Origin of the sequence: Stenotrophomonas sp. OVS01A (assembly GCF_019969775.1) — a bacterium.
GTDB lineage: Bacteria > Pseudomonadota > Gammaproteobacteria > Xanthomonadales > Xanthomonadaceae > Stenotrophomonas > Stenotrophomonas indicatrix.
Genome location: NZ_JAHXYV010000001.1, coordinates 1 through 111,666 on the forward strand (window position 1 = coordinate 1; position 111,666 = coordinate 111,666).

Here is a 111,666-nt window from a genome sequence, read left to right on the forward strand (position 1 = left end):
GCGGAAGATGCTGGTGATTCTCAACGCCCGTATGCGTGACGCTCAAGGCGGATCGATCCCCGCCTGAGCGCACCAGAGGGCGTTGCTCCTGAGGCTGCCGGCCAGCGGCCGGCACTACCGTGCCCGTCTGCAGGAGGGGCCCAAGCTCCTCCTGCAACACAGTTGCTCCAGGGACGGATTCACGGCGTCCCCCGCGAACCCAACCCGCCCGACCCAGCGCGGCTGTTGCTTCATGCAGTTCGCGACCAAGCCCCCGCCACGAGGGGCTCAGCCGTTGGCTGGAATCACAGTTCCGAGCGAATGCGCTCGCGCAGCGCCTGCAGATCCTTGGCAAACGCATCGATACCGGTCGCCAGCTTCTCGGTCGCCATCGGATCGGCGGCCAGGTCGGCTGCGAACTTCGCCGCGTCGATCGGCGTCACCTGCACCGTTTCAGCGGCACCGGCCACCAGCTTGCGCGGCAGCGCGCCGTGGTCGGCGTCGAGCTTCTCAAGCAGGTCCGGCGAAATGGTCAGGCGGTCGCAGCCGGCCAGCGCTTCGATCTGCGCGGTCGAACGGAACGAGGCGCCCATCACCACGGTCGGCGAACCGCGGCGCTTGAATTCGGCATACACCCCACGCACGAACACCACGCCCGGGTCCTCGTCGATGTTCGCCGGGGTCTGGCCGTTGGCCACGTACCAGTCCAGGATGCGGCCGACGAACGGCGAGATCAGGAACGCACCGGCTTCGCTGCAGGCCAGCGCCTGGGTGGGGTTGAAGATCAGGGTCAGGTTGCAGTCGATGCCTTCGGCCTGCAGCACGCGCGCGGCTTCCACGCCTTCCCAGGTCGCAGCGATCTTGATCAGGATCTTCTCGCGCGGCACGCCGGCATCGGCATACATCTGGATGAATTGACGGGCCTTGGCCACGGTCGCGGCGGTGTCGTGGGCCTGGTCGGCATCCACTTCGGTGGAGACGCGGCCCGGCACCAGCGTGCTCAGCAGCGCACCGACGCCGATGGTCAGGCGGTCGGCCACGGCGTGCACCACGGCCTCGCGGTCGCCGCCTTGCTGGCGGCCCCAAGCCAGTTCGCGTTCGATCAGTTCCGCATAGACCGGCAGGTCCAGCGCCTTCTTCACCAGGGTCGGATTGGTGGTGCAGTCCACCGGCTGCAGGCGCTTGATCGCCTCGTAGTCACCGGTATCGGCAACGACCACGGACAGTTCGCGCAGCTGGGACAGTTTGGACGGGGTACTCATTACGGCTCCTGGTGCGGGGATTGCAGGGAAACTGATCGCGCGCGGTTCGCAGCGCAGGTCAGGGACGGTCGTTGTGGACCGCGCTCACGCGCAGCCGCAGCTTGCGGCCGCCCGGGGCGGTCCAGTCGATGCTCTGGCCAACGGCCAGGCCAAGCAGGGCGCTGCCGACGGGCGCCAGCACGGACACCTTGCCTTCATCGACATTGGCTTCGCGGGGGAAGACCAGGGTCAGGACATGCTTCTCGCCCGACACTTCATCTTCGCACTCCACGCGCGAATGCATCATGACGATGCCTTCGGGAATCTGGTCTGGCGGCAACACGGTTGCGCGGTTGAGCTCGTCGGCAAGCGTGCGCGCGGCCGGCGTCTGGCTGTGTGCCGGGGATTCGAGCATGGCGTCCAGGCGGTCCATGTCGAGGGTGGAAACAGTGATCGACGGCGGAAGGCCGCTGGCGGTGTTCATGGTGACGCTCCTTGGTTGAAAGCCATGCAAAAGGCGGCACCTGCTGGCGCCGCCTGACTGTATTGTGGGGACAAATGCGGCCGGAATCGACTCCCGCCGGTTTCGATGCCCGGCGGCGGTGTCTCAGCCGTTCAGCACCGGCGTGGGCGGGGTGGCAGCATCGCCGCTTGGCTGGGCCAGCGCCTCCAGCGTGAACAGCGCATCGGGCAGGCGCTTGAACTGCTCGGCCAGCTCCATCAGGAACTCGTTCATTGCCGAGCTGCGCCGCCAGATCATGGCAATGCGACGGCTGGGACGGCCCTCGCCGACGAAGTCGAGCAGGCGGATGTTGTTCGAGCGTGGCACCGGCGGCTGTACCGACAGGCTGGGCAGCAGGGTGATGCCAACGTCGGCGGCGACCATCTGTCGCAGCGTTTCCAGGCTGGTGGCGCGGAATTCCGACTTTTCATTGGCGCCGAACAGGCGGCAGACTTCCAGCGCCTGGTCACGCAGGCAGTGGCCGTCTTCCAGCAGCAGCAGCTTCTGCGTGGCCAGTTCCTGTACGTCCAGATGCTCGCGCGTGGCCAGCGGGTGGCGGCCGGATACGGCCAGCAGGAACGGTTCCTCGAACAGGAATTCGGCGTGCAGCTGGTCGTCGATCACCGGCAGTGCCAACAGCGCGGCGTCGAGCCTGCCTTCGCGCAGGCGCTCCAGCAGCACGTCGCTCTTTTCCTCCACCAGCAGCAGTTCCAGCTCGGGGAAGCGCGTGCGGATGCGCGGAATCACGTGCGGCAACAGGTATGGGCCCAGGGTGGGGAAGATCCCCAGGCGCACCGTGCCCGCTTCGGGATCGCGGCTGCGTCGCGCCGCTTCCTTCAGCTGCTCCACTTCGGCCACGATCACCCGTGCCCGCGCGGCCGCTTCGTGGCCGGCGGGGGTCAACATGACCTTGCGCGGTGCGCGTTCCACCAGCGGCAGGCCCAGTTCCTCTTCCAGCTTGCGGATCTGGGTCGACAGCGTGGGCTGGCTGACGAAGCAGGAGGCGGCGGCCCGGCCGAAGTGCTTGTGATCGGCCAGGGCCACCAGGTATTTCAGGTCACGCAGGTTCATCCTCAGACCTCTCGGGGTACTGCACCGGCAGGGCGTGCCCAGCCGGTTGATGGTGCTCCCGATGGCCTGGGAACGTTGGATCAGGCCGCTTCGGCCACCGCACCGCTGCTCTTGGGAACCGAGGAGCGGATCAGGTGATCGAAAGCGCTCAGTGCGGCGGTCGAACCGGCGCCCATCGCGATGATGATCTGCTTGTAGGGTACCGTCGTGCAATCGCCCGCGGCGAACACACCCGGCAGATTGGTCTGCCCGCGGTCATCGATGACGATCTCGCCACGCGGCGAAAGGGCCACGGTGTCCTTCAGCCATTCGGTGTTCGGCAGCAGGCCGATCTGCACGAAGATGCCTTCCAGTTCGACGCGATGGGAGTCGCCGCCGACACGGTCCTTGTAGACCAGGCCGGTGACGCGGCTGCCGTCGCCCAGCACTTCGGTGGTCTGCGCGCTGGTCAGCACGGTGACATTGGCCAGGCTGCGCAGCTTCTTCTGCAGCACTTCGTCGGCACGCAGGCTGGAATCGAACTCCAGCAGGGTCACATGCGACACGATGCCGGCCAGATCGATGGCCGCTTCAACGCCGGAATTGCCGCCACCGATCACCGCCACGCGCTTGCCCTTGAACAGCGGGCCATCGCAGTGCGGGCAGTACGCCACGCCCTTGTTGCGGTACTGGTCTTCGCCGGGCACGTTCATCTGCCGCCAGCGCGCGCCGGTGGACAGGATCACCGAGCGCGACTTCAACACCGCGCCGTTTTCCAGCTGCACCTGCACCAGGCCGTCTTCGCCGGCGGGCACCAGCGCACTGGCGCGCTGCAGGTCCATGATGTCGACTTCGTACTCGCGCACGTGCTGTTCCAGCGCCGTGGCCAGCTTCGGGCCTTCGGTCTCCTTCACCGAAATGAAGTTCTCGATCGCCATGGTGTCCAGCACCTGGCCACCGAAACGCTCGGCGGCGATGCCGGTACGGATGCCCTTGCGCGCGGCATAGATCGCCGCAGCGGCGCCGGCCGGGCCACCACCGACCACCAGCACGTCGAAGGCGTCCTTGGCGGCGATCTTCTCGGCATCGCGCTTGCTGGCGTTGGTGTCCAGCTTGGCCACGATCTGCTCCAGGGTCATGCGGCCCTGGTCGAACACCGCGCCGTTGAGGTAGACGGTCGGCACCGACATGATCTCGCGCTGCTCGACTTCCTCCTGGAACAGCGCGCCGTCGATGGCCACGTGCTGGATGCGCGGGTTGAGCACCGCGGCCAGGTTCAGTGCCTGCACCACGTCCGGGCAGTTCTGGCAGGACAGCGAGAAATAGGTTTCAAAGCGGTAGTCGCCTTCCAGGTTCTGCACCTGCTCGATCAGCTCGGCAGTGGCCTTGGACGGATGCCCGCCGACCTGCAGCAGGGCCAGCACCAGCGAAGTGAACTCGTGGCCCATCGGCAGGCCGGCGAAGGTCAGGTGGATGTCCTGGCCCGGCGTGCCCAGGTCGAAGGACGGCACGCGGCCCTGGCCGTCGCGCAGCACCTGCAGCGAGATCTTGTCCGACAGGCTTTCCAGGGTCTGCAGCAGTTCCAGCATCTCCTGCGACTTGGCACCGTCGTCGGCATGCGCGGTGATCTGGATCGGGCGGGTCACGCGCTCCAGATAGGTCTTCAGCTGCGACTGCAGGTTGGCGTCCAACATGGTCTTCTCCTGGCTTCAGGCAAAACGGGGGCGTGGCACCGCTGTAGAAGGTAGCGGACCAGCGAGGGGGTAGGGGTGAACCCAAGAGGGCAGCGCGGACCTGTGGAAGGGGCGATGCGGGCGCGGCCGTCTTGGGTTCACCCCCACGCCGGCGATGTGGCCGGCACGGGGATGGGCGCGCCGCAGCGTGGGGCTGCGGCAGGCCGGTGCTGCTTTAGATCTTGCCGACCAGGTCCAGCGACGGGGTCAGGGTCTTCTCGCCTTCCTTCCACTTGGCCGGGCAGACCTGGTTCGGGTTGGCGGCGGTGAACTGGGCAGCCTTCAGCTTGCGCAGGGTCTCGGAGACGTCACGGGCGATCTCGTTCGAGTGGATCTCCAGGGTCTTGATCACGCCTTCCGGGTTGATGATGAAGGTGCCGCGCAGGGCCAGGCCTTCTTCTTCGATGTGCACGCCGAAGGCGCGGGTCAGCTGGTGGGTCGGGTCGCCAACCAGCGGGAACTGGGCCTTGCCCACGGCCGGCGAGGTTTCGTGCCAGACCTTGTGCGAGAAGTGGGTGTCGGTGGTGACGATGTAGACCTCGGCGCCGGCCTTCTTGAACTCGGCGTAATGGTCAGCGGCGTCTTCGATCTCGGTCGGGCAGTTGAAGGTGAAGGCTGCCGGCATGAAGATCAGGACCGACCACTGGCCCTTCAGGGTGCTGTCGGAGACCTTGATGAACTCGCCATTCAGGTAAGCGTTGGCTTCGAACGGCTGGATCTGGGTGTTGATCAGGGACATCGTTTTTCCTCTGGGTGAAGGGGAGTGGGTGAATCGACAGGACCTAGGTTACTGGTTCCATTTCGATAAGGACAATGCATTGATTACATCTATTTGATAGATACAGTCTATTGATGTGCGCTGAGCCGGCAATGAATCAAGGCACCTGCATCCTGCAACCCGCTGTATGACAAGGGAAATCATCAGCGGCTGCGGAAACCGGTCGATAGGTCTCTCATATCCCACCGCAGCGAATCGCGCTCCAGCGAACCTGAACGGTATCCAGACTCTACAATTGCGGGCCCACCGCCCGCGCCAGTGCCTGCCATGCCCGCCGATTCCGAACCGTCCCTGCGCCAGGTCGTGGCCGACGCCAGCGGCCGCCTGGGGGGCGTAGAGGCCCGTCATGAAGCGGAGCTGCTGCTGCTGCATGTGCTGCAGCGACCGCGCAGCTGGTTGTTCGCGCACGCCACCGATCCACTGCCCGCCGCCGAGCAGGCCGCGTTCGAGGCCTTGCTGGGCCGGCGCCTGGCTGGCGAACCGGTGGCCTACCTGACCGGCCGCCGTGGTTTCTGGACCCTCGATCTGGAGGTCGACCCCGCCACCCTGATTCCGCGCCCGGAAACCGAACTGCTGGTGGAACTGGCGCTGGATCGCCTGCCGCCGGACCGTGCACTGCGGTTGGCCGATCTTGGCACCGGCAGCGGCGCGATTGCCTTGGCCCTGGCCAGCGAACGACCGCAGGCGCAGGTGCTGGCCACCGACGCCAGTTCCGCTGCGCTGGCGGTGGCGGCCCGCAACGCCGCGCGCCATGAGCTGGGCAACGTGCGTTTTGCTGAAGGTGGTCACGACTGGTACGCGCCGCTGCACGGTGAACGCTTCGACCTGATCGCCAGCAATCCTCCCTATATCGCCAGCGACGACCCGCACCTGCAGCAGGGCGACCTGCGCTTCGAGCCGGCCACGGCGCTGGCCTCGGGCGTTGATGGGCTGGACGACATCCGTCGCATCATCGTCGGCGGCGGCGACCAACTGCAGCCCGGCGGCTGGCTGCTGATCGAGCACGGCTGGGACCAGGGCGATGCCATCGGCGCGCTGTTCGAGCAGGCCGGCTACATCGACGTGCAGACCGTGCAGGACCTGGAGCAGCGCGACCGGGTCACCCTGGGCCGGCGACCGGCCTAGAATGGGGGTTCTCCTGCCAAGGGCAGGGCACCACCACGGAGCTGCGAGCATGCGTACGCTGTACCCCGCCATCACCCCTTACGACGTCGGCACCCTGAAGGTCGACGACCGCCACACGCTGTACTTCGAACAGTGCGGCAACCCGGACGGCAAGCCGGTGGTGATGCTGCATGGTGGGCCCGGCGGCGGCTGCAGCGACAAGATGCGCCAGTTCCACGACCCGGCCAAGTACCGCATCATCCTGTTCGACCAGCGCGGTGCCGGTCGTTCCACCCCGCACGCCGATCTGGTGGACAACACCACCTGGGACCTGGTGGCCGACATCGAGAAGCTGCGCGAGCACCTCAAGGTCGATCGCTGGCAGGTGTTCGGTGGCAGCTGGGGCTCGACCCTGGCGTTGGCCTATGCGCAGACCCATCCGCAGCGCGTGACCGAACTGGTGCTGCGCGGCATCTTCATGCTGCGCCGCTGGGAGCTGGAATGGTTCTACCAGGAAGGCGCCAACCGCCTGTTCCCGGATGCGTGGGAGCACTACCTCAAGCCGATTCCGGCGGTGGAACGCCACGACCTGATTTCGGCCTTCCATCGCCGCCTGACCAGCGAAGACGAAGCAACGCGCCTGGACGCGGCCAAGGCCTGGGCGGTGTGGGAAGGCGCGACCAGCTTCCTGCACGTGGACGACGACTTCATCAACAGCCATGAAGACCCGCACTTCGCGCTGGCGTTCGCCCGCATCGAGAACCACTACTTCGTCAACGGCGGTTTCTTCGAGGTGGAAGACCAGCTGCTGCGCGACGCGCACCGCATCGCCGATATCCCCGGCGTGATCGTGCACGGCCGCTACGACGTGGTCTGCCCGCTGGCCAATGCCTGGGACCTGACCAAGGTGTGGCCGAAGGCGAAGCTGGAGATCACCCCGGCCTCGGGGCATTCGGCGTTCGAAGCAGAGAACGTCGACGCGCTGGTGCGTGCCACCGATAGTTTCGCCTGATCGGGTGGTGGTGGTGCCGGCCGCTGGCCGGCAACGCCTTACCGGTAGCGCCGGGCCATGCCCGGCGGCACTCCGTTCCGCTGCCACGATGATTGGTTCATCCGTTTTCTCCATTGTTCAAAGCTGACGCTATTGGCCTTGAATCGGGATGAGGCGGGCTGGCACCTTTGGTGTCCGTGCGACTCTCGGCCACACCACTATGTACACCCGTCTGCTGTTGACCGCGGAAAAGCCATCTCCCACAGATGCGTACGTTGGCGGCGGCGCTTTTCTTCCAGAGCACATTCCTTGGCCAGCCTGTGCTGGAGGCCGTGCGTTCTTTCACTTGATGGCAGTTCCTGCGCATTGGTTCTATCCGCGCGAGGTCGCCGAAGACTTCTGGTTCTCCATCTTCATTCCGGTCGATGTCCAGCGTCACACGCACCTTCGGCAGCTACGCGCTGTGGAGGGAGCCAGCGAGGCTGTCGTACTCGCATACCGCCGTGGCGCCGCATCCAGAAGCCGATGCATGAGCGACTCGCTTGAGCGCGGCCGTATCGAGCGTGTGGAGTGTTTGGAACCTGACGATGATGAGAACCTGGATTCCAAGCTGGATGGAGTCGATGCATGGCTGCAATCAACTTTGACGTGGAATGGCGGTCGCCGTCGCTTGATGCTCTACGGAGCGGACATCGACGACATTCTGCCTTCGCATAAGGGCATCCTGTCGGATGGCATGGCGTATCTTTTCATTCCCGATCAGCCCGATTTTGCTCTCGGAGGGCGCGCCGGGGCGTTCTTCCTCCAATTGGGCTGAATCGGATTTCGCCACGTTGCGCGCTAGCTCTGCACCAAAGACCTCATCCACGCATGGCGTGGATCTACCAATCCCCGGCCAACAACGCTTCGGCCAGCACCTGCAGTTTCGGTGAGTGCTGGCGCGAGGGCGGGTAGATCAACGACAGCGCGCGGCTGCGGCCTTCAAACGGCTGCAGCACGCGCTGCAGGCGGCCATCGGCCAACGCGTCGGCCACCGCGAAATCCATCACCTGCACGATGCCGATGCCCGTAATCGCTGCCTCCACCAACGGGTCGCCGCAGTCGAACACCATCCGCGTCGGCGGCGTGACCTCGCGCAGCTGCCCGTCCTGCAGGAACTGCCAGTCCACCAGCCGGCCGCTGCGCAGGTTGCGCACCGCCAGGCAGGCATGGTTCTGCAATGCCGCCACATCGGCCGGCTCACCCTGCGCGGCCAGGTAGGCCGGGCTGGCCACGGTCACCCAGCGCAGTGGCTTCAACGGACGCGCCACCATGCGCTGGTCGGCGATGGTGCCGGTGCGCAGGGCGGCGTCGAAGCCTTCCTCCACCAGATCCACCAGACGGTCGCTGAGCACCGCCTCGACCTGAAGCTGCGGATGCTGCTGCAGCAACGGTCCCAGCAACGGCACCAACACCTTGCGCCCGAACATCGACGGAGCGCTGATCTTCAACGTGCCCGAGGGCGTGCAGGGGCGGTCGGCCAGCAGCCGCTCTGCGTCTTCCATCCCGCACAGCAACGGTCCCACCTGCTCGACGAACTGCTGGCCATCCGGGGTCAGCGCGACATTGCGCGTATTCCGCTGCAGCAGCTTTACCCCCAGCGAGGCTTCCAGCCGGCCGATCGCGCGTGACAGCCCGGACTGGCTCAAGCCGAGCTGGCCGGCGGCGACGGTGAAGCTGCGCGCCTCAGCCACCTGCACCAGCATGCGCACCGCGTTGAGGTCCATCGAGGATCCATTCATGCGGAAAATCATGACAGAAATCGCGCTGAGGGGGTTTATTGATTCAGCTGCATCAATGAGACTGCCGTCCCCCCTCCGAACCGGGCGCCGCATGCCTCCCCTGAAATACCCGCGCTGGGCGCTGACCCTGCTGGCCACCGCGCAGCTGATCATCGCTCTGGACGCCACCATCATCTTCGTCGCCCTGCACGACATGGGCCGCGCGCTGCAGATCAATGCGCAGCAGCTGCAGTGGGTGGTCAGCGCCTATACGGTGGCCTTTGGCGGCAGCCTGCTGCTGGGCGGGCGTGCGGCCGATCTGCTGGGCCGCCGCCGCTTCTACCGGCTGGGCATGCTGCTGTTCGCGCTGGCCTCGCTGCTGGGTGCGCTGGCGCCCAATGCCACGCTGCTGATCGTGGCACGTGCGGCGCAGGGCATCGGTGCGGCGCTGCTGTTTCCGGCCACCCTGGCCCTGATCAATACGCTGTATGCAGAAGGCCCGGTGCGCAACCGCGCGCTGGCAATCTGGAGCATGGCCAGTGCGGCGGGCCTCGCGCTGGGGACGCTGCTGGGCGGCGTGCTGACCCAGGCGTTCGGCTGGCCGGCGGTGCTGGCGGTGATCGTGCCGTTGGCCACGGCCTGTGCGGTCGCCGCGGGCGCGTGGCTGCCGGCCGATGGCCCGCGCGTGCGCGGCCGTTCCTTCGATCTGGCTGGTTGCCTCACCGTCACCGCCGGCGGCAGCCTGCTGGTCACCACCCTGGTGCAGGGGCCGGAATGGGGCTGGACCGCGCCGGCCACGCTCATCTGCCTGTTGCTGTCAGCCGTGCTGCTGACGGTGTTCGTACAGATCGAAAAGCGCAGCCGCGACCCGCTGATGCAGTTCGCGCTGCTGCGCCTGCCCGGCCTGCGTGCAGCACTCGGCCTGACCTTCGCGTTCATGAGCAGCTATGGCGTGCAGTACTACTTCCTGGCGCTGTACTTCCAGGATGGCTATGGCTGGAGTCCGCTGCAGGCCGGCATGGCCTTCCTGCTGCCGACGCTGGTGTGCACCTTCGGCATCCGCATTGCCGAGCGCATGCTGCAGCGCCGTTCGCCACGGCAGGTGCTGGCCTGGGGCTTTGCTGCCGGTGCCATCGGCATCACCGCGGTGGCGCTGGCGATGCCGCACGGCGCCAGCTACTGGCCGCTGCTGCCGGGCATCGTGGTGCTCAGCGTGGGCCAGGGCATGAGCTGGACGGCGATGTGGATCGTGGCCGGGCAGGGCGTTCCGGGGCCGCAGCAGGGTGTGGCGTCCGGCATGGCGGCTACCGCACAGCAGATCGGTGGCGCGTTGGGACTGGCAGTACTGGTAATGGTGGCCAACGCCGCACGCGGCACGCAGGCGGCAACCGGTCCTGATGCGCTGCAGGGCATGATCAATGCACAGTACGGCGCAGCGCTGTTCGCCGCGCTCGGCGTGCTCATCGCGCTGGGCCTGCGTCCGGCACGGGTAGACTGCAGCTCTCCCGACGCCCTGCCAAACGACGCATGATTGCACTGCTGGATCTTCGCCAGACGCTGGACGCGTTTGCCGCCTGCAATGACGACCACGACGTATGGGCGTCGTTCGGCTGGGTGCATGCCAGCGAGGGCGATCTGCTGGCGGCGCGTTTCTGGTTGCCGGCAGATGAAGACGCCGCGTTCGATGATGACGGTGAAGTGCCCGAGGCCGTGCAGGCGCTGGGCCTGTCGGCCTGCCTGGAACCGGCCACGTTCGCTGACGTACTGGATGTGCAGAAGCGCCAGCGTCCGCTCTCATCCCTGCAGGATTACGCCGAAGCGCTGGCGTACTACGCCGAGTACGACGCCTTCCTGCAGGTGGACGGTGTCGATGAAGCGCTGGGCGAGGCGGGTGCCGCCGAGCAGGACGCTGCGCGCGCAGCCGGTGTCGGGCCGGGCATCTTCGCCGCGTTCGAGTTGACGCTGGCGTGTGCGGGCGAACAGGTCAAGGCTGCGGCACAGCGCGTCGCGCAGCTGCTCGACATTCCGGTGGGCGAAGCGCTGGCACGCTGTCGCGCGCTGCCGGTGTTGCTGGGTGAAGCACTGGATCGGCGTCGTGCGCAGGCGATCAAGGACGATTTTGAAGCGATCGGCGTCCGCGTGCAGGTGCGCGGATTCAAACCGTTCCCGTGGATGGATGTTCCCGTGCTGCGTTGACGAAAATCATCCACGCATGGCGTGGATCTACTGGGAACCGGCCTCGTTCTTTCTTTTCGCCGAATGCGGATGTCCGCCACCGCTGCAGTAGATCCACGCCATGCGTGGATGCGGTCATCCCAACGCCAACAACTGCGGCTGCAAGGCGCTGAAAATACGCGCCAGCCGCTCCGCCCATGCCTGCTGCCCGGCGGCATCGGCGATCAGGTCCTGGCGGATTTCCAGTTCCACATGCACCAGGCCGCGACCTTCGCCATGCACCGGCACCGCGTAGTCGCTGCTGCTGTTGACCGAATACGGTTCGTTGTCGCCCACCACCAGGTCGCCTTCATCGCGCAGTGCCTGCAGCAACGCGTGGGCAAAGCGTGTGTCCTGGTGGTACAGCACGCCGGCGTGCCAGGGGCGCTGCATGCCGTTCATCACCGGGGTGAAGCTGTGCATCATCACCAGCAGCGTCGGCCGTCCCGCAACGCGGCGCGCCTCCAGTTCGGCATCGATGCGTGCATGGTAGGGCGCGTGGATCGCATCGATGCGCTGCTGCCGCTGTGCGGGCGACAGCCCGGCATTGCCCGGCACCAGGGTGTGGTCGCTGACCTCGGGAATCAGCGTGGGCGAAACCAACGGCCGGTTGCAGTCGATCAGCAGCCGCGAATAGGTCTGCTCGATCGCCCACGCATCCAGCCGCTCGGCCAATGCACGGGTGGTGCCGCCGATGCCGATGTCCCAGCCGATATGCCGGTCCAGTTCGGCCTGCGGCAATCCAAGGTCGGCCAGTGCACGCGGCACCTGTTGGCCGGCATGGTCGGCCAGCAGCAGGAACGGTGAGGCGCCCTGCGCACGGTGCACGCTGAAGATCGCCGGATCGTCGGCGCCCAGCAGTGCCGGCAGCGCGCGCAGGTCGGCGTCAGCCACGGGGCCGGCCGTCCAGGTGGTGCTCGATCATCCACAGGCCGGCCCACAGCTTGGCATCGGCTTCATAGCCTTCGGCCATTTTCTGCACCAGCCAGGCGGCCGCCTGCGTGCGCGGCACTTCATGCACGGTGATGTCCTCGCTCTCGTCGCCGCCGCCTTCGCCGATGCGACGCAGGCCGGTGGCACGCACGAAGGCGATCTTCTCGCTGCTGGCACCGGAGGAGGTGGGGCCGATCATCAGCACTTCGGCGTGCTCGGCGGTCCAGCCGGTTTCCTCTTCCAGCTCGCGTACAGCGGAAACTTCGATGGACTCGCCCGCATCGATGTCGCCGACCAGCCCGGCCGGCATCTCGATGGTCGACGCCTGCAGCGGCACGCGGAACTGTTCGACGAACAGCACCTTGTCCTCGGGGGTGACGGCAATGATGATCGCGGCCAGGCCGCCGGCGTGGGTGCGTTCGCTGTATTCCCAGCTGCCACGCACGACCATGCGCTGGTACTTGCCTTCGTAGACGACACGCGGTGCTTCGGTGTTGCGCTGGCTCATGCGGGCTCGCTGGAAGTAGGGACGGGGTCGGAAATGCCGGCGGCACTGAACAGCCGGCGGCGGGTCATGGGGCCGAAGCGCAGGGTCTGGCACAGGCCGCCGAGCAGCTCTGGATCGGCCGCCTGGCGCGGCATGCCGGGCTGGCAACCTTCCAACGGTGCGTCCAGTGCGATGGTGGTCAGCTGGCGCCAGAGCTGGGCGTGCTCGCGCTGCTCGCGCAGGCGCACGGCCATCTGGGCCGCGCCGCGCAGGCGCAGGAACGGCACTTCGTCCAGGCGTTCGAACAGCACGTCCATGCTGCCGAAATGGGCCAGCAGCACGGCCGCCGACTTGGCACCGACACCGCTGATGCCCGGAATGTTGTCGACCGCATCGCCACACAGCGCCAGGTAATCGGCGATCTGGTGCGCGTGTACGCCGTGCCGGGCCTTGACCCCGGCCACGTCCCAGCGCTGGTTGCGTGCGTAATCCCATTGCTCGTCATGGTCGAGCAGCAGCTGAGACAGGTCCTTGTCGGCGGAAATGATCACGCCGCGATGGCTGCTGCGGTGGCCATGCAGGGCGCTGCCGATCAGGTCGTCGGCTTCGTAATCATGGTGGGCAAGCACCGCCAGGCCGAGCGCTGCGCACAACGCCTTGCAGTGCACGAACTGGCGCTTGAGCGCTTCCGGCGCCGGGTCCCGATTGGCCTTGTAGGCCGGGTACAGGCGGTGGCGGAAGCCGCTGTCCAGTGCTTCGTCGAAGGCGATGGCGATGTGCCGGGGGCGTTCGCGCTCCAGCAGGTCCAGCAGGAAACGGGCGAAGCCGTGCACGGCGTTGGTCGGCCAGCCCTGACTGTCCTGGAATTCGTCCGGCAGCGAATGCCAAGCGCGGAACACGTAGATGCTGGCGTCGACCAGGTACAGCGGCGGCGGTATCGCCACGGGAATCACGGCGTTCACTGGCCGGTCCAGTCCTGCAGCAGGGCCGCGGCATCGGGGCGCTCGCGCTCGGGGACTTCGGCCTTGGGCGTGCCGATGTGGATGAAGCCGGCAATGCCTTCGCCCTCGGCCAGCCCCAGGTGGGCGTGCACGGCAGGATCGAAGGCCATCCATGCGGTCAGCCACTGCGCGCCGAAGCCCAGCGCCTGTGCCGCCTGCAACAGAGCAAAGCACACACAGCCGGCGGTCATCAGCTGTTCCTGTGCCGGTACCTTCGGGTCCGGGCGGGGGCTGGCCACCACCACGATCACCAGCGGTGCATGGCTGAAGCGCTGGCGGTCCTTCTCGAACACGGCGTCGCCGGCATGCGGGTCGCGCTCACGGCTGCGCGCGGCCAGGAAGTCGCCCAGAGTGTGACGCGCATCGCCGGCGATCTTCAGGAAGCGGAACGGTACGCGCTTGCCGTGGTCGGGCACGCGGACCGCCGAGGTCAGCATCCGCTGCAGGGTGGCCGGGTCCGGTCCGGGCTCGCCCAGTTGCCGCGAGGGCACCGAGCGGCGGGCATCCAGGGCGAGCAGGGCAGCAGGGTCGGGCATGGAGTCTGAACCGGTCATCACGGGTCGCTGATTATAGTCGGGGAGGTAGATGACGCCGTTTGTGTCGCGTCAGACCCCTGAATAGCAAACTGTGATGAACATCATGCCACTGGCGGATCACGGAGCCCCGCTTCCCCTCGCCTCGCAGGCCCCGCACGGCTTACGATACGTAATATTGCCGGGCCGCCGTTCATGAGGTTTGAAGTGAGGACTGTTTCACTGTCCGCGATGGGCTGGGCGGCCTACCATCGAGGGACCGGTGCATGGGGTGTACCGGCCGTCGCGATGTCCATGATGTCTGTCGCACCAGAGAAGGTGGGGAGCCTTCCCGAATGATGAGCGCGCCCACTCCGATGGGATCGCCGGGCCGTGACCCGGCCCAGCTCCAGCTTGCCCGGGACATCGTCCTGCCGGCGTTGTGCCAGGCCTTTGGCGCGGCACTGGCCCGCTTCGACGATGCCCTGTTCGACCGTGCCGGCAATGCCGGCTCGTCGCAGTTGCTGTTCCTGGACGCGATGCGCGAGCTGCGCCGCCGCCGTGAGGAGATTGCCGGTGGCTTTGCCGGCCATCTTGGCCATGCCTGGGACGGTCTGGCTGCAGGCGAGCCGCTCTCTGCCGAGCTGACCCTGGCCGGGCAGGCCCAGGATGGCCTGAGCCTGGTGCCGGAACATGTACTGGAATCGCGGTTGGCGGTGCGCAACTTCGCCACCGTGCTGCTGCGCGACTTCAAGCCGGTGCTGGCGCGGCTCGACCGCCGCCTGGGCTGGCTGGGCGGCGGTATCGAACTCGACGCCGACCGCAACCCGATCAGCCCCGAGCATCTGGGCGTGGCCATCCACGAAGCCTTCGCCGGCTGCGAGCTGGCCCCGGAAGTACACCTGGTGCTGATCAAGCTGTGCGAGCGCGACCTGCGCGCGCCGGTGGGCCGTATCTACGAGAAGCTGGACGAGCACCTGGCCGCGGCCGGGGTGATGTCGCAGATGGGTGCGCCGCGCCGACCACTGGCGCCGGCCCCGGCGCAGCACGTTCCGCATGGCCTGGATGATCTGGTCGAGCAGCGCACGGCGCCGGGCGTTGACAACGAATTCAATGACGACGAACAGGCCGCACCGGCCTGGGCGCAGCGATTTGCCGCGCGCTGGTCGGAGCGTCGTGGCCACATGCAGCAACATGCTGGTGGCGAGGAGAACCCGTCCGGTGAAGCCTATTCCGGCCAGCAGGGCATGCTGCTGGAAGCCCTGCACGAACTGCTGCAGCAGACCCGCCACGTGCGCGACGACGCAACCTCTGCGGCGCAGGTCGCGGTCGGCCAGCATCGCCCGTTGAGCCAGCGCGAAATGATGTCGGTGCTGTCGCTGCTGCAGGCGACGCCCAGTGCGACCCTGCGTGCGGCGATCGGCGAGGACGGCGAATCGTTGGCGCAGCGGCTGAAGAGCGAAGTGCTGTCCAGCGCTACCCGGCTGGGCGTCGACCCGGGCCAGACCCGGCTGGACGCGCAGGACGAGGATGCGATCGACCTGGTCGGCATGCTGTTCGACGTGATGCTCGATGAGCGCGAACTGGAAGGCCGCTCGCGTGAGCTGATCGGCCGCCTGGTGGTTCCGTTCGTGAAGGTGGCGATGCTGGACCGTCGCATGTTCGTGCAGAAGACCCATCCGGCGCGCAAGCTGCTCAACTCGCTGGCCGAAGCCTGCGAGGGCAACACCGGCGAAAGCCAGGCCGAACGCATGCTGATGGCCAAGGTGGAGGAGATCATCGAGCGGCTGGTCGCCGAGTTCAACGAGAACCTGGCGATCTTCCTGACCCTGGAAGAAGAATTCCGCGATTTCCTGGTACAGCACCGCCGTCGCGTGGAAATCGCCGAGCGGCGGGCCGCCGAGACCCAGCGCGGCCAGGAAAAACTGGAAATGGCCCGCACCCGTGCCGGCGCCGAACTGGATCGCCGCATCGGCGATGCTACCCTGCCGCCGGCCATCGCCGAGTTCCTGCGCCAGCCCTGGCAGCACCACCTGACCCTGGCGCTGCTGCGCGAGGGCGAGGAGGGTGCCTCGGTGGCCGAGGCGCTGACCCTGGCTGATGGCCTGCTTGAGGAAGTGGCCGAGGCCCGCCGGCAGATCGTCGGCAAGCCGTGGCTGCAGGCCTGGCAGCCGATGCTGGCCAAGGTGTTTGCCAGCGTCGGCGTGCATGGCGACGCAGCCACCGCAGCCATCGATGCGCTGCACGACACATTGCAGGGCATCGCCGAATCGCGACCGGAGCTGCAGCGCGCGTTGCCGGAGCTGCCGCAGGTGGTGCTGCCCGCGCCGCCGGCCCCGGAAACACCGGCAGTGGAACTGGGCGGTACCTTCAATACCGACGATTTCGACAATGCCGATGCCGACCGCTTCCGCCGGATGGAGATCGGCAACTGGCTGGACTTCGTCGACAAGGATGGCAAGGTGCAGGCGGGCAAACTGTCCTGGATCAGCCCGATTTCCTCGCGCCTGCTGTTCGTCAACCGGCGTGGCGTGCGCTTCTGCGTGGCCTCACCCGAAGAACTGGCGGTGATGGTGCGGCTGGGTCGCCTGCGTCCCCACATCGACGATGGCGCCTTCGACAGCGCCATGCAGGGCGTGCTCGACCGCCTCGACCCGGGTGGTGCGACGCTGCACTGAGCCACGTACGCCTGCTAGGATCGGACCCACTCACCGATCAGCGGGAATCTGCATGGCCGTGGCGTTGCTGGGGATCAAGGAGACCGCGCCGGGCGAACGACGCGTTGCGCTCACGCCGGAAACGGCGCGCAAGCTCGGTGCGCTGGGCATCACCGTGTGGTACCAGCCCGGTGCGGGCCAGGCCGCCGGCTTTACCGATGCCGCCTACGACGACGCAGGTGCCCGCGCCTTCGACGCCGCCCGTTGGGCCGAGATCGACATCCTGCTGTGCGTGCAGGCGCCACCGGCCGAGGTACTGGCCCAGCTCAAGCCGGGCGCCAGTGTGGTCGGCCTGCTGACCCCGGCGGCCGACCCTGCGTTGGCCGCATTGGCCTCGGATGACCGCCTGCACCTGTTCCCGCTGCAGCAGTTGCCGCGCACCACGCGCGCACAGGCGATGGACGTACTCAGTTCGCAGGCCGGCATGGCCGGCTACAAGGCGGCATTGATTGCTGCCGAACGCGCGCCGCGCTTCTTCCCGATGCTGACCACGGCGGCCGGTACCGTGCGTCCAGCCAAGGTGCTGGTGATCGGCGCCGGTGTCGCCGGCCTGCAGGCCATTGCCACCTCACGCCGCCTGGGTGCGCAGGTGGAGGGCTTCGACGTGCGCCCGGAAACCCGCGAACAGATCCAGTCGCTCGGTGCGCGCTTCCTCGACCTGGGGGTGAGCGCGGTCGGCGAGGGCGGGTATGCGCGGGCGCTGACCGAGGAAGAGCGTGGTGAACAGCAGCGCCGTCTTGGCGACCACCTGCGCAGCGTGGACGTGGTGATCTGCACTGCCGCGGTGCCGGGACGTCAGGCGCCGACGATCGTCACCGCCGCGATGGTAGAAGGCATGGCCGCCGGCAGCGTGATCGTCGATCTGGCCGCCGAGAGCGGTGGCAACTGCGCGTTGACCGAGCCCGGCCAATGCATCGAGCACCAGGGCGTGACCATCGATGGCCCGCTGGGCCTGGCCAGCCGGGGTGCCACCCAGGCCAGCGAGATGTATGCGCGCAACCTGATGAACTTCGTCGCCCTGTTCGTGCGCGATGGCCAGCTGGGCTTCGACTGGGAAGATGAGCTGCTGGCGAAAACGCGCTGGCAGGCCTGAGTCGGTAGCGCCGGGCCATGCCCGGCGGGCGCAGCGGCATCCGGTGAATCCGCCGGGCGTGGCCCGGCGCTACCCCTTCGATAGGGGTTACCGCGGCTTCGCCGGCGGCGGGTTGTCCCGCACCCATTCCCTGCGTTCGTCTGCGGTCATCTGCGACCAGCGCTCGCGCATGGCATCGCGCTGGGCCGGGCTGAGGTCACGCATCTGGCCGAACAACGCCCGGGCCTGCTCGCGCTGTTCCGGGCTCATGTGCTCGAAGCGGCGCAGGCCGCGGCGGGCCTTGTCGCGTTCTTCCGGGCTCATCGACTGCCAGCGCTGGCCGTGCGACAGCATGCGCTGGCGCTGCGCGGAATCGGCGCCGTTCCAGCGGTCACGCAGCGGGGCCAACAACGCTTCGCGCTGGGCCGGGCTCAGCTGTTCCCAGTTCGGCAGCGGCGCGGCAGCAGGTGCCGGCCGCGCGGCAGGCACCGGCGCGGTGGCCTGCGCCAGTGCCGATGCAGCGGGCAGCAGGGTCAGGGCGATCAGCAGGAGCAGGGAGGGGTATCGCAGCATGGTTCACTCCATCGCCAGGTCGTTGTCGCCCAGCCACAGGTACAGATCGGGATTCTCGTCGTACAGCACGCCATTGTCTTCTTCCGCAGCGACGATCGGCGTGCTGATCGGGCCCTGGTGATCGCCCGGGCCGACGAACTGGACGCCGATGCCCAGCGCGATCACCAGCGAACAGGCGCTGGCCAGCCACCAGCGCCAGCGACCGGCGTGCGCCGCACCGGCGTTGTGACGGGCACTGCGCAGGCGTGCCAGGGTGGCCGGCGACAGCGCCTGCAGCGACTGCGCGTGCAGACTGCGCAGGGCGTCATCGGAAGGCAGGGGGCGGTTCACGGGTGCATCTCCAGTTGATTCTGCAGCGCCTGTCGGGCGCGCGCCAGATGGGTCTTTACCGCGCCTTCGCTGCAGCCCATGGCGCGGGCGGTGGTGGCCCCGTCCAGGTCCTGCAGCACGCGCAGGGTGAATGCCTCGCGCTGGCGGGCGGGCAGGTCGCGCAGTGCCTGCACCAGCTGCTGGTACTGCTGGCGCTGCTCGTGCGCCTGCGAAGGGTCCGGTGCGGGGTCGGCCCAGTCGATCTCGCCGCCATCGGCATCCTGGTTGTCGCGCCAGAACGGCAGGCGGAAGCGGCGGCGGCGCTGCAGGTCGATCACCCGCCGGCGCAGGATGCTCCAGAACAACGGCGCCCACTCGGCGGCCGGCTTGTCGGCATAGTCCAGCATGCGCAGCAGCGCGTCCTGCACCGCATCCAGCGCGTCATCACGCTGGCGCAGGCCGGCCTCGGCGAAGCGGAAGGCGCGCGGCCCGACGCTGGCCAGGAATGCTTCCAGCGAGGCCGGAACGGCGTCGGCATCGGTGGTTGAGGGGACAGGGCTGCTCACCAGCACAGGGTACGGTTCCTCGGCAGGGGTCACCATCGACAACGCGTGAGCGCGGCCGTGGTTGACCGGGACGCGCGCAGGGTTCAGCCCATGGTTATGATGGGGCGACGAAGACAGAGCAGGAGCGTTGCCGGTGAGTGACGGGTTCGTGGCGCTGTACATCTTCATGCTGGCCGCCATTGCCGGCCACGTGATCATTTCCCGGGTCCCGGTGATCCTGCATACACCGTTGATGTCGGGCTCCAACTTCATCCATGGCATCGTGCTGATCGGCGCGATGGTGGTGCTGGGGCACGCACAGACGCCGTTGGAGAAGGTGCTGGGGTTCCTTGCCGTGGTGCTCGGCGCCGGCAACGCCGCCGGTGGCTATGTGGTCACCGCGCGCATGCTGGAAATGTTCAAGCCGAGCGTGCGCAAGGCCGGCAACGATGAACCGAAGGAGCCGCAGGCTTGAACATCAGCACCGTCGAACTGCTCGATTGGCTGGTCAAGGCCAGCTACCTGGTCGCCGCCACCCTGTTCCTGCTCGGCCTGCAGCGCATGGCCTCGCCGATGACCGCAAGCAGCGGTATCCGCTGGGCGGGGCTGGGCATGTTGCTGGCCACGGTGGCGACCTTCTTCCTGCCCGAACTGCACAACGTGCCGTTGATCCTGGTGGCACTGCTGCTGGGGGCCGGCCTGGCCTGGTGGTCGGCGGGCAAGGTCGCCGTCACCGACATGCCGCAGATGGTCGCGCTGTACAACGGCATGGGCGGCGGCTCGGCGGCTGCCATCGGTGCGGTGGAACTGCTGCGCTATGCCTTCCTGGCCAACCGCGATACCACCCACTGGAGTGCGCAGGCGCTGGCCGATCTGGCCGCGCGGCAGCCGTCCGGCACGGTGCTGGTGCTGGCGGTGGTGGGCGCGGCGATCGGTGCGGTGTCGCTGTCCGGCTCGGTGATCGCCTGGGCCAAACTCGATGGTCGCCTCGACAAGCGCGTGACCTGGCCGGGCCAGCAGGTGATGAACCTGCTGGTGGCGCTGGCCGTGGTGGTGCTGGGCGTCATCGCCGCCAGTACGCTCAGCACGTGGGCGATCGTCGCCTTCTTCGTGCTGGCCCTGGCGCTGGGCGTGTTGATGACGTTGCCGATTGGTGGCGCCGACATGCCGGTGGTGATCTCGCTGTACAACGCGTTCACCGGCCTGGCGGTGTCGTTCGAAGGCTACGTGCTGGGCAACGAGGCGCTGATCATCGCCGGCATGATGGTCGGTGCGGCCGGCATCCTGCTGACCCGGTTGATGGCCAAGGCCATGAACCGGCCGATCCGCAACGTGCTGTTCTCCAACTTCGGTGGTGGCGCCGGTGGTGAGGCGCAGGCGATTTCCGGTTCGCAGAAGCCCATCGAGGCGGCCGACGTGGCGGCGATGATGGGCTTTGCCGAACGCGTGGTGATCGTGCCCGGCTATGGCATGGCCGTGGCCCAGGCCCAGCACAAGATCTGGGAGCTGGCGCAGCGGCTGATCACGCGCGGGGTGAAGGTCAAGTTCGCCATCCACCCGGTGGCCGGGCGCATGCCCGGGCACATGAACGTGCTGCTGGCCGAAGCGGGGGTGCCGTACGACCTGATCGCGGACATGGACGACATCAATCCCGAGTTCGCCACTACCGACGTGGTGCTGGTGATCGGCGCCAACGACGTGGTCAACCCGGTGGCGCGCACCGATCCGGCCAGTCCGATCTACGGCATGCCGGTACTGGACGTGGTCAATGCCCGCAACGTGGTGGTGATCAAGCGGGGCAAGGGCACCGGCTTTGCCGGTATCGAGAATGCGCTGTTCTATGCCGACAACACCCGCATGCTGTACGGCGATGGTGCCGAGGCAGCGGCGTCGCTGGTCAGCGAGCTGAAGGCGCTCGACGGCGGGCATTGAGGGTTGGGGTCGGATCCCTTTCCGCAGGAAAGGGCTCTGACCCCGGATCCAACCACCCCATCCACGCATGGCGTGGATCTACCAGGGCATCACCGGCGCGATCAACGCGCCAGCCAGGCGCCTACGGCGACGCCCACCGCCAGCCACAGCCACTCGACCACGCCATTGGCCAGGGTGATCAGCGTCCAGGCCAGGTGCGGGCCCATCCGCAGCGAGGCGTCCCAGGGGTTCAGGCCCATCGAACCGCCCATCCAGGCACTGGCGATCGCCCAGTTCGAGATCGCGGCCACCAGCAGCGTGCCCAGCACGACCAGGGCGATGCGCAGCTTGCCGGGACCGAGCGTGCCCAGACGCAGCATGAACACCAGTTCCAGGGCGGTCAGTACCGCCATCCAGCCGACCGGACGGCCGGTGAACAGGGCGATCAGCATCCAGGCGAGGGGGGCGGTGGCCAGCGCCAGCAACAACATGAAGGGCCAGAGCCAGGTAACGGTCCTGGCGCGTGCGGCATTGGAGGACATCGAAGCTCCTGAAGGTCGCCCACAGGATACTGTGGTTTGCCGCAGTGCACCGGCGAGGGCGGGGCGCCTACGCTAGAATGACCGCTTGCGTGGCTTATGCCGCAGCCCCATATCGGTCCCCATGTATTCCCGTAGCAGCGAACCTGTCCACTTCGAACGCGATTGCGAGGCCGTGATGGTCCCGCAGGGCGACACCGTGACCCTGCCCGCCGGCAGCTATGGGTACATCACCCAGGCGCTGGGCGGCAGCTATTCGGTGTTCGTCGAGGGCAATCTGTTCCGCATCGCCGGCAAGGATGGCGATGCCATCGGCAAGGAAGCGCCGGCACCGCTGGAACTGCCCGACGATGCCAGCGACGAGCAGGTCGAACAACTGGTCTGGCAGCAGCTGCGCACCTGTTTCGACCCGGAAATTCCGGTCAACATCGTCGAACTGGGTCTGGTCTACGAGGTGGAGATCAAGCACCTCGACGAAGGGCAGCGCGAGATCGACGTGAAGATGACCCTGACCGCGCCTGCGTGCGGCATGGGCGACATCCTGGTCGACGACGTGCGCAGCAAGCTTGAAATGATCCCGACGGTGGCCGAGGCCGACGTCGAGCTGGTCTTCGATCCGCCGTGGAACCAGCACATGATGTCCGAGGCCGCGCGCCTCGAAACCGGCATGCTTTGACCCACGGCCCGCAGTGACGCGGGCCCGGCATTACCCGCAACCAGAACAGGAAATCTCCGGTGTCCCAGTCCATTCCCAGCTTCGCCGTCACCCGTTCGGACCACCCGCGCAGCGCTGAAGAGCGCGCCCAGATCCTGGAGAAGCCGGGCTTCGGCCTGCACTTCACCGACCACATGGTGGAAGTGCGCTGGGACAAGGATGCCGGCTGGCACAACGCCAACGTGCGCGCTTATGGTCCGCTGCAGCTGGACCCGGCCGCGGCCGTGCTGCACTACGGCCAGGAGATCTTCGAAGGCATCAAGGCCTATCGCCATGCCGATGGTTCGATCTGGACCTTCCGCCCCGATGCCAACGGCCGTCGCCTGCAGCGTTCGGCGCAGCGCCTGGCGCTGCCGGAGCTGCCGGTGGAGATCTTCGTGGAATCGCTGAAGCAGATGATCGCCGTCGACAGCGCCTGGGTGCCGTCGGCCGATGAGTCGAGCCTGTATTTCCGTCCGTTCATGATCGGCGATGAAGCGTTCCTTGGCGTGCGCGGCGCCCACAAGGCCGGTTACTACGTCATCGCCAGCCCGGCTGGCCCGTACTTCGCCAAGGGCGTCGCCCCGGTGTCGATCTGGCTGTCCACCGAGTACGCGCGTGCGGCCAAGGGCGGTACCGGTGCGGCCAAGTGCGGTGGCAACTACGCCGCGTCGCTGTTGCCGCAGCAGAAGGCGCAGGCACAGGGCTGCTCGCAGGTGCTGTTCCTGGACCCGGTCGAAGGCAAGTACCTGGAAGAACTGGGCGGCATGAACGTGTTCCTGGTCTACAAGGACGGCACGCTGGTCACGCCGGAACTGTCCGGCAGCATCCTCGAGGGCATCACCCGCGAGAGCATCCTGCAGCTGGCCCGCGACCGCGGCATGAAGGTCGAAGAGCGCAAGGTCACCATCGATGAGTGGAAGCAGGGCGTGACCTCCGGCGAGATCGCCGAAGTGTTCGCCTGCGGTACCGCTGCGGTGGTCACCCCGATCGGCCAGCTGAAGGGCGAAGGCTTCTCGGTGGGCGACATCAATGCGCCGGCCGGCGAAGTGACCATGTCACTGCGCAAGGAACTGACCGACATCCAGTACGGTCGCCTGCCGGACCGCCACGGCTGGCTGGTCAAGCTGGGCTGATCGCCTGCGCTGAACGCTGGCGCCGGGTTACGCCCGGCCGCATCCCCGGAAAGCCCGTCCCCGCGACGGGCTTTCTGCGTTTCAGGCGTACGTCCGCCGGGCATGGCCCGGCGCTACCAGGATCAACGGCTCCCGCCAGCGCGCGGCGATGCCCGGCGAATGTACGCGTACCACGGTAGCGCCGGGCCATGCCCGGCGGCTGTTCGCCGATGTCGGCAAAGACATGGCGGGACAGGACATTCCGCAGTCAGGTACGTGCAGCTGACGCGAAAGTTCCTTCACCTTCACAAACCCTCGACCCGGAAAGTCTCAGATCCAACATTTCATCTTGCTGAAAAGACGCTGAAAATCTTGTGGTGTCCGGTTTGAGCCACTAGCGTCATCAACACAGCGGATGGTCAGGGGAATCCGCTGGCTCGCCGGACCCGAACCTCGCCATCGCAAGCCAGCCCACGGTTCAGGCCGGTGCTTCTGCCGATTCCGGCATTCCTACCATTAGAAGGGAAATCCGATGTCCCAGGTAACGCAACCGCGTGTGCGTCGTGTGTGGGTGGTCCTTGGTGCGTCCGTCCTGTCATCGCTGCTGCTGGCCACGCCTGCGCTGGCCGGTGATGTCCAGCTCAGCGGCCTGCAGTCCGCGCCGACCCACCAGCGCTTCATCGTGAAGTACCGCGACGGCAGTGCGCCGGTGGCCAACACCACCGCGCTGGCCTCTTCGCTGAAGACGGCCGCTGCCGGCATCGCCAGCAGCCAGGGCCGCGCGCTGGGCCTGCAGCAGGTCCGCAGGCTTGCGGTCGGCTCCACCGTGGTCAGGACCGACCGTGCGCTGGACCAGGCCGAATCCGAGCTGCTGATGCGCAAGCTGGCCGCCGACCCGAACGTCGAATACGTCGAAGTCGACCAGATCATGCGCGCGACGCTGACCCCCAACGACACCCGTTTCAGCGAGCAATGGGGCTTCGGTACGTCCAACGCCTCGATCAACGTGCGTCCGGCATGGGACAAGGCCACCGGCACCGGCGTGGTCGTGGCCGTGATCGATACCGGCATCACCAACCATGCCGACCTCAACGCCAACATCCTGCCCGGCTATGACTTCATCAGCGACGCGGCGATGGCGCGCGATGGCGGTGGCCGTGACAGCAATCCCAACGATGAGGGTGACTGGTACGGCGACAACGAGTGCCAGGCCGGTTATCCGGGCTCGAACTCCAGCTGGCATGGCACCCACGTGGCCGGCACGGTCGCTGCGGTGACCAACAACAGCACCGGCGTGGCCGGTACCGCCTTCAACGCCAAGGTCGTGCCGGTGCGCGTGCTCGGCAAGTGCGGCGGCTACACCTCCGACATCGCCGACGCGATCGTCTGGGCCTCCGGTGGCACGGTCAGCGGTGTGCCGGCCAACGCCAACCCGGCCGAAGTCATCAACATGTCGCTGGGCGGCGGCGGCAGCTGCTCGACCACTTACCAGAACGCGATCAACGGCGCGGTCGGCCGCGGCACCACCGTGGTGGTCGCTGCCGGCAACAGCAACACCAACGTCTCCAGCGCGGTACCGGCGAACTGCCCGAACGTGATCGCCGTGGCGGCCACCACCTCGGCGGGTGCGCGTGCCAGCTTCTCCAACTACGGCACCGGCATCGACATCTCCGCACCGGGCCAGAGCATCCTGTCCACCCTCAACAGCGGCACCACCACCCCGGGCAGCGCCAGCTATGCGTCCTACAACGGCACCTCGATGGCGGCACCGCATGTGGCGGGCGTGGTTGCACTGATGCAGTCGGTGGCACCGAGCCCGCTCAGCCCGGCGCAGGTGGAAAGCATCATCAAGAGCACCGCGCGTCCGCTGCCGGGTGCGTGCTCGGGTGGTTGCGGCGCCGGCATCATCGACGCCGATGCCGCGGTGACTGCCGCGATCAACGGCACCACGCCCAACCCGGGTGGCACCGTGCTGCAGAACAACGTGCCGGTTACCGGCCTCGGCGCAGCCAGCGGTGCATCGCTCAGCTATACCGTCAACGTCCCGGCTGGCAGCACGCAGCTGCGCGTGGCGATCAGCGGCGGCAGCGGTGATGCCGACCTGTACCTGCGCCAGGGCAGTGCCCCGACCGACACCGTCTACACCTGCCGCCCGTACCTGAGCGGCAACAACGAGACCTGCACCGTCAACAGCCCCGCCGCCGGTACCTGGTACGTGCGGGTGAAGGCCTACAGCACCTTCTCGGGCGTGACCGTCAACGCCCAGTACTGAGCCCAAGCCCCTCTCCATGGGCACGCCCCGGCCTCGGCCGGGGTGTTTTTTTTGGGGGACGGCGAAGCGGAGAAAGCAATGTGCAGCAGTGCATTTGCTCTTGCTCTGCCCTCAACCCAGCAGCAACCAAAACGCTGAACCCATCCGCGCGACAGCGCGCCTTAATCCCTCAAACCGACTCGAACCGGTTCGCCGCCACGTTCTTGCGCACATGCTGCGGGTCGAAGATCCGGCCGTTCATCGCGATGAACACCCCCGCCGGCAGCGACTGCACCGCACCGATCGCACAGCCGATGTTGAACTCCGCATCCGAACCACGGAAACGCGCCGGGCTCAGCGCACCGGTCATCACGATGGTCTTGTCCGGGATCGTCGCCAGCACCTTGCCGGTCTGCACCATCGAATCGGTGCCGTGGGTCACCAGCACGTGGCGGGTGGGCTGCGCGGCGATCGTCGCGCGGATCAGCTCACGATCGTCGTCGTTGATGTGCAGCGAGTCCTTGCGCAGGATCGGAATCACGTTGAAACGGAACGTGACCCCCAGTTCGCGCAGGATCATGCCGATCTGCGGGTCGCCGATCTGGTAGTCCGACTTGTCGTCGAAATAGATCTTGTCGATCGTGCCACCGGTGGTGACGACCAGGAGCTCTTCCATCATGTGCATGCGCGAAACCAAGGCAGGTACAGCGGCGCGGGGCCGGGAACGCAGATGATACGGCCCACCGGGCGCAGCGTCAGCGCCGCCGCCCGAAACGGGCGCGCAGGCCGGGCAGGCTGGCCGAAAAGATCACCAGCAGCGCAAGCACGATTTCGATCAGTGCCAGCCAGCGGGTCTCGGGATGGCTCCAGGCGCTCATCACGCCGTGGCTGAACCAGCCCAGGGCCAGCACCGCCGCCCAGAACCCGGCCTTGCGCCAGCCCAGCCGCAGGGCGATGGCCAGCGCCAGCGGCGGCGCTGTGAACACCAGTTGGGTGGCCAGCCAGTGCCTGTCGTTGATGAACCAGCCGGCAAACAGCGCCGCCAGCCCCATCAGGGCCAGCAGCAGCACGGTGCGCGGCGCGGTGCTCATCGCGCCAGCCGCTGCGCGATGTCGGCCACGCGCCGGCCCAGCGCCCGCGCCAGTACCGCCTCGTCGTCGGTGGGTTGCGGGTCGTCGGCGGCGCCGGCCACGTGGCTGGCGCCATACGGCGTGCCGCCACTGGTGGTGTGGCTCAGCGCCGGCTCGGTGAACGGAATGCCGACGATCAGGCAGCCGTGGTGCAGCAGCGGTACCTGCATCGACAGCAGGGTCGACTCCTGGCCGCCATGCATCGACGCGGTGGACGTGAACACCCCGGCCGGCTTGCCGGCCAGCGTGCCGTTCACCCATTCGGCGCCGAGGCCGTCAAGGAAATGCTTGACCGGCGCGGCCATGTTGCCGAAACGGGTAGGGCTGCCCAGCAGCAGTCCCTGGCACTCCGCCAGGTCCTGCACGCTTACATAGGGCGCGCCATCGTCGGGTACCGGCGGCTGCGCGGTCTGGGTAACGGCAGCCACCGGCGGCACCGTGCGCAGCCGCGCTGCCATGCCCGGAACCTCGCCGATGCCCCGCGCGATCTGGCGCGCCAGCCGTGCCACCGAACCGCCGCGGCTGTAGTACAGCACCAGGATTTCGCCCATCGCGCCCAGCTCTCCTCATCGTGTGGACGCCAGTATGGCTATCCTGCACCGATTCCGCATCGGGTACCCTTGCGCCGATGGAACCTTTGGATACGCTCAATTTGTGGATGGAACGCGCGCGGGATCGCGCACGCGCCGCCAGCTTCGGCCGCTTCCTGTGGCGCCGCTTCCTCGACGACCGCCTGTTCCAGGCCGCCGCCGCGCTGGCCTACACCACGGTGTTCGCGCTGGTGCCGTTGGCGATCGTGGTATTTGGCGTGCTCTCGGCCTTCCCGGTGTTCGATCGCTGGAGCGACCAGCTCAGCGACTACGTCTTCTCCAACTTCGTGCCCAATGCCGCGCGCGCTGCCGAAGGCTACCTGCGGCAGTTCTCGGCCAGCGCCGGCCAGCTCACTGCCGCCGGTTTCATCGCCCTGGTCATCTCGCTGCTGATCACCCTCAACAGTGTTGAAGAGACCTTCAACCAGATCTGGCGCGTCGGCAGCAGTCGGCCGCGGCTGACCCGCTTCCTGGTCTACTGGACGGTGCTGACCCTGGGCGCGATGCTCGCCGCTGCGTCGCTGGCGGTGTCGGCGCGGGTGTTCGCGATGCCGTTGTTCGGCACGCAGGAGGGGCGCTGGCTGGCCGATCTCGCCTTGCGGCTGGCGCCGATCCTGATCGAATTCGTCTGCATCACCCTGATGTTCCGGGTGGTGCCACACCACACCGTGAAGTGGCGCCATGCGGTTCCGGGCGCGATTCTCGCCGCAGTGATCCTGGAGCTGGTGAAGTGGGGCATCGGCGCCTACCTGGGCAGCTTCCAGTCCTACCAGAAGCTGTATGGCACGGTGGCCTTCGTGCCGATCCTGCTGCTGTGGATCTACCTCTGCTGGGTGGCCGTGCTGCTGGGCGCGTCGTTGGCGTCGTCGATGGCGGCTTTCCGCTACCAGCCGGTGGAACTGCGCCTGCCGCAGGGCTACGAGTTCTATGGCCTGCTGCGCCTGCTCGGGCGCTTCCAGCACGCACGCGCCAAGGGCAGGGGCCTGGCCGACGACGAGATCCTGCGGCTGGAACCGATGCTGACCGACTCGCTGCTACAGGACCTGGCCTGCCACCTGGAGGGCATCGGCCTGCTGCGCCGCGATGAGCGCGGCGAGTGGCTGCTGGCCCGCGACCTGGACCAGGTCAGCCTGGGCGATCTGTACGAATGCACGCAGCTGCGCATTCCGGTGGCCGAACAACACCTGCCTTACCGCGATGACAGCCTCGGCCGGGCCGCCTTGGCCGCACTGGATGAACTGCGCCTGCCGCTGCGTGAACGCCTCAAGCGTCGCGTCAGCGACATCTACCCTGATTCTGGAGACACCCCATGACCTGCAAGACCCCGTTGCTGCTGGCTGCGCTGCTGGCCCTGGCCGCCTGCAAACCCGCGCAGGAGCCGACCCCGGCCAGCAGCCAGCCGCCGGCACAGGCACCGACCCCGGCCGCGCCGGCGCCGGTGGAGGACACGCCCGCCGAGCGCGTTACTGCCGAGTTCCCGACGCTGAAGATGAAGGCGGTCGATGGCAGCGATTACGACCTGGCCGCGCATCGTGGCAAGTGGGTGGTGGTGAATTTCTGGGCGACCTGGTGCGCGCCCTGCCGCAAGGAAATGCCCGAGCTGTCGGCGTTGCATGCCATGCGCAGCAACATCGAAGTGGTTGGCCTGGCCTACGAGGACATCGAGACGCCGGAGATGCAGGCGTTCCTGACCAAGCATCCGGTGACCTACCCGATCGTGGTCGTCGATCCGTTCGACCCGCCGGTCGACTTCGCCACCCCGCGTGGCCTGCCGCTGACCCATCTGATCGACCCGCAGGGCAAGCTGGCCCACAGCTTCCTGGGCCCGGTCACCGCGGCGGACATCGAAAAGCAGATTGCTGCTGCCAAATAAGGGGAGGGGCAGGGCCGCGCCCTGCACCCACCGAAGCGGTAGTGCCGGCCGCTGGCCGGCAACCTCGACAGCAACAGCAACAGCAACAGCCAAAGCCAAAGCGGGTTTCCTGTGGGGAGGCGGGGTGGGTCCGGTTGCGGGGGACGCCGTAAATACGTCCCTGTAGGCTCGGTCGCCGCATCCATGCGGCTCACTGATCTGGCTCCCCGCAACCGGACCCACCCCGCCTTCGACAGTTTCTGGCGACCTGCCGGAATGACTCTTGGGGTCAGATCCGTTTTCCGGAGGAAAACGGATCTGACCCCAGGTTAATTTCGATATCTGACAGAGAGTCATCCACGCATGGCGTGGATCCATCAGATCGCAGAAATCTGTCAGAGGTGGGGCGGTGTCGGAGTGCGGGGTGTCAGCCGCATGGATGCGGCTGCCAAGCCTACAAGGACGTACTTGCGGCGTCCCCGCACTCCGACACCGCCCCGCCATCCCACGCAATGCCGCTTTTGCTGTTGCTTTGGCTGTTGCCTGAAAGCAGCAGGTGCAGGGCGCAGCCCTGCCGACCCACCCTATTCTTCGACCGGAAAATCCTCGATCGGCTTCAGCACGTCGTAGTGCTCGCGATGCAGCTTGCCCTTCAGTTTCGGCAGCTCCGGCAAGGGCGCATCCACCCGTGTGTCCGGCAGCCGGTCCAGCAGATTGCGGACCAGAGTCAGGCGACCCAGCCGCTGGTCGTTGAAATCCACCAGCGTCCACGGCGCACCGTCGCGATGGGTCGCGCGCAGCATCGCCTCGCGCGCTTCGGTGTACGCGCTGTACTTGCTGCGCGACTTCAGATCCACCGGCGACAGCTTCCACCCCTTCAACGGATCAAGATGGCGTTCGGCGAAACGCTTCTCCTGCTGCTCCTGGTCCACGCACAGCCAGTACTTGAACAGCAGGATGCCGTCATCCACCAGCAGCTGTTCGAACACCGGTGCCTGATGCAGGAACTGCTGGTACTCGGTCTCGCTGCAATAGCCCATCACCCGTTCCACGCCCGCGCGGTTGTACCAGCTGCGGTCCATCAGCACGATCTCGCCGGCGGCCGGCAGATGCGTGGCGTAGCGCTGGAAATACCATTGCGTGGCTTCGCGGTCGGTGGGCTTGGGCAACGCCACCACCCTGCATTGGCGTGGGTTGAGGTGCTGGCTGATGGCCTGGATCGCACCGCCCTTGCCGGCGGTATCGCGTCCTTCGAACAGCACCAGCAGGCGTTGCCCGCTGTGCTGCACCCAGCGTGCCATCGCCGTCAGTTCCAGCTGCAGCGGCTGCAGCAGTTCGTCGTATTCCTTGCGCTTGAGCTTGGCCATCGTCATGCCACGCGGGAGGGAAGCTCGAGCGTAGCGCAGGGCGATGTCAGGGCGTGTCGAGGCCCTGCCAGCCCTGTTCGCGGGCCAGCTGCTGAAGCAGTGAGGACAGATCGCGCGCGAAGGCCGTCATGTCGAACAGGCCGCTGCGCTCGCGTGCCTGCGCCAGTTCGGCACGCAGGGCAGCCAGGGCGGCCGGGTCGTTGCCGAGTGCACTGGCGGTGGCGACGAAGACCGCATCGTCGGCGACGTTCATGTGCTCCAGCCCCAGATGATGGTTGAGGCTGCCGGCCACGCGCGCGGCGAAGGTAGCGCCGGGGCAGGTCAGCACCGGGCAGCCGGCCCACAGCGCATCCGATGCGGTGGTGTGCGCGTTGTACGGGTTGGTGTCCAGGAACAGGTCGGCCAGCTGATAGCGGGCCAGATACTGCGGATGCGGCAGCTTGGCCATGAACACCAGGCGTGCCGGATCCAGTCCTGCAGCCTTCGCGGCGGAACGCAGCCTTGCATCGGCCTGGCCGGGGCCGGACAGCAGCCACAGCACGCTGCCAGGTACTGCCTGCAGCACCGCGAACGCACGGCCCATGCTGCGCGGGTTGAGTTTGTAACTGTTGTTGAAGCAGCAGAACACCGTGCCCTGCGCGGGCAGCCCACACGCCGCACGGTCCGGCGCCGGTTCCAGCACGCGGGTGTTGTCGGAGGGCTGGAACGCGCGCGGCAGGCGCAGCACGCGTTCGCTGTAGTGCGGTTCCAGCGAGGACGGCAGCGCGAAGTCGTCAGCGATCACTGCATCCAGCCACGATGCACCGGAGGTGCCGGGGTAGGCCAGCCAGTTCAACTGCAGCGGGGCAGGGCGCATCGCCAGCACTTCCGGCGTGCCGCCACCGCCCCAGCCGCGCAGGTCCAGCAGCAGGTCGATGCCCTGTGCACGGATGCGCGCGGCCGTATCGGCGTGGCGCAATCCCACCACGTCATGCAGCCGGGTGGCGGCCTGCAGGCGTTGGCGGATGCGGCTGCCATCGTCCGCGTTGAGCGCGAACAGATGCAGTTGCAGGGCCGGGTCGCGGCTCATCTGCTCCAGCAGCGCCACCGTCAGCAATCCGGTGGGATGGGCGCCGAAGCCGTTGGAAAGCAAGCCCACGCGAAGTGGGCCTCGTTCGCGCAGCTTCGCCGGCGGCAGCGGCCGCACCGATGCCGCCACCGCAGCGGCGCGTGCACGCGCGCAGGCCAGCTGTTCGGCCGCGCTGGCGTCTTCGCTGAGAAACGCGAAGGGTTCCACTACGCCCTGGCCGGACACCAGTGCACCGCGCACCTGATCGGCCAGCGCATCCACGTCCTGCCAATCGCACAGGCGACGCTGCCAGGCGAGGCGCTGCGCGGCGATATACGGCTCATCGGGCATCAGTGCATGTGCGCGGCGATAGGCCGCTGATGCACCTTCGGCATCGTTGGCATCTTCCAGCGCGTGCCCCAGCCACAACGCGATGCCCGGGTGCTCCGGTGCCAGCGCCGAGGCCTGGCCCAGCAGCGTAGCGGCATCGGCATGCGCTCCTGCCATCCACGCCACCCGGCCGAGCCGGGCAAGCGCTTCAGGATGATTGGGCCGCAGCTGCAGTGCGCGCCGCGCGGCCTGCTCGCCGGCCGCGATGTCGCCGGCTTCCAGTTCCAGGTCGGCCAGCATCACCCAGGCGACGAAGTCGCCGGGCTGGCGCGTGATCGCCTGCTGCAGTTGCTGCCGCTGCTGCCAGGCCGACATGCTGGTCAGCCCGCCGAAAGCTGGGCCAGGGCGTCGACCTGGTGCTCGTGGCTCAATCGCTGCAGCAGCGGATCGAGATCGCCGGCCAGTACGTTAGGCAGGTCGTACAGGGTCAGCCCTTCCACGCGGTGGTCGGTGATCCGGCCCTGCGGGAAGTTGTAGGTACGGATGCGCTGGCTGCGGTCGCCGCTGCCAACCTGCAGGCGCCGTGATTCGGCCTGCGCCGCGTCGTGGCGCTGGCGCTCGGCATCGAGCAGCTGCGCCTTCAGGCGTTTCATCGCCTTGTCCCGGTTGGCATGCTGGCTGCGTTCGGTCTGGCACTCCACCACCACGCCGCTGGGCACGTGGGTGATGCGGATCGCCGATTCGGTCTTGTTGACGTGCTGGCCACCGGCGCCGGAGGAGCGGTAGGTATCAATCCTCAGGTCAGCCGGGTTGATGACGATCTCATCGACTTCGTCGGCTTCCGGGATGATCGCCACGGTGGCCGCCGAGGTGTGGATGCGGCCCTGCGATTCGGTGGCCGGCACGCGCTGCACGCGGTGCGTGCCCGATTCGAATTTCAGGCGCGAGAACGCGCCACGGCCGACCACGCGCGCCACCACTTCCTTGTAGCCGCCATGTTCGCCGGGGTTGTCCGATTCGATCTCGACCTTCCAGCCCTGTCGCTCGGCGTAGCGGGCATACATGCGGAACAGGTCGCCAGCGAAGATCGCCGCCTCGTCGCCGCCGGTGCCGGCGCGCACTTCCAGGAACAGGTTGCCTTCATCGCGCGGGTCGCGCGGCACCAGCAGCAGCGCCAGTTCCTGCTCCAGTTCCTGCAGGCGGGCCTGGGCGGCGGCGATCTCCTCGTCGGCCAGTTCGCGCAGGTCCGGATCGGTGCGCATGCTTTCGGCCGCAGCCAGGTCGGCCTTGGCACGCACTTCATCGGCCAGCGCGGTGGCGATCGGTTCGAGCTGGGAAAACTCACGCGAAAGATCGCGGAAGCGCGCGTTGTTGGCGACCACCTCCGGTTCGGCGAGCAGACGTTCCAGTTCTTCGCGGCGCTCGGCCAGCGCTTCCAACTTACGGCGCAGGGTCGGCGTCATCGGTTCTCACAGGTGGGTGGTGGTAACCCGGCGCAGCCGGGAACAGGCGCTCGGCGGCGCGGGTCAGGTCGGCGTCGCCGCTGAGCGCGGCCGCGCGCAGGGCGGCGGTCGGCGGGTGCAGCAGGCGGTTGGTCAATCCATGGGCAAGCAGTTCCAGCACTTCGTCGGCCGGCTTGCCGTTGGCCAGCTGCTGGCGCGCGCGCTCCAGCAGTTCGGCACGGGTGGCCTCGCCGAAAGCGCGCAGTTGCCGCAGCGGTGCCTGGTGGGCGCTGGCCTGCAGGGTCTCGACGAAGCGCGAGACCTGCAGGTCGATGATCGTCTCCGCTTCGGCGGCCGCCTCGCGGCGGCTGCGGCGGTTGTCTTCCACCGCGCGCTCGAGGTCGTCCACGGTATACAGGAACGCATCGTTGAGACTGGCAACGTCGGCTTCGATGTCGCGCGGCACGGCCAGGTCGAACAGCAGCATCGGCTTGTGCCGGCGTGCGCGCAGGGCGTTGGCCACTGCAGCACGGTGGATCACCGGTTCGCGGGCGGCGGTGGCCGAGAACACCACATCGGCCTCGGCCAGGTGACGCTCAAGTTCGGTCAGCGGCAGCGCCACACCGCCATGGCGGCTGGCCAGTTCCTGCGCATGGGCGAGGGTGCGGTTGGCGATCAGCAGCCGCCGCACCTTGCCTTCGCTGAGGTGGCGTGCGGCCAGCTCGATGGTCTCGCCGGCGCCGACCAGCAGCACGGTGGAATCGTCAAGGCGTGCAAATGCGTTCTGCGCCAGGCGCACCGCTGCCGAGGCCACCGATACCGGGTTGGCACCGACCTGGGTATCGGTACGCGCGCGCTTGGCCACCGAGAACGTCTGCTGGAACAGGCGGTCAAGGCGTTGGCCGAGCAGGCCGTGGTCGCGCGCGGTCGACCAGGCGTCCTTCACCTGGCCCAGGATCTGCGGCTCACCCAGCACCATTGAATCCAGCCCCGTCGCCACCCGGAACAGGTGGCGAACGGCATCGGCATCGGCGTGCTGGTACAGGTAGCCCTGCAGGTCGCCAGCCTGGCTCTGCAGCCACTGGTCCAGCGCCTGCGCGGACTCGGCCACGGCATACAGCTCGGTGCGGTTGCAGGTGGACAGCAGCACCGCCTCGGCGATCTGCGGGGTATCGCGCAGCGAACCGAGCGCGCGCGGCAACGCGTCACCGGCGAAGGCTGCGCGTTCGCGCAGTTCCACCGGTGCGGTCTGGTGATTCAGTCCGAGCACCCACAGGGTCATTGTTCAGTTGCTTGCGATAAGCTGCTGGCCATTGGACGACATTTTAAGGCCCCGATGCCGACGATGCCCGCATTGATTCGCATCCCCAGTGTTCTGCTGCTGTCTCTGGCCTGTGCGCAGGCCCTGGCGGCGGAGCCCGCCAAGGCGCCTGCACGGCCTGCGGTGACTGAGGAACTGGCGCTGGAGCCGGTGCTGGCCGGCGAGTTCGCCCTGCAGGCCGGCAAGCTGGCCGAGGCCGCGCGCTGGTACCTGCAGGCGGCCCAGCAGACCGACGGCGACGCCGGCCTGGCCGAGCGGGCGACCCGTATCGCCATGCTGGCCAACGAAGATGGCGCCGCGGCCAAGGGCCTGGCCCTGTGGCAGCAGCGTGCGCCGCGCTCATTGGCGATGCGCAGCGCCGCCGGTGCGCTGGCGATGCGCCAGGGCGATGTGAAGGCTGCGCGCAGCGAGCTTCAGGCCTTGTTGCAGGACCCGGGGGATGAGGGCTGGAAGTTCGCCCTGGGCGCCTTGATCGGCGGTGGCCGCGATCCGGCCGTGCCGGCCCAGGTGCTGGGCGAGCTGGTCGATGCCAACGCCATTCCCCAGAAGATCGAGGCCTGGCAGGAGTTTGGACGCCTTGCACTGCGCATGGAGAAGCCCGAGCTGGCACGGCGCATGATCGATGAGGTGGTCAAGCGCTTCCCCGAGGAGCCACGCGTGGCGTTGCTGCGCGCCAGCCAGCTGCAGCAGGCCGGCCAGACCGACCAGGCGCTGTCGCTGCTGCATGGGGTGGAGCCGAAGACCCGTCAGGACCCGGAGCTGCGCAACGCGGTGGCCATCGCCTATGACAGCCTCGGCCAGCCGGCAGCGGCCGAGCGCGTGCTGGCGGTCGGTCCCCAGGATGTGCAGACGTGGGGCATGCGCGCTTCGCTGCTGGCCAAGCAGGGCGACAAGGCCGCGCTGTCCAATCTGTACAACGAACTGTCTCGGCAGGCGGCCAAGCCGGACCCGGCGCAGCGCCTGTTGCTGGGCAAGATCGCCGAGTACCTCAAGCGCTACCCGGAGGCGGTCAACTGGTATCACAGCGTTCCTGGCGGCGATGAGCTGAATGAAGCGCGCCTGCGCGCGGCCAATGCGCAGGGTCTGGCGGGCCGGCAGTCGCTGGCGCTGGATGAAGTGCATGCCATCCAGTCCGATGCCAGCGTGGATGACGATGTGCGGCGCGATGCGTATCTGCTGGAAGCCGAGCTGCGCCAGCGCGCCGACGACCTTCCCGGCGAGATCGACGCACTGGCCCGTGGCTTGGCCGCGTATCCGGACGAAAACGGCCTGTTGTATGCCCGTGCGCTGGCCTGGGAGCGCCGCGATGACATCGCCCGTGCCGAGGCCGACCTGCGCAAGATCCTGGTGACCGAGCCGGAGAACGTGCCGGCATTGAACGCACTGGGCTATACCCTTGCCGACCGTACTGGCCGTTACCAGGAAGCGCTCGAACTGATCGACCGCGCGCGCGTGGCCGAACCGGACAACGCCGCCATCGTCGACAGTTATGGCTGGGTGCTGTATCGGCTGGGGCGCAACGCCGACGCGCTGGTACAGCTGCGCCGCGCCTGGACGCTGGCCAAGGACCCGGAAATCGCCGCCCACGTAGGCGAGGTGCTGTGGGTGCTGGGCAAGCACGATGAAGCCCGTCACTTCTTCGAGGAAGCGGCCAGGCTCGACCCTGAAAACCGCGCGCTGCTGCGCGCCCGCGAGAAATTCAATCCATGAGCGTTTCCACGATCCGGCCGTTGCTGCTGGTGGCCGTGACCCTGGCCCTGAGTGCCTGTACCACCGTTGGCCGGCAGAAAACGCCGGCGCCGGCCGTGGTCACCACCGTTTCCGCCGAAGCGACCGCCGCCGAGGCCGCACGCGTGGACGCGCTGCGATCGGCGTCGGAGTGGAATTTCCAGGGCCGGGTGGCGGTCAGCAAGGGCAAGGAGGGTGGCAGCGGCCGCATCGACTGGAAACAGGAAGGCCAACGCTATGTCGTCGAACTGAGCGCGCCGGTCACCCGCCAGAGCTGGAAGTTGAGCGGTGATAGCCATCATGAAGCCGGCCGTCTGGAAGGACTGGCCGGTGGTCCGCGAGACGGTGAAGACGCGCAGGCCCTGTTGCTGGAAGCCACCGGCTGGGACATCCCGGTCAACCAGCTGCCGGACTGGGTACGCGGTCTGGTCGCCGGCGACAGCGCTGGGCCGGAAAAGATCGAGCGTGATGCTGATGGCCGTCCGCGGCGCATGCAGCAGATGGGGTGGGTGATCCAGTATCTGGACTGGTATCCGGCCGAAGCCGGGCGTCCGGCCCTGCCGCGCAGGGTCGAGGCGGTCAATGGTGACGCCAAGGTGCGCCTGCTGGTCGACCAGTGGGGGCAAGGCGCGCCATGAACGCGCGGGTGGATGACGCGGGCTGGTCCTGGTGGCCGGCCCCGGCCAAGCTGAACCTGTTCCTGCATATCACCGGCCGCCGTGCCGATGGCTACCACGAGCTGCAGACCGTGTTCCGCCTGCTCGACTGGGGCGACCGGATCGGCCTGCGCCTGCGTGAAGACGGCCAGGTGCGGCGGCAGGGCGATGGCCTGGCCGGTGTCGCGGAGGCGGATGATCTGGCGGTTCGCGCAGCGCGATTGCTTAAAGAGGTGGCGAATGTCGAGAAAGGTGTCGATATCGTCGTCGAAAAGCACGTTCCTGCGGGCGGCGGTTTCGGCGGCGGTTCGTCCGATGCGGCCACCGTGCTGGTGGCGCTGAACCGGCTCTGGGGCGCGGGGCTGGACGAAAATACGCTGGCGGCGCTGGGCTTGCGCCTCGGCGCCGATGTGCCGGTATTCGTGCGTGGCCACAACGCCTGGGCCGAGGGGGTAGGCGAGCGGCTGCAGCCGATCACCCTGCCGCAGGCCTGGTATGTGGTCGTTGATCCGGGCGTTCATGTGCCGACCCCGCTGCTGTTCGCAGATCCGGATTTGACGCGCGACAGTCCACAGGCGAAAATAGAGGACTTCGCTTCCGGCTTGCTGGTCGGGAACGTGTTCGAACCGGTGCTGCGCCGCCGTGAGCCTGCCGTCGAGGCGGTGCTTGCTGCGTTGAGCGACATCGGCACGGCACGACTGACCGGTTCGGGAAGTGGTTGTTTCGTCGAGTTCGATTCGCAGGCTGCCGCCGAGCAGGGACGAGCGAAGTTGTCGAAGGAGTTGCGGGCAAGGGTGGCTGCGGGCGTTGCACGTTCGCCACTGCTGGATGCACTCGAGCAACACTGATTCATCAATGCAGGGGCGTCGCCAAGAGGCCCAAGGCACCAGGTTTTGATCCTGGCATTCGGAGGTTCGAATCCTCCCGCCCCTGCCAATGCGGCTGCGTCCGCGCCTTCCAGCGCATCACCTGCGCGGGACGTGGGAACAGCCGCGGTGTTGTCAGCAGCAGGGGCCGACGTGGTCCTTGCCGCTACCGGATCCCCGCCACTCGTCCCCGCCCGAGACAATCATGATGCAAGAGTCCCCGAACCTGCTGGTCTTTTCCGGCAACGCCAACAAACGTCTGGCGCAGAACATCTGCAAGGAACTGGGAGTCCGCCCGGGCAAGGCGCTGGTCTCGCACTTCTCCGATGGTGAAGTGCAGGTGGAAATCGAAGAGAACGTCCGCAAGCAGGACGTGTTCGTGATCCAGCCGACCTCGGCGCCGAGCGCGGAAAACCTGATGGAACTGCTGGTGCTGATCGACGCGCTCAAGCGCGCATCGGTGGCCAGCGTGACCGCCGTGGTGCCGTACTTCGGCTACTCGCGCCAGGATCGCCGCATGCGTTCCTCGCGCGTGCCGATCACCGCCAAGCTGGCGGCGAAGATGTTCAGCACCGCCGGCGCTGATCGCGTGCTGACCGTCGACCTGCACGCCGACCAGATCCAGGGCTTCTTCGATATTCCGGTCGACAACGTGTATGCCTCTCCGCTGCTGCTGGCCGACATCTGGCGCGCCTACGGCACCGAGAACCTGATCGTGGTGTCGCCGGACGTGGGCGGCGTGGTCCGCGCCCGTGCAGTGGCCAAGCGCCTGGATGACGCCGACCTGGCGATCATCGACAAGCGCCGTCCGCGCGCCAACGTCTCCACCGTGATGAACATCATCGGTGACGTCGAAGGCAAGACCTGCGTGATGGTCGATGACATCGTCGACACCGCCGGCACCCTGTGCGCCGCTGCTGCTGCCCTGAAGGCGCGCGGTGCGCTGAAGGTCGCCGCCTACTGCACCCACGCGGTGCTGTCGGGCCCGGCGGTGGACAACATCACCAATTCCCAGCTTGATGAGCTGGTGGTGACCGACACCATCCCGCTGAAGGACGCCGCGCGGGTGTGCAGCAAGATCCGCCAGCTGAGCGTGGCGGAAATGCTGGCCGAAACGATGCGCCGCATCGCCTTCGGCGAGTCGGTCAGCTCGCTGTACGTGGATTGATTTTTTTCGTCCCCGCCGGCAACGGCAGGGACACACCGGGCGCTTCTGGTCGCGGAAGTGCCTTCAACCGCCAAGCCGCAAGGCAAGGCAACAACCGAGTAGTCGAAAATGTCGAAGACCCATGAAATCAAGGTCACCAAGCGTGAACTGCAGCGTAAGGGTGCGAGCCGCCGCCTGCGTACCGCTGGTGTGATCCCGGCGATCGTGTACGGCGGCAACGCCGAACCGGTCGCCATCAGCCTGGACCACAACGAAATCTGGCTGGCCCAGCAGAACGAGTGGTTCTATGCATCGATCCTGGACCTGAACCTGGACGGCCAGGTGCAGAAGGTGCTGCTGCGTGACATGCAGCGCCATCCGTACAAGCAGCTGATCATGCACCTGGACTTCCTGCGCGTGAACGAGAACGAGAAGCTGACCGCTTCGGTTCCGCTGCACTTCATCAACGAAGACACCTCGCCGGCTGGCAAGGCTGCCGACGTCGTGGTCGCCCACGAACTGAAGGAAGTGGCCATCAGCTGCCTGCCGAAGGACCTGCCGGAGTCGATCGAAGTCGACCTGGGCGAGCTGAAGGCTGGCGACGTTGTGTACCTGTCGGACATCAAGCTGCCGAAGGGCGTGGAAATCCCGGCGCTGGCGCTGGGCAAGGACCACGACGACGCCATCGTCACTGCCAAGCACGGCAAGCAGGATGCTGCCGACGCTGAAGAAGCAGCGGCCGAGTAATACCCCGCGGCGCCTGTCCTTCGGGGCAGGCGCCGTATCTGGATGGAACGATGGCAGGATTGCGACTGATCGTTGGTCTGGGCAACCCCGGATCGGAGCACGCCCGGACCCGGCACAATGCCGGGTTTCATTTCGTTGAGGCCCTGGCTGAAAAAGCCGGTGCACGATGGAACGTGGACAGCAAGTTGTTTGGCGAGACCGCCAAGGTCGACATTGCCGGACAGACCGTGTGGCTGCTCAAGCCGGCCACCTTCATGAACCTCAGCGGCAAGTCGGTCACCGCCGCACAGCGGTTCTGGAAGATCGAGCCGGAGGACACCCTGCTGGCCCACGACGAACTGGACCTGGCGCCCGGCGTGGCGCGCTTGAAGTTCGACGGTGGACACGGTGGCCAGAACGGCCTGCGTGACACCATCCGGTTGCTCGGCCATGGCAGGTTCCATCGCCTGCGCGTGGGCATCGGCCATCCCGGCCACAAGGACCGCGTGGTGGGCTGGGTGCTGGGACGCCCCTCCAAGGACGATGAAGTACTGATCTCCCGCGCCATCGACGATGCGATCGACGTGCTGCCGTTGGCGGTGCAGGGCGATTTCAGCGAAGCGATGAAGCGGCTGCACACCCCGAAATAACCGGTAGTGCCGGCCGCTGGCCGGCAACGGGTACCAACCGGCCCCGGTAGGTGCCAACCGGCCCTGGTAGGTGCCAACCTTGGTTGGCACAGATGTTGATCGACGACACCGAGATGGATTGGCCAAGCGGCGCGTGCGCTGTTTCACCAATCACTTTCACCCCAGAGAGCTGTCACCCATGGGTATCAAATGCGGCATCGTCGGCCTGCCCAACGTCGGCAAGTCGACCCTGTTCAACGCGCTGACCAAGGCGGGCATCGCCGCGGCGAACTTCCCGTTCTGCACCATCGAGCCCAACGTCGGCATCGTGCCGGTGCCGGATCCGCGCCTGAACGAGCTGGCGGCGATCATCAACCCGCAGAAGGTCATCCCGACCGCGGTGGAGTTCGTCGACATCGCCGGCCTGGTGGCCGGTGCGGCCAGTGGCGAAGGCCTGGGCAACAAGTTCCTGGCCCACATCCGCGAAGTGGATGCGATCACCCATGTGGTGCGCTGCTTCGAGAACGCTGACGTCATCCACGTCAACAACAAGGTCGACCCGATCTCGGACATCGACACCATCGATACCGAACTGGCCCTGGCCGACCTGGACAGCGTCGAGAAGGCACTGAACCGCGCCGAGCGTGCGGCCAAGGGCGGTGACAAGGACGCAGCGGCACGCAAGCCGGTGCTGGCCAAGCTGCAGGCCGCGCTGGCCGATGGCAAGGCCGGCCGTTCGGCGGGCCTGGACGAGGAAGAGAAGGCGCTGGTGCGCGATCTGTTCCTGCTGACCCTGAAGCCGGTGATGTACATCGCCAACGTGCTGGAAGACGGTTTCGAGAACAACCCGCACCTGGACGCCGTGCGCGCCCGTGCCGCCGAAGAAGGCGCGCAGGTGGTGCCGGTGTCGGCGGCGATCGAAGAAGAGCTGTCGCAGCTGGATGACGAAGACCGCGATACCTTCCTGGCCGACCTTGGCCTGACCGAGCCTGGCCTGAACCGTGTGATCAACGCGGCCTACAGCCTGCTCGGCCTGCAGACCTACTTCACTGCCGGTGTAAAGGAAGTCCGCGCGTGGACCGTGCGCAAGGGCGCCACCGCGCCGCAGGCTGCCGCGGTCATCCATACCGACTTCGAGAAGGGCTTCATCCGCGCCGAAACCATCGCGTATGACGACTTCATCAAGTACAAGGGCGAAGCCGGCGCCAAGGAAGCCGGTCGCCTGCGCCTGGAAGGCAAGGAATACCGCGTGCAGGAAGGTGACATCCTGCATTTCCGCTTCAACGTCTGATCGACGACGCAGCGCAGTGATTGTCCACAGGACCCCGCAATGCGGGGTCTTGTTGTATCGGGCGCCTGTCAGAAGGGGTGCACGAGCAGTGCCGCTGCGCGCTTCTGCTGCGGAAGCGCCAGCGCAGTGCTGCCGGTGGCCTTGGACAGAAATTCACCACGCCTTGAAACGCTTGCCGTGCAGGGCTCGCAGCTACTTGTCCACACCAAACCCCCACGGCTTTCCACGCGATGTGTGGAAAACCATCGAAGCGCCTGGACAAAAAACAGCCACACCCTGAAACGCTTGCGGCATAACGTTCAAGCCGGGTTGTCCACATCAAGTCCGCAGCGCTTTCCACCTGCTGTGTGGAAAACATGCACCTGCGGGCGCGGTGGATTGATTGGATAAAAAATGACCAGAGCTGAAAACGCTTGTCGTGCGTGGCTCATGGCCACTTGTCCACATCCAACCCCCATCGATTTCCACGCGTGGTGTGGAAAACAACAAGGGGTCCGACGACGCATCGCCGGACCCCTCGCTGGGATCACCCGTCGCAGCGCTTACCAGCGGTAAGAGACGCCCAGCTGGCCGCTGGTATCGCGGAAGCCCATGCCGCCGGTCTGGTGACTGATCTCACCCCAGCCGCGCCAGCCGCCCGACAGATTCACCTGCACGCCGGCCTTGGCTTCGTAGATGTCACGCGGCAACTGCCGGCGCAGGCGTTCTCCGTCCACGGCGATGGTCGCGTCGTTGCCACCGGACCACCAGCTCACCGCGACGAACGGCTGTACCTGCCCCTGGCGCTGCGTCAGCGAACGCGTGTACAGGCGTAGCCCCACACGCGTGGTGGTGCTGTCCTTGTCGCGTCCTTCAACCACCGTGCCGTTGGCCTCGACCACGCGGTCGGCGTCGTAGCGGCTGTGGATCACCTGCAGCTGTGGCTCCAGGTAGACACCGCGCTGGGCCGTGCGCTGCACGGGCAGCACATAGCCTGCCTCGGCCGATCCGGTCCAGCTGTGCGAACGATAGTGCTCCTTCTGCAGCCCTTCGCCCTGCACGCTGTTGCGGAAACGCCCGTACTGCAGCCAGCCGTCCACATACGCACCGTGCTCCATCCGCGCGTCCTGCAACCAGGTCGCATACAGGCCCAGGCTGGTGCCGTTGACCACACCGTGCGCGGTGTAACCGGTCACCTGCGAGCGACTGTCATTGCGTGCCCGGCCATGGCCGGCCATCACACCTGCCTGCAGCTGGCCGCCGGCATTGGCTTCGAAGCGACGACCGACGCCCAGCAGCACGCTGTTGAGCTCGCTGTCCACATCCACCTGGTGGCCGCGGCTGCCGGGCGCGCTGCTGCGCACCTGTGCCCAAGCAATGGCGTCGCTGCCACCACCGGTCGCCTCGGCAGGATCACCGCTGCGGTCGTACAGGCTGTGCCGGAACATGCCCAGCGCACTGCTCTGGTTGGCCATGTATACCGCCGGCTCCGGTCGCTCCACGCGCGGCGGTGCCGGCGGCAGTGGCGGATCGACCGGCGGAACTACCGGCGGATCGATCGGCGGAGCAGGCGGATCGATCGGCGGAGTCGGCGGAGTCGGCGGATCAATCGGCGGATCGGGCGGTTCCGGCGGGTCGACCGGCGGGACGTATTCCGAGCGCAGGTACCAGTTGCCGTCATCCGGCGTGGAGACGCCGCCCTTGTACAGGAAGTAGTCGTAAGCGCCGGCCACCGCGCGTCCCTGCAGCGAGAACTGCGCATCGGACTGGCCGCCCACGCTGATCAGGCGGATGCCTTCGCTGGTCAGGGCACCGGCGCCCCCTGCGTTGCGCACGCTGACGGAGGCGGTGCCACTGCTGTTGCCCTGGATCACCAGCTGGTCACCCAGCGAGGCATCGTCGCCCAGCGCGCGGTTGAACAGCCAGTGGCCATCGTTGCCGACATAGTCGCCGGTGACGGTCAGGGTCTTGAAGTCGTCGGTGGTGGGGGCGACGAAGGCGATGGTGCCGGCATGGTTCAGCGAGCCGACGCTGGAACTGGAACGCACGTTCCATTGGCTGCTGCCGTCCATCGCCAGCTGCGCGACCTGGTAGCCGGAGTCGCTGCGCAGCGCGCCGTTGAACACGGTGCCGTTGCGCAGCGTCATCTGCACGTTGGCGGTGGCGCTGTCGACCACCACATCGCCGGTCAGGCGGCTGTTGTCGGCAGTGAACAGAATGTCTGCGGTGGCGACTGAACTTCCATCGGTGAACACCGTATCGCTCACCCGCAGCAGGCGGCCACCGTCGAGGTTGCCTTGCTGGCGCGCGACGACATCGGTGTTGTTGAGCGTGAGCTCGTGGTTGCTGCCCTGCAGCCACAACGCGGGGCCGTCCTGGGTCTGCAGGGTGCTGTTGTTGAACACCAAGCGGTCCCAATACGGCCCGAACACGGTGATGTAGGAGCGATAGACACCCGAATTCGTGCCCTGCGCATGGATGCTCAGGTTGTCGGCGGTGAGCTTGGCCGTGTTCATCTGCACGATGCCGAACGAGGATGCACCCAGTGTGGTGATCGAGCCTCCGTCCAGCTGCGCATCGGCCGTGCTGCCGCCAAGGAAGACGCCGCCACCGCCGGTGCCGTAGGTGGTGATGTCCAGGTTCTTGGCGCGGATGCGCGAGTAGGGCGTCGGCGGATTGCTGCCCGAGGCACGCAGGCCGTAGACACCATCGCCGTGGGTATCGATGCTGCCGCCGGTGATCGTGGCAGTACCACCCCAGACGTCCACGCCATGGCCGTAGCCGTTGTCGCCATAGGTGCTGAGCGTGGTATCGGTGAGGTCGGCCAGCGAGTCCGCGCCGGACAGCCAGATGCCGGAATAGCCGTCGCGCACGGTGAAGTGGGCACCGTTGGTGGTCAGCTTGGCCCAGCTGTTAACGTTGACGCCGTAGCCGCCGACGGTCTCGAAACGGCCGCCGGTGATATCGGCGGTGGAGTACACGCGGTTGCCACTGTTGCCGAGCAGGCGGATGCTGCTGCCGCTGCTGCTGGCACTGCCGCCCACGATCTGCAGCGTGCCACCGTTGTCGATGTCGAAGTAGCCGTTGACCACGTCCACGTCGCGCAGCGACAGCACGCTGCCGCTGCCGCCGGAGGACAGACGGCCGCTGTAGCCGCTGCTGGCTTCGTCGAAGGTCATCTTCAGCGATTCCAGCGACAGCAGCGCGCCACCCTCGGCGTACACTGCGCTGTTGGCACCGTTGTTGATCTCCGTACCGGTCACGTGCAGTTCGCTGCCACGCCCAGTGGAGTACAGCGCGTGCCCGCCGCTGCTGACACGGCCACCGTTCAACCACACCTTGCCGCCACCGGTGGCATTGACCGTGCCGTAGCCGGAGCCATTGCGGAAGGCATTGATGACCAGGTTGTTGGCGCGGATCACGCTACCCGCACCGCTGGCGTTCAGCGCATAGCCGACGGTGGTGCTGCCGCTGCCGACCTGCAGGATGCCGCCCTCGAGCAGGACGCTGCCACCGGCGCTGGCAAGGATGCCGCTGCCGCCGCCGGTGCTCGAGATCCAGCTGCCATCGACCGTAATGGTGCTGCCCACACCGTTGGCCTCCAGCGCGTAGCCGCCTGCACTGTGCTGCAGGGTGTCGTCGGCGCCCAGCTGCAGGCTGCCACCATCGGTAACCTTCAACGGCCCCTGCAGTTCGGCCGCATGCACGGGCAGGGCGGCCCACAAGGCGCTGGCCAGCAGGCTGGGAATCAGGGGAAGGCGCGCTACGCGCGCGCAGGCGCGCGCACGGCGGCGCCGTGGGGGAGAGGCGTTCATGCTGTTGGATTCCTGTGGCAGGGCGCAGCGCGGCTGCGCGATCTGGCGCGGCAGGGCCGCGTCGCTGTGGAAACCGCGTGCGATGGCCGCTGCAGGCGCCATCCGGTTTCCCTCCCGCCGGTAACGCGATGACGATGGGACGTCGTCACCGTGGCGGGATGCATCCAGACTAGAAATCAGCCCTGTCCTATGGAATCAGGCGTTTCCTAAAGCACTTCGTGCCCGGCGCATGGGCCGGGCACGGTTCAGCGTTGTGGACGCCTCAGGCGAACAACGAGGCCTGCAGGCAGTACTCGATCAGCGCCTGGTCGCTGTCCACGCCCAGTTTGCGCATCGCGCTGATCTTCTGGGTGCTGACCGTCTTCGCGCTGCGCTGCAGTTGGCGGGCGATGTCGCCCACGCTCATGCCGCCGGTGAACAGGCGGATCACTTCCAGTTCCCGTGGGGAAAGGCGTGCCAGCACCACCGCGGCATCGGCCGGTTCCGCCGCGGCAACCGGCATCAGTCCGGGCGGGCGATAGATGCGGTCGGCCAGCACCGTGCGCAGCGCCTGCACCAGGCTGCCCAGGCCGTGGCTCTTGAGCACCACGCCGCCCGCGCCAGCGGCATACATGGCTGCCACCAGCGAAGGATTGGAGACCATCGTCAATACCAGTACATGCGTGTCCGGGAAGCTGCGGCGCAGGAACGAGATCAGCTTGATGCCATCGCCGAAGCTGTCACCACCGGGCATGCTGTAATCGGTGATCACCGCATGGGGCTGGGTGCTCGTCATCAGCTCGATCAGGGTCGCCGGATCGGCGGCCTCGCCGACCACGTCCAGGTCCAGTTCGCCAGCCAGGACATCGCGGATGCCGGCAAGCACGATCGGGTGGTCGTCAGCGATGAGGATGCGGGTGGTCATGGCAGTGTCGGGTTGCGGGAAGGTGAGGGGGCGGCGACGTGCGTCAATGGTCCCAGCAGCCGTTGCAGGCGCCGTTGGAAATGGTCGAGCGCCCCGGCCAGCGCAGGCAGCGTGTCGCCGTCGCCGATCTGTTGTTCGATCTGCTGGCCGTGTGTCACCAGTGCCGGTGCGCCGACGATCACCAGTGCGCCGCGGATGCGATGCAGCACCTGTGCCACGCGTTCGGGCGAGGCATCGCCGATCGCCCGCTGCAGGCTGTCCAGGTCGGCCTGCATGGTCTGCACGAACAACGCCTGCATCTTTTCCGGAACCTGCAGCGGAGCATCGGCATCGTCGTCGCTGGGTTCGCTGTGCGGCCCGGCCGTGACCTGGGTCAGCAGGCGCTGCAGTGCTGCCAGGGTGATCGGCTTGACCAGCACCCCCTGCATCCCTGCCTCGTGGCAGCGTTGCCGTTCGGCCGGGTCGGCGTTGGCGGTTGCGCCATGGATCGGTACGCCAACCCCACGCGCGCGCAATGCACGGGCCAGACCGTAACCGTCCAGTCCCGGCATGTTGAGGTCGGTCAACACCAGGGCAAAAGGACGCTGCGGCCAATAGCGCAGGGCCTCATTGCCGTCGCTGGCGACCACAGCGTGGCAGCCGAGCTGCTCCAGCTGGTCACGCAGGATCGCCTGGTTGATCGGGTTGTCTTCGGCGACCAGTACCTGCAGCCCACCGAACCTGCGTGTCGCGGGCAGACGCCCGTTGACCTCGGCGGGCAGTGCTCGCCCGGCTGCAGCCGCCAGCGCCATCACGATCGCATCCAGGCGATGCACGCCGACCTGCCAATGTCCCTGCACCTGTTGCGGCTGCATTCCGCCTTCGCGGCAGGCCACCACCTGCGGTCCACTCCACGCAGGCGCACCCTCGTCCAGCACAAGGTCGAGCATCACCGTGCCAGGGTCGACAAGCGCCGGTGCATCGTCGCGGTGCACGCTGGCCTGTGCGCCACGCTGCTGCAGCCGATCGCATATCGATTGTGCAAACTCGCGAACGCTGCCGCGAACCTGCACCGGCAGCCCTGCCGGCAACTGCGGTGAAGCCGCCTGCAGCGGATCGGGTATTGCCTCAGGCAGCGGCAGTTCGACCGAGAAACTGCTGCCCAGGCCGCTTTCGCTGACCACCCGCAGGTGGCCGTCCATCATCGCGGTCAGGTGTGCACAGATCGCCAGGCCCAGTCCGGTGCCACGCATGGCATCGGTGCCCGGGTTGGCCTGGAAGAAGGGTTCGAACAGATGTGCCTGGTGCTCGCTGGCGATGCCGATGCCGGTATCGGCCACCTGCCAGCGCAGCCAGCAGCGATCATCGATGTGCTGTGCACCCAGGCGCACCACGACCCGACCGCTGTCGGTGAACTTCAGCGCATTGCTGATCAGGTTGTTGAGGATCTGGCGGATGCGCGCGGCATCACCATTGACCGCAGCCGGTACGTCCGGGTCGATGCAGGCGTAGAACTGCAGGCCCTTGTGTGCGGCGGCAGCGGCGTAGGAGTCCAGTGCGTCCTCGGTCAACCGCACCGGATCGAACGCGCCGGGTTCCAGACTCAGCTGGTCGGCCTCGGCCTTGCTGACATCCAGAATGTCGCTGATCAGCTGCATCAATGTCGATGACGAGCGCTGGATCGTGTCCAGGTAGTCCTGCTGGCGCGCATCCAGCGGGGTCAGGCCAAGCAGTTCCAGCGTGCCGAGCACGCCGTACAGCGGGGTGCGTATTTCATGGCTCATGGTGGCCAGGAACTGGCTTTTGGCGCGGTTGGCCTGGTCGGCCGCGCGCCGTGCCTGCTGCAGCACCTGCTCGGCCTCGTGCTGGCTGCTGAGATCGATGAACAGGCACAGCACAGCCGGTTCGCCGCGATAGCGCGCGGGCGTGGCGGTGATCAGCAGGTGGCGGTTGTCCGGCGTGGTGTAGGCCAGGCCGTCGCCCGTGGCAGTGCCGCCGGCGGCGAGCACACTGCGTCGCCAGGGCCCGTGCCAGCCACCCTCGTCGTGGTCTTCCCCCAACCACTGACGCGCCAGCGCGTTGTCCAGCAGCACGCGGCCATCGGTGCGACGCAGCAGGCACAATCCGATCGGTGCGTTGTCGAGGATGGTGCGGCTGAAGGCTTCGCTTTCCAGCAACCGCGCATGGTTGCGGCGCAGTGGTTCGATCACCGAACGCCGGTAGGCACGCAGGATCAGCACGCCACCGGTGGCCAGCAGCAGTGCCACCACCATGCTGCCCAGCAGGGGCCCGCGCGGGTGCTGGAATACCTGTTGCCATCCCACGTGATACACCGCCAGCCAGCCGTGTTCGCTGCGCATGCGGAACAGCAGGCCGTCCAATCCCGCGCGCCAGGACGTAGCGGCGCGGCTGGCATCGCTGGCATCACCGAGCAGCAGGCGGCCGTTGCCATCGAACAGTGACATCCGTTCGAACACCGGCGTACCCATCACCTGGCGGTAGTCATCGACGCGGCCGGGATCCAGCAGGCAGGCCACGGCGGCCAGTGACTCGTCCTCGTTCTCGCCCCACAGGCGGGCATCCTGCGGCGCGTGCGCGATGGCAAGCAGCCGGGTCTGGCCTTCGCGCCAGGCCACCGGTGTCCAGACCACGCTGCCGCGGCGCAGCGCTGGACGTTCGCGCAGGACCTGGTGGATGGCGGCCAGTGCCGGATGCAGGTGATGCGGGCTGCTCTGGCCCGGATCACCACGCGTTGTCTGGATCGGCGCAAGCAGGCCACGGCGGCCCTGGCCATCGACCAGCAGGCATTGCGGAGGCGGAAACCGGGAGGCCGCCCAGAAAGCGCCGTAGAAGCGCAGGAAGCGGTCGCCCAGTTCGTCCGCTGCCTGTGCCGAAGCGCCACTGTCGGCACCGATCCGGGCGAAACTGGCGAACAAGGGGCTGGGCGGCGCACGCGAGGCAGATTCGTCCACTGGCTGCCCGCGACTGCCTACGTCATGCAGGCGCCATTGCCGCAGGAAGCGGTCCTGTTCCTGCAGCGTGCCGTCCAGGCGACGGAAGTGATAGCGGATCTTGCTCTGTTCTTCGTTGAACAGCTGGCTGCCGGTGGACAGCAGCAGGCCGGCCTGCAGGGTTGCCAGCACCACCACGCCAATCAGCAGGGCATGTACGCGCAGGGAGCGGCGGGCGAGTCGGCGTACGGGAGCGGCCTCGGCCGGCATGGGCAGGTCTCGGAGCAGTAGGCGGTCGATGGCGGCCCGAAGGGCCCGGGGCACGGCCGGTACCGCCGCGCAGAGAGGATCGTCAATGACTCTTGATGGGATTGTGAAGCCTTTCAGCCTCGACTGTCAGTGCGATGCTGCACGGCTGCCGCGCGCGCCCTCATCCGGAGCATCTTCGTCCAGCAGTCGGGTGAAGTCGTCCGATGGCAGCGCCTGCGAAATCAGGAAACCCTGTACCTGGTTGCAGCCGAGCTGGCGCAGCGCGGCCAGATCGGCATCGCTCTCCACGCCTTCGGCAACGATGGTCAGACCGAGCTGGTTGGCCAGCGCGATCACGGTGGTCAAGGTCAGGTGCAGGGCGGGATCGCGCGCGCAGCCGCTGACCAGCGCCCGATCGATCTTGACCTCGGTGAAGGGGGTGTTGACCAGGTTGTGCACCGAGCTCAGGCCTTGGCCGAAGTCGTCCTGGGCCAGGCCGAACCCCTTCATCCGCAACCGGCACGCGCCTGCATAGAAGTCGCTCACGTGGCGGGTGGTGCTGTTCTCCATCAGTTCGAAGCACAGGTCAGCCGGGTTGCCGCCGGCGGCCAGGGTCAATGCCAGCAGCTCATCGGGAAGATCGGACTGCTCCAGCAGATGCGGCGGCAGGTTGATCGATACCGGCACGCGGAATCCCTGGGAGCGCCAGCGCGCCTGCGCCTGGATGCTGGCGGTGAGCATCGCGCGCAGCAGTTCGCCCTCCAGGCCATGACGGCACAGTGCCGGCAGGAAGCTTCCAGGCGCCAGTGTTCCGAGCTGCGGATGGCGCCAGCGCACCAGTGCTTCGGCGGCAACCACGCGCCCGGACTGCAACGACTTCTTCGGCTGGAACCAGGCGGTCAGGCTGCCGTCGGCCAGCGCCTGCCGCAGCTGCACCGCGTCCGGCTCGGGTGTCAGCGCAGCCGGGCTGGTGCGTACGGCTGGCCGGGTCTGCGCCAGTGCATCGAGCAGCGCATCGACATCGCTGGCGGCGACCGGCTTGGCCAACAGGCCGACCACGTCCAGGCCCAGTGATTCAGCCATCAACCGTGCCGAACTCATCATCCGCCGCGAGGCTGCGCTGACCACGGCAAGCCGCGGCGGACGCGGCTGCGCGGCCAGTGCCTGGATGAACTGGATGCCATCCTGGCCGGGCATCAACAGATCGCTCACCACCAGGTCATAGGCCTGGCAGGCACACAGGGCGATAGCCGCATCGACGTCTTCGCAGGCGTCGACCTGCACGCCGGCGCGCGCGCTGAACAGATTGACGAGATAGCCGCGTTGGAACGGCTGGTCTTCCAGGATCAGGACACGGCGGGTCATGCGGGATCTCCTTGGCGAACGGCGGAAAGCGCCTGACGCAGGCGTGCGATGTCGATGGGTTTGCTCAGATAGCCCTGCATGCCACTGGCCAGGCAGCGCTCGCGCTCCTCGGCGGTAGCGTTGGCGGTGGCGCCGATCACCGGCAGCAGAACGCCCTCCGCCCGCAGCCGGCGCGCCAGGGTGTGGCCGTCCATGCGCGGCATGTTGATGTCGGTGACCACAAGGTCGAAGTCATGGGCCTGGCACAGCTGCAACGCCTCGACACCATCCTGCGCAAGCTCCACCTCGCAGCCCAGGGCCTGCAGCTGTTCGGCCAGGATCACCCGGTTGATGGGATTGTCTTCCACGGCCAGCACCCGCAGTCCCAGCGGGCCTGGCTGCACATCGCGCGCTGCGGTCGGCAGCGTTGCGCATTGGCGCTGCTGGCGTGCCACCGCCAAGGCGATCGAGGACATGCCATGCAGGGTGACCAGCAGCGCGCCATCGGCGGCAGGTGCCGGTTGGTCGCCACCATCGATCGAGGCCAACACCCGCGGTCCCTGCCAGGCCAACGGCTGTTCCGCCTCGCCATCCATCAGGATCGCGCCGGCGTGGTCGAGCAGGGCAGGATCGCCCTGCAGCGGCTGCGCATTGGCACCCCAGCGGCGCAGCCAGCCACAGGCACTATCGACCAGCTCGCGATCGCGGCCGCGCACGTACACCGGCGGTTCGGCCAGCAACGCGGGGCCATCCTCGGTCGCCGCCAGCACCGGCAAGGGCAGGCGCACGGTGAAACTGCTGCCCAGTCCCGGCTCGCTGACCACGCGCAGTTCGCCACTCATCAAGCGCACCAGGCGGTCGCTGATCGACAGGCCCAGCCCGGTGCCCTGCGCACTGGCAGCGCCACGGACCTGACGGAAGGGCTCGAACAGGCGTGCCTGTTCCTCGGTGGCGATGCCCACGCCGGTATCGGTGACCTGCCAGGCCAGCACGCTCGACTCGCCTTCGCGCTGCACCAGTCGTACGCGCAGCACCACCCGGCCATGCTCGGTGAACTTGATGGCATTGCTGAGCAGGTTGCCGAGCACCTGGCGGATCCGGTCGGCATCACCGAGCACCCGTGTCGGCAACCGGGGATCGGTGCAGACCAGTACCTGCAGGCCTTTGCGCGTCGCCGCAGCGGCGAAGCTGCGCAGCACGCTCTCGGTCAGCTCGCGCGGCGAGAACGATGCCGGCTCCAGGCTCAGCTGGCCCGACTCGATCTTGGACACATCCAGCACGTCGCTGATCAGTTGCAACAGCACCGACGAGGAACTCTCGATGGTGCGCAGGTACTGCGACTGGCGCGCATCCAGGGGCGTGCGACCGAGCAGCTCCAGCGTGCCAAGCACTCCGTACAGCGGCGTGCGGATCTCATGGCTCATGGTCGCCAGGAACGCGCTCTTGGCCTGGTTGGCGGCGTCGGCCGCCTGCCGCGCCGAGGACAGCGCCGCCTGCGCCTGGCGATGGCGTGAGATGTCATGGAACACGCACAGCAGCACGTCGTCATCCTGGTAACGGCAGGCCGCATGCAGCACCTGCAGCTGGCGACCGTCGCGTGCGGTGAACTCCAGCCCGCGACCGCGTTCGCCGGCATGCCCGCGCCACGGTGCCTGCCAATCGCTGTCCGTGCCTTCCTCGCCCAGCCAGTCGCGCAGCAGCTGGTTGGACAGCAGCAGCTGGCGGTCGCTGCGGCGCAGGACACAGATGCCGACCGGCGCCAGGTCGATCACCGTGGAACTGAAATCCAGGCTTTCCAGCAGGCGCCGGTGCTGCAGCAGGGCCGGCTGGATCAACTGGCGGTCGACGCGATGCCGCAGCAGGCGCAGCGCGATGCCCGCCAGCAGCAGCAACGCACTGCTGATCAGCAGCGAGGTCGCCATGTCGCCGAGCAGCAGGCGTGGAGGCAGGTGATAGACCAGCCGCCAGCCGTCATTGCCTACGCCCTTCACCAAGGCCACGCCGCGTGGCAGGCCTGTGCTCCAGAGCACGCCGAAACTGTCGTCCTGGCGCTGCTGCAGTGCTTTCCAGCCTGCGCTGTCCAGGCGCGGAGCCAGGCTCGACAGGGCGGGCTGCCCGTCGCGGTCCAGCAGGGCGTAGCCGCCGATGCCCTGGCCATCGATCATTTCCGAGGCGGCCGCACTGTCCAGCAGCAGCATCAACCACTGGCCCGGTTGCGGTCCGGCCTGTACCGGTTGTGCCAGAGCGACCCCGGCGTCGCCCGCGCGCAGCCAGTACACCGGGTCGGTACCGGCAAGCGTGCCGCTGCGCTGCTGCAGTACATGCAGCGTGGGCAGGCCGGCGATGTCCACGTCGGCCTGGCCGCCGGCCAGCCAATGCGTTCCCTGCGCGTCGACCAGCAGCAGATGGGTCTGCAGGGTCTGCAGCGTGTGTTCTGCGCGCGGCGACAGCAGCAGGCGCTGGCCCGGCTTTCCACCCGGCCCGTCCAACGGCAGCTGGCGTACGCCCTCGCTGGACGGCGCCGACGGATCACCCACCACCACCGAATCGCCCAGATAGCGCAGCAGGGCCTCACGCTGGTCGAAGTAGATCTGCGCCCTGTACGCGGCGGCATTCATGTCGCGGCGGTGGCTGGAGATATCTTCGGTCAACGCGGTCAGCAGGTAGAAGCCGGTGGCGGCAGCCAGGCACAGGAACACGCACACCGTCAGCCAGCGCAGCAGCACCGAAGCGGTGGTCGGCGGTGCGACCAGGGGCAGGGAAGGGCGAGGGAATCGGAACATGCACCGATCCTAGGGAGGACGGTCACCCGCCCGGAATCAGCCATGTCCTAAAAAGCGGCGCGCCCGCCGTGGAGGAGGCCGCCGGCGGGGAACCGTTCAGGCTGGGGCAGGGGCTGGCGGTCAAAAAAAGACCCCCGCCGAAGCGGGGGTCTGTGGCGAGCCACCAGCAGGGCGTCCTTACAGCGCGCTGCCACCGAACTTGTGGGTGTACTGCAGGTTGATGGTACGGCCGACGCTGTCGAACCAGGACACGTCGTAGTACGGGTACGCCGTATAGGTCTTGTCCTTCGGCGGCATCTTGTTGAACACATTGACCACCGACAGCGACAACCGCGAGTGATCGTCGAAGCGGTACTGCAGCGAAGCGTTGTAGCGGTAGGTCGCCTTGATCCACGGGCTGTCGCCGCTTTCCTCGTCGAACACCTGGTCGTAGCTGTCCGAGGTCGGCAGCTTGCCCAGGCGCGAGCCGTACACGGTGGCCGACCAGGCGTCCTTTTCCCAGGTCACGCTGACGCTGGTCTTGGTGCGGGGAATATCGAAGCCGCTGTTGATCGCGAACTGGTCTTCGGTCACATCACCGGCATAGCGCTGGAAATCATGCTTCTTCACCCAGGTGTGGGTGCCATTGAAGATGAAGTCGCCGATGCCGGTCTGCAGGCGGTAGCGCAGGCCGACGTCGATGCCGGAGGTGGACTCGCGCGCCACGTTGATCGGATTGACGTGCACACCGTACAGGCGGCCGTCTGCGGTGCGGGTGATGCGGGCCAGGGCATCCACGCAGGTCGGCGAGCCGATGTCGGCGCTGCCCAGCCGGCAGTTCGCTTCGCTGGCCAGGATCGTACGCACGTCCATGTCCTGCACCTGGTCGCGCATGTCGATGTTGAACCAGTCGGCCGACAGGTCCAGGCCGGTGGCCGGCGACCACACGAAGCCCGCGCTCCAGGAGGTGCTGGTTTCCGGTTCCAGCTCGCGGTTGCCACTGCGGCTGCGGATCACGTTGCGCTCGTAATCGGCGCAATCATCGGCGGCGTCGGCGCGGCAGTTGTACAGATCTTCCGCGCTGGTCTCGTCGTTGCCCGGGCCGGCGAACACATAGTGCAGGTCCGGCGCACGGAACGCGGTGCCGTACGAGCCGCGCACCAGCAGCGTGTCGATCGGGCGCCATTCCAGGCCGCCGCTCCAGGTCGCCTTGCCGATGGTGTGGCCCGAATAGCGATACTGGTCGTAACGGCCGGCCACGCTCAGGTTGACCGTCTCATGCAGCGGCATGCGCAGCTCGGCGGCAGTCGCCCAGCGGTTGCGCGAGCCCTTGCCGTCCGAATCCTTCCAGCTGTAGTAGTAATAGCCGGTCGCCAGCGGGTCCGGGTTGAGCGCGTAGGCCTGCTGGCCCACTTCCACCGTCGCGGCAAAGCCGGCATCGCCACCGGGCAGGGTGAACAGCGACCCATTGGTCAGGGTCAACGCAGCCGTCTCGGTGCGCGACTTCGGCGTATAGGTGGTGCGTGCGGCGATCGAATCGTACTCGGCACGGGTCAGCGGCCGGTACAGGCGCGACGGATCGGCGTTGTAGATCGGGAAGCCGTCCTCGTCCTCGCCCAGCTGCGGGCCCAGGAACAGGTCGTTGGCCTTGGATGCGATGATCTGCGCCCAGCTGATCCGCGACTGGTACTGCGAATGGCTCAGTGCTGCTTCGTAGTCCCAGTTGCCGGTCAGGTTGCCCTTGAAGCCGGTGGTCACGCTGAAGGTCTTCTGCGTGCTGCGCACCATCGCATTGTCCAGCCCGCCCATTTCCTCGGGCGAGAACTGGCGCTGCCAGAACTCGATCTCGCCGGTGGCTTCATTGTTGAAGTAACCCGACTCATCGCCGTCGGCGGCCATGCGGCCCCACTTGGTGACATCGCGCATCAGTGACATCGTGTGGTAGCCCAGCTGCACGTCGGCGAACCACTGCTGGCCGTTGTCGAAGTCGTAGCTGAGCGAGGCATAGCCGTTGGCGCCGCGGCGCTTGCTGAGGATCGTGCCGTAGCCGATCGCGCTGTCGCTGCCGCAGTAGTAGCCGTAGCGCGGACGGAACGCGCGGTAGGTGCTGCCCTGATTCTGCCCGGCCAACGCCTCGCAGGTCGCCGCGCCCGGGTCCAGGTAGTCATCGTTGTAATCGGTGCGCAGGTAGGAACGACGGGCGATGCGCGCGCCTTCGGTCGGGCCGTCCTGCGTCGAGTCCTGGATGTCGCGGTCGTAGGCCCACAGCGGCGTCTGCGACTGCAGTTCGACGCTGTACACCGCGTTGAAGTTGCCGCTGCTGAAGCCGCTGGCCAAGCTCATGTCGAACGACTCACCACCGCCTTCGGTGGTGGTGCCCATGCGCATGTCGATGGTGGTGCCATCGGCCTTCTTCTTCAGGATGAAATTGACCACGCCGGCGATTGCATCCGAGCCGTAGATCGCCGACGCGCTGCCGGTCAGCACTTCAATGCGGTCGATCATGCCCAGCGGAATGTTGGACACATCGGTGAAGTTGCTGCGGCCCTTGAACGGCATCGGGAAGTCGGCGATGCGACGGCCGTTGACCAGCACCAGGGTGTGGTTCGGCCCCAACCCGCGCAGGTCGACCTGCTGCGCACCCGGCGAGAAATCGGCCCCTCCGGAGGACTGCTGGCTCTGCGTCTCACCGCCGTTCTGGGTCATCGCGCGCAGCACGTCCGGCACGGTGGTGAAGCCGCTGGAGCGGATCTGCTCTGCGTTGATGACAGTGATCGGCGCCGGTCCTTCCACCTGGGCGCGCGGGATGCGTGAGCCGGTCACCTGCACCGCATCCAGCTGTTGTACCGAAGAGGAAGCGGGAGTCTGTGCCGCCGCCGAAGCAGCAACGCCCATCAACGCCAGCTGGATCGACCACGCCATCGCCTGTCTACGCATGAGAAATTCTCGGAAGTAATGCCGGCCCACAGAGGAGGGGCCCTGTCCCCCATTCACATTTCAGGAATGGGCGCGCGCATTTAACGCCTTTTTCATGTCCTTGACTACTGGGAATATGTCTGGCAAAGAGTGAAAACGGTTGCAGGTCGTTTTTGTTCAGGGAGATCAAAATGCGACGCCTTCGCTACGGGCTGCGTGGCCCGCTCATCGCCTTGCTGCTGTCCGCGCTCTTCTGGTCATCACCAGCGGCGGCACAGGAACTGATGGACCCGGGCTTCGCCTACTACGAAGTGGGCGATCTGGATGCACCGCGGCCTGGCCCGCGAGCCCCCGCGATGATGCTGATGGGCGGTGGCGAATGGGTGCCTGAAGCCTTCCAGTGGTGGCTGCGCCAGGCCGGCAATGGCCGTGTGTTGATCCTGCGCGCCTCCGGCACCGATGAGCTGCAGGACCGTCTGTACCGGGAGATTGGCGGCACCACCGCCGTGCAGACCCTGGTGTTCGACAACCGCCGCGGCGCCGATGACCCGGCCGTGCTGCGGGTCGTGGCCGCAGCCGATGCGATCTTCATCGCCGGCGGCGATCAGTCCCGCTACATCCGCTTCTGGAAGGGCACCGCGCTCAATCGCGCGCTGAATGCCCACGTGCGCGCCGGCAAGCCGATTGCCGGCACCAGCGCCGGGCTGGCCATCCTCGGCGGCTACGCCTATGGCGCGCTGGACGGCGGCAGCATCGATTCGGCCAGCGCCATGGCCGACCCGATGGGCGAGGCGGTGACCCTGGACCGCGGCTTCCTGCAGTTGCCCTACCTGCAGCGGGTGGTCACCGACACCCACTTCGACAAGCGCGACCGTCTCGGCCGCCTGATCGTGTTCGTGGCCCGCGCCGCGCATGACAGCGGTGACCCGGACATGGTCGGCATCGGCGTCGACGAAGACACGGCCCTGTGCGTGGAGCCTGACGGCCAGGCCCAGGTCTACAGTGCCGACGGCGAAGGCAAGGTCTGGGTGGTCAGCCCCGGACGCGACGCCGACCGGCTGGTGGTAGGCGAGCCCCTGCGCTTCCATGCGGTACCGGTCACCGTGGTCGCCAGCGGCAGTCGCATGCGCCTGGACGACCTGCAGGCCGACGCGGCCTACCAGGCTTTGGCTGAAATCAGCGATGGCGAGATTGAAGTCGTCCGCCAATGATCCGGTAGCGCCGGGCCATGCCCGGCGGATGCCGTCGCGCTGTGCCTTCCACCGGGCATGGCCCGACGCTACCGTGCAATCCAATCCTTGTCCTGCTGGAGATCTGCTTCCATGAAACTGCGCCTGGCGATGTCCGCGCTGTTGTCCCTGCCACTGCTGGCCCAGGCCGCACCCACCGCATCACCGCTGCTGGTCATCCACGGCGGTGCCGGGGTGGAGCGCAAGGATCTCTCCGCGGCAGAAGAACAGGCCGCGCGCGCTGCGCTGAAGGCGGCATTGCTGAAGGGCCATGCCGAACTTGCAGCCGGGCGTCCGGCACTGGCGGCGGTGACCGCGGCCATCACCGTGCTCGAGGATGATCCGACCTTCAACGCGGGCAAGGGCGCGGTGTTCACCCACGAAGGCCGCAATGAACTGGACGCGGCGGTGATGGACGGTGCCACCCAGGCGGCCGGAGCAGTGGCCGGCGTGCAGCGCGTGCGCAACCCGATCCTCCTCGCGCAGGCGGTGATGCAGAAGTCCAGGCACGTGATGATGGTGGGGCAGGGCGCCGAAGCCTTCGCCACCGAGCAGGGCGTGACCCTGGTCGACCCCTCCTACTTCCGCACCGACAAGCGCTGGCAGCAGCTGCAGCGTGCATTGAAGGAAGAAGCGAGCGGGCAGGCGCATGCCGACCTGGAAACCGCAAAGCACTTCGGCACGGTCGGTGCGGTCGCCCTGGATGCACAGGGGCATCTTGCTGCAGGCACCTCCACTGGCGGCATGACCAACAAGCGCTATGGACGTGTCGGCGATTCGCCGATCATCGGTGCCGGCACCTGGGCCGATGCGCGCTGTGCGGTGTCGGGTACCGGTTGGGGCGAGTACTACATCCGTACCGCGGCAGCCCATGAGATCTGCGCGCGCATGCGCTACCTCGGTCAGTCGCCGGAACAGGCGGGCAAGGGCGTGATCAACGACGCGATTCCGCAGATGGGCGGCGACGGCGGGGCGATCGTGCTCTCTGCAGATGGAAAAGCGGCAGCGCCGTTCAACACCCAGGGCATGTATCGGGGCTGGATCGGGGCCGATGGCGTTGCCCATGTGGCCATCTTTGCCGACGAGCCAATCGCGCTGCCTTGAGCAGACCCTTGCGTATCAAGGGGTTTGCGACGCGCGTGAAAAAAAGTGAAAAAAAGCGTTGACAGACCCCTGCTTCATCTCCAGAATTGCGGGCTCACCACCACACACCGCAACGCTTCGGCGGCACGGAATGGGGTGGTAAGGAGGGATACCCAAGCGGCCAACGGGGGCAGACTGTAAATCTGCTGGCTTACGCCTTCGGTGGTTCGAATCCACCTCCCTCCACCAGCTTCACGTTGTGGCACATTCCCGGTGCGGGAGTAGTTCAATGGTAGAACCTCAGCCTTCCAAGCTGATGGTGCGGGTTCGATTCCCGTCTCCCGCTCCATTGAATGAACTTTGAATATTATCGAGTTCATGCCATAATGCAAAACTCGCTCACATAGCTCAGTCGGTAGAGCACTTCCTTGGTAAGGAAGAGGTCGAAGGTTCGATTCCTTTTGTGAGCACCATCTTCAGCACCACACCAGACGAATTCGAGATAAGCAGCCATGGCCAAGGGTAAGTTCGAGCGCACCAAGCCGCACGTCAATGTCGGCACCATCGGTCACGTCGACCACGGCAAGACCACGCTGACCGCCGCACTGACCAAGATCGGTGCCGAGCGCTTTGGTGGCGAGTTCAAGGATTACTCCGCGATCGACGCTGCGCCGGAAGAAAAGGCACGTGGCATCACGATCTCGACCGCGCACGTCGAGTACGAATCCACCGTTCGTCACTACGCCCACGTCGATTGCCCGGGCCATGCTGACTACGTCAAGAACATGATCACCGGTGCTGCCCAGATGGACGGCGCGATCCTGGTGTGCTCGGCCGCTGACGGCCCGATGCCGCAGACCCGCGAGCACATCCTGCTGTCGCGTCAGGTCGGCGTGCCGTACATCGTCGTGTTCCTGAACAAGGCCGACATGGTTGACGATGCCGAGCTGCTGGAACTGGTCGAAATGGAAGTCCGCGAGCTGCTGAGCAAGTATGACTTCCCGGGCGACGACACCCCGATCATCTCGGGTTCGGCCCGTCTGGCGCTGGAAGGCGACCAGAGCGACATCGGCGTGCCGGCCGTCATCAAGCTGGTCGAGGCGCTGGACACCTGGATCCCGACCCCGGAGCGTGACGTCGACAAGGCGTTCCTGATGCCGGTCGAAGACGTGTTCTCGATCTCGGGCCGCGGCACCGTGGTGACCGGTCGTATCGAGCGCGGCGTGATCAAGGTCGGCGAAGAAATCGAAATCGTCGGCATCCGTCCGGTGCAGAAGACCACCGTGACCGGCGTGGAAATGTTCCGCAAGCTGCTGGACCAGGGTCAGGCAGGCGACAACGCCGGTCTGCTGCTGCGCGGCACCAAGCGTGACGACGTCGAGCGTGGCCAGGTTCTGGCCAAGCCGGGTTCGATCAAGCCGCACACCAAGTTCGACGCCGAAGTGTACGTGCTGTCGAAGGACGAAGGCGGCCGTCACACCCCGTTCTTCAAGGGCTACCGTCCGCAGTTCTACTTCCGTACCACCGACATCACCGGTGCGGTCGAGCTGCCGGAAGGCGTCGAGATGGTGATGCCGGGCGACAACGTGAAGATGGTTGTCACCCTGATCAACCCGGTCGCCATGGACGCCGGCCTGCGCTTCGCCATCCGCGAAGGTGGCCGTACCGTCGGTGCTGGCGTGGTTGCCAACATCCTCGAGTAAGCCTGCATGCCGGCGGTCGCATAGCGCTGCCGGTCTGGCGAGTGGCGGGCCGGGAACCTCGGTCCGCCTTCGCCGTCTAAGGGAAGGCAAGTTTTCAACGTACGCCAGTAGCTCAATTGGCAGAGCAGCGGTCTCCAAAACCGCAGGTTGGGGGTTCGAGTCCCTCCTGGCGTGCCATCTGCCCACCTTACCGAGCGGCCCTGCCGCTAAAGCAGACACAGCCTGATGAATAGCAAGATCGAACATTCCAAGGACACCTCCGCGCAAGGCGGGGATATCGTCAAGTACGTCCTCGCATCGTTGCTGGTGCTGGCAGGTCTGTTCGTCTGGTTCTGGTTCTCCGCCGACTCCGGTCGCGCTGCCCAGCTGGGCGCGTGGGCGGGTCAGCTGCGTGCGTTGGCGGTCGTGGTCGGCCTGGTTGGCGGTATCGGCGTGTTCATGCTGACCGGCAAGGGGCGCGACACCCGCGAATTCCTCTCCGAGTCGCGCTTTGAACTGCGTAAAGTGGTCTGGCCGACCCGCCAGGAAGCCATTCGCATGACCTGGGTGGTGATTGTCGTCGTCCTGATTCTCAGCTTGCTGCTGGGCGGGTTCGACTTCTTCATCCAGAAACTGACTCAGTGGTTCCTGAGCCGCTAAGGAGAAATGCATGAAGCGTTGGTACGTCGTTCACGCCTATTCGGGCTTCGAGAAGTCGGTGGCGCAGGCTCTGCGCGATCGCATCGTCCGTGACGGCATGGAAGAGCGCTTCGGCGACGTCCTGGTTCCGACCGAGGAAGTGATCGAAATGCGCGCCGGCCAGAAGCGCCGTTCCGAGCGCAAGTTCTTCCCGGGTTACGTGCTGGTCCAGATCGAGACCCACGAAGAAGCCGGTATTCCGCGCATCGACAACGAAAGCTGGCATCTGGTCAAGGAAACCCCGCGCGTCATGGGCTTCATCGGCGGAACCGCTGATCGTCCGCTGCCGATCGCCGACTCCGAGGCCGAGGCGATCCTGAATCGTGTCCAGGAAGGCGTCGAGAAGCCGCGTCCGAAGGTGCTGTTCGAGCCGGGCCAGATGGTCCGCGTCACCGAGGGTCCGTTCAACGACTTCAATGGTGTCGTCGAAGAGGTCAATTACGAGAAGAGCCGTCTGCGCGTCTCGGTGTTGATCTTCGGTCGCGCCACCCCGGTCGAACTTGAGTTCGGTCAGGTCGAAAAGGCCGTCTGATCTGCATTCATCTGCCGCTTCAGGCATGTGAAGAAAAAACCTGATATGCTGCGCGGCTCCCGTTGGGAAGCTGGCGGGATGAGGCCACCGAAAGGTGGCCTTCGGCATGATTTCAAAACGCGATGCCGGGACGCGTGATTCCCGGTCCGATGGGGAGCCTGTTGTCGCAAGGCGCTAGCACCCGGAGAGTACTCACATGGCAAAGAAAGTTGTCGGTTATATCAAGCTGCAGGTGAAGGCCGGTCAGGCCAACCCCTCGCCGCCGGTCGGTCCTGCGCTGGGTCAGCGCGGCCTGAACATCATGGAATTCTGCAAGGCCTTCAATGCCGCCACGCAGAAGCTCGAGCCGGGTCTGCCGGTTCCGGTGATCATCACGGCCTATTCGGACCGTACGTTCACCTTCATCACCAAGAGCACTCCGGCCACCACCCTGCTGAAGAAGGCCGCTGGCATCTCGTCGGGCTCCAAGCGCCCGAACACCGAGAAGGTCGGCAAGGTCACCCGTAAGCAGCTGGAAGAGATCGCCAAGGCGAAGGAACCGGATCTGACTGCCGCCGACCTGGACGCCGCCGTGCGTACCATCGCTGGCTCTGCCCGTTCCATGGGCCTCGTGGTGGAGGGTTAAGAAGATGGCACAGACCAAGCGTGAGAAGGCCATCAAGGCCGCTATCGTTCCGGGCAAGGCATACGCCTTCGAGGACGCAATCAACATCCTGAAGACCGCCACCAAGGCCAAGTTCGTCGAGTCGATCGACGTTGCTGTGCGCCTGGGCGTCGACGCGAAGAAGTCCGACCAGCAGGTCCGTGGCTCCACCGTGCTGCCGGCTGGTACCGGCAAGTCGGTCCGCGTCGCTGTCTTCGCTCCGGCCGGTGCCAAGGCTGATGAAGCCCTGGCTGCTGGCGCCGAAGCCGTCGGTATGGACGACCTGGCCGAGAAGATGCAGGCCGGCGATCTGAACTACGACGTCGTGATCGCGACCCCGGACGCAATGCGCGTTGTCGGTAAGCTGGGTACCGTGCTGGGCCCGCGCGGCCTGATGCCGAACCCGAAGGTCGGCACCGTCTCCCCGAACCCGGGTGAGGCTGTGAAGAATGCCAAGTCGGGTCAGGTGCGTTACCGCACCGACAAGGCCGGCATCATCCACTGCACCATCGGCAAGGCCGACTTCGCCGAAGACGCGCTGAAGTCGAACCTGACCGCGCTGCTGCTGGACCTGATCAAGGCCAAGCCGGCCACCTCGAAGGGCACCTACCTGCAGAAGGTTTCGGTCAGCTCGACGATGGGCCCGGGCGTCACCGTCGACCAGTCGTCGCTGAGCCTGAAGTAATCGTTTCAAGCGGTCGCGGGTCCCTCGGGTCCCGCGACCGTGACATTTGAAGGCATCGCCGGCAACACATCGCCGGTGGTAGCCGTCAAAGACCGCAGGTGCGGTCGTGGCATGCCGGCGACGGGCACGGAAGCTCGATTTGGCAGGGAGTCGCCGCCGGAGCAGTCACGAACGCTTAATCGATTCCCAGGAATCACCCTGCGTAGATGGTGCCCTTCTGGAGTTTTTCTGGTTCACGCACGTCTGGGGTTACCCAGGTTGGCCCACTCCAGGTCTAGAACGGCCCACCCCCCGGAACATCATTCCGATGTTCCCGGCGTCCAGGACGGATGCCGCACAGGACCGCACACGGCAGGAGCCGTAAGCGGAGTTCAATCGGAGGAGTGCAATGGCTCTCAATCTGTCCCAGAAGCAAGAAGTAGTCGCGGAGCTGGCAGACATCGCCGCCAAGGCCCACTCCTTGATCGCAGCCGAATACGCTGGCACCACGGTCGCTCAGATGACCGCGATGCGTAAGCAGGCTCGTGAAACCGGCGTTTTCTTGAAAGTTGTCAAGAACACCCTGGCGTCGCGTGCCGTTGAAGGCACCGAGTTCGCAGTCGCACAGGACCAGATGGTTGGTCCGCTGCTGTACGCGTTCTCGCTCGAGGAGCCCGGTGCTGCCGGTCGCCTGATCAAGGATGCCGCCAAGGGCAACGACAAGCTTAAGGCCAAGGTCGTCGCAATCGGTGGTGAAGTGTTCCCGGCAAGCCATGTCGACGTGTTGGCCTCGCTGCCGACCCGCGACCAGGCCCTGGCAATGCTGGCACGCGTCCTGACCGAGCCGGTCACGATGTTCGCCCGCGCCATCAAGGCAATCGGCGACAAGCAGAATGGTGGCGACGTCGCCGCCGACGCTGCTGAACCGGCCGCCGAGACCGCCTGAGTTTCGACTAATCGTGGTTCCTGACGGAACCTCAATCCAGAAAAACATCCAAAGGTAATTATCATGTCCCTTACCAACGAACAGATCGTCGACGCCATCGCCGAGAAGTCCCTGATGGAAGTGATGGAGCTGGTCAAGGCCATCGAAGAGAAGTTCGGCGTCTCCGCCGCTGCTCCGGTCGCCGCTGCTGTGGCTGGCCCGGCTGCCGTCGTTGAAGAGCAGACCGAATTCGTCGTCACCCTGAAGACCGCTGGCGACAAGAAGGTCGAAGTCATCAAGGCCGTCCGCGCCATCACCGGCCTGGGCCTGAAGGAAGCGAAGGACCTGGCCGAAGCCGGCGGCGTCCTGAAGGACAACGCTTCGAAGGACGAAGCCGAGAAGATGAAGAAGGACCTGGAAGCTGCTGGCGCGACTGTCGAAGTCAAGTAAGCACTTCCATTGCGTCGCCATCGAAATCCGGCGATGCAGCCAAGGCTGGGGGCGTAAGCCCCCGGCCTTTGGTCGTTGTTGTAGGCCCGGCCAATCGTGGCGCGGTTCTACGGAAATACGGTGAAAAGCCCAACACGGGCTGCGGTCAAACCCTGGCCGGCCAGCGCAACGCGCGGCGGCGGGGGAGTGGATGCAGACGAGTTGGCAGTTGGAAGTAGCGGGAGAAGGCGTGCTGGTGCCGGCAATACCAGCGACTTCCAACTGACAATTTCAAGTTCCCTTCGGGTCGTGGGCGCACGACTCGCACAACAAGGTGGAAGACCTCATGACGTCCTATTCGTTCACCGAAAAAAAGCGTATCCGCAAGGATTTCGGCAAGCAGCGTTCGATTCTCGAAGTGCCGTTCCTGCTCGCCATCCAGGTGGATTCCTACCGTGAATTCCTGCAGGAGAACGTCGATCCGGCCAAGCGCACGGACCACGGCCTGCACGCTGCACTGAAGTCGGTCTTCCCGATCGCCAGCTACAGCGGCAATGCTGCCCTGGAATACGTCGGCTACAAGCTGGGCGATCCGGTCTTCGACGAGCGTGAGTGCCGTCAGCGTGGCATGAGCTACGGTGCGCCGCTGCGCGTGACCGTGCGCCTGGTGATCTACGACCGCGAGTCGTCGACCAAGGCCATCAAGTACGTGAAGGAGCAGGAGGTCTACCTCGGCGAAATCCCGCTGATGACCGACAACGGCACCTTCATCGTCAACGGCACCGAGCGTGTCATCGTCTCGCAGCTGCACCGCTCGCCGGGCGTGTTCTTCGACCACGACCGTGGCAAGACCCACAGCTCGGGCAAGCTGCTGTACAGCGCCCGCATCATTCCTTACCGCGGCTCCTGGCTGGACTTCGAGTTCGACCCGAAGGACGCGCTGTTCACCCGTATCGACCGTCGCCGCAAGCTGCCGGTGTCGATCCTGCTGCGTGCGCTTGGCTACAGCAACGAAGAGATGCTGGCCGAGTTCTTCGAGATCAACACCTTCCACATCAACCCGGATGAAGGCGTCCAGCTGGAGCTGGTGCCCGAGCGCCTGCGCGGCGAAACCCTGGGCTTCGACCTCGCCGACGGCGACAAGGTCATCGTGGAAGCCGGCAAGCGCATCACCGCGCGCCACATCAAGCAGCTGGAAGCCTCGGGCATCGCCGCCCTGGCCGTGCCGGACGACTACATCGTCGGCCGCATCCTGTCGCACGACGTGGTCGATGCCTCGACCGGCGAACTGCTGGCCCAGGCCAACGACGAAATCACCGACGAACAGCTGCAGGCCTTCCGCAAGGCCGGCGTCGATGCCGTGGGCACCCTGTGGGTGAACGACCTGGATCGTGGCCCGTACCTGTCCAACACCCTGCGCATCGATCCGACCAAGACCCAGCTGGAAGCCCTGGTCGAGATCTACCGCATGATGCGTCCGGGCGAGCCGCCGACCAAGGATGCCGCGCAGAACCTGTTCCACAACCTGTTCTTCACCTTCGAGCGCTACGACCTGTCCGCAGTCGGCCGCATGAAGTTCAACCGTCGCGTGGGCCGCAAGGAAACCACCGGCGAAGCCGTGCTGTACGACCGCAAGTACTACGGCGAGCGCAACGACGAAGAGTCCAAGCGCCTCGTTGCCGCCCACGGCGACAGCTCGGACATCCTGGACGTGATCAAGGTCCTGACCGAGATCCGCAACGGTCGCGGCGTGGTCGATGACATCGATCACCTGGGCAACCGTCGCGTGCGTTCGGTCGGTGAAATGGCCGAGAACGTGTTCCGCGTGGGCCTGGTCCGCGTCGAGCGCGCGGTCAAGGAACGCCTGTCGATGGCCGAGTCGGAAGGCCTGACCCCGCAGGAGCTGATCAACGCCAAGCCGGTGGCTGCGGCGATCAAGGAATTCTTCGGCTCCTCGCAGCTGTCGCAGTTCATGGATCAGAACAACCCGCTGTCGGAAGTCACGCACAAGCGTCGCGTCTCGGCCCTGGGCCCGGGCGGCCTGACCCGTGAGCGCGCCGGCTTCGAAGTGCGCGACGTGCACCCGACCCATTACGGCCGCGTCTGCACCATCGAAACGCCGGAAGGCCCGAACATCGGCCTGATCAACTCGCTGGCCGTGTACGCCCGCACCAACCAGTACGGTTTCCTCGAGACCCCGTACCGCAAGGTCGTGGACGGCAAGGTCTTCGACGAAGTCGAGTTCCTGTCGGCCATCGAAGAAAACGAGTACGTCATCGCCCAGGCCAACGCCCTGACCGATGCCAACAGCGTGCTGACCGAGCAGTTCGTCCCCTGCCGTTACCAGGGCGAATCGCTGCTGAAGCCGCCGGCGGAAGTCCACTTCATGGACGTCTCGCCGATGCAGACCGTGTCGATCGCGGCCGCGCTGGTTCCGTTCCTGGAGCACGATGACGCCAACCGCGCACTGATGGGCGCCAACATGCAGCGTCAGGCCGTGCCGACCCTGCGTGCGCAGAAGCCGCTGGTCGGTACCGGCATCGAGCGCGCCGTGGCGCGTGACTCGGGCGTGACCGTGAACGCCCGTCGTGGTGGTGAGATCGTGCAGATCGACGCCGCCCGCATCGTGGTCAAGGTCAACGAAGCCGAGATCACCGACGCGTCCGACGCCGGCGTGGACATCTACAACCTGATCAAGTACACCCGCTCCAACCAGAACACCTGCATCAACCAGCGTCCGCTGGTGGAAGTGGGCAACGTGGTGGCGCGTGGCGACGTGCTGGCCGATGGTCCGTCCACCGACATCGGTGAACTGGCCCTGGGCCAGAACATGCTGATCGCCTTCATGCCGTGGAACGGCTACAACTTCGAAGACTCCATCCTGCTCTCCGAGCGCGTGGTGGAAGAGGATCGCTACACCACGATCCACATCGAAGAGCTGACCTGCGTTGCGCGTGACACCAAGCTGGGGCCGGAGGAAATCTCGGCCGACATCCCGAACGTTTCCGAGCAGGCGCTGAACCGCCTGGACGAAAGCGGCGTGGTGTACATCGGTGCCGAAGTCCGCGCCGGCGACATCATGGTCGGCAAGGTCACCCCGAAGGGCGAAAGCCAGCTGACCCCGGAAGAGAAGCTGCTGCGCGCGATCTTCGGCGAGAAGGCTTCGGACGTGAAGGACAGCTCGCTGCGCGTGCCCCCGGGCATGGACGGCACCGTCATCGACGTGCAGGTCTTCACCCGCGACGGCATCGAGAAGGACAAGCGCGCCCGTCAGATCGAAGAATCTGAAATCAAGCGCGTCAAGAAGGACTTCGACGACCAGTTCCGCATCCTGGAAGCAGCCATCTATGCCCGTCTGCGTTCGCAGATCGTCGGCAAGGTGGTCAACGGTGGCGCCGGCCTGAAGAAGGGCGACGTCATCTCCGACGCCTACCTGGATGGCCTGAAGAAGGCCGACTGGTTCGTGCTGCGCATGAAGGACGAGGACGCCGCCGAAGCCATCGAGCGCGCACAGAAGCAGATCCAGGCGCACGAGAAGGAATTCGAGCGTCGCTTCGCCGACAAGCGCGGCAAGATCACCGCTGGCGACGACCTCGCCCCGGGCGTGCTGAAGATGGTCAAGGTGTTCCTGGCAGTGAAGCGCCGCATCCAGCCGGGCGACAAGATGGCAGGCCGCCACGGCAACAAGGGTGTGGTGTCCAACGTGGTGCCGGTCGAGGACATGCCGTACATGGCCTCGGGCGAAACCGTGGACATCGTGCTGAACCCGCTGGGCGTGCCGTCGCGTATGAACATCGGGCAGATCCTGGAAGTGCACCTGGGCTGGGCAGCCAAGGGTCTGGGTCGCAAGATCCAGGCAATGCTGGAAGCCCAGGCCGCGGTCGCCGACCTGCGCAAGTTCCTGGACGACATCTACAACCACGATGACACCAACGTGGCCAACCGTGTCGACCTGTCGCAGTTCAGCGACGAGGAACTGCTGCGTCTGGCCCGCAACCTGTTCGACGGCGTGCCGATGGCAACGCCGGTGTTCGACGGTGCCACCGAAGCGGAAATCAAGCGCATGCTGGAACTGGCCGACCTGCCGAGCAGTGGCCAGACCCAGCTGTATGACGGCCGCACCGGTGAAGCCTTCGATCGCCACACCACCGTTGGCTACATGCACTACCTGAAGCTGAACCACCTGGTCGACGACAAGATGCACGCCCGTTCGACCGGCCCGTACTCGCTCGTCACCCAGCAGCCGCTGGGCGGCAAGGCGCAGTTCGGCGGCCAGCGCTTCGGTGAAATGGAAGTCTGGGCGCTGGAAGCCTACGGCGCGGCCTACACCCTGCAGGAAATGCTGACGGTGAAGTCCGATGACGTGCAGGGCCGCAACCAGATGTACAAGAACATCGTCGACGGTGAGCACGAGATGGTCGCGGGCATGCCGGAATCCTTCAACGTCCTGGTGAAGGAAATCCGCTCGCTGGCCATCAACATGGAACTGGAAGACAACTGATCCATGCCGGCGCGGCGGCCACCGCCGCCGCGCCGCTGGCAGTGAACTGAAAGCCCATCGACACAGCATTCCTCCTTCTGGAGAACACCATGAAAGACCTGCTCAACCTCTTCAACCAGCAGCGCCAGACGCTGGACTTCGACGCGATCAAGATCGCGCTGGCTTCGCCGGACCTGATCCGGTCGTGGTCCTTCGGCGAAGTGAAGAAGCCGGAAACCATCAACTACCGTACCTTCAAGCCGGAACGTGACGGCCTGTTCTGCGCCGCCATCTTCGGACCGGTCAAGGACTACGAGTGCCTGTGCGGCAAGTACAAGCGCATGAAGCACCGCGGCGTGGTCTGCGAGAAGTGCGGCACCGAAGTGACCCTGGCCAAGGTGCGTCGCGAGCGCATGGGCCACATCGACCTGGCCTCGCCGGTCGCGCACATCTGGTTCCTGAAGTCGCTGCCGTCGCGCATCGGCCTGATGCTGGACATGACCCTGCGCGATATCGAGCGCGTGCTGTACTTCGAAGCCTACGTGGTGACCGAGCCGGGCCTGACCGCCCTGGAGCGCCGCCAGCTGCTGACCGAAGAACAGTACCTGCAGGCCCGCCAGGAGCATGGCGACGACTTCGACGCCGCCATGGGCGCCGAGGCCGTGTACGAACTGCTGCGCACCATCGACCTGCAGTCGGAAATGACCCGCCTGCGCGAAGAGATCGCCAGCACCGGTTCGGAAACCAAGCTGAAGCGACTGACCAAGCGCATCAAGCTGATCGAAGCCTTCCTGGAATCGGGCAACCGTCCGGAGTGGATGGTCATGACCGTCCTGCCGGTGCTGCCGCCGGACCTGCGTCCGCTGGTTCCGCTGGATGGTGGCCGCTTCGCGACCTCCGATCTGAACGACCTGTACCGCCGTGTCATCAACCGCAACAACCGCCTGCGCCGCCTGCTCGAACTGAGCGCGCCGGACATCATCGTGCGCAATGAAAAGCGCATGCTGCAGGAATCGGTCGATGCGCTGCTGGACAACGGCCGTCGCGGCCGTGCCATCACCGGCACCAACAAGCGCCCGCTGAAGTCGCTGGCCGACATGATCAAGGGCAAGCAGGGTCGTTTCCGCCAGAACCTGCTCGGCAAGCGCGTCGACTACTCGGGCCGTTCGGTCATCGTGGTCGGTCCGTACCTGCGCCTGCACCAGTGCGGCCTGCCGAAGAAGATGGCGCTCGAACTGTTCAAGCCGTTCGTGTTCGCCAAGCTGCAGCGTCGTGGCCTGGCCACCACCATCAAGGCCGCCAAGAAGCTGGTCGAGCGCGAAGAAGCCGAAGTCTGGGACATCCTGGAAGAGGTCATCCGCGAGCATCCGGTGATGCTGAACCGTGCGCCGACCCTGCACCGTCTGGGCATCCAGGCCTTCGAGCCGGTCCTGATCGAAGGCAAGGCCATCCAGCTGCACCCGCTGGTCTGCACCGCGTTCAACGCCGACTTCGACGGTGACCAGATGGCCGTCCACGTGCCGCTTTCGCTGGAAGCCCAGCTGGAAGCGCGTGCGCTGATGATGTCCACCAACAACATCCTGTCGCCGGCCAACGGCGAGCCGATCATCGTGCCGTCGCAGGACGTCGTGCTGGGTCTGTACTACATGACCCGCTCGCTGGAAAACAAGAAGGGCGAGGGCATGGCCTTCGCCAACATCGCCGAAGTCAAGCGCGCCTACGACAACCGCGTGGTGGAACTGCACGCGCGCGTCAAGGTCCGCATCACCGAGGTGGTGACCGACGAGGAAGGCAACAAGCAGAGCAAGACCTCGATCGTGGATACCACCATCGGTCGCGCCCTGCTGGCTGAAATCCTGCCGGAAGGCCTGCCGTTCGCGCTGGCCAACACCGAGCTGACCAAGAAGAACATCAGCCGCCTGATCAACTCCAGCTACCGCCAGCTGGGTCTGAAGGACACGGTCGTGTTCGCCGACAAGCTGATGTACACCGGCTTCGCCTACGCGACCCGCGCCGGCGTCTCGATCGGCATCGACGACATGCTGATCCCGGACGAGAAGAAGGGCATCCTCACCGAGGCCGAAGCCGAAGTGCTGGAAATCCAGGAGCAGTACCAGTCGGGCCTGGTCACCGCCGGCGAGCGCTACAACAAGGTGGTCGACATCTGGTCGCGCACCAATGAGCGCATCGCCAAGGCGATGATGGACACCATCGGTACCGAGAAGGTCATCAATGCCAAGGGCGAGACCATCGACCAGAAGTCGATGAACTCCCTGTACATCATGGCCGACTCCGGTGCACGAGGCAGCCAGGCGCAGATCCGTCAGCTGGCCGGCATGCGTGGCCTGATGGCCCGTCCCGATGGCTCGATCATCGAGACGCCCATCAAGGCGAACTTCCGCGAAGGCCTGAACGTGCAGGAGTACTTCAACTCCACCCACGGTGCCCGTAAGGGTCTGGCCGATACCGCGCTGAAGACCGCGAACTCGGGTTACCTGACCCGTCGTCTGGTCGACGTGGCGCAGGACGTGGTGATCACCGAGGTGGATTGCGGTACCACCGAAGGCCTGATCATGACCCCGATCGTTGAAGGCGGCGACGTGGTCGAGCCGTTGAAGGATCGCGTGCTGGGTCGCGTGGTTGCCGAGGACGTGTTCCTGCCGGGCAACGACGAAGATCCGATCGTCACCCGCAACACCCTGCTCGACGAAGCATGGGTCGCCAAGCTTGAAGAGGCCAGCGTGCAGACCATCAAGGTCCGCTCGACGATCTCCTGCGAATCGGCCTTCGGCGTCTGCGCTCGCTGCTACGGCCGCGATCTGGCCCGTGGCCACCTGGTCAACATCGGTGAAGCGGTCGGCGTCATCGCCGCGCAGTCCATCGGTGAGCCGGGTACCCAGCTGACCATGCGTACGTTCCACATCGGTGGTGCGGCATCGCGAGCTGCTGCGGTCGACAACATCACCGTCAAGACCACCGGCTCGGTCAAGTTCAGCAACCTCAAGTCGGTTGCCCATGCCAACGGCTCGCTGGTCGCGGTGTCGCGCTCGGGTGAAATGTCGGTGCTCGATGCGCACGGCCGTGAGCGTGAGCGTTACAAGCTGCCGTACGGTGCGACCATCACCTCCAAGGACGGTGATGCGGTCAAGGCTGGCCAGACCGTGGCCAACTGGGATCCGCATAACCATCCGATCGTTTCGGAAGTGGCCGGTTTCATCCGCTTCATCGACTTCGTCGACGGCATTACCGTCATCGAGAAGACCGATGAGCTGACCGGCCTGGCGTCGCGCGAAATCACCGACCCGAAGCGCCGCGGCGCCCAGGCGAAGGATCTGCGCCCGATCGTCCGCATCGTCGATGGCAAGGGCAACGACCTGTCGATTCCGGGCACCGACCTGCCGGCGCAGTACCTGCTGCCGCCGCGCTCGATCGTCAACCTGCAGGACGGCGCTGCCGTCGGCGTGGGTGACGTGGTTGCCAAGATCCCGCAGGAAGCGTCGAAGACCCGCGACATCACCGGTGGTCTGCCGCGCGTGGCCGATCTGTTCGAAGCCCGCAAGCCGAAGGATCCGGCAGTGCTGGCCGAGCGTTCGGGCATCATCAGCTTCGGCAAGGACACCAAGGGCAAGCAGCGCCTGATCATCAAGGACACCGATGGTTCGGAGCACGAAGAGCTGATTCCGAAGTACCGTCAGGTCATCGTGTTCGAAGGTGAGCACGTGACCAAGGGCGAAACCATCGTCGACGGCGAGCCGAGCCCGCAGGACATCCTGCGTCTGCTGGGCGTCGAGCCGCTGGCCGCCTATCTGGTCAAGGAAATCCAGGACGTGTACCGCCTGCAGGGCGTGAAGATCAACGACAAGCACATCGAGGTGATCACCCGCCAGATGCTGCGCAAGGTCGAGATCACCGATCAGGGCAGCAGCAAGTTCCTGAACGGCGAACAGGTCGAGCGCCAGCGCGTCATCGAGGAAAATGCACGCCTGACCACCCGCAACGAGCTGATTGCTCGCTTCGATCCGGTCCTGCTGGGCATCACCAAGGCATCGCTGGCTACCGAATCGTTCATCTCGGCTGCTTCCTTCCAGGAAACCACCCGCGTGCTGACCGAGGCTGCCGTCCGCGGCACCAAGGACAACCTGCGCGGCCTGAAGGAAAACGTGATCGTCGGCCGTCTGATTCCGGCCGGTACCGGTCTGACCTACCACGCCAACCGCCGCCGCAATGCGAGCGGGCTGACGGACTCGGAAATGCAGACCCTGGCCGGCACCCCGGCAGCTGCACCCGCCGTGGCCGTGGCAGCACCGGAAGTGGTGGTGGAGTCGACCGACGCCGAGCAGGCCGAGGATTGATCGGCCGGTCCGGCTCAGGCCGGACCTCGATCGGGCAGGGGGCGGCCATCGGCCGGTCCCTGCTTCATGGTCCGGCTCCGTGCCGGACACGTATCACGCAGGACCCGCCTCGGCGGGATCTGCACTCGAGGGCCCAGGCCGCTGGTCTGTTCGCCGTCGATGAGGTAGGATGCCGCCCCGGCCCAGCGATGGGTCGGGCGACAACCTGAACGGGGGGCATGGAGAAGGCTCCCCTGTAACGGCCCTGGATCAGGGCTGGCTTGGCGCGTGCGCATTTGACCGCGTTTTCGCCAGGTTGCTACAATCGTCTGTCTCAGCAGGCCGGTCTTTCGCCTGCTCGCACATATCCGCATTCATGGCCGATTTTTTTCGGCCTCTCTCAGAAGAACATACTGATGGCGACGATCAATCAGCTTGTCCGCAAGCCGCGGCAGGCAACCACTTATAAGAGCGCCTCGCCGGCTCTCGAAAAGTGCCCCCAGCGCCGTGGCGTCTGCACGCGCGTTTACACCACTACTCCGAAGAAGCCGAACTCGGCCCTTCGCAAGGTTGCCAAGGTTCGCCTGACCAACCAGGAAGAAGTGATTTCCTACATCGGCGGTGAAGGCCACAACCTGCAGGAGCACTCCGTGGTCCTGATCCGTGGCGGTCGCGTCAAGGATCTGCCGGGTGTGCGTTACCACACCGTTCGTGGTTCGCTCGACGCCTCCGGCGTTGCCAAGCGTCGCCAGGGCCGTTCCAAGTACGGCGCCAAGCGTCCGAAGAGCTAAGGGAAAGCACACATGTCTCGTAAAGGTAATACGCCGCAGCGCGCAGTCCTGCCGGATCCGAAGCACGGAAGCGAAACCATCGCCCGTTTCATCAACATGGTGATGCTGAGCGGCAAGAAGTCGGTCGCTGAAAAGATCGTCTATGGCGCCATGGACGTGATCGGTGAGAAGAACCCGAATTCCGTCGAGCTGGTTCAGAAGGCTCTGGAAAACGTGGCTCCGTCGGTCGAAGTCAAGTCCCGCCGCGTCGGTGGTGCCACCTACCAGGTGCCGGTCGAAGTGCGCGCCTCGCGCAAGATGGCTCTGGCCATGCGTTGGCTGATCGACTCCGCGCGCAAGCGTGGTGAGAACACCATGCCGAAGAAGCTGGCCGCTGAACTGATCGACGCCTCGGAAAACCGTGGCGGCGCTATCAAGAAGCGCGAAGAAACCCACCGCATGGCCGAAGCCAACAAGGCATTCGCCCACTACCGCTGGTGAGTTTGACGGCCTTGTAAAACAGGCAGGGCAGCACCATCTCGGTGCTGCCTCGCGGCCCCAGAAGGGCTGCGCCAATCCGAAGGCCGCCGAAAGGCGGCGTTCGGCCATCCGAAATCCAAGAAATCTGAGAGGCTCCCCGTGGCCCGTTCCACTCCCATCGAGCGTTACCGCAATTTCGGCATCATGGCCCACATCGATGCCGGCAAGACCACCACGTCCGAGCGCATCCTGTTCTACACCGGCAAGAGCCACAAGATCGGTGAAGTGCATGACGGCGCCGCCACCATGGACTGGATGGAGCAGGAGCAGGAGCGTGGCATCACGATCCAGTCCGCTGCGACCACCGCGTTCTGGAAGGGCATGGACAAGTCCCTGCCGGAGCACCGCTTCAACATCATCGACACCCCCGGGCACGTCGACTTCACCATCGAAGTGGAGCGCTCGCTGCGCGTGCTCGACGGTGCCGTCTTCGTGCTGTGTGCCGTCGGTGGCGTGCAGCCGCAGTCGGAAACCGTGTGGCGCCAGGCCAACCGTTACAAGGTGCCGCGCATCGCGTTCGTCAACAAGATGGACCGCACCGGCGCCAACTTCACCAAGGTCGTCGGCCAGCTGAAGGCGAAGCTGGGTGCCAAGGCCGTTCCGATGCAGCTGCCGATCGGCGCTGAGGAAGGCTTCAAGGGCGTCGTCGATCTGCTGAAGATGAAGGCCATCCATTGGGATGAGGCTTCGCAGGGCATGAAGTTCGAGTACAGCGATGTGCCGGCCGACCTGCTGGCTGAAGCGACCGAAGCCCGTACCTTCATGATCGAAGCGGCTGCCGAAGCCAGCGAAGAGCTGATGGACAAGTACCTGGGCGGCGATGAGCTGACCGAGGCCGAGATCATCGAAGCCCTGCGCGTGCGCACCCTGGCGACCGACATCGTGCCGATGTACTGCGGCTCGGCGTTCAAGAACAAGGGTGTGCAGGCCATGCTGGACGGCGTGATCCAGCTGCTGCCGTCGCCGATCGACGTGCCGGACGTGACCGGTACCGACGTTGACGATGAAACCAAGGAAATGAGCCGCAAGTCTGACGACAAGGCTCCCTTCTCGGCCCTGGCCTTCAAGATCATCACCGACCCGTTCGTCGGCGCGCTGACCTTCTTCCGTGTCTACTCGGGCACGTTGAATGCAGGCGACCAGCTGCTGAACTCGGTGAAGGGCAAGAAGGAGCGCATCGGCCGCATCCTGCAGATGCACTCCAACAACCGTGAAGAAATCAAGGAAGTGCTGGCAGGCGACATCGCCGCCGCCGTGGGCCTGAAGGACACCACCACCGGTGACACCCTGTGCTCCATGGATCAGCCGATCATCCTCGAGCGCATGGTGTTCCCGGAGCCGGTCATCTCGATGGCCGTCGAGCCGAAGACCAAGTCCGACCAGGAAAAGATGGGTCTGGCACTGGGTCGTCTGGCCCAGGAAGATCCGTCGTTCCGCGTCAAGACCGACGAAGAATCCGGCCAGACCATCATCTCGGGCATGGGCGAGCTGCACCTGGACATCATCGTTGACCGCATGAAGCGCGAGTTCAACGTTGAAGCCAACGTCGGCAAGCCGCAGGTGGCTTACCGCGAAACGATCACCCTGTCGGACGTGAAGTCGGACTACAAGCACGCCAAGCAGTCCGGTGGTAAGGGTCAGTACGGTCACGTCGTGATCGAGCTGTCGCCGATCACCGATGCCGATCGTGCAGATCCGAAGATCGCCGCGGGTATCAAGGACGACTTCCTGTTCATCAACGACATCACCGGTGGCGTGATTCCGAAGGAATTCATTCCGTCGATTGAAAAGGGTCTGCGCGAAACCATCACCAACGGTCCGCTGGCTGGCTTCCCGGTCGTGGACGTCAAGGTGAAGCTGGTGTTCGGCTCGTACCACGACGTCGACTCCTCGGAAATGGCGTTCAAGCTCGCTTCCTCGATGGCCTTCAAGGAAGGCTTCCGCAAGGCCAAGCCGGTCCTGCTGGAGCCGATCATGAAGGTCGAGATCGTGACCCCGGAGGATTACCAGGGTGACGTGATGGGCGACGTGAGCCGTCGTCGTGGCGTTCTGCAGGGTTCTGATACCACCGGTGACGGTTCGGCCAGCATCATCAACGCGATGATCCCGCTGGGCGAAATGTTTGGCTACGCGACCTCGCTGCGTTCGCAGACCCAGGGCCGCGCCACCTTCACGATGGAATTTGACCACTACGAGCCGGCGCCGAACAACATCGCCGACGAAGTCATGAAGAAGTCCTGAGCGTAACGCTCAGGTCCTCCAAACCACTTACGAACTAAAAGGTAGAACGAAATGGCAAAGGGTAAGTTCGAGCGCACCAAGCCGCACGTCAACGTCGGCACCATCGGTCACGTCGATCATGGCAAGACCACGCTGACCGCCGCACTGACCAAGATCGGTGCCGAGCGCTTCGGTGGCGAGTTCAAGGATTACTCCGCGATCGACGCCGCGCCGGAAGAAAAGGCACGTGGCATCACGATCTCGACCGCGCACGTCGAGTACGAATCCACCGTTCGTCACTACGCCCACGTCGATTGCCCGGGCCATGCTGACTACGTCAAGAACATGATCACCGGTGCTGCCCAGATGGACGGCGCGATCCTGGTGTGCTCGGCCGCTGACGGCCCGATGCCGCAGACCCGCGAGCACATCCTGCTGTCGCGTCAGGTCGGCGTGCCGTACATCGTCGTGTTCCTGAACAAGGCCGACATGGTTGACGATGCCGAGCTGCTGGAACTGGTCGAAATGGAAGTCCGCGAGCTGCTGAGCAAGTACGACTTCCCGGGCGACGACACCCCGATCATCTCGGGTTCGGCCCGCCTGGCGCTGGAAGGCGACCAGAGCGACATCGGCGTGCCGGCCGTCATCAAGCTGGTCGAGGCGCTGGACACCTGGATCCCGACCCCGGAGCGTGACGTCGACAAGGCGTTCCTGATGCCGGTCGAAGACGTGTTCTCGATCTCGGGCCGTGGCACCGTGGTGACCGGTCGTATCGAGCGCGGCGTGATCAAGGTCGGCGAAGAAATCGAAATCGTCGGCATCCGTCCGGTGCAGAAGACCACCGTGACCGGCGTGGAAATGTTCCGCAAGCTGCTGGACCAGGGTCAGGCAGGCGACAACGCCGGTCTGCTGCTGCGCGGCACCAAGCGTGACGACGTCGAGCGTGGCCAGGTTCTGGCCAAGCCGGGTTCGATCAAGCCGCACACCAAGTTCGACGCCGAAGTGTACGTGCTGTCGAAGGACGAAGGCGGCCGTCACACCCCGTTCTTCAAGGGCTACCGTCCGCAGTTCTACTTCCGTACCACCGACATCACCGGTGCGGTCGAGCTGCCGGAAGGCGTCGAGATGGTGATGCCGGGCGACAACGTGAAGATGGTTGTCACCCTGATCAACCCGGTCGCCATGGACGCCGGCCTGCGCTTCGCCATCCGCGAAGGTGGCCGTACCGTCGGTGCTGGCGTGGTTGCCAACATCCTCGAGTAATCTGCTAGACTCTGCGCCCCGATGTTGCCTGGGTAGGGCATCGGGGCGTATCAAACGGGAAAGTAGGCACAGGATGTGCCTTGTGTTCCCCGGACCAGGAAGGGTCGATGCCATTCAGGCGGCGTCAACAGGAGACTGTTGACAGCTGCCTTGCGTGCCATTATGCTTCTCCGTCTGGGCAGGCCGGTTTCACGGGTCTGCCTCTGCATTTGGGGTCTACGGATTGACCTTGTCGGCCTGCGGGAATGCGGGCCGTCTGTATTCAGGGATTTCATGGGGCAAAGCAACCCAGAGGCTTTGTCTGTCGCTCTTTTATCGAAGGAACCTACCGCCATGGCGGACCAAAAGATCCGGATCCGGCTGAAAGCGTTCGATCATCGTCTGATCGACCGTTCGGCCAGCGAGATCGTTGAGACGGCGAAGCGGACCGGCGCGCAAGTGCGTGGCCCGATCCCGCTGCCGACCAAGATCGAGCGTTACACCATCCTCGTCTCCCCGCACGTCGACAAGGACGCGCGTGACCAGTACGAGACCCGCACGCACAAGCGCGTGCTCGATATCGTTGACCCGAATGACAAGACCGTGGACGCGCTGATGAAGCTCGAACTGGCTGCCGGCGTCGACGTTCAGATCAAGCTGACCTGAGGACTACGACCATGACGAAGAAGTATTCGTTGGGCTTCGTGGGCCGCAAGGCTGGCATGAGCCGCGTGTTCACCGAAGATGGCCGTTCCATCCCGGTGACCCTGATCGAAGCAACCCCCAACCGCATCGCGCAGATCAAGACCGTCGAAACTGACGGCTACAGCGCCGTGCAGGTGACCGTCGGTGCGCGTCGCGCTGCCCTGGTCAACAAGCCGGAAGCCGGCCACTTCGCCAAGGCGAAGGTGGAAGCGGGTCGTGGCCTGTGGGAATTCCGCGTTGAAGACGCCCAGCTCGGCGATTTCGCCGTCGGTGGCGAAGTCAAGGCGGACATCTTTGAAGTCGGCCAGATCGTCGACGTCCAGGGTGTCACCAAGGGTAAGGGCTTCCAGGGCACCATCAAGCGCTACAACTTCCGTATGGGTGACGCTACCCACGGCAACTCGCTGTCGCATCGCGCGCCGGGTTCGCTGGGTCAGCGCCAGACGCCCGGCCGCGTGTTCCCGGGTAAGAAGATGTCCGGTCACATGGGCGCCGTGCAGCAGAGCACCCAGAACCTGGAAGTTGTCAAGGTCGACGTCGAACGCGGTCTGATCGCGGTTCGCGGCGCCGTTCCGGGCGCGGCGGGTGGCGACGTGATCGTCCGTCCGGCGAGCAAGGCATAAGGAGAGATGACGATGGAACTCGTTATCACGGGTAGCAATAACAAGGTCTCGGTCTCCGACGCCGTGTTCGGTCGCGATTTCAGCGAAGATCTGGTTCACCAGGTCGTCGTTGCTTACCGCAACGCCGGTCGCGCCGGCACCAAGGCGCAGAAGACTCGCTCCGAAGTGGCAGGTACCACCAAGAAGTCGAAGAAGCAGAAGGGCGGCGGCGCGCGTCATGGCGCACTGACGGCTCCGATCTTCGTCGGCGGCGGTGTCACCTTCGCGGCAAAGCCGCGCAGCTTCGAGCAGAAGGTCAATCGTAAGCAGTACCGTGCCGCCATGTGCGCGATCCTGTCCGAGCTGAACCGTCAGGGCCGTCTGACCATCGTGGAGTCCTTCGATGTCGAAGCGACCAACACGAAGGCTCTGATCGCCAAGCTGGCCGGCCTGGAAGTGGGCAAGCGCCCGCTGATCGTCACTGAAGAAGCCTCCGAGCACCTGTACCTGTCGGCTCGCAACATTCCCTACGTGGAAGTGCGTGACGTCCAGGGCCTGGATCCGGTGTCGCTGGTCGGTGCCGACACGGTCGTCATCACCGCTGACGCGGTCAAGAAGGTCGAGGAGTGGCTGGCATGAACAGCAACGAAAAAATCTTCAGCGTGCTGCTCGCCCCGCGTGTCTCCGAAAAGACCGCGCGCCTGCAGGAACTCTCCAATCAGTACGTCTTCGAAATTTCGAACGAAGCCACCAAGGCCGATGTAAAGGCCGCGGTTGAGCAGCTGTTCGACGTCAAGGTCGAAGCAGTCAACGTGGTCAACGTCAAGGGCAAGAACAAGTCCTTCCGTAACCGTGCTGGCCGCCGCGGCGATTGGCGCAAGGCGTACGTTCGCCTGGCCGACGGCCAGTCGATCGATGTAACGGCCAAGGCCTGAGGTACATCCCATGCCATTGATGAAATTCAAGCCCACTTCTCCCGGTCGCCGTTCGGCCGTGCGCGTGGTTACTCCCGACCTGCACAAGGGCGCTCCGCACGCTCCGCTGGTCGAGTCGCAGAGCCGTTCCGGTGGTCGTAACCACCACGGCCGCATCACCGTGCGTCACGTCGGTGGTGGCCACAAGCAGCACTACCGCCTGATTGACTTCAAGCGCAACAAGCTGGGCATCCCGGCGCGCGTGGAACGCATCGAATACGATCCGAACCGCACCGCGCACATCGCCCTGCTGTGCTACGTCGACGGCGAGCGTCGCTACATCATCGCCCCGAAGGGTCTGAAGGCTGGTGATCAGGTGATCGCTGGTTCGGATGCTCCGATCAAGGCGGGCAACACCCTGCCGCTGCGCAACATCCCGGTCGGTACCACCATCCACTGCATCGAGCTGAAGCCGGGCAAGGGCGCTCAGATCGCTCGCGCTGCAGGTGCTGCCGTGCAGCTGGTTGCTCGTGAAGGCATCTACGCCACCCTGCGCCTGCGCTCGGGTGAGATGCGCAAGGTTCCGGTTGAGTGCTGCGCGACCATCGGCGAAGTCGGCAACGACGAGCACAGCCTGGAAAAGCTGGGCAAGGCCGGTGCCAAGCGCTGGCGCGGCGTCCGCCCGACCGTTCGTGGTGCTGCCATGAACCCGGTTGACCACCCGCACGGTGGTGGTGAGGCGAAGGCCGGCCAGGGTAACCCGCATCCGGTCACCCCGTGGGGTGTTCCGACCAAGGGTTACAAGACGCGCCATAACAAGCGCACTCAGCAGTTCATCGTCCGCGATCGTAGGGGCTAATCGACCATGGCACGTTCACTCAAGAAGGGCCCGTTTGTCGATCACCACCTGGTTGCTAAGGTGGCTGCCGCTGCGGGTAGCAAGCGTCCGATCAAGACCTGGTCGCGTCGTTCGATGATCCTGCCTGACATGGTAGGCGTCACCATTGCCGTGCATAACGGCAAGAACCACATCCCGGTTCTCGTCAACGAGAACATGGTCGGCCACAAGCTCGGCGAATTTGCCATCACCCGGACCTTCAAGGGTCACGGTGGTGACAAGAAGTCGGGCAAGTAAGGAGAGATGACAATGGAAGCGAAAGCCATCCTGCGCACCGCGCGCATCTCCCCGCAGAAGGCACGTCTGGTCGCTGACCAGGTGCGCGGTCTGCCGGCCGAGCGTGCCGTCAACCTGCTGAAGTTCTCGGACAAGAAGGCTGCCCACCTGATCAAGAAGGTGGTGGAGTCGGCTATTGCAAATGCCGAGAACAACCAGGGCGCCGACGTCGACGAGCTGAAGGTTCAGACCATCATGGTAGATGAAGGTCCGACCCTGAAGCGTTTCATGGCGCGGGCGAAAGGCCGCGGTACCCGCATCCTCAAGCGCACCAGCCACATCACTGTGGTTGTGGGCGCCGCCAAGTAAGCGGATAAGGAAAAGACCATGGGTCATAAAGTTCATCCGATTGGTATCCGCCTCGGCATTTCCAAGGACTGGAACTCCAAGTGGTACGCCAACAAGGCCGAGTTCGCTGGTTACCTGGCAGCCGACCTGAAAGTGCGCGAAATGCTGCGCAAGAAGCTGGCGCAGGCCGGCATCAGCAAGATCCTGATCGAGCGTCCGGCAAAGACCGCTCGCGTGACGATCCACACGGCCCGTCCGGGCGTGGTGATCGGCAAGCGCGGTGAGGACATCGAGAAGCTGCGCAAGGAAGTGAGCGAGATGATGGGCGTCCCGGCGCACATCAACGTCACCGAAGTGCGCAAGCCCGAGCTGGACGCACAGCTGGTTGCCGAATCGATCGCGCAGCAGCTGGAGCGTCGCATCATGTTCCGCCGCGCAATGAAGCGCTCGGTCGGCAACGCGATGCGCCTGGGTGCCCTGGGCATCAAGGTCAACGTGGGTGGCCGCCTCAACGGTGCAGAAATCGCCCGTTCGGAGTGGTACCGCGAAGGCCGCGTGCCGCTGCACACGCTGCGTGCCGACATCGACTACGGCTTCGCTGAAGCCAAGACGACCTACGGCATCATCGGCATCAAGGTCTGGATCTACAAGGGCGAGGTCTTCGATTTCTCCCAGGTTGGCCAGGAAAAGCAGGACGACACCCCGTCGCGCAACGATCGTCATGATCGCGGCGACCGCGGTGACCGTCAGCGCCCGGCTCGTGAAGCGAGGTAACGACAATGTTGCAACCCAAGCGAACCAAGTACCGCAAGGTGCACAAGGGCCGTAACGAAGGCCTCAGCTGGAGCGCAAACGCTGTCAGCTTTGGCGAGTACGGCCTGAAGGCAACCGCCCACGGTCAGCTGACCGCGCGTCAGATCGAAGCGGCTCGCCGTTCGATCAGCCGCTACGTGAAGCGCGGCGGCAAGATGTGGATCCGAGTGTTCCCCGACAAGCCCATCACCAAGAAGCCCATCGAAGTTCGAATGGGTTCGGGTAAGGGCAACGTGGAATACTGGGTGGCCCAGATCCAGCCCGGCCGCATGATCTATGAAATCGAGGGTGTTACCGAGGAAGTGGCACGCGAGGCGTTCCGCCTGGCCGCTGCCAAGCTCTCGGTCACCACCACTTTCGTGACCCGGACGGTGCGCTGATGGATATCAAAACTCTCCGTGAAAAGTCGGCTGACGACCTCAAGGCCCACCTGATCGACCTGCGTAAGGAACAGTTCTCTGTCCGTATGCAGCAGGTCACCGGCCAGCTGCCGAAGACACACGACATCCGCCGGGTGCGTCGCGAAATTGCTCGCGTCAAGACCCTGCTCGGCAGCACGAAGTAAGGATGGCCGCTATGAGCGACAATACTGAAAACAAAGCGCTGCGCACGGTCGAAGGCCGTGTCGTCAGCAACAAGATGGACAAGACGGTTACCGTCCTGGTCGAGCGTCAGGTCAAGCACGCACTGTACGGCAAGTACATCAAGCGCTCGACGAAGCTGCACGCCCACGATGCCGACAACGCCTGCAAGGAAGGCGATGTCGTCCGCGTGACCGAGATTGCTCCGATGTCCAAGACCAAGAACTGGCGCGTGGTGGAAGTCATCACGCGTGCGGCTGAATAAGGAGTCTGAATCATGATCCAGATGCAGAGCTACCTTGACGTCGCCGACAATTCTGGTGCCAAGCGAGTGATGTGCTTCAAGGTGCTGGGTGGTTCCAAGCGCCGTTACGCCGGCATCGGCGACATCATCAAGGTCACCGTGAAGGATGCGATTCCGCGCGGCAAGGTCAAGAAGGGTGAAGTGTATGACGCCGTCGTGGTGCGTACCCGCAAGGGTGTGCGTCGCGCCGACGGCTCGCTGATCCGCTTCGACGGCAACGCCGCCGTTCTGCTTAACAACAAGCAGGAGCCGATCGGGACCCGTATCTTCGGGCCGGTGACTCGTGAACTTCGTTCGGAGAAGTTCATGAAGATCGTCTCGCTCGCTCCCGAAGTGCTGTGAGCGACAGGAGATAATCATGGCTAACCGTATCAAGAAGGGCGACCAGGTTGTCGTCAACGCCGGCAAGGACAAGGGTAAGCAGGGCGAAGTCGTCCGCGTCGATGGCGACCGTCTGGTCGTCGCCAACGTGAACATCGTCAAGCGCCACACCAAGCCGAACCCGCAGGCAGGTGTTGCCGGCGGCGTGGTCGAGCGTGAAGCGTCGATCCATATCTCCAACGTGAATGTGCTGAACCCGGCTTCGGGCAAGGGCGAGCGCGTTGGCTTCAAGGTGCTGGAGGATGGACGCAAACTGCGTGTGTTCCGCTCCAGCGGTGAGGCGCTCGACGCCTGAGGAATGAGAAGATGACTTCCCGTCTCGAAAAGTTTTACAAGGAAGAAGTGGTGCCGGCGCTGATGAAGCAGTTCGGTTACACCAATTCCATGCAGGTGCCGAAGCTGGTCAAAGTCACCCTGAACATGGGTGTCGGCGAAGCGGCCACCAACAAGAAGATCCTGGAAAACGCCGTCGGCGACATGACCAAGATCTCGGGCCAGAAGCCGATCGTCACCAAGTCGCGTATCTCGGTGGCATCGTTCAAGATCCGTGATGGTTGGCCGATCGGCTGCAAGACCACGCTGCGTCGCCACAAGATGTACGAGTTCCTGGACCGCCTGATCAACATCTCGCTGCCGCGCGTGCGCGACTTCCGTGGTGTTTCCGGTCGTTCCTTCGACGGTCGCGGCAACTTCAACATGGGTGTGAAGGAACAGATCATCTTCCCGGAAATCGACTTCGACGCTGTCGACGCGATCCGCGGTATGGATATCGCCATCACCACCACTGCGAAGACCGACGCGGAAGCGAAGGCGCTGCTGGCAGCGTTCAAGTTCCCGTTCCGTAACTGATTCGTCGAGGAAACCGAAATGGCAAAGACCTCCATGGTCAACCGCGACATCAAGCGGAAGAAGCTGGCTGAAAAGTTCGCTGTCAAGCGTGCTGCTCTGAAGAAGATCGTGTCCTCCCCGGATGCGAGCTACGAAGAGAAGATCGAGGCCGCCACCAAGTTGTCGAAGCTGCCGCGCGATTCGTCGCCGAGCCGCCATCGCAACCGTTGCGAACTGTCTGGGCGCCCGCGTGGCGTGTACAGCAAGTTCGGCCTGGGTCGCAACAAGCTGCGTGAAGCCACCATGCGTGGCGACGTTCCGGGCCTGCGCAAGGCCAGCTGGTAACCCCAGCCGGTCCTGCCAGCGAGGGCTCCCCCCGGGGGGCTTCGCAGCCGGGGAGGGGAGGCGTTCAGCTTTCCCTCTGCAAAAAAACCGAAGAGCCCGACGCAAGTCGGGCTCTTTTGGCGTATACTCCCGCGTCTTGCTCTGCGCAACGCGTAGGGGTAGGGGGCCTGGCCCGTTTCCAGGAGACAACAGATTTTCGCGAAAGCGGATATCGGTGCACTCAAAGGTACTCATATGAGCATGACTGATCCCATCGCCGACCTGCTGGTCCGCATCAAGAATGCGGCAGCGGTTGGCAAGCAGACGGTGAAAGCCCCGTCGTCCAAGATCAAGGTTGCGATCGCCCAGGTCCTGAAGGACGAGGGTTACATCGCCGACCTGCGCGTGACCGCGCTCGAGAACAACAAGTCCGAGCTGGAAATCGTGCTGAAGTATTTCGAAGGCAAGCCGGTCATCGCGACCCTGAAGCGCTTCTCGCGTTCGGGCCTGCGCCAGTACCGCGGCAAGAGCGAACTGCCGAAGGTCATGAACGGCCTGGGCATTTCCATCATTTCCACTTCCAAGGGCATCATGACTGATGCGCAGGCGCGCCAGTTGGGCGTCGGCGGCGAAGTCCTGTGCTTCGTGGCCTAAGGCGAAAGGAGTAGACCATGTCCCGTGTAGCCAAGAAGCCGATCGACCTGGGTAAGGTTGAACTGAACGTCCAGAACGACAACGTCATCGCCAAGGGCCCGAAGGGCACCCTGTCGCTGGCCAAGCCGGCTGGCATCAACATCAATGTCGAAAACGGCGTTGCCACCCTGAGCACCGACAACGTGGAGCTGATCCCGCTGACCGGTACCGTCCGCGCCATCCTGTCCAACATGGTCAAGGGTGTTTCCGAAGGCTTCGAGCGCAAGCTTGAGCTGGTCGGCGTGGGTTACCGTGCCGCGATGCAGGGCAAGGACCTCAGCCTGTCGCTGGGTTACTCGCACCCGATCGTGTTCGTGGCGCCGGAAGGCATCACCATCACCACCCCGACCCAGACTGAAATCCTGGTGCAGGGCGCTGACAAGCAGGCCGTCGGTGAAGCTGCCGCCAAGATCCGTGCGTTCCGCAAGCCGGAGCCGTACAAGGGCAAGGGCGTGAAGTACTCCGACGAAGTCATCATTCGCAAGGAAGCCAAGAAGGCCTAATTAGGACCTTCCGCTTTCCAGGGAAAAAGATCATGAACAAGAACATCGCCCGCCTGCGTCGCGCCAAGTCGACCCGTGCCCACATCCGTGTGCTCGGTGTGGCCCGCCTGTCGGTGCTGCGCACCGGCCAGCACCTGTATGCACAGGTCTTCACCGCTGACGGCTCGAAGGTGCTGGCTGCCGCCAACACCACCCAGGCCGACATCAAGGAAGGCCTGAAGAACGGCAAGAACGCCGATGCCGCCGCCAAGGTTGGCCGCATCGTCGCTGAGCGTGCCAAGGCCGCCGGCGTCGAGAAGGTTGCCTTCGATCGTTCGGGTTACCGTTACCACGGCCGCATCAAGGCCCTGGCTGACGCTGCCCGCGAAGCCGGCCTGCAGTTCTAAGGGATCAGGGCAGGGGACTCCGGTCCCCATGCCCGCCTGCTCGCCAGCCTGAGTGAGGCTGGGCGGCGCCGCTCTTCTGCAGCGGCCCACCGCAACAACGCACCACTCCACAACCATAAGCGGCCTCGAGCCGTACATAACCCAACAACCAAGGAATAAACATGGCAGAAGAACGTCAGCAGCGGGGTCGCGATCGCGACCGTAACCGCGAAGAGAAAGTCGATGACGGCATGATCGAAAAGCTGGTCGCGGTCAATCGCGTCAGCAAGACCGTCAAGGGTGGCCGTCAGTTCACCTTCACCGCCCTGACTGTTGTCGGCGACGGCGAAGGCAAGGTCGGTTTCGGTTATGGCAAGGCACGCGAAGTGCCGGTCGCCATCCAGAAGTCGATGGAGCAGGCTCGCAAGAACCAGGTCACCGTCGATCTGAACAACGGCACCCTGTGGCACACCATCAAGGATGGTCACGGCGCAGCGCGCGTGTTCATGCAGCCGGCTTCCGAAGGTACCGGCGTCATTGCCGGTGGTGCCATGCGCGCCGTGCTGGAAGCAGTTGGCGTGAAGAACGTGCTGGCCAAGGCCACCGGTTCGCGCAACCCGATCAACCTGGTGCGTGCCACCGTGAAGGGCCTGACTGCAGCGCAGTCGCCGGCTCGCATCGCGGCCAAGCGCGGCAAGAAGGTGGAGGATCTCAACCATGGCTAATGAAACCAACAAGACCGTCAAGGTCCGTCTGGTTCGCGGCCTGCGTGGTGCCCAGGCGCGTCATCGCCTGTCGGTGCGTGCGCTGGGTCTGGGCAAGCTCAACGATGTGCGTGAACTGAAGGACAGCCCGCAGGTTCGCGGTCTGATCAACAAGGTCCACTACCTCGTCAAGGTTGAGGAATAATCCAATGACCATGCATCTGAATGAATTGAGCCCGGCACCGGGCGCTCGTAAAGAGCGTACCCGCGTCGGTCGCGGTATCGGCTCCGGCCTGGGCAAGACCTGCGGCCGCGGCCACAAGGGTTCGTTTGCCCGTAAGGGTGGCGGCAAGATCAAGGCTGGCTTCGAAGGCGGCCAGACCCCCATGCAGCGTCGTCTGCCGAAGATCGGCTTCCGTTCGCCGATCGCCAAGGACACCGCTGAAGTGCTGCTGTACCAGCTGGACAAGCTGCCGGCCGGCGAGATCGACTTCGCTGTCCTGCGTGCTGCCAAGCTGGTCCCGAGCACTGCCAAGAAGGCCAAGGTCGTCGTCAAGGGCGAAGTGACCAAGGCGTTCACCCTGAAGGGTGTTGCTGCCACGGCCGGTGCCAAGGCTGCGATCGAAGCTGCCGGCGGCAGCGTAACGGAGTAAGAGAATCATGGCGCAAGCTGGCATCGGTAACCTCGCGGGCGGAATGGGCAAGTTCACTGAACTTCGCCAACGTTTGCTGTTCGTCGTCGGGGCTTTGATCGTCTATCGCATCGGCTGCTACGTGCCGGTGCCGGGCGTCAATCCCGATGCCATGCTTGCCATGATGCAACAGCAGGGCGGCGGCATCGTGGACATGTTCAACATGTTCTCGGGCGGCGCCCTGCACCGTTTCAGCATTTTCGCGCTGAACGTGATGCCGTATATCTCGGCATCGATCGTGATGCAGCTGGCTGTGCACATCTTCCCCGCCTTGAAGGCGATGCAGAAGGAAGGTGAGTCCGGCCGCCGCAAGATCACCCAGTATTCGCGCATCGGCGCTGTGCTGCTCGCAGTGGTGCAGGGCGGTTCGATCGCGCTGGCGCTGCAGGGCCAGGTGTCGCCGACCGGTGCACCGGTCGTGTACATGCCGGGCATGGGCTTCGTGCTCACTGCCGTGGTCGCACTGACCGCCGGCACCATGTTCCTGATGTGGGTTGGTGAGCAGGTGACCGAGCGCGGCATCGGCAACGGCGTCTCGCTGATCATCTTCGCCGGTATCGTGGCGGGCCTGCCGGGTGCGGTCATCCACACCTTCGACGCCTACCGCGACGGCAACATCCAGTTCATCCAGCTGCTGCTGATCGCCATCGTCGTGCTCGCCTTCACCTTCTTCGTGGTGTTCGTCGAACGCGGTCAGCGCCGGATCACGGTGAACTACGCGCGCCGCCAGGGCGGTCGCAACGCGTACATGAACCAGACCTCGTTCCTGCCGCTGAAGCTGAACATGGCCGGCGTCATCCCGGCGATCTTCGCCTCGAGCCTGCTGGCCTTCCCGGCCACCCTGGCCATGTGGTCCGGCCAGGCTGCCAACCAGAGCACCTTTGGCCAGACCCTGCAGAAGGTCGCCAATGCCCTGGGTCCGGGCGAGCCGCTGCACATGATCGTGTTCGCTGCGCTGATCACCGGTTTCGCGTTCTTCTATACCGCGCTGGTGTTCAACTCGCAGGAAACCGCCGACAACCTGAAGAAGTCGGGCGCGCTGATTCCGGGTATCCGTCCGGGCAAGGCCACCGCCGACTACATCGACGGCGTGTTGACCCGACTGACTGCTGCCGGTTCGGCTTACCTGGTGATCGTCTGCCTGCTGCCGGAACTGATGCGCACGCAGCTGAACGCCTCGTTCTATTTCGGCGGTACCTCGCTGTTGATCGTGGTGGTGGTGGTGATGGACTTCATCGCCCAGGTGCAGGCGCACCTGATGTCCCACCAGTACGAGAGCCTGCTGAAGAAGGCCAACCTGAAGGGCGGCAACCGCGGCGGTTTTGCTCGCGGCTGATTAGCCTGTTATACTTTCGTCTTCCTGACGTGATGGTCCTCCGCTTCGCGGACTCTGGCCACACAAACGAAGGGCGGCCCCCGCAGCGGTTCCGGGTGGGGGTGTGATGAGGTGGTCCCGCGCTGGAGTAGCGCGGGCGGCCCGGGAGGCAACTCCAGGTCCAACCCCATCCGGCGCCGGAGCCTGGGCACACTCCCCGGGCCGGGTTCATGAAACCTCTGGTTTCACGGGCTTCCAAGTAAACCGGAACCTTGTTAGTATCACTGGTTCACTTTTTTGATCCATCCTGCCGGATCGGCGTGCCTTGAGCGCGCTGTCGGCCATCACTCAGCTGGAGAACCGCGTCATGGCGCGTATTGCAGGCGTCAACCTGCCAGCCCAGAAGCATGTCTGGGTCGGGTTGCAAAGCATTTACGGCATCGGCCGTACCCGTTCGAAGAAGGTCTGCGAAGTCGCAGGCGTCACTTCGACCACCAAGATCCGCGATCTGTCGGAGCCGGAAATCGAGCGCCTGCGCGCCGAAGTCGGCAAGTACATCGTGGAAGGCGATCTGCGCCGTGAAATCGGTATCGCGATCAAGCGCCTGATGGACCTGGGCTGCTACCGCGGCCTGCGTCACCGTCGCGGTCTGCCGCTGCGTGGCCAGCGCACCCGTACCAACGCCCGCACCCGCAAGGGCCCGCGCAAGGCGATCAGGAAGTAAGGGACATATAAATGGCTAAGCCTGCTGCTAAGACCAAGAAGAAGATCAAGCGCGTCGTCACCGACGGCGTTGCCCACGTCCACGCTTCGTTCAACAACACCATCGTGACCATCACCGACCGTCAGGGCAACGCTCTGTCGTGGGCGACCTCCGGTGGCGCTGGCTTCCGCGGTTCGCGCAAGTCGACCCCGTTCGCAGCCCAGGTGGCTGCCGAAAAGGCCGGTCGTGCTGCGCTGGACTACGGCGTGAAGTCGCTGGAAGTCCGCATCAAGGGTCCGGGTCCGGGCCGTGAGTCGGCCGTGCGTTCGTTGAACAACGTCGGCTACAAGATCACCAACATCATCGACGTGACGCCTATCCCGCACAACGGGTGCCGTCCGCCGAAGAAGCGTCGCGTCTAAAGGGAGCGATAAGAAATGGCTCGTTATATCGGTCCTACCTGTAAGCTCGCCCGTCGCGAAGGCGCCGACCTGTCCCTGAAGAGCCCGGCGCGTGCGCTGGACTCCAAGTGCAAGTTGGAGCAGAAGCCCGGCCAGCATGGCGCCACTGCCCGCAAGGGCAAGCTGTCCGACTACGCTACCCAGCTGCGTGAAAAGCAGAAGGTCAAGCGTATCTACGGTCTGCTGGAGCGTCAGTTCCGCAACTACTACAAGAAGGCCTCGACCAAGAAGGGCAACACCGGCGAGAACCTCCTGCAGCTGCTGGAAACCCGCCTGGACAACGTTGTCTACCGCATGGGCTTCGCCGTGACCCGTCCGGCTGCCCGTCAGCTGGTGTCGCACCGCGGCGTCACCGTGAATGGCAAGTCGGTCAACCTGGCCTCGTACCAGGTCAAGGCTGGCGACGCCATCGCCCTGTCTGAAAAGGCTGCCAAGCAGCTGCGCGTCCAGGAAGCCCTGACCGTCGCCGCCCAGCATGACCTGAGCCCGTCGTGGGTTGAAGTGGATTCCGGCAAGTTCTCCGGCATCTTCAAGGCTGTTCCGGATCGTTCGGATCTGCCTGCGGACATCAACGAAGCGCTGATCGTCGAGCTGTATTCGAAGTAATTCACATTGGAGAGCCCCCGGCGACGGCCGGGGGTTCACTAGGAGAACCCGCAACATGACGGTTACCGCCAACCAGGTTCTGCGTCCTCGCGGTCCGCAGATCGAACGCATTACCGACACCCGTGCAAAGGTCGTTATCGAACCTTTGGAGCGGGGTTACGGGCATACGCTGGGTAATGCCCTGCGTCGCGTGCTGCTGTCGTCCATCCCGGGCTTCGCCATCACGGAAGTCGAAATCGACGGCGTGTTGCATGAGTACACCACGGTCGAAGGTCTGCAGGAGGACGTGCTGGAAGTCCTGCTGAACCTGAAGGACGTGGCCATCCGTATGCACTCCGGCGACAACGCGACTCTGTCCCTGTCCAAGCAGGGTCCGGGCGTTGTCACCGCTGCCGACATCAAGGTCGACCACAATGTGGAGATCCTGAACGGCGACCACGTGATCTGCCACCTGACCAAGGACACGGCAGTTAACATGCGTCTGAAGATCGAGCGTGGTTTCGGCTATCAGCCGGCAGCTGCGCGTCGTCGTCCGGACGAAGAAACCCGTGCCATCGGCCGTCTGGTCCTGGATGCCTCGTTCTCGCCGGTCCGCCGTGTCGCCTATGCCGTGGAAGCGGCTCGTGTCGAACAGCGCACCGACCTGGACAAGCTGGTCATCGATATCGAGACCAACGGCACCATCGACGCCGAAGAAGCAGTGCGTACCGCTGCCGACATCCTCAGCGATCAGCTGTCGGTGTTCGGTGACTTCACCCATCGCGACCGCGGTGCGGCGAAGCCGGCCAACAACGGCGTGGATCCGGTGCTGCTGCGCCCGATCGACGATCTGGAGCTGACCGTGCGTTCGGCCAACTGCCTGAAGGCCGAGAGCATCTACTACATCGGCGATCTGATCCAGAAGACCGAAGTCGAGCTGCTGAAGACCCCGAACCTGGGTAAGAAGTCGCTCACCGAGATCAAGGAAGTGCTGGCCCAGCGTGGCCTGTCGCTCGGCATGAAGCTGGAGAACTGGCCGCCGGCCGGCGTCGCCAGCCACGGCATGCTGGGCTGATACCGCCTTTCTGCAAGACCGCATGGCCCCGTCGGCAACGACGGGGCCATTGCACCAAGGCAACACCGCCACGACGAACGAAGGTTCGCGGGCAGGTCGTCCAGGACGGATGGCCAGGACCAACCGCAGTCCGAGCAGCAGCGCCAGGAAGGCGACAACGATCCGCAAAGCCACATCATTAACCAAGGAATATCACCATGCGTCACCAGAAATCCGGCCGTAAGTTCAGCCGTACCAGCGCCCACCGCGAAGCGATGTTCAAGAACATGGCCGCCTCGCTGTTCAAGCACGAGCTGATCAAGACCACCCTGCCGAAGGCCAAGGAACTGCGCCGCGTCGCCGAGCCGCTGATCACCCTGGCCAAGGTCGACTCCGTCGCCAACCGTCGTCTGGCCTTTGCCCGCCTGCGCGACAACGAAGCCGTCGGCAACCTGTTCACCATCCTGGGCCCGCGCTACGCGAACCGTCCGGGCGGTTACCTGCGCCTGCTGAAGTGCGGCTTCCGCGCCGGCGACAACGCGCCGATGGCCTACGTTGAGCTGGTTGACCGTCCGGTCGTGGCTGAAGCCGTCGAAGAGTAATCGACGCGCGACACCCGTCATTCGGTGAAGAACCCGGCCTCGTGCCGGGTTTTTCCGTTTCTGGGCGACGGATGGAGATCCACGCCGGGCGTGGATGATCCCGCATGTTGCGGCGCGCGCGCCGGCGTGTTCCGACGGGCGCGACGTTGTGGCGGTTCGAACGGCGCGCACTCTCGGTTACGCTTGCGGTCCGTACTACACGAGCGTTGCCGATGAATCCTCTGCGCTGGCCTTTCCGCGCCCAGTTCCTGTTGGGCTTCCTGATCTGCGCGGGCCTGCTGGGCTACGCGATTTTCCTGCAGCTGAAGATGGGGCTGGAACCGTGTCCGCTGTGCATCTTCCAGCGCCTGGCGTTCGCGGCCCTGGGCCTGCTGTTCCTGATCGGCGCCCTGCATGGGCCGTCCAACCGTCCGGGGCGGGCGACCTACGGCATCCTCGCGTTCATCGCTGCCGCCGTGGGCGTAGGCATCGCCGCGCGCCATGTCTACGTGCAGATGCTGCCGCCGGAAATGGGGGCGACCTGTGGCCCGCCGCTGGCCTTCCTGCGCGAGACCATGGGGCCGCTGGAAGTGTTCCGCACCGTGCTGACCGGCACCGGCAACTGCGGCAACATCGACTGGACGTTCCTTGGTCTGACCATGCCGATGTGGTCGGGCGTGTGGTTCGTGCTGCTGGCGCTGTGGGCGCTGGTGGTATCGCTGCGCAAGGTCAAGCACTGAGCCAGTCCGGAGCCACGCATGGCGTGGCTCTACTGTTTTCCGGTAGTGCCGGCCGCTGGCCGGCAGTCGGCGCTACCTCAAAAATCCTGCTGCAGGCTCAGATAGGCGCCGCGACGTGGTCCCCACTGCGGTGCGAACACGCCAATGCCGCCGCCATCGCGCAGCTGGTAGCTTCGGTCCAGTGTGTTGAGTACGGCCAGTTGCACATGCAGCGGATGACCGGTGTCGGCGTTGAAGTCATGCGCGGCGCTGAGATTGACCTGCAGGTACGACGGTAGTTCGCCGCCATTGGGCACGCCCTCGATGTCCGAACGCAGGCCGCTGCCGTACACGTAGTTCGCACCGACCCGATTGTGGCCAGCGAACGCATAGCTGACGCCGCCGGAAGACGTCAGCTTCTGGTCGTGGTCCAGATGGATCCAGTTCTGTTGCACGTAGGCCAGTGCATCCGGATCGAGGTTGTACTGGCTGGTGATGACCTGGGTGCCCATGGCCTTGTTGTAGGCCGCGTTGAAGTACGCGCTGATCGGTCCGTTGCTGTAGTCGGCGCTGAACTCCAGACCATGGATGTGGCCGCGGCGATAGTTGAAGGTGGAATAGATGTAGGCGGCGCCGAACTGGCCTTCGTCCTGCAGGCGGTGCACGCGTCGGTCGTAGGCATCCAGGCCGAGGGTGAGGTGGTCGCCGACCTGCTGTGACACGCCGATATCGTAGTAGTCACTGCGCTCGGACAACGGCGTGTTGCTGCCATTGGCGGGTTGCTGGTTGCTGGTGCCATCGAACAGGGCAAGATCGCTGCCGGCAACCAGTTCGCTGGCGGGCGGGGTGAAGTAGCGCGAATAGCCGGCGTGCACGGTGGTGCTGTCGCTGGCGTTCCAGACCACGCCCAGACGTGGGCTGAGCTGGCCCTCGGTGTGACCGAAGGCCTTGAAGCGGTCGCCGCGCAGGCCGTAGTTGACGGTCCAGTCATCGCCGATCCGCCACTCGTCCTGCACGTACAAGGCTGCGGTGCTGGCGTGGAAGGCATTGCGGTCCGGGATCAGCTGCGGCGTGGTGCTCGTCTGCCGCCCATCGGCGTTGACCGGGAAGACCCAGCTGCTGTTGTTGGCGGCGGCGTGTTCGTAGTTGCCATACAGGCCATAACGCAGGGTGTGGTTATCGCCCAGGGGGGTGGAGAAATCGGCCTGCAGGGTGTTGGCGCGGTTGCTGCGCCGGACCTGCGAGGCGACGCCGCTGAACACCAGGTCGCCCACGACGTCCGGATTGAAGGCCACATCGCTGTAGCGCTGGCCGGCCGAGAGCTGGTACGCGGTCTGGCCAAGCGTGCCCTGCAGCACCAGCATGCCGAAGCGGGTGGTCTCGCGCTGGGTTTCGTCCAGCTGGCTGGAATCGAAGGTGGTGGTGTCCAGGTAGCCGAACTGCGGGGTCTGTCCCGGGTTGACCGGGATCTGGAAGCGGTTGTTGGCAAAGCCGGCGAACACGCTCAGGCGGGTGCTGTCGTTGACCAGATAGGTCAGGTCGGCAAAGGCCTTCCCCTGGTGGGTGTCGTCATGCAGCGGCCTGCGTGCGCTGGTGGGGTTCTCCAGCCCGACCTCGTTCTGGTCGTAGTTGCCGGTCAGGAACCAGCTCCAGCGGCCCTGGTTGCCCCACCAGGAGGCGTTCGGGTTGACCTTGCCGAACGAACCGGCGGTGATGCCAGCGCTGCCGCCGTTGCCCAGCTCGGCGCCACTGCGGGTGGTGATATCGACCACCGCGGCGGTGCGTTCACCGAACTGCGCCGGCAGCGCACCATCCATCAGGCGGATGCTCTTGATGGTGCGGGCATCCAGGGTCTGGCCGAAGCCGGAGATCGATTCGGGCAGCAGTACGCCGTTGATGCGGTACTGCAGGTTGGCGTGGTCGCCGCGCACGTGGACGCCGCCGTAGGAGTCCTGGACCACGCCCGGGGCCTGCAGCAGCACCTGGCTGAGCGGGGCGGAGGCGCCCAGCGGCTGCTTCTGGATGTCCTCGGCGGTGATCTGGTACTGGCTGCTGCCGATGTCCGGTGACAGGGCGTTGCGGGCCTGGTCGAGCTGAGCACTGACGGTGACTACGTCGAGGTCCTTGACCACAGCCGCGCTGGCAGCAGTGTCGGCGGCAAGCACGGGTTGGCTGGTGAGGATCAGGGCGAAGGTGATGGCGGTGGTGAGCAGGGAGGGCTTCATGGGAAATGGGCAGGGGAGGGGGAGGGGGCCGGTCCATGAGGGAGTGTTACTCCGTAACAACTGCGTGCCGATCATGCGCCTGTCCGGCGATGGCGACCATGCCGTTTCTGGCCGATCACACGGCCCCTTTCCACACCGTTCAGGCAGTCATGACCGGGCCCGGCCCTTTGCGCCAGCGGCTGGCTCTGCGACCATGACCGCCCCCCACCCCGGATGTCCGTAATGAGCCTGTCCGCCGTTCCGCCCGCCCCCGATCCTGCCGCCATCGCTGCTGGCGCCGCTTGGTCACCGGAGAGCTGGCGGGGCAAGACCGCGCTGCAGATGCCGACCTATCCCGATCCGGTGGCACTGGATGCCGCGCTGCACGAGCTGAAGCGGCTGCCGCCGCTGGTGACCTCGTGGGAGATCCTGGCGCTGAAGCAGCAGCTGGCCGACGCCCAGGAAGGCAAGCGTTTCCTGTTGCAGGGCGGCGACTGCGCGGAGAATTTCAGCGACTGCGAATCGGGCACGATCTCCAACCGGTTGAAGGTGCTGCTGCAGATGAGCCTGGTGCTGGTGCACGGCCTGCGCCAGCCGGTGATCCGCGTCGGCCGTTTTGCCGGCCAGTACGCCAAGCCGCGCTCGGCCGATACCGAGACCCGCGACGGCGTGACCCTGCCCAGCTACCGCGGCGATGTGATCAATGCGCCGGCCTTCACCGAGGCGGCGCGTCTGCCCGACCCGAAGCGGATGCTGCAGGCCCACGCGCATTCGGCGATGACGATGAACTTCGTGCGGGCGCTGATCGATGGTGGCTTCGCCGATCTGCACCATCCCGAATACTGGAACCTGGAATGGGTGAGCCATTCGCCGTTGGCCGCCGAGTACCAGAAGATGGTGGCCTCGATCGGTGATGCCGTGCACTTCATGGAGACCCTGGCCGGGGCCCGTGTGCACAACCTCAACCGCATCGATTTCTACACCTCGCATGAAGCGCTGCTGCTGCCCTACGAGCAGGCGCTGACCCGGCAGGTGCCGCGCCAGCAGGGCTGGTTGAACCTGAGCACGCACTATCCGTGGATCGGCATGCGTACCGCCGCGCTGGATGGCGCGCACGTGGAGTACCTGCGCGGCGTGCGCAATCCGATCGCGATCAAGGTGGGCCCGTCGGTGACGCCGGACCAGTTGTTGCGCCTGATCGATGTGCTCAACCCGGATGACGAGCCGGGCCGCCTGAGCTTCATCCATCGTATGGGAGCGGCGCAGATCGCGCAGAAGCTGCCGCCGTTGCTGGATGCGGTCAAGCGCGATGGTCGTCGCGTGCTGTGGGTGTGCGATGCGATGCACGGCAATACCGAAAGCACCGCCAACGGCTTCAAGACGCGGCGCTTCGACAACGTGCGCGGCGAGGTCGAGATGTCCTTCGACCTGCACGCGGCCGCAGGCACCCGCTTGGGCGGCGTGCATCTGGAGCTGACCGGTGAGGATGTGACCGAATGCACCGGCGGTGCGCGCGAACTGACCGAGCGTGACCTGGAGCGCGCCTATCGTTCGACCGTCGACCCGCGTCTGAACTACGAGCAGTCGCTGGAGATCGCGATGGCGATCGTGCGCAAGCAGGAGCAAGTGCGGTAGGGATTTTTTCGGCAGGGCTGCGCCCTGCACCTGCAGAGGCCACTGCCAGAGCAACAGCAAGAGCGGCATTCCGTGGTTGGCGGGGCGGTGTCGGATTGCGGGGACGCCGCAAGTACGTCCCTGTAGGCTCAGCCGCGCCATCCATGGCGCGGATGCCCCGCAATCCGACACCGCCCCACCTCTGACAGATTTCCGGTGGCTGTTGGTCCATCTGTGCTTCGCTTGGATCAAATCCAATCGAAATCGAATATTTCGACAATTGATCGAAGAGCATCCACGCATCGCGTGGATCTACGTGTCGACCAAGGTCGACACCCACCAAGAGCAGGCCATGACATTCCGACAGATCGCGGGAAATTGTCGGAGGCGGGGAGGGGGCAGATGGCGGGGGCGTGAGCGCCATGGATGGCGCGACCGAGCTTACATGGACGTACTTGCAGCGTCCCCCGCCATCTGTCCCCTCCCCGCCATCCCACGGAATGCAGGCTGTTGCTGTTGCTGTTGCTGTTGCTGTTGAGGTTGAGGTTGAGGTTGAGGTTGAGGTTGCCGGCCAGCGGCCGGCACTACCGCGGGTGCAGGGCGCAGCCCTGCCGAACACCCCCGCCTACATTCTGCTTACGAACGACTGACATTGTGCTCATGGTGCATGGGCCACGCTGTAGCTCGGTGTTTACAGCGAGGATGCATGGTGGTCTGGCAACAGCTGCAGCAGTACCTGTGGCCGATCGGCAGCGCCCTGGTGGTTGGCGGCCTGGGGGCTTGGGTCGTACTGGCCCTGTACCGCCGCCTGCGCGGGCGTGACCGGCGCCGTGCGCGCATCGGCCGGGTGATCGGACCGCCGCTGGCCCTTGCACTGCCCGTGCTGTTGCTGGTGCCGGCGCTGCAGACCACGCCATTGCCGGAACACACGCTCGATCAACTGCTGCGCGTGCTGCACATCGCCCTGACCGCCTGCTTCATCTGGTTGCTGGTGCGCGGCGTTGCGGCGGGTGAGCGGGCGATCCTGCGCAGCCATCCGATCGATGTCTCGGACAACCTCGAAGCGCGCCGCATCCAGACCCAGACGCGAGTGCTCAGTCGCGTGCTGATGGGCGGCATCATCGTGCTCGGTGCTTCGCTGGTGCTGCTGACCTTCCCGATGGTGCAGAAGATCGGCACCGCACTGTTGGCGTCAGCGGGCCTGATCGGCCTGGTGGCGGGTATCGCCGCCAAACCGGTGTTCGGCAATCTGATCGCCGGCCTGCAGATCGCGGTGACCCAGCCGATCCGACTCGATGACGTGGTGATCGTCGAGGGCGAATGGGGGCGCATCGAAGAGATCGGCAGCAGCTACGTGGTAGTGCGCATCTGGGATGAGCGGCGGATGGTGGTGCCGCTGACCTGGTTCATCGAGCACCCGTTCCAGAACTGGACACGACGCAGTGCCGACCTGCTGGGTACGGCTTTTCTATGGCTGGACTACCGTGCGCCGATCGCGGCGATACGTGCCGAGCTGGAACGCATCTGCCAGGGCCAGCCGCTGTGGGATGGACGGGTGTGCGTGACGCAGGTGACCGAGACCAGCGAGCGCGCGATACAGGTGCGGCTGCTGGTCAGCGCGCGCAGTTCCGGTGATGCGTTCGACCTGCGCTGCCTGGTGCGCGAACGCATGCTGGATTTCCTCGCACGCGAACATCCGCAATCGTTGCCGCAGGTGCGCGCGCGCCTGCAGCGGGACGATGAGCTGGATATGCCGCGGATGCGGCGTGCAGGCAGCGCCGATGTGCGTTCACCCGGTGCGGAGGATGGTGAGGCGGCCATCGCGCCGGCGGAGCCGCGCCCGGAATGGTAGCGCCGGGCCATGCCCGGCGGATTGCAGAGTGCCGCTGCGCTCGCCGGGCACGGCCCGGCGCTACCATCCATTGGGTCAGGGGTCGCCGGATTCGATCAAGGTATCGGTATCGAAGTGCGGTGGGCGCCGGGCGCGCGTGCGCTGCTCATACGCGTAGGCCATCTCGATCAGCTTCGGTTCGCTCCAGGCCGTGCCCATGAACAACAGCCCCGCCGGCAGGCCATCGATCTGGCCCATCGGCACGCTCAGGCTGGGGTAGCCGGCGACGGCGGCGACGCTGTAGCTCTCGCCGGGGAAGTCATCGCCGGTGCTGCGCAGGGGCCAGGCCACACCGGTCGTCGGTGCGACCAGCGCATCCAGCTTCTGCGATGCCAGCACGGCGTCGATGCCTTCCGGGCCCGCCAGTCGCCGCGCATCGCTGCGCGCGCGGATGTAGACGGGATCGCCCAGGCCTGGAGTCGCCTGGGCTTCCAGCAGCAGCTCCTGGCCGAACAGCCCCAGTTCCTGGCCTTTGTGTGCCTGGTTGAAGGCGATCAGCCCGGCCAGGCTGCGCAGTGGCGCCTGGTAGGTGTTGAGGTAGCGCTCCAGACCCGCCTTGAATTCGTACAGCAGCACGATGCGCTCGGCATCGGCCCAGGCGCCCTGGTTGGGTAGTTCCACCGGCACCACCACGGCGCCGGCGCGGCGCAGTTCAGCGACAGCCTGTTCAACCAGCGGTGGCATCCCGCGATATTTCAGCAATGGTGTCTGCAGCAGGCCGATGCGCTTGCCGCGCAGGCCCTGCGGATCCAGCCGTGCGGTGTAGTCGTAGACTGCGCGGCCGGGCATGGTCGCAGTGGCGGGATCGGCGTCATCGCGGCCAGCGATGGCGGTCAGCACGGCGGCGGCGTCGGCGACGCTGCGGGTCATCGGGCCTGCGGTGTCCTGGCTGAAGGAGATCGGGATGATGCCTTCGCGGCTGACCAGGCCGACGGTCGGTTTCAGGCCGACCACGCCGTTGATCGCTGCGGGGCAGACGATGCTGCCATCGGTTTCAGTGCCGATGGCCACGCTGGCCAGGTTGGCGGCCACGGCCACCGCGCTGCCGCTGCTGGAGCCGCAGGGGGAATGACTGAGGCGGTAGGGATTGCGGGTCTGGCCGCCGCGCGCGCTCCAGCCGGAGATGGAGTCGTTGCCGCGGAAGTTGGCCCACTCGCTGAGGTTGGTCTTGCCCAGCACCACTGCGCCCGCTTCGCGCAGGCGCCGGACCAGGTAGGCATCGCCGGGGCGGAAGCCCTGCAGGGCCAGCGAGCCGGCACTGGTGGCCATCGGTGCGGCGTTGATGTTGTCCTTCAGCAGGATCGGGATGCCATGCAGGGGGCCGCGCAGGCGGCCGGCACGGCGCTCCTGGTCGCGCTGTGCGGCTTCCTTGAGGGCATCGGGGTTGAGTTCGATCACCGCGCGCAGGCGTGGCCCGGTGCGGTCCAGGGCGGCGATGCGCTTGAGGTAGGCGCCGGTCAGGGTGACGCTGTCGAGCTCACCGGCGACCATCCGCGCCTGCAGGTCGGAAACTTCGGTCTCGGCGTAGGGGAAAGGCATAGAGCTGTTGCCGGGTTCACCGGCATGCGCGGTGGACGCGGCCGGGCTGCAGCCAGCAGCGAGCCCCGCAGGCAACGCGGTGATCAGGAAGGACAGGAGGGGCGGCAAGGACAGGCGCATGGGGCAGCTTCGACGGCTCCGATCCCCAGTGTAGCGGCTGCTCAGCGACGGCGCTTGCGCAGGTCGCGCGCCAGCACGTAGACGACGATCAGGTTGATCGCCAGCACCGTCCACGAGGCCCAGCCGGGATGGCGGACGATCGCGTAGATATCGAAGGGCAGATAGATGGAGGCGGTCAGGCAGCCCAGCCAGGAAGCCCATGCCTTGGCTTTCCAGAGGCCCCAGGCCTCGACCAGGTGCAGCAGGCCGTAGCCGATCATCGCCGCCGCAGCCAGGTGCACCGCGTCGGGACTGATTGCATTCAACAGCGAGGGCAGGGTGCCGTGATCCGGGTCCAGGCTGAAACGCCGGATCAGGGCATTGACGCCGTCGCGAAGCGGCTGCGGGCCGAGGATTTCCAGCCCGGTGGCCGCCAACAACGCCAGCATCGCCTTGCTCGCTTCGAGCAAGGCGATGACATGGAGGCCCGGATGCCGGTGTGGATCCGGGTTGTAGCCGTTCTGGCTCACGGTTCGCTGGATCAGCCGCCGCGCGAGTTCTTCTTGCGGTCGCTTTCGGTCAGGAACTTCTTGCGCAGACGGATCTCCTTCGGGGTGATCTCGACCAGCTCGTCGTCTTCGATGAAGTCCAGGGCCTGTTCCAGCGAGTACTTGATCGCCGGGGTCAGCTGGATCGCATCGTCCTTGCCCGAAGCACGCATGTTGGTCAGCGGCTTGGTCTTGATCGCGTTGACGGTCAGGTCGTTGTCCTTGGAGTGGATGCCGACCAGCTGACCTTCATACACGTTGTCGCCTTCAGCAGCGAACAGCTTGCCGCGTTCCTGCAGCGGGCCCAGCGAGTACGCGGGGGTGGTGCCCGGCGCATTGGCGATCATCACACCGTTGATGCGCTTGGCGATGGCGCCCTGTTCCTTCGGACCGTAATGGTCGAACACGTGGAACAGCAGGCCCGAGCCCTGGGTGAGGGTCTTGAACTCGTTCTGGAAGCCGATCAGGCCACGGGCCGGGATCTGGTATTCCAGGCGCACGCGGCCCTTGCCGTCCGATTCCATGTTCTTCAGCTGGCCCTTGCGGGTGCCCAGCTTTTCCATCACGCCGCCCTGGTGGACTTCTTCGATATCCACCACGAGCTGCTCGATCGGCTCCATGGCCTGGCCGTCGATCTGCTTGATGATCACTTCCGGGCGCGACACGGCCAGCTCGTAGCCTTCACGACGCATGTTCTCGATCAGCACCGACAGGTGCAGTTCGCCACGGCCGGAGACCAGGAACTTGTCGGCGTCTTCCAGCTGTTCGACCTTCAGGGCCACGTTGTGGACCTGCTCGCGGTCCAGGCGGTCCTTGATCTGGCGGCTGGTCAGGAACTTGCCACCGGACAGGTCCTTGTTGCCGGCGAACGGCGAGTTGTTGACCTGGAAGGTCATCGAGATGGTCGGCTCGTCGACGGTCAGTGCCGGCAGGGCTTCCGGGGTTTCCGGGTGGCACAGGGTGTCGGAGATGGTCAGCTCCGGAATACCGGAGATGGCGACGATGTCACCGGCTTCGGCGGTGTCCTGCTCGATGCGCTCCAGGCCCAGGAAGCCCAGCACCTGGGCGACCTTGCCGTTGCGCTTCTTGCCTTCACGGTCGATCACCGCGACCTGCATGTTCTTCTTCAGGGTGCCGCGCTGGATGCGGCCGATGCCGATCACGCCCACGAAGTTGTTGTAGTCCAGCTGGCTGATGCGCATCTGGAAGGGACCTTCCGGGTCCACTTCCGGCTTCGGCGCGTGCTGCATGATCGCTTCGTACAGCGGGGTCATGTCGCCGTCGCGCACGGTGTCTTCCAGGCCGGCGTAGCCGTTCAGGGCCGAGGCGTAGACGATCGGGAAGTCCAGCTGCTCATTGGTGGCGCCGAGCTTGTCGAACAGGTCGAAGACCTGGTCGATCACCCACTCCGGACGCGAGCCCGGACGGTCGACCTTGTTGACCACGACGATCGGCTTGAAGCCCATCGCGAAGGCCTTCTGGGTGACGAAGCGGGTCTGCGGCATCGGGCCGTCCATCGCGTCGACCAGGATCAGCACGGTGTCGACCATCGACAGCACGCGCTCGACCTCGCCGCCGAAGTCGGCGTGTCCGGGGGTGTCGACGATGTTGATCCGGTTCTTGATACCGGTCTTCTTGTCTTCCCAGGTGATGGCGGTGTTCTTGGCCAGGATGGTGATGCCGCGTTCCTTTTCCTGGTCGTTGCTGTCCATCACGCGCTCGGCGAGGACGGTACGCTCGGACAGGGTGCCGGACTGCTTCAGCAGCTGGTCGACCAGGGTGGTCTTGCCATGGTCGACGTGAGCGACGATGGCGATGTTGCGAAGGTTTTCGATGGACATACGAAAGGGGGCCAGTCGGCGCCGGATTTGGAAAAAGAAGTCCAACATTATACGTCGAACTTGACGATTGGCGAAAACCTGGATTTCAGGACTGCTGAGGCCCCCATTCAGCCTGCCCCCCGGCGCTGCCCGTCCGCAGGCTGAAGACCCTGCCTGCGCACATGGTCGAAGCCGCCCATGCCACGGGGGAGGTGTATCCTTATGGGGCTGATTACACACCCCGCATCCCAAGGATCTGCATGTCCCTCATCGCCACTTTCGACACCACCCAGGGCCCGATCAAGGTCGAGCTGTTCGCCGACAAGGCGCCGCTGACGGTCGCCAACTTCGTGAACCTGGTCAAGCGCGGCTTCTATGACGGCCTGATCTTCCACCGCGTGATCCCCGATTTCATGATCCAGGGCGGCTGCCCGCAGGGTCGTGGCACCGGCGGCCCGGGCTACAAGTTCGAAGACGAGAAGAATGGTGTGAAGCACCAGATCGGCTCGCTGTCGATGGCCAACGCCGGCCCGAACACCAATGGCAGCCAGTTCTTCATCACCCACATCAAGACCGATTGGCTGGACGGCAAGCACACCGTGTTCGGCCAGGTCCTGGAAGGCCAGGCGATCGTTGATTCGGTCAAGCAGGGCGACGTGATCCATTCGATCACCCTGGAAGGCGACACCGACGCCGTGCTCGCCGCCCAGGCAGAGCGCGTGGGTGAGTGGAACAAGATCCTCGCCGCCTGATCCAATACCCGGACGGCCCCCTGCAGAGGGGGCCGTTTCCATGTTGCGGCCGCCCCGCCAGGCCTGTCCCCGCCCGCGCGGCCATCTCCCACAACGCTACTTAGCTTCTTAGCAGAGGAAATCCCCATGAAAGCACCTGTTCGTGTTGCCGTGACCGGCGCCGCCGGCCAGATCGGCTACGCCCTGCTGTTCCGTATCGCCTCCGGTGAAATGCTGGGCAAGGACCAGCCGGTCATCCTGCAGCTGCTGGAGCTGCCGGTCGACAAGGCCCAGGCCGCCCTGAAGGGCGTGATGATGGAGCTGGAAGACTGCGCGTTCCCGCTGCTGGCCGGCATGGTCGGTACCGACGACGCTGAAGTCGCCTTCAAGGACGCCGACATCGCCCTGCTGGTCGGCGCACGTCCGCGCGGCCCGGGCATGGAGCGCAAGGATCTGCTGCTGGAAAACGCGAAGATCTTCACCGCCCAGGGCGCCGCACTGAACAAGGTCGCCAAGCGTGACGTGAAGGTGCTGGTGGTCGGTAACCCGGCCAACACCAACGCCTACATCGCCATGAAGTCGGCGCCGGACCTGAACCCGCGCAACTTCACCGCCATGCTGCGCCTGGACCACAACCGTGCGCTGAGCCAGCTGTCGACCAAGCTCGGCAAGCCGGTCGCCGGCATGGAAAAGCTGGTGGTGTGGGGCAACCACAGCCCGACCATGTACCCGGACTACCGTTTCGCCACCGCCGATGGTGCGTCGATCGCCGATGCGATCAACGACCAGGAGTGGAATGCCAACACCTTCATCCCGACCGTCGGCAAGCGCGGCGCGGCGATCATCGAAGCCCGCGGCTCGTCCTCGGCAGCTTCGGCGGCCAACGCAGCGATCGACCACGTGCGTGACTGGGTGCTGGGCAGCAACGGCAAGTGGGTCACCATGGGCGTGCCGTCCGACGGTTCCTACGGCATTCCGGAAGGCGTGATCTTCGGCTTCGCGGTCACCACCGAGAACGGCGAGTACACCCTGGTCAAGGATCTGCCGGTCGACGACTTCAGCCAGAAGTACATCGACAAGACCCTGGCCGAGCTGGAAGAAGAGCGCGCCGGCGTCGCCCACCTGCTGGGTTGATGCGGTCGGTGCCGGCACCCTGCCGGCACCTTTCCATCAGGGTAGGTACCGGCTGTTGGCCGGTACGCAGGAAACGGGGAGGCTTCGGCTTCCCCGTTTTCGTATGGAGTACCTGGCAACGACATGATCCTTCTGCATTACATCGACGACGCGCTTTTGGTGGCCGAGAAGCCGGCCGGCCTGCTGTCCGTGCCCGGCCGCTCGGCGGAGAACCAGGACTGCGTGGTCGCACGGCTGCAGGCGGTGTATGCCGATGCGCTGACCGTGCATCGCCTGGACCAGGTCACCTCTGGCCTGCTGCTGCACGCGCGCGGCAAGGACATGCAGGTAGCGCTGTCGATGCAGTTCGAGAAGCGCCAGGTGGGCAAGCGTTATGAAGCCATCGTGCAGGGGCTGCTGGAAGATGATGCCGGTGAAGTGGACCTGCCGCTGATCGTCGACTGGCCGAACCGGCCCAAGCAGATGGTCGACCACGAACGCGGCAAGCCGGCGCTGACCCGATGGCGGGTACTGTCGCGTGACACCGAGGCGCAACGCACGCGCGTTGAACTGGAACCGGTCACCGGCCGCAGCCATCAGCTGCGCCTGCACATGGCCAGCCTGGGTCATCCGATCGTCGGCGACGTGCTGTATGGCGCAGAGGCCGCGCAGCGCGTGTGCCTGCATGCGCGGAAGCTGCAGTTCACTCACCCGGTGACGGGCGAGGCGCTCGCGTTCGAGTCTACGACTCCGTTCTAGAAGGGTAGGGTGTTCGGCAGGGCTGCGCCCTGCACCCTGCACCGGCGGTAGTGCCGGCCGCTGGTCGGCAACCTCAGCAGCAACAGCAACGGCAACAGCAACAGCAACAGCAACAGCAACAGCAACAGCGGGGTTCCGTGGGATGGCGGGGCGGGTCCGGTTGCGGGGGACGCCGTAAACCCATCCCTGGGGGCTTGGCCGCGGCATCCATGCCGCGGACACCCCCGCAACCGGACCCACCCCGCCATCCCAAGGAATGCACGCTCTTGCTGTTGCGGTTGCGGTTGCGGTTGCGGTTGCCGTTGCCGTTGCCGTTGCCGTTGCTTCGGCGGGTGCAGGGCGCAGCCCTGCCGGCAACACACCCCCTACCAAGGTAGGGCGGCCCACGCGCCAGCGCCGGACTATGCTCGAAGCCATGACTTTGTCTGGGAGGGCTGCGTCATGAACTACGAGGAAACCTACCGCCGCTCGATCGACGAGCCGGAGGCATTCTGGGGCGAGGAAGCCAAGCGCATCCATTGGCACACGCCGCCGCAACAGGTGCTCGACTACAGCAACCCGCCGTTCCGGCGCTGGTTCGTGGGTGGTGAAACCAACCTCTGCTACAACGCCGTCGACCGGCATCTGGCCGACCGCCCGGACCAGCTCGCACTGGTCGCCATCTCCACCGAAACCAACAGCACCCGCGAAATCACCTATCGCCAGCTGTATCGCGAAGTGAACGACTTCGCCGCCGTGCTGAAGCACCTTGGCGTCGGCCACGGCGACCGCGTGGTGATCTACATGCCGAACATGGCCGAGGCCGTGTTCGCCATGCTTGCCTGTGCACGTATCGGTGCGGTGCACTCGGTGGTGTTCGGGGGCTTCGCTGCGCACAACCTCGCGCTGCGCATCGACGATGCCAAGCCGAAGCTGCTGATCGCTGCCGATGCCGGCATGCGTGGCGGCAAGCTCATTCCGTACAAGGCGATGGTCGATGCCGCCTGCGCCGAAGCCAGCAGTCCGCCGCCGCACGTGCTGATCGTTTCGCGCGGGCTGGACCCGGCCGAGCCACGCATCGAAGGGCGCGACGTCGAGTACGCCACCCTGCGTGCGCAGATCGGGCAGACCGATGTGCCGGTGCAATGGCTGGAATCGAGCGAGCCCAGCTACCTGCTGTACACCTCCGGCACCACCGGCAAGCCGAAGGGCGTGCAGCGCGATGTCGGTGGCTATGCGGTGGCGATGGCGCAGTCGATGCAGACCGTGTTCGACTGCAAGCCGGGACAGGTGATGTTCTCCACCTCCGATGTCGGCTGGGCCGTGGGCCACTCCTACAACGTGTATGGCCCGTTGATCGGCGGCTGCACCTCGCTGCTGTACGAAGGGCTGCCGACCAACCCCGATCCGGGCATCTGGTGGGCGCTGTGCGAGCAGTACAACGTGCGCACGATGTTCTCTTCGCCGACGGCGATCCGCGTGCTGAAGAAGCACGATGCCGATTTCATCCACCGCCACGACCTGGATGCGCTGAAGTATCTGTTCCTGGCCGGCGAGCCGCTGGACGAGCCGACCGCGCACTGGATCAGCGACGCGCTGGGCAAGCCGATCATCGACAACTACTGGCAGACCGAAACCGGTTGGCCGGCATTGACCCTGTTGCCTGGGCTGGACATGAAGCCGGTGCGGTTCGGCTCGCCCGGGTTCCCCAATCTCGGCTACCGGATGAAGGTGATCGACGAGAACACCGGTGAAGAGGTGGCTGCCGGGCAGAAGGGTGTGCTGGTGATGACGCCGCCGTTGCCGCCGGGCTGCATGAGCACGGTCTGGAATGACGACAGCCGCTTCCTGCAGAGCTACTTCAGCCACTTCAAGGAACTGCTGTACAGCTCGCTGGACTGGGCCATCCGCGATGACGATGGCTATACCTTCATCCTCGGCCGCACCGACGATGTGATCAACGTGGCCGGGCACCGTCTGGGCACGCGTGAGATCGAAGAGGCCATCTCCAGTCACCCGCGCGTGGCCGAGGCAGCGGTGATCGGGGTGAAGGACGAATTGAAGGGGCAGGTGCCGCTGGTGTTCGTCACCCTCAAGCAGGGGCTCGATGGCGAAGACCCGGCCGCAGTGGTGGCCGAGATGATGGCCACGGTGACCACCTCGCTGGGGGCGGTGGCGCGACCGGCGCACATCCATGTGGTCAACGCGCTGCCCAAGACCCGTTCGGGCAAGCTGCTGCGTCGCTCGCTGCAGGCATTGGCCGAGCAGCGCGACCCCGGCGACCTGTCGACGCTGGACGACCCGGGCGCGCTGGAAGAGATCCGCCGCGCGCTGGGACGCTGATCGGGGTGGTAGCGCCGGGCCATGCCCGGCGAGCGCAAAGCGCGGAAAAGCCGCCAGGGATGGCCTGGCGCTACCCAGGCCTGCCAGGACATGCGCTAAGCTCCGCCTGTCATCGACCTGCAACACGCGGCACGCGCCGGGGAACGCGCGTGCCACCCGGGGATGGCGAACAGGGGGGCGCGCCCGCAAGGGCGTGCATGCGTATCGCATCGTGGGAAGGGGGAGCTATGGCACTGCTGCATGCCAAGACGGCCGCTGGCCGCCAGGAAATCGAAGATCGTGCCCGGCGCCTGCCGGCGGCGCTGCGTTCGATCCTGTTGATGGTTGACGGCCAGCGTGATGAAAGCGAACTGCGCGGCTTGTTTGAAGGACTGCGCGCGCCGCCGGATGCGCTGCAGCAGCTGGCTGCACTGGGCCTGATCGAGGTGGTCGGCGGCAGGGCCGAACCTGTGCCGCAGCGCGGGCTGTGCAGCGGCCGCGAGCAGGATCCGGCGCTGTACCAGCAGTTGTACGACGCGATGAGCGATGCCGTGCGCCGCCATCTGGGCCTGAAAGGCTACTTCATGCAGTTGAAGATCGAGCGCTGTACCGACGCGGTCGCCCTGGAAAAACTGTGCCCGGAAATGATCGCCGCGATCGGCAAGGCACGCAGCCCGGCGCTGGCCCAGCGCTGGTGGCAGGAGATCCAGATCTCGATGACACCGGTCACTGCCGAGGTCGTGCCCGGCTGACGCGCGGGGTAAAGTGGTCCGCTCTTTTTCCGCCCAGGAGCCCCGCATGCAGGACGACACCGATACCCCCGGTTGGGATGCGATCAATGCCGCGCTGGCACCGCTGTACGCCGGCCAGGAGCCGCGTCACTTCGGTACCGCGCTGCCGTACACGCTGGGTGGCCAGGATCCGCTCGACGGCATCAGCGTGTACTGGGCGGAATCACCGGTTCCGCATTGGCACTACGTCACCTACGGCCTGTCAGAACTGTATGCAAAAGAGAGCAGTGATGCGGCCACCAGTGGCTATGGTTTCGAGCTGACGTTCCGTCTGGCTGCGGACAAGGGGGAGGATGCAGGCAGCACGCCGCCTGCGTGGCCGATGAGCCTGCTGCAGAATCTGGCGCGCTATGTGTTCAGCAGCGGCAATGTGTTCGAGGATGGCCACCACCTCAACGCCAATGGCCCGATCGCGCTGGAGACCGACACCCGTCTCTGCCATCTGGCATTCGTTGCCGATCCGCAGTTGCCACCGCGCGACACCGCCAATGGACATTTGCAGTTCCTGCAGGTGGTGGGGCTGACCGACGAGGAAATGGACGCGATCAAGCGCTGGTCCACGCGCGGTGTCCTGCAGGTGCTTGAGGACGCGATGCCGCTGTGGATCACCGATCTGCATCGCGGCAATCTGCTGGACGATCCGGCGCTGGCCGCGCGGGTGGAGGCCGGCAGCGAGCGTGAGGGGTCCAGTACCGGCATGTTGTTCATCGAGACGCTGGACTGGCGGCAGACGGCGGGTATCACCACGCTGGTGCTGGGGGCCGGGCAGGTCGGCAGTGTGGGTGAGCTGCTGCCACTGCGCCTGCGCCACGGCAAGGCTCTGACGCTGGTCAGCCGCGAACGGCAATGGGAGTTCATGCCGGCCACCGATGGCGCGGTCGCGGTCGAGGACGACAACGTGCGCTGGATACTGGATGAGGCGGCGTTGCAGGCCTGGCATGGCGTGCGGCCGCAACGCGGGACCTACCCGGTGTCGAATACGTTGCAGGTTGAAGTGGTGCCGACGTTCCTGCGCGATGCGAAGGGCGAAGTGATCCGCGAAATCGGCTGACCGCGCCGATGGCACCAATGGGGTCGGAGCCGCCTGCTGCGCAGACGGATCCGACCCCGGATCCATCAGGCCAGGCCTTCGGCCTTCAGCACCGCCTGCACGCCCGGATCGGCGTCCATGCGCGCCTTGTAGGCGGCCAGGTTGTCCAGGCCCGACAGGTCGACCTTGGTGCCGGCCGCCCAGCGCAGGGTGATGTAGAAGTAGGGATCGGCGAAGCTGCGGAAGCCGGCCAGCCACGGCTTGTCGGCCAGCTGCCTGTCGGCGGTCTCGAACAGGGCGCGCAGGCGCTTGTGCGCGGCGGCGCGGATCGCGTCGTACTGGCCTTCATCGGCGATGAACTTGCCCGGCGCGAACAGCGGCGAGAACGCCGGGTGCACGTCGGAGTTGACGAAGGCCAGCCAGCGGGTGGCTTCAGCGCGCTGGCGCGGGCTGCCATCGCCGCCGAGACCGGCCTGCGGGTAGCTGTCGGCGATGTAGCCCATGACCGCCGCGTTCTGCACCAGCACGAAGTCGCCATCGACGATCGCCGGTACCGCGCCGGCCGGATTGATCTTGAGGAATTCCGGACCCTTCAGGGTGTCCTTGTTCAGCAGTTCGACCTCGAACGGCTGGCCGGTCCACTGCAGGGCGATGTGGTCGGCGGTGGAACAGGCACCGGGCTTGCTGTACAGCTTCATGGGAACTCCAGGCGGGGTGTGGCGGGAAACCACCACTATCCCAGAGCCCAGCCGCACGCGGCAACGCTGCCACCGGCAACGGATCGTTACGACTGCCGGGGCTTGAGGTTCTGCACTTTGTAGAAGGTGTGATCGCCGATGGTGGCCACCTGGTAGGCGTTGCGCCAGTTCGGGCTGGCGATGGCCAGCGCAGCGAAGTGGCTGGCGCCAGGCACGATCTCGCGGCGCTCGCCGGCTGGCAGCGCCCAGTTGCGCTCGGCGTCGAAGGCCACGTCCATCGCCTCACTCCACGCCGCATCGTTGCCCAGCTGGGTGCCGGGGGAGACGATGGTGGGGGCGAACTGCTTGCGCGCGGTCACCACCTGGCACATCGAGTCGCCCCACAAGCCACTGTCGAGGCGACGCAGGGCGACTTCGGCCACCGCCTGCTGGCCACGCAGGGTCTGGTCGCGGGCTTCCAGGTAAACGGTGGTGCTCAAACACAATGAATCAGCGGCCGGCTGCGGCAGCAACTGCGACAGCCAGAGAATCCAGGCCAGTTTCATATAACTCCTTGCTCCGTGTGGGACGCACCTGGCGGTTCCGGCAGCGCAGGCTGCTGGAGGCGGGGTACGACTTGGCGTCATGGGGAGGCGGCCATCGGGGCTGCCCCGTGGGCGGCCCCAAGAACACGATCGTGGATCGATCGGCGGGGTCCGCACCGGCTCACCGGAAACTGGCTGGTGAGCAGAAAGTCG

General features: G+C 65.6%; 105 protein-coding genes and 5 tRNA genes. 77 read left to right on the forward strand and 33 right to left on the reverse strand.

The window, feature by feature from the left end:
* Nucleotides 1–284: 284 nt before the first annotated feature.
* From LC407_RS00005 to ahpC, 5 genes are all read right to left on the reverse strand, one after another.
* Complete coding sequence (locus LC407_RS00005; RefSeq protein WP_025877945.1) at nt 285–1,241, reverse strand: transaldolase; 957 nt, start codon at nt 1,239–1,241, stop codon at nt 285–287.
* Nucleotides 1,242–1,299: 58 nt separating this feature from the next.
* Complete coding sequence (gene rnk, locus LC407_RS00010) at nt 1,300–1,704, reverse strand: nucleoside diphosphate kinase regulator (protein ID WP_025877946.1); 405 nt, start codon at nt 1,702–1,704, stop codon at nt 1,300–1,302.
* Between the two features lie 123 nt (nt 1,705–1,827).
* Nucleotides 1,828–2,793 (reverse strand): LysR substrate-binding domain-containing protein, encoded by a 966-nt coding sequence (locus tag LC407_RS00015; protein ID WP_223481986.1) that lies wholly within the window; start codon nt 2,791–2,793, stop codon nt 1,828–1,830.
* An 80-nt stretch (nt 2,794–2,873) separates the two neighbouring features.
* Nucleotides 2,874–4,466, reverse strand: coding sequence for an alkyl hydroperoxide reductase subunit F (gene ahpF, locus LC407_RS00020; protein WP_033830402.1), 1,593 nt, complete (start codon nt 4,464–4,466; stop codon nt 2,874–2,876).
* Nucleotides 4,467–4,680: 214 nt separating this feature from the next.
* Complete coding sequence (gene ahpC / locus LC407_RS00025) at nt 4,681–5,244, reverse strand: alkyl hydroperoxide reductase subunit C (RefSeq protein WP_025877950.1); 564 nt, start codon at nt 5,242–5,244, stop codon at nt 4,681–4,683.
* A gap of 306 nt (nt 5,245–5,550) precedes the next feature.
* Between ahpC and prmC the strand changes: the two genes are divergently transcribed.
* The 3 genes from prmC to LC407_RS00040 all read left to right on the forward strand — a co-directional run bounded on the left by prmC (nt 5,551) and on the right by LC407_RS00040 (nt 8,195).
* The gene (prmC, locus tag LC407_RS00030) at nt 5,551–6,408 is read left to right on the forward strand and encodes a peptide chain release factor N(5)-glutamine methyltransferase (RefSeq protein WP_223481987.1); all 858 of its coding nucleotides are present in this window, start codon (nt 5,551–5,553) and stop codon (nt 6,406–6,408) included.
* 49 nt (nt 6,409–6,457) lie between these two features.
* Nucleotides 6,458–7,399, forward strand: a complete 942-nt coding sequence (pip, locus tag LC407_RS00035) for a prolyl aminopeptidase (RefSeq protein ID WP_032977488.1) — start codon at nt 6,458–6,460, stop codon at nt 7,397–7,399.
* Between the two features lie 508 nt (nt 7,400–7,907).
* Nucleotides 7,908–8,195 carry a hypothetical protein gene (locus LC407_RS00040; RefSeq protein WP_144435832.1) on the forward strand — a complete coding sequence of 96 codons (288 nt, stop codon included), beginning with the start codon at nt 7,908–7,910 and terminating at the stop codon, nt 8,193–8,195.
* A 64-nt stretch (nt 8,196–8,259) separates the two neighbouring features.
* On the opposite strand, the gene LC407_RS00045 is transcribed toward LC407_RS00040, so the two are convergent.
* A complete protein-coding gene (locus LC407_RS00045; RefSeq protein WP_223482662.1) occupies nt 8,260–9,144 on the reverse strand; it encodes a LysR family transcriptional regulator in 885 nt (294 codons plus the stop codon).
* Nucleotides 9,145–9,250: 106 nt separating this feature from the next.
* Between LC407_RS00045 and LC407_RS00050 the strand changes: the two genes are divergently transcribed.
* Both LC407_RS00050 and LC407_RS00055 read left to right on the forward strand, forming a co-directional pair.
* Nucleotides 9,251–10,669 carry an MFS transporter gene (locus LC407_RS00050; RefSeq protein ID WP_059066076.1) on the forward strand — a complete coding sequence of 473 codons (1,419 nt, stop codon included), beginning with the start codon at nt 9,251–9,253 and terminating at the stop codon, nt 10,667–10,669.
* Nucleotides 10,666–11,334, forward strand: coding sequence for a hypothetical protein (locus LC407_RS00055; RefSeq protein WP_032977482.1), 669 nt, complete (start codon nt 10,666–10,668; stop codon nt 11,332–11,334). The genes LC407_RS00050 and LC407_RS00055 overlap by 4 nt, the downstream gene beginning before the upstream one ends.
* Before the next feature lie 114 nt (nt 11,335–11,448).
* On the opposite strand, the gene LC407_RS00060 is transcribed toward LC407_RS00055, so the two are convergent.
* The 4 genes from LC407_RS00060 to LC407_RS00075 are packed head-to-tail and all read right to left on the reverse strand — an operon-like array spanning nt 11,449 to nt 14,309.
* Nucleotides 11,449–12,246 carry an N-formylglutamate amidohydrolase gene (locus LC407_RS00060; protein WP_059066077.1) on the reverse strand — a complete coding sequence of 266 codons (798 nt, stop codon included), beginning with the start codon at nt 12,244–12,246 and terminating at the stop codon, nt 11,449–11,451.
* Nucleotides 12,239–12,793 carry an NUDIX hydrolase gene (locus LC407_RS00065; RefSeq protein ID WP_025877960.1) on the reverse strand — a complete coding sequence of 185 codons (555 nt, stop codon included), beginning with the start codon at nt 12,791–12,793 and terminating at the stop codon, nt 12,239–12,241. Before LC407_RS00065 ends, LC407_RS00060 begins: the two co-directional genes overlap by 8 nt.
* Nucleotides 12,790–13,734, reverse strand: coding sequence for a 5'-3' exonuclease H3TH domain-containing protein (locus tag LC407_RS00070; RefSeq protein WP_223481988.1), 945 nt, complete (start codon nt 13,732–13,734; stop codon nt 12,790–12,792). Before LC407_RS00070 ends, LC407_RS00065 begins: the two co-directional genes overlap by 4 nt.
* Nucleotides 13,731–14,309, reverse strand: a complete 579-nt coding sequence (locus LC407_RS00075; protein ID WP_025877963.1) for a nitroreductase — start codon at nt 14,307–14,309, stop codon at nt 13,731–13,733. The genes LC407_RS00070 and LC407_RS00075 overlap by 4 nt, the downstream gene beginning before the upstream one ends.
* Before the next feature lie 332 nt (nt 14,310–14,641).
* On the opposite strand from LC407_RS00075, the gene LC407_RS00080 reads away from it, so the two are divergent.
* Nucleotides 14,642–16,963, forward strand: a complete 2,322-nt coding sequence (locus LC407_RS00080) for a DUF1631 domain-containing protein (RefSeq protein ID WP_059066078.1) — start codon at nt 14,642–14,644, stop codon at nt 16,961–16,963.
* 52 nt (nt 16,964–17,015) lie between these two features.
* Nucleotides 17,016–18,095: an NAD(P) transhydrogenase subunit alpha gene (locus tag LC407_RS00085; protein WP_059066079.1), complete on the forward strand. Its 1,080-nt coding sequence runs from the start codon at nt 17,016–17,018 to the stop codon at nt 18,093–18,095.
* A gap of 87 nt (nt 18,096–18,182) precedes the next feature.
* On the opposite strand, the gene LC407_RS00090 is transcribed toward LC407_RS00085, so the two are convergent.
* Genes LC407_RS00090 through LC407_RS00100 form a run of 3 tightly spaced genes read right to left on the reverse strand, consistent with a single transcriptional unit; the run spans nt 18,183 to nt 19,558 of the window.
* Entirely contained in the window at nt 18,183–18,647 is a 465-nt protein-coding gene (locus tag LC407_RS00090) for a DUF3106 domain-containing protein (RefSeq protein ID WP_059066080.1), read from the reverse strand.
* A gap of 3 nt (nt 18,648–18,650) precedes the next feature.
* The gene (locus tag LC407_RS00095) at nt 18,651–18,977 is read right to left on the reverse strand and encodes a hypothetical protein (protein ID WP_059066081.1); all 327 of its coding nucleotides are present in this window, start codon (nt 18,975–18,977) and stop codon (nt 18,651–18,653) included.
* Nucleotides 18,974–19,558 carry an RNA polymerase sigma factor gene (locus LC407_RS00100; RefSeq protein ID WP_080149966.1) on the reverse strand — a complete coding sequence of 195 codons (585 nt, stop codon included), beginning with the start codon at nt 19,556–19,558 and terminating at the stop codon, nt 18,974–18,976. Before LC407_RS00100 ends, LC407_RS00095 begins: the two co-directional genes overlap by 4 nt.
* 97 nt (nt 19,559–19,655) lie before the next feature.
* Here LC407_RS00100 and LC407_RS00105 point away from each other — a divergent pair, with 97 nt between their 5' ends.
* Together LC407_RS00105 and LC407_RS00110 are read left to right on the forward strand one after the other, a co-directional pair.
* Nucleotides 19,656–19,976 carry an NAD(P) transhydrogenase subunit alpha gene (locus tag LC407_RS00105; RefSeq protein ID WP_025877970.1) on the forward strand — a complete coding sequence of 107 codons (321 nt, stop codon included), beginning with the start codon at nt 19,656–19,658 and terminating at the stop codon, nt 19,974–19,976.
* Nucleotides 19,973–21,433 (forward strand): NAD(P)(+) transhydrogenase (Re/Si-specific) subunit beta, encoded by a 1,461-nt coding sequence (locus LC407_RS00110; protein WP_059066082.1) that lies wholly within the window; start codon nt 19,973–19,975, stop codon nt 21,431–21,433. The genes LC407_RS00105 and LC407_RS00110 overlap by 4 nt, the downstream gene beginning before the upstream one ends.
* Before the next feature lie 101 nt (nt 21,434–21,534).
* On the opposite strand, the gene LC407_RS00115 is transcribed toward LC407_RS00110, so the two are convergent.
* Nucleotides 21,535–21,954, reverse strand: a complete 420-nt coding sequence (locus tag LC407_RS00115) for a hypothetical protein (protein ID WP_025877973.1) — start codon at nt 21,952–21,954, stop codon at nt 21,535–21,537.
* A 121-nt stretch (nt 21,955–22,075) separates the two neighbouring features.
* Between LC407_RS00115 and sufT the strand changes: the two genes are divergently transcribed.
* The 3 genes from sufT to LC407_RS00130 all read left to right on the forward strand — a co-directional run bounded on the left by sufT (nt 22,076) and on the right by LC407_RS00130 (nt 26,032).
* Nucleotides 22,076–22,627 carry a putative Fe-S cluster assembly protein SufT gene (gene sufT, locus LC407_RS00120; protein WP_025877975.1) on the forward strand — a complete coding sequence of 184 codons (552 nt, stop codon included), beginning with the start codon at nt 22,076–22,078 and terminating at the stop codon, nt 22,625–22,627.
* Between the two features lie 59 nt (nt 22,628–22,686).
* A complete protein-coding gene (locus LC407_RS00125; protein WP_025877977.1) occupies nt 22,687–23,781 on the forward strand; it encodes a branched-chain amino acid aminotransferase in 1,095 nt (364 codons plus the stop codon).
* 511 nt (nt 23,782–24,292) lie between these two features.
* Nucleotides 24,293–26,032: a S8 family peptidase gene (locus LC407_RS00130; protein ID WP_059066084.1), complete on the forward strand. Its 1,740-nt coding sequence runs from the start codon at nt 24,293–24,295 to the stop codon at nt 26,030–26,032.
* Nucleotides 26,033–26,201: 169 nt separating this feature from the next.
* Here the strand turns inward: LC407_RS00130 and LC407_RS00135 are convergent, their stop codons facing one another.
* The 3 genes from LC407_RS00135 to wrbA form a co-directional block, all read right to left on the reverse strand.
* Nucleotides 26,202–26,687: an asparaginase domain-containing protein gene (locus LC407_RS00135; protein ID WP_033830416.1), complete on the reverse strand. Its 486-nt coding sequence runs from the start codon at nt 26,685–26,687 to the stop codon at nt 26,202–26,204.
* Nucleotides 26,688–26,766: 79 nt separating this feature from the next.
* Nucleotides 26,767–27,102, reverse strand: coding sequence for a DUF2069 domain-containing protein (locus tag LC407_RS00140; protein WP_025879136.1), 336 nt, complete (start codon nt 27,100–27,102; stop codon nt 26,767–26,769).
* Nucleotides 27,099–27,692, reverse strand: a complete 594-nt coding sequence (wrbA, locus tag LC407_RS00145) for an NAD(P)H:quinone oxidoreductase (protein ID WP_025879137.1) — start codon at nt 27,690–27,692, stop codon at nt 27,099–27,101. The genes LC407_RS00140 and wrbA overlap by 4 nt, the downstream gene beginning before the upstream one ends.
* 77 nt (nt 27,693–27,769) lie before the next feature.
* Between wrbA and LC407_RS00150 the strand changes: the two genes are divergently transcribed.
* Nucleotides 27,770–29,044, forward strand: a complete 1,275-nt coding sequence (locus tag LC407_RS00150; RefSeq protein ID WP_025879138.1) for a YihY family inner membrane protein — start codon at nt 27,770–27,772, stop codon at nt 29,042–29,044.
* Nucleotides 29,041–29,604, forward strand: coding sequence for a TlpA disulfide reductase family protein (locus tag LC407_RS00155; RefSeq protein WP_059066085.1), 564 nt, complete (start codon nt 29,041–29,043; stop codon nt 29,602–29,604). The genes LC407_RS00150 and LC407_RS00155 overlap by 4 nt, the downstream gene beginning before the upstream one ends.
* Nucleotides 29,605–30,167: 563 nt before the next feature.
* On the opposite strand, the gene ppk2 is transcribed toward LC407_RS00155, so the two are convergent.
* The 4 genes from ppk2 to hemA are packed head-to-tail and all read right to left on the reverse strand — an operon-like array spanning nt 30,168 to nt 35,052.
* Nucleotides 30,168–30,950 (reverse strand): polyphosphate kinase 2, encoded by a 783-nt coding sequence (ppk2, locus tag LC407_RS00160; protein WP_025879140.1) that lies wholly within the window; start codon nt 30,948–30,950, stop codon nt 30,168–30,170.
* 46 nt (nt 30,951–30,996) lie between these two features.
* Complete coding sequence (locus LC407_RS00165) at nt 30,997–32,703, reverse strand: tetratricopeptide repeat protein (protein WP_223481989.1); 1,707 nt, start codon at nt 32,701–32,703, stop codon at nt 30,997–30,999.
* A 5-nt stretch (nt 32,704–32,708) separates the two neighbouring features.
* Nucleotides 32,709–33,791 carry a peptide chain release factor 1 gene (prfA, locus tag LC407_RS00170; protein WP_025879142.1) on the reverse strand — a complete coding sequence of 361 codons (1,083 nt, stop codon included), beginning with the start codon at nt 33,789–33,791 and terminating at the stop codon, nt 32,709–32,711.
* Complete coding sequence (hemA, locus tag LC407_RS00175) at nt 33,769–35,052, reverse strand: glutamyl-tRNA reductase (protein WP_025879143.1); 1,284 nt, start codon at nt 35,050–35,052, stop codon at nt 33,769–33,771. The genes prfA and hemA overlap by 23 nt, the downstream gene beginning before the upstream one ends.
* Before the next feature lie 63 nt (nt 35,053–35,115).
* Here hemA and LC407_RS00180 point away from each other — a divergent pair, with 63 nt between their 5' ends.
* From LC407_RS00180 to ychF, 8 genes are all read left to right on the forward strand, one after another.
* Nucleotides 35,116–36,801 (forward strand): tetratricopeptide repeat protein, encoded by a 1,686-nt coding sequence (locus tag LC407_RS00180; RefSeq protein ID WP_181950744.1) that lies wholly within the window; start codon nt 35,116–35,118, stop codon nt 36,799–36,801.
* Nucleotides 36,798–37,457: a lipoprotein insertase outer membrane protein LolB gene (gene lolB / locus LC407_RS00185; protein WP_059066089.1), complete on the forward strand. Its 660-nt coding sequence runs from the start codon at nt 36,798–36,800 to the stop codon at nt 37,455–37,457. Before LC407_RS00180 ends, lolB begins: the two co-directional genes overlap by 4 nt.
* Nucleotides 37,454–38,323 carry a 4-(cytidine 5'-diphospho)-2-C-methyl-D-erythritol kinase gene (ispE, locus tag LC407_RS00190; protein ID WP_059066090.1) on the forward strand — a complete coding sequence of 290 codons (870 nt, stop codon included), beginning with the start codon at nt 37,454–37,456 and terminating at the stop codon, nt 38,321–38,323. Before lolB ends, ispE begins: the two co-directional genes overlap by 4 nt.
* Before the next feature lie 11 nt (nt 38,324–38,334).
* Nucleotides 38,335–38,411 (forward strand) — tRNA-Gln (locus LC407_RS00195).
* Between the two features lie 138 nt (nt 38,412–38,549).
* Nucleotides 38,550–39,509, forward strand: a complete 960-nt coding sequence (locus tag LC407_RS00200) for a ribose-phosphate diphosphokinase (RefSeq protein ID WP_025879147.1) — start codon at nt 38,550–38,552, stop codon at nt 39,507–39,509.
* 108 nt (nt 39,510–39,617) lie between these two features.
* Nucleotides 39,618–40,235, forward strand: a complete 618-nt coding sequence (locus tag LC407_RS00205) for a 50S ribosomal protein L25/general stress protein Ctc (protein WP_025879148.1) — start codon at nt 39,618–39,620, stop codon at nt 40,233–40,235.
* Between the two features lie 50 nt (nt 40,236–40,285).
* Nucleotides 40,286–40,864 carry an aminoacyl-tRNA hydrolase gene (gene pth / locus LC407_RS00210; RefSeq protein WP_025879149.1) on the forward strand — a complete coding sequence of 193 codons (579 nt, stop codon included), beginning with the start codon at nt 40,286–40,288 and terminating at the stop codon, nt 40,862–40,864.
* A 178-nt stretch (nt 40,865–41,042) separates the two neighbouring features.
* A complete protein-coding gene (gene ychF, locus LC407_RS00215) occupies nt 41,043–42,134 on the forward strand; it encodes a redox-regulated ATPase YchF (protein WP_025879150.1) in 1,092 nt (363 codons plus the stop codon).
* Between the two features lie 542 nt (nt 42,135–42,676).
* Here ychF and LC407_RS00220 read toward each other — a convergent pair.
* The 6 genes from LC407_RS00220 to LC407_RS00245 form a co-directional block, all read right to left on the reverse strand.
* Entirely contained in the window at nt 42,677–45,928 is a 3,252-nt protein-coding gene (locus tag LC407_RS00220) for an autotransporter outer membrane beta-barrel domain-containing protein (RefSeq protein WP_223481990.1), read from the reverse strand.
* A 262-nt stretch (nt 45,929–46,190) separates the two neighbouring features.
* A complete protein-coding gene (locus tag LC407_RS00225) occupies nt 46,191–46,832 on the reverse strand; it encodes a response regulator transcription factor (RefSeq protein WP_025879152.1) in 642 nt (213 codons plus the stop codon).
* Entirely contained in the window at nt 46,829–50,032 is a 3,204-nt protein-coding gene (locus LC407_RS00230) for a hybrid sensor histidine kinase/response regulator (RefSeq protein ID WP_223481991.1), read from the reverse strand. Before LC407_RS00230 ends, LC407_RS00225 begins: the two co-directional genes overlap by 4 nt.
* A 126-nt stretch (nt 50,033–50,158) precedes the next feature.
* Nucleotides 50,159–51,376, reverse strand: coding sequence for an EAL domain-containing response regulator (locus LC407_RS00235; RefSeq protein WP_223481992.1), 1,218 nt, complete (start codon nt 51,374–51,376; stop codon nt 50,159–50,161).
* Nucleotides 51,373–54,138 (reverse strand): response regulator, encoded by a 2,766-nt coding sequence (locus LC407_RS00240; RefSeq protein ID WP_223481993.1) that lies wholly within the window; start codon nt 54,136–54,138, stop codon nt 51,373–51,375. The genes LC407_RS00235 and LC407_RS00240 overlap by 4 nt, the downstream gene beginning before the upstream one ends.
* A gap of 177 nt (nt 54,139–54,315) precedes the next feature.
* Nucleotides 54,316–57,054: a TonB-dependent receptor gene (locus LC407_RS00245; protein WP_033830427.1), complete on the reverse strand. Its 2,739-nt coding sequence runs from the start codon at nt 57,052–57,054 to the stop codon at nt 54,316–54,318.
* 170 nt (nt 57,055–57,224) lie between these two features.
* Between LC407_RS00245 and LC407_RS00250 the strand changes: the two genes are divergently transcribed.
* From LC407_RS00250 to LC407_RS00480, 47 genes are all read left to right on the forward strand, one after another.
* On the forward strand, nt 57,225–58,244 hold the full coding sequence (locus LC407_RS00250; protein WP_059066093.1) for a cyanophycinase: 1,020 nt from the start codon (nt 57,225–57,227) through the stop codon (nt 58,242–58,244).
* Between the two features lie 111 nt (nt 58,245–58,355).
* On the forward strand, nt 58,356–59,366 hold the full coding sequence (locus tag LC407_RS00255; protein WP_223481994.1) for an isoaspartyl peptidase/L-asparaginase: 1,011 nt from the start codon (nt 58,356–58,358) through the stop codon (nt 59,364–59,366).
* Between the two features lie 142 nt (nt 59,367–59,508).
* Nucleotides 59,509–59,594, forward strand: a tRNA-Tyr gene (locus LC407_RS00260).
* Nucleotides 59,595–59,620: 26 nt separating this feature from the next.
* Nucleotides 59,621–59,694 (forward strand) — tRNA-Gly (locus tag LC407_RS00265).
* Between the two features lie 48 nt (nt 59,695–59,742).
* A tRNA-Thr gene (locus LC407_RS00270) sits at nt 59,743–59,818 on the forward strand.
* 39 nt (nt 59,819–59,857) lie between these two features.
* The gene (tuf, locus tag LC407_RS00275; protein WP_032977440.1) at nt 59,858–61,048 is read left to right on the forward strand and encodes an elongation factor Tu; all 1,191 of its coding nucleotides are present in this window, start codon (nt 59,858–59,860) and stop codon (nt 61,046–61,048) included.
* Between the two features lie 101 nt (nt 61,049–61,149).
* Nucleotides 61,150–61,225 (forward strand) — tRNA-Trp (locus LC407_RS00280).
* Between the two features lie 48 nt (nt 61,226–61,273).
* A complete protein-coding gene (gene secE, locus LC407_RS00285; protein ID WP_025879351.1) occupies nt 61,274–61,687 on the forward strand; it encodes a preprotein translocase subunit SecE in 414 nt (137 codons plus the stop codon).
* Nucleotides 61,688–61,697: 10 nt separating this feature from the next.
* A complete protein-coding gene (gene nusG, locus LC407_RS00290; protein WP_025879350.1) occupies nt 61,698–62,258 on the forward strand; it encodes a transcription termination/antitermination protein NusG in 561 nt (186 codons plus the stop codon).
* A gap of 196 nt (nt 62,259–62,454) precedes the next feature.
* Complete coding sequence (rplK, locus tag LC407_RS00295) at nt 62,455–62,883, forward strand: 50S ribosomal protein L11 (protein WP_004145248.1); 429 nt, start codon at nt 62,455–62,457, stop codon at nt 62,881–62,883.
* A gap of 4 nt (nt 62,884–62,887) precedes the next feature.
* Nucleotides 62,888–63,586 (forward strand): 50S ribosomal protein L1, encoded by a 699-nt coding sequence (rplA, locus tag LC407_RS00300; protein WP_025879349.1) that lies wholly within the window; start codon nt 62,888–62,890, stop codon nt 63,584–63,586.
* Nucleotides 63,587–63,974: 388 nt separating this feature from the next.
* The gene (gene rplJ, locus LC407_RS00305; RefSeq protein ID WP_025879348.1) at nt 63,975–64,511 is read left to right on the forward strand and encodes a 50S ribosomal protein L10; all 537 of its coding nucleotides are present in this window, start codon (nt 63,975–63,977) and stop codon (nt 64,509–64,511) included.
* Nucleotides 64,512–64,574: 63 nt separating this feature from the next.
* Complete coding sequence (gene rplL / locus LC407_RS00310) at nt 64,575–64,940, forward strand: 50S ribosomal protein L7/L12 (protein WP_025879347.1); 366 nt, start codon at nt 64,575–64,577, stop codon at nt 64,938–64,940.
* Between the two features lie 325 nt (nt 64,941–65,265).
* Complete coding sequence (gene rpoB, locus LC407_RS00315) at nt 65,266–69,420, forward strand: DNA-directed RNA polymerase subunit beta (protein WP_025879346.1); 4,155 nt, start codon at nt 65,266–65,268, stop codon at nt 69,418–69,420.
* 89 nt (nt 69,421–69,509) lie between these two features.
* Nucleotides 69,510–73,751, forward strand: coding sequence for a DNA-directed RNA polymerase subunit beta' (gene rpoC / locus LC407_RS00320; protein ID WP_223481995.1), 4,242 nt, complete (start codon nt 69,510–69,512; stop codon nt 73,749–73,751).
* 395 nt (nt 73,752–74,146) lie between these two features.
* Entirely contained in the window at nt 74,147–74,521 is a 375-nt protein-coding gene (gene rpsL, locus LC407_RS00325) for a 30S ribosomal protein S12 (protein ID WP_025879344.1), read from the forward strand.
* 12 nt (nt 74,522–74,533) lie between these two features.
* Complete coding sequence (gene rpsG / locus LC407_RS00330; RefSeq protein ID WP_025879343.1) at nt 74,534–75,001, forward strand: 30S ribosomal protein S7; 468 nt, start codon at nt 74,534–74,536, stop codon at nt 74,999–75,001.
* Between the two features lie 138 nt (nt 75,002–75,139).
* Nucleotides 75,140–77,281 carry an elongation factor G gene (fusA, locus tag LC407_RS00335; RefSeq protein ID WP_025879342.1) on the forward strand — a complete coding sequence of 714 codons (2,142 nt, stop codon included), beginning with the start codon at nt 75,140–75,142 and terminating at the stop codon, nt 77,279–77,281.
* A 51-nt stretch (nt 77,282–77,332) separates the two neighbouring features.
* Nucleotides 77,333–78,523 carry an elongation factor Tu gene (gene tuf, locus LC407_RS00340; protein ID WP_032977440.1) on the forward strand — a complete coding sequence of 397 codons (1,191 nt, stop codon included), beginning with the start codon at nt 77,333–77,335 and terminating at the stop codon, nt 78,521–78,523.
* A 333-nt stretch (nt 78,524–78,856) separates the two neighbouring features.
* The gene (rpsJ, locus tag LC407_RS00345) at nt 78,857–79,168 is read left to right on the forward strand and encodes a 30S ribosomal protein S10 (RefSeq protein ID WP_010341589.1); all 312 of its coding nucleotides are present in this window, start codon (nt 78,857–78,859) and stop codon (nt 79,166–79,168) included.
* Nucleotides 79,169–79,179: 11 nt separating this feature from the next.
* Entirely contained in the window at nt 79,180–79,830 is a 651-nt protein-coding gene (rplC, locus tag LC407_RS00350) for a 50S ribosomal protein L3 (RefSeq protein ID WP_025879301.1), read from the forward strand.
* Nucleotides 79,831–79,842: 12 nt separating this feature from the next.
* Nucleotides 79,843–80,448 (forward strand): 50S ribosomal protein L4, encoded by a 606-nt coding sequence (gene rplD, locus LC407_RS00355; protein WP_025879302.1) that lies wholly within the window; start codon nt 79,843–79,845, stop codon nt 80,446–80,448.
* Entirely contained in the window at nt 80,445–80,744 is a 300-nt protein-coding gene (gene rplW, locus LC407_RS00360; protein ID WP_025879303.1) for a 50S ribosomal protein L23, read from the forward strand. The genes rplD and rplW overlap by 4 nt, the downstream gene beginning before the upstream one ends.
* Before the next feature lie 10 nt (nt 80,745–80,754).
* Nucleotides 80,755–81,582 (forward strand): 50S ribosomal protein L2, encoded by an 828-nt coding sequence (gene rplB / locus LC407_RS00365; RefSeq protein WP_025879304.1) that lies wholly within the window; start codon nt 80,755–80,757, stop codon nt 81,580–81,582.
* 6 nt (nt 81,583–81,588) lie between these two features.
* On the forward strand, nt 81,589–81,858 hold the full coding sequence (gene rpsS, locus LC407_RS00370; RefSeq protein WP_004145340.1) for a 30S ribosomal protein S19: 270 nt from the start codon (nt 81,589–81,591) through the stop codon (nt 81,856–81,858).
* Nucleotides 81,859–81,870: 12 nt separating this feature from the next.
* The gene (rplV, locus tag LC407_RS00375) at nt 81,871–82,206 is read left to right on the forward strand and encodes a 50S ribosomal protein L22 (RefSeq protein WP_004145348.1); all 336 of its coding nucleotides are present in this window, start codon (nt 81,871–81,873) and stop codon (nt 82,204–82,206) included.
* Nucleotides 82,207–82,224: 18 nt separating this feature from the next.
* Nucleotides 82,225–82,959, forward strand: coding sequence for a 30S ribosomal protein S3 (rpsC, locus tag LC407_RS00380; protein WP_004145350.1), 735 nt, complete (start codon nt 82,225–82,227; stop codon nt 82,957–82,959).
* 5 nt (nt 82,960–82,964) lie between these two features.
* Nucleotides 82,965–83,378, forward strand: coding sequence for a 50S ribosomal protein L16 (gene rplP, locus LC407_RS00385; protein ID WP_025879305.1), 414 nt, complete (start codon nt 82,965–82,967; stop codon nt 83,376–83,378).
* Nucleotides 83,378–83,563, forward strand: a complete 186-nt coding sequence (gene rpmC / locus LC407_RS00390) for a 50S ribosomal protein L29 (protein WP_025879306.1) — start codon at nt 83,378–83,380, stop codon at nt 83,561–83,563. The genes rplP and rpmC overlap by 1 nt, the downstream gene beginning before the upstream one ends.
* A gap of 11 nt (nt 83,564–83,574) precedes the next feature.
* Nucleotides 83,575–83,844 carry a 30S ribosomal protein S17 gene (gene rpsQ / locus LC407_RS00395; RefSeq protein ID WP_004145355.1) on the forward strand — a complete coding sequence of 90 codons (270 nt, stop codon included), beginning with the start codon at nt 83,575–83,577 and terminating at the stop codon, nt 83,842–83,844.
* 12 nt (nt 83,845–83,856) lie between these two features.
* Nucleotides 83,857–84,225: a 50S ribosomal protein L14 gene (gene rplN / locus LC407_RS00400; protein ID WP_025879307.1), complete on the forward strand. Its 369-nt coding sequence runs from the start codon at nt 83,857–83,859 to the stop codon at nt 84,223–84,225.
* A gap of 16 nt (nt 84,226–84,241) precedes the next feature.
* Nucleotides 84,242–84,559, forward strand: a complete 318-nt coding sequence (rplX, locus tag LC407_RS00405; RefSeq protein WP_025879308.1) for a 50S ribosomal protein L24 — start codon at nt 84,242–84,244, stop codon at nt 84,557–84,559.
* Nucleotides 84,560–84,570: 11 nt separating this feature from the next.
* Complete coding sequence (gene rplE / locus LC407_RS00410) at nt 84,571–85,113, forward strand: 50S ribosomal protein L5 (RefSeq protein WP_025879309.1); 543 nt, start codon at nt 84,571–84,573, stop codon at nt 85,111–85,113.
* Between the two features lie 18 nt (nt 85,114–85,131).
* Complete coding sequence (rpsN, locus tag LC407_RS00415) at nt 85,132–85,437, forward strand: 30S ribosomal protein S14 (protein ID WP_032977438.1); 306 nt, start codon at nt 85,132–85,134, stop codon at nt 85,435–85,437.
* A gap of 234 nt (nt 85,438–85,671) precedes the next feature.
* A complete protein-coding gene (gene rpsH, locus LC407_RS00420; protein ID WP_025879311.1) occupies nt 85,672–86,070 on the forward strand; it encodes a 30S ribosomal protein S8 in 399 nt (132 codons plus the stop codon).
* 17 nt (nt 86,071–86,087) lie between these two features.
* Nucleotides 86,088–86,612: a 50S ribosomal protein L6 gene (rplF, locus tag LC407_RS00425; protein WP_099782946.1), complete on the forward strand. Its 525-nt coding sequence runs from the start codon at nt 86,088–86,090 to the stop codon at nt 86,610–86,612.
* Between the two features lie 32 nt (nt 86,613–86,644).
* On the forward strand, nt 86,645–86,998 hold the full coding sequence (gene rplR, locus LC407_RS00430) for a 50S ribosomal protein L18 (protein WP_025879313.1): 354 nt from the start codon (nt 86,645–86,647) through the stop codon (nt 86,996–86,998).
* A 161-nt stretch (nt 86,999–87,159) separates the two neighbouring features.
* Nucleotides 87,160–87,702, forward strand: a complete 543-nt coding sequence (gene rpsE, locus LC407_RS00435) for a 30S ribosomal protein S5 (RefSeq protein ID WP_025879314.1) — start codon at nt 87,160–87,162, stop codon at nt 87,700–87,702.
* A complete protein-coding gene (rpmD, locus tag LC407_RS00440) occupies nt 87,695–87,886 on the forward strand; it encodes a 50S ribosomal protein L30 (protein ID WP_025879315.1) in 192 nt (63 codons plus the stop codon). Before rpsE ends, rpmD begins: the two co-directional genes overlap by 8 nt.
* Before the next feature lie 4 nt (nt 87,887–87,890).
* Nucleotides 87,891–88,334: a 50S ribosomal protein L15 gene (gene rplO / locus LC407_RS00445; RefSeq protein ID WP_025879316.1), complete on the forward strand. Its 444-nt coding sequence runs from the start codon at nt 87,891–87,893 to the stop codon at nt 88,332–88,334.
* Between the two features lie 7 nt (nt 88,335–88,341).
* Entirely contained in the window at nt 88,342–89,709 is a 1,368-nt protein-coding gene (gene secY, locus LC407_RS00450) for a preprotein translocase subunit SecY (protein ID WP_025879317.1), read from the forward strand.
* A gap of 346 nt (nt 89,710–90,055) precedes the next feature.
* Entirely contained in the window at nt 90,056–90,412 is a 357-nt protein-coding gene (gene rpsM / locus LC407_RS00455; protein ID WP_025879318.1) for a 30S ribosomal protein S13, read from the forward strand.
* A gap of 11 nt (nt 90,413–90,423) precedes the next feature.
* Entirely contained in the window at nt 90,424–90,813 is a 390-nt protein-coding gene (gene rpsK, locus LC407_RS00460) for a 30S ribosomal protein S11 (RefSeq protein ID WP_004145443.1), read from the forward strand.
* 15 nt (nt 90,814–90,828) lie between these two features.
* Nucleotides 90,829–91,458 carry a 30S ribosomal protein S4 gene (gene rpsD, locus LC407_RS00465; RefSeq protein ID WP_025879319.1) on the forward strand — a complete coding sequence of 210 codons (630 nt, stop codon included), beginning with the start codon at nt 90,829–90,831 and terminating at the stop codon, nt 91,456–91,458.
* Nucleotides 91,459–91,513: 55 nt separating this feature from the next.
* Nucleotides 91,514–92,512 (forward strand): DNA-directed RNA polymerase subunit alpha, encoded by a 999-nt coding sequence (gene rpoA, locus LC407_RS00470; protein WP_025879320.1) that lies wholly within the window; start codon nt 91,514–91,516, stop codon nt 92,510–92,512.
* A 197-nt stretch (nt 92,513–92,709) separates the two neighbouring features.
* Nucleotides 92,710–93,093, forward strand: a complete 384-nt coding sequence (gene rplQ, locus LC407_RS00475) for a 50S ribosomal protein L17 (protein ID WP_025879321.1) — start codon at nt 92,710–92,712, stop codon at nt 93,091–93,093.
* Between the two features lie 212 nt (nt 93,094–93,305).
* Nucleotides 93,306–93,812: a disulfide bond formation protein B gene (locus tag LC407_RS00480; RefSeq protein ID WP_025879322.1), complete on the forward strand. Its 507-nt coding sequence runs from the start codon at nt 93,306–93,308 to the stop codon at nt 93,810–93,812.
* Nucleotides 93,813–93,889: 77 nt separating this feature from the next.
* Here LC407_RS00480 and LC407_RS00485 read toward each other — a convergent pair whose 3' ends face one another.
* Nucleotides 93,890–96,016, reverse strand: coding sequence for a TonB-dependent receptor (locus LC407_RS00485; RefSeq protein ID WP_223481996.1), 2,127 nt, complete (start codon nt 96,014–96,016; stop codon nt 93,890–93,892).
* Between the two features lie 222 nt (nt 96,017–96,238).
* Here LC407_RS00485 and LC407_RS00490 point away from each other — a divergent pair, with 222 nt between their 5' ends.
* Complete coding sequence (locus LC407_RS00490) at nt 96,239–97,630, forward strand: 3-deoxy-7-phosphoheptulonate synthase class II (RefSeq protein ID WP_025879324.1); 1,392 nt, start codon at nt 96,239–96,241, stop codon at nt 97,628–97,630.
* A 685-nt stretch (nt 97,631–98,315) separates the two neighbouring features.
* Nucleotides 98,316–99,461, forward strand: coding sequence for a mechanosensitive ion channel family protein (locus LC407_RS00495; RefSeq protein ID WP_223481997.1), 1,146 nt, complete (start codon nt 98,316–98,318; stop codon nt 99,459–99,461).
* 75 nt (nt 99,462–99,536) lie between these two features.
* Here the strand turns inward: LC407_RS00495 and LC407_RS00500 are convergent, their stop codons facing one another.
* Genes LC407_RS00500 through typA form a run of 3 tightly spaced genes read right to left on the reverse strand, consistent with a single transcriptional unit; the run spans nt 99,537 to nt 103,527 of the window.
* A complete protein-coding gene (locus LC407_RS00500; RefSeq protein ID WP_223481998.1) occupies nt 99,537–101,159 on the reverse strand; it encodes an amidase in 1,623 nt (540 codons plus the stop codon).
* A 41-nt stretch (nt 101,160–101,200) separates the two neighbouring features.
* Entirely contained in the window at nt 101,201–101,668 is a 468-nt protein-coding gene (locus tag LC407_RS00505) for a DUF2127 domain-containing protein (RefSeq protein WP_025879438.1), read from the reverse strand.
* Nucleotides 101,669–101,679: 11 nt separating this feature from the next.
* Nucleotides 101,680–103,527, reverse strand: a complete 1,848-nt coding sequence (gene typA, locus LC407_RS00510) for a translational GTPase TypA (protein ID WP_025879437.1) — start codon at nt 103,525–103,527, stop codon at nt 101,680–101,682.
* 239 nt (nt 103,528–103,766) lie between these two features.
* On the opposite strand from typA, the gene LC407_RS00515 reads away from it, so the two are divergent.
* The 6 genes from LC407_RS00515 (at nt 103,767) to LC407_RS00540 (ending at nt 110,252) form a co-directional block, all read left to right on the forward strand.
* Nucleotides 103,767–104,258, forward strand: coding sequence for a peptidylprolyl isomerase (locus LC407_RS00515; protein ID WP_025879436.1), 492 nt, complete (start codon nt 103,767–103,769; stop codon nt 104,256–104,258).
* A gap of 126 nt (nt 104,259–104,384) precedes the next feature.
* Nucleotides 104,385–105,371: a malate dehydrogenase gene (locus LC407_RS00520; RefSeq protein WP_025879435.1), complete on the forward strand. Its 987-nt coding sequence runs from the start codon at nt 104,385–104,387 to the stop codon at nt 105,369–105,371.
* A gap of 123 nt (nt 105,372–105,494) precedes the next feature.
* Nucleotides 105,495–106,109 carry an RluA family pseudouridine synthase gene (locus tag LC407_RS00525; RefSeq protein ID WP_025879434.1) on the forward strand — a complete coding sequence of 205 codons (615 nt, stop codon included), beginning with the start codon at nt 105,495–105,497 and terminating at the stop codon, nt 106,107–106,109.
* Between the two features lie 441 nt (nt 106,110–106,550).
* Nucleotides 106,551–108,431, forward strand: coding sequence for a propionate--CoA ligase (gene prpE / locus LC407_RS00530; RefSeq protein ID WP_099841971.1), 1,881 nt, complete (start codon nt 106,551–106,553; stop codon nt 108,429–108,431).
* 227 nt (nt 108,432–108,658) lie between these two features.
* Nucleotides 108,659–109,162, forward strand: a complete 504-nt coding sequence (locus LC407_RS00535; protein WP_140224718.1) for a hypothetical protein — start codon at nt 108,659–108,661, stop codon at nt 109,160–109,162.
* Nucleotides 109,163–109,208: 46 nt separating this feature from the next.
* Nucleotides 109,209–110,252 (forward strand): suppressor of fused domain protein, encoded by a 1,044-nt coding sequence (locus tag LC407_RS00540; protein ID WP_223481999.1) that lies wholly within the window; start codon nt 109,209–109,211, stop codon nt 110,250–110,252.
* 65 nt (nt 110,253–110,317) lie between these two features.
* Here LC407_RS00540 and LC407_RS00545 read toward each other — a convergent pair whose 3' ends face one another.
* Nucleotides 110,318–110,929 (reverse strand): glutathione S-transferase N-terminal domain-containing protein, encoded by a 612-nt coding sequence (locus LC407_RS00545; protein ID WP_223482000.1) that lies wholly within the window; start codon nt 110,927–110,929, stop codon nt 110,318–110,320.
* Between the two features lie 86 nt (nt 110,930–111,015).
* Nucleotides 111,016–111,474 carry a cell wall hydrolase gene (locus tag LC407_RS00550; RefSeq protein ID WP_025878087.1) on the reverse strand — a complete coding sequence of 153 codons (459 nt, stop codon included), beginning with the start codon at nt 111,472–111,474 and terminating at the stop codon, nt 111,016–111,018.
* Nucleotides 111,475–111,666: the final 192 nt, after the last annotated feature.

What these genes read in the sequence shown, in the direction of transcription:
- LC407_RS00550 (WP_025878087.1), bottom strand. Translation starts at nt 111,474, where the DNA reads ATGAAACTGGCCTGGATTCTCTGGCTGTCGCAGTTGCTGCCGCAGCCG.
- rplC (WP_025879301.1), top strand. Translation starts at nt 79,180, where the DNA reads ATGACGAAGAAGTATTCGTTGGGCTTCGTGGGCCGCAAGGCTGGCATG.
- LC407_RS00220 (WP_223481990.1), bottom strand. Translation starts at nt 45,928, where the DNA reads ATGAACGCCTCTCCCCCACGGCGCCGCCGTGCGCGCGCCTGCGCGCGC.
- lolB (WP_059066089.1), top strand. Translation starts at nt 36,798, where the DNA reads ATGAGCGTTTCCACGATCCGGCCGTTGCTGCTGGTGGCCGTGACCCTG.
- ychF (WP_025879150.1), top strand. Translation starts at nt 41,043, where the DNA reads ATGGGTATCAAATGCGGCATCGTCGGCCTGCCCAACGTCGGCAAGTCG.
- prpE (WP_099841971.1), top strand. Translation starts at nt 106,551, where the DNA reads ATGAACTACGAGGAAACCTACCGCCGCTCGATCGACGAGCCGGAGGCA.
- rplP (WP_025879305.1), top strand. Translation starts at nt 82,965, where the DNA reads ATGTTGCAACCCAAGCGAACCAAGTACCGCAAGGTGCACAAGGGCCGT.
- hemA (WP_025879143.1), bottom strand. Translation starts at nt 35,052, where the DNA reads ATGACCCTGTGGGTGCTCGGACTGAATCACCAGACCGCACCGGTGGAA.
- LC407_RS00085 (WP_059066079.1), top strand. Translation starts at nt 17,016, where the DNA reads ATGGCCGTGGCGTTGCTGGGGATCAAGGAGACCGCGCCGGGCGAACGA.
- LC407_RS00540 (WP_223481999.1), top strand. Translation starts at nt 109,209, where the DNA reads ATGCAGGACGACACCGATACCCCCGGTTGGGATGCGATCAATGCCGCG.
- rplF (WP_099782946.1), top strand. Translation starts at nt 86,088, where the DNA reads ATGTCCCGTGTAGCCAAGAAGCCGATCGACCTGGGTAAGGTTGAACTG.
- rpsS (WP_004145340.1), top strand. Translation starts at nt 81,589, where the DNA reads ATGGCACGTTCACTCAAGAAGGGCCCGTTTGTCGATCACCACCTGGTT.
- LC407_RS00015 (WP_223481986.1), bottom strand. Translation starts at nt 2,793, where the DNA reads ATGAACCTGCGTGACCTGAAATACCTGGTGGCCCTGGCCGATCACAAG.
- LC407_RS00250 (WP_059066093.1), top strand. Translation starts at nt 57,225, where the DNA reads ATGCGACGCCTTCGCTACGGGCTGCGTGGCCCGCTCATCGCCTTGCTG.
- rpsE (WP_025879314.1), top strand. Translation starts at nt 87,160, where the DNA reads ATGGCAGAAGAACGTCAGCAGCGGGGTCGCGATCGCGACCGTAACCGC.
- rplJ (WP_025879348.1), top strand. Translation starts at nt 63,975, where the DNA reads ATGGCTCTCAATCTGTCCCAGAAGCAAGAAGTAGTCGCGGAGCTGGCA.
- LC407_RS00230 (WP_223481991.1), bottom strand. Translation starts at nt 50,032, where the DNA reads ATGCCGGCCGAGGCCGCTCCCGTACGCCGACTCGCCCGCCGCTCCCTG.
- rpoA (WP_025879320.1), top strand. Translation starts at nt 91,514, where the DNA reads ATGACGGTTACCGCCAACCAGGTTCTGCGTCCTCGCGGTCCGCAGATC.
- LC407_RS00055 (WP_032977482.1), top strand. Translation starts at nt 10,666, where the DNA reads ATGATTGCACTGCTGGATCTTCGCCAGACGCTGGACGCGTTTGCCGCC.
- rplR (WP_025879313.1), top strand. Translation starts at nt 86,645, where the DNA reads ATGAACAAGAACATCGCCCGCCTGCGTCGCGCCAAGTCGACCCGTGCC.
- rpsJ (WP_010341589.1), top strand. Translation starts at nt 78,857, where the DNA reads ATGGCGGACCAAAAGATCCGGATCCGGCTGAAAGCGTTCGATCATCGT.
- rpsK (WP_004145443.1), top strand. Translation starts at nt 90,424, where the DNA reads ATGGCTAAGCCTGCTGCTAAGACCAAGAAGAAGATCAAGCGCGTCGTC.
- rpmD (WP_025879315.1), top strand. Translation starts at nt 87,695, where the DNA reads ATGGCTAATGAAACCAACAAGACCGTCAAGGTCCGTCTGGTTCGCGGC.
- LC407_RS00050 (WP_059066076.1), top strand. Translation starts at nt 9,251, where the DNA reads ATGCCTCCCCTGAAATACCCGCGCTGGGCGCTGACCCTGCTGGCCACC.
- LC407_RS00165 (WP_223481989.1), bottom strand. Translation starts at nt 32,703, where the DNA reads ATGTCGGCCTGGCAGCAGCGGCAGCAACTGCAGCAGGCGATCACGCGC.
- LC407_RS00535 (WP_140224718.1), top strand. Translation starts at nt 108,659, where the DNA reads ATGGCACTGCTGCATGCCAAGACGGCCGCTGGCCGCCAGGAAATCGAA.
- rplD (WP_025879302.1), top strand. Translation starts at nt 79,843, where the DNA reads ATGGAACTCGTTATCACGGGTAGCAATAACAAGGTCTCGGTCTCCGAC.
- rplW (WP_025879303.1), top strand. Translation starts at nt 80,445, where the DNA reads ATGAACAGCAACGAAAAAATCTTCAGCGTGCTGCTCGCCCCGCGTGTC.
- LC407_RS00130 (WP_059066084.1), top strand. Translation starts at nt 24,293, where the DNA reads ATGTCCCAGGTAACGCAACCGCGTGTGCGTCGTGTGTGGGTGGTCCTT.
- LC407_RS00515 (WP_025879436.1), top strand. Translation starts at nt 103,767, where the DNA reads ATGTCCCTCATCGCCACTTTCGACACCACCCAGGGCCCGATCAAGGTC.
- LC407_RS00100 (WP_080149966.1), bottom strand. Translation starts at nt 19,558, where the DNA reads ATGGTGACCCCTGCCGAGGAACCGTACCCTGTGCTGGTGAGCAGCCCT.
- LC407_RS00245 (WP_033830427.1), bottom strand. Translation starts at nt 57,054, where the DNA reads ATGCGTAGACAGGCGATGGCGTGGTCGATCCAGCTGGCGTTGATGGGC.
- LC407_RS00005 (WP_025877945.1), bottom strand. Translation starts at nt 1,241, where the DNA reads ATGAGTACCCCGTCCAAACTGTCCCAGCTGCGCGAACTGTCCGTGGTC.
- LC407_RS00225 (WP_025879152.1), bottom strand. Translation starts at nt 46,832, where the DNA reads ATGACCACCCGCATCCTCATCGCTGACGACCACCCGATCGTGCTTGCC.
- pip (WP_032977488.1), top strand. Translation starts at nt 6,458, where the DNA reads ATGCGTACGCTGTACCCCGCCATCACCCCTTACGACGTCGGCACCCTG.
- LC407_RS00200 (WP_025879147.1), top strand. Translation starts at nt 38,550, where the DNA reads ATGCAAGAGTCCCCGAACCTGCTGGTCTTTTCCGGCAACGCCAACAAA.
- LC407_RS00490 (WP_025879324.1), top strand. Translation starts at nt 96,239, where the DNA reads ATGAGCCTGTCCGCCGTTCCGCCCGCCCCCGATCCTGCCGCCATCGCT.
- LC407_RS00045 (WP_223482662.1), bottom strand. Translation starts at nt 9,144, where the DNA reads ATGGACCTCAACGCGGTGCGCATGCTGGTGCAGGTGGCTGAGGCGCGC.
- LC407_RS00075 (WP_025877963.1), bottom strand. Translation starts at nt 14,309, where the DNA reads ATGCCCGACCCTGCTGCCCTGCTCGCCCTGGATGCCCGCCGCTCGGTG.
- LC407_RS00140 (WP_025879136.1), bottom strand. Translation starts at nt 27,102, where the DNA reads ATGAGCACCGCGCCGCGCACCGTGCTGCTGCTGGCCCTGATGGGGCTG.
- typA (WP_025879437.1), bottom strand. Translation starts at nt 103,527, where the DNA reads ATGTCCATCGAAAACCTTCGCAACATCGCCATCGTCGCTCACGTCGAC.
- rnk (WP_025877946.1), bottom strand. Translation starts at nt 1,704, where the DNA reads ATGAACACCGCCAGCGGCCTTCCGCCGTCGATCACTGTTTCCACCCTC.
- ahpC (WP_025877950.1), bottom strand. Translation starts at nt 5,244, where the DNA reads ATGTCCCTGATCAACACCCAGATCCAGCCGTTCGAAGCCAACGCTTAC.
- rplV (WP_004145348.1), top strand. Translation starts at nt 81,871, where the DNA reads ATGGAAGCGAAAGCCATCCTGCGCACCGCGCGCATCTCCCCGCAGAAG.
- secE (WP_025879351.1), top strand. Translation starts at nt 61,274, where the DNA reads ATGAATAGCAAGATCGAACATTCCAAGGACACCTCCGCGCAAGGCGGG.
- LC407_RS00065 (WP_025877960.1), bottom strand. Translation starts at nt 12,793, where the DNA reads ATGAGCCAGCGCAACACCGAAGCACCGCGTGTCGTCTACGAAGGCAAG.
- rplO (WP_025879316.1), top strand. Translation starts at nt 87,891, where the DNA reads ATGACCATGCATCTGAATGAATTGAGCCCGGCACCGGGCGCTCGTAAA.
- rpsL (WP_025879344.1), top strand. Translation starts at nt 74,147, where the DNA reads ATGGCGACGATCAATCAGCTTGTCCGCAAGCCGCGGCAGGCAACCACT.
- rplX (WP_025879308.1), top strand. Translation starts at nt 84,242, where the DNA reads ATGGCTAACCGTATCAAGAAGGGCGACCAGGTTGTCGTCAACGCCGGC.
- prmC (WP_223481987.1), top strand. Translation starts at nt 5,551, where the DNA reads ATGCCCGCCGATTCCGAACCGTCCCTGCGCCAGGTCGTGGCCGACGCC.
- nusG (WP_025879350.1), top strand. Translation starts at nt 61,698, where the DNA reads ATGAAGCGTTGGTACGTCGTTCACGCCTATTCGGGCTTCGAGAAGTCG.
- LC407_RS00180 (WP_181950744.1), top strand. Translation starts at nt 35,116, where the DNA reads ATGCCCGCATTGATTCGCATCCCCAGTGTTCTGCTGCTGTCTCTGGCC.
- sufT (WP_025877975.1), top strand. Translation starts at nt 22,076, where the DNA reads ATGTATTCCCGTAGCAGCGAACCTGTCCACTTCGAACGCGATTGCGAG.
- LC407_RS00135 (WP_033830416.1), bottom strand. Translation starts at nt 26,687, where the DNA reads ATGGAAGAGCTCCTGGTCGTCACCACCGGTGGCACGATCGACAAGATC.
- LC407_RS00235 (WP_223481992.1), bottom strand. Translation starts at nt 51,376, where the DNA reads ATGACCCGCCGTGTCCTGATCCTGGAAGACCAGCCGTTCCAACGCGGC.
- LC407_RS00480 (WP_025879322.1), top strand. Translation starts at nt 93,306, where the DNA reads ATGAATCCTCTGCGCTGGCCTTTCCGCGCCCAGTTCCTGTTGGGCTTC.
- rpsH (WP_025879311.1), top strand. Translation starts at nt 85,672, where the DNA reads ATGAGCATGACTGATCCCATCGCCGACCTGCTGGTCCGCATCAAGAAT.
- rpsQ (WP_004145355.1), top strand. Translation starts at nt 83,575, where the DNA reads ATGAGCGACAATACTGAAAACAAAGCGCTGCGCACGGTCGAAGGCCGT.
- rpsM (WP_025879318.1), top strand. Translation starts at nt 90,056, where the DNA reads ATGGCGCGTATTGCAGGCGTCAACCTGCCAGCCCAGAAGCATGTCTGG.
- rpoC (WP_223481995.1), top strand. Translation starts at nt 69,510, where the DNA reads ATGAAAGACCTGCTCAACCTCTTCAACCAGCAGCGCCAGACGCTGGAC.
- LC407_RS00115 (WP_025877973.1), bottom strand. Translation starts at nt 21,954, where the DNA reads ATGTCCTCCAATGCCGCACGCGCCAGGACCGTTACCTGGCTCTGGCCC.
- rpmC (WP_025879306.1), top strand. Translation starts at nt 83,378, where the DNA reads ATGGATATCAAAACTCTCCGTGAAAAGTCGGCTGACGACCTCAAGGCC.
- rpoB (WP_025879346.1), top strand. Translation starts at nt 65,266, where the DNA reads ATGACGTCCTATTCGTTCACCGAAAAAAAGCGTATCCGCAAGGATTTC.
- tuf (WP_032977440.1), top strand. Translation starts at nt 59,858, where the DNA reads ATGGCCAAGGGTAAGTTCGAGCGCACCAAGCCGCACGTCAATGTCGGC.
- rpsD (WP_025879319.1), top strand. Translation starts at nt 90,829, where the DNA reads ATGGCTCGTTATATCGGTCCTACCTGTAAGCTCGCCCGTCGCGAAGGC.
- rplN (WP_025879307.1), top strand. Translation starts at nt 83,857, where the DNA reads ATGATCCAGATGCAGAGCTACCTTGACGTCGCCGACAATTCTGGTGCC.
- rplL (WP_025879347.1), top strand. Translation starts at nt 64,575, where the DNA reads ATGTCCCTTACCAACGAACAGATCGTCGACGCCATCGCCGAGAAGTCC.
- LC407_RS00240 (WP_223481993.1), bottom strand. Translation starts at nt 54,138, where the DNA reads ATGTTCCGATTCCCTCGCCCTTCCCTGCCCCTGGTCGCACCGCCGACC.
- rplB (WP_025879304.1), top strand. Translation starts at nt 80,755, where the DNA reads ATGCCATTGATGAAATTCAAGCCCACTTCTCCCGGTCGCCGTTCGGCC.
- rpsC (WP_004145350.1), top strand. Translation starts at nt 82,225, where the DNA reads ATGGGTCATAAAGTTCATCCGATTGGTATCCGCCTCGGCATTTCCAAG.
- tuf (WP_032977440.1), top strand. Translation starts at nt 77,333, where the DNA reads ATGGCAAAGGGTAAGTTCGAGCGCACCAAGCCGCACGTCAACGTCGGC.
- LC407_RS00545 (WP_223482000.1), bottom strand. Translation starts at nt 110,929, where the DNA reads ATGAAGCTGTACAGCAAGCCCGGTGCCTGTTCCACCGCCGACCACATC.
- LC407_RS00040 (WP_144435832.1), top strand. Translation starts at nt 7,908, where the DNA reads ATGAGCGACTCGCTTGAGCGCGGCCGTATCGAGCGTGTGGAGTGTTTG.
- LC407_RS00485 (WP_223481996.1), bottom strand. Translation starts at nt 96,016, where the DNA reads ATGAAGCCCTCCCTGCTCACCACCGCCATCACCTTCGCCCTGATCCTC.
- pth (WP_025879149.1), top strand. Translation starts at nt 40,286, where the DNA reads ATGGCAGGATTGCGACTGATCGTTGGTCTGGGCAACCCCGGATCGGAG.
- rplK (WP_004145248.1), top strand. Translation starts at nt 62,455, where the DNA reads ATGGCAAAGAAAGTTGTCGGTTATATCAAGCTGCAGGTGAAGGCCGGT.
- ispE (WP_059066090.1), top strand. Translation starts at nt 37,454, where the DNA reads ATGAACGCGCGGGTGGATGACGCGGGCTGGTCCTGGTGGCCGGCCCCG.
- LC407_RS00090 (WP_059066080.1), bottom strand. Translation starts at nt 18,647, where the DNA reads ATGCTGCGATACCCCTCCCTGCTCCTGCTGATCGCCCTGACCCTGCTG.
- rpsN (WP_032977438.1), top strand. Translation starts at nt 85,132, where the DNA reads ATGGCAAAGACCTCCATGGTCAACCGCGACATCAAGCGGAAGAAGCTG.
- ppk2 (WP_025879140.1), bottom strand. Translation starts at nt 30,950, where the DNA reads ATGGCCAAGCTCAAGCGCAAGGAATACGACGAACTGCTGCAGCCGCTG.
- LC407_RS00155 (WP_059066085.1), top strand. Translation starts at nt 29,041, where the DNA reads ATGACCTGCAAGACCCCGTTGCTGCTGGCTGCGCTGCTGGCCCTGGCC.
- rpsG (WP_025879343.1), top strand. Translation starts at nt 74,534, where the DNA reads ATGTCTCGTAAAGGTAATACGCCGCAGCGCGCAGTCCTGCCGGATCCG.
- LC407_RS00520 (WP_025879435.1), top strand. Translation starts at nt 104,385, where the DNA reads ATGAAAGCACCTGTTCGTGTTGCCGTGACCGGCGCCGCCGGCCAGATC.
- rplE (WP_025879309.1), top strand. Translation starts at nt 84,571, where the DNA reads ATGACTTCCCGTCTCGAAAAGTTTTACAAGGAAGAAGTGGTGCCGGCG.
- secY (WP_025879317.1), top strand. Translation starts at nt 88,342, where the DNA reads ATGGCGCAAGCTGGCATCGGTAACCTCGCGGGCGGAATGGGCAAGTTC.
- prfA (WP_025879142.1), bottom strand. Translation starts at nt 33,791, where the DNA reads ATGACGCCGACCCTGCGCCGTAAGTTGGAAGCGCTGGCCGAGCGCCGC.
- LC407_RS00205 (WP_025879148.1), top strand. Translation starts at nt 39,618, where the DNA reads ATGTCGAAGACCCATGAAATCAAGGTCACCAAGCGTGAACTGCAGCGT.
- LC407_RS00500 (WP_223481998.1), bottom strand. Translation starts at nt 101,159, where the DNA reads ATGCGCCTGTCCTTGCCGCCCCTCCTGTCCTTCCTGATCACCGCGTTG.
- wrbA (WP_025879137.1), bottom strand. Translation starts at nt 27,692, where the DNA reads ATGGGCGAAATCCTGGTGCTGTACTACAGCCGCGGCGGTTCGGTGGCA.
- LC407_RS00525 (WP_025879434.1), top strand. Translation starts at nt 105,495, where the DNA reads ATGATCCTTCTGCATTACATCGACGACGCGCTTTTGGTGGCCGAGAAG.
- ahpF (WP_033830402.1), bottom strand. Translation starts at nt 4,466, where the DNA reads ATGTTGGACGCCAACCTGCAGTCGCAGCTGAAGACCTATCTGGAGCGC.
- LC407_RS00080 (WP_059066078.1), top strand. Translation starts at nt 14,642, where the DNA reads ATGATGAGCGCGCCCACTCCGATGGGATCGCCGGGCCGTGACCCGGCC.
- LC407_RS00495 (WP_223481997.1), top strand. Translation starts at nt 98,316, where the DNA reads ATGGTGGTCTGGCAACAGCTGCAGCAGTACCTGTGGCCGATCGGCAGC.
- LC407_RS00255 (WP_223481994.1), top strand. Translation starts at nt 58,356, where the DNA reads ATGAAACTGCGCCTGGCGATGTCCGCGCTGTTGTCCCTGCCACTGCTG.
- rplQ (WP_025879321.1), top strand. Translation starts at nt 92,710, where the DNA reads ATGCGTCACCAGAAATCCGGCCGTAAGTTCAGCCGTACCAGCGCCCAC.
- LC407_RS00150 (WP_025879138.1), top strand. Translation starts at nt 27,770, where the DNA reads ATGGAACCTTTGGATACGCTCAATTTGTGGATGGAACGCGCGCGGGAT.
- rplA (WP_025879349.1), top strand. Translation starts at nt 62,888, where the DNA reads ATGGCACAGACCAAGCGTGAGAAGGCCATCAAGGCCGCTATCGTTCCG.